The sequence below is a fragment of the Rhizobium altiplani genome (genome assembly GCF_001542405.1).
In the GTDB taxonomy this organism is placed as follows: domain Bacteria; phylum Pseudomonadota; class Alphaproteobacteria; order Rhizobiales; family Rhizobiaceae; genus Rhizobium; species Rhizobium altiplani.
In genome coordinates, this window is sequence record NZ_LNCD01000031.1 from 1 (window position 1) to 114,256 (window position 114,256).

The following is a 114,256-nucleotide window of genomic DNA, read 5'->3' on the forward strand; positions in this document are numbered from 1 at the left end:
CCCTCAAACTGCCTGCATGTAATCCGCCACACTGTAGCAATGGCTCGCCTGATAGGCGTTCCGTCCCCGGTTCATGTGCGTCAGGTTGAAGGTGCGGATTGCGCTCAGTACGCGGCGGCTTGTGAGAAATTTGCGGATCGAGACAGAGCCGCGCACATTGATGCCGAAAATATCAGCACCACGCGGGAAGAAGTAACTGACGTGCTCTGGCATCGCGACACTTTGCTCAAGAAAGTGTTCGTCCACCCGGCTCGGTGTTGCTGAACCATCTGTAGTGAAATCCGAAAGATGCACGATGAATCGGGCGCGGATATCGTCGCCGTGGGCATAGAGCGTGAAGAGCTCCATCCAGCTCGCATTGACGCGTATGAGCGGCTTGTCCGAGGTGGATGGGAGACAGGAAACCGACCAGTAGTAGCGCTCGGTCTTGCGCATGATCGGAATGCAGTTTGGACCGTATAGCCCGAGAATCTCCAGCAGTTGCCTCGCTTGCGGGCGACTGAGGAGTTTTTCAAATCGAGCGACATATTTGAAGCGCTGTTCAAGGGACTCTTGGCGCTCGTCCGCGTCCAACAAGTCGATCTTGCCCGCTATCCAATCGCGCTGCTGCTCAAGATCCAGGAAGTGCCGCACACCAGTTGTTCTCGGGCGTGATGTCGCGCCCATGTCAGACGCTCTGCGAAATTCGTGTGCTCGTCATCGTCCGGCTCCTGTGTTCTCGCTAAGGCGTCAAGAGGCTAGGTATCGCGCCCGATGCGTCTTCGAATGATACCTCGCCGATGGTACATCTGGAAAGTCTGCGCGACTAGGATCAGAAAGTCACATGACCGTTCGTCGTCTTGGCAACGGATCGCGGTCGCGCCAGCCTAATGGCGCGATCGTCGATCATCCCGGTCATCGTTCCGAAACCTATGGCTGCCAGAACGTCTGCATTTCTTCGGGCGTGACCTTGCCGTCCTTGTTGGCGTCCACGCTATCGAAGATCCGCCTGTGGATCGTCATCACCTCCTCGAAGGACAGCGCGCCATCCCCGTTCGTGTCGGCGATCGCAAACATAATCTTCATCATGGGTCCTCGGATACCCATCATAGGCATGCCGCCCACCATGCCGGACTGCATCATGTTCCCGGCCATCATACCACCAGCCATCATGCCTGGTCCGCCTGGCATAGCGCCCTGGCCGTGTCCCATCATGCCACCCCCCATCATGTCCGGCATTCCAGACTGTGGGGCGGCCTGCGCCAAATTCACAGGATGATGGAGATAGGTTCCGCTCGTCTGGCCGAAAACGGCACCGCCTCCGCCTAGAGCAAACAGCGCGGCCAGCAGGACCGCATTTGCAGTTCGTATGGTTCTCATGTCGTTTCTCCTTTTGCTGGTCTGTATCCGCGGCTTCTTACTGAATGAATTCGATTGTCGTTCCCGACGACCGCGACGGCGGACATCTAGACGATCGACGCGCGCCGCAGCCGCAGCCGATCACGCTACCGAGGACAACGCCATTCCGGCCGCCGCAATGATCGGCGAGAGCAGCAGCCCGGAGATTGGATAGAGCACGCCTGCCGCTCCGGGCACACCCGCCGCGTTGTAGTATGCGAGCGAAGAACAGGTTCTGGCTTATGTTGCTCATCATCGCCTGGCTGAGCTTTCGCGCCCTCGCAATGCCCTGCAGTTCGCCCTCCACCGGGCTGCATATGCAGCCACTTTGACATGCGAACAATGAACCTGCCGGCTGCGTGCTTCTTTGATATGAATCAAGAATGTGGAAACATCACCCTTCCGCTTCCGAACCCGGCATCAACCAAGCAAATGCCGTGGTGCATCGTCGAGCGGCCGGGTCACGGCACGAGCACCGCTGCCCCATTGATCTGCCCTGCCCGCAAGTCGGCAAGCGCGTCATTGGCACGCTCCAGTGGATAGGAGGTGGTGACTGTTCGGATGCTCGCCTGTCCCACGAGCCCGAAGAATTCTCGTGCATCGTCGCGTGTGAGATTGGCTACCGATACGATGCGACGCTCTCCCCACAGGAGCCGATAGGGCATGGCCGGAATGTCGCTCATGTGGATGCCCCCGCAAACGACGGTGCCGCCTTTGCGGACCGCCGCCAGAGCTTTGGGAACTAACTCTCCTGCTGGCGCAAATATGATAGCCGCGTCCAGCTGGATAGGTGGCATCTCGTCCGAGAAGCCTGCCCAGGTGGCGCCCAGCTCGAGCGCGAAGCGCCTTCCCGCCTCATCCCCCGGACGAACAAAAGCGTAGACCTCCTGCTTTCGCCACTGGCACACTTGCGCGAGAATGTGCGCCGCTGCACCGAAGCCATAGAGACCGATCGCCTTGCCTTGTCCCGCCATTTTCAATGATCGCCATCCGATCAGACCCGCGCAAAGGAGAGGCGCGGTTGCGACAGGGCCCAAACCCTCTGGTAAAGTGAACGCATAGTTCGCGTCGGCCACGACGTGCGTCGCAAATCCGCCGTCGAGCGTATAGCCGGTAAAGCCGGGTGCGTCGCAAAGGTTTTCGGTTCCAGAGAGACAGAACGAGCAACATCCACACGTGCGTCCGAGCCATGGCACGCCCACCCTCCATCCCTCAAGGTTTTTCGAGACACCGGGGCCAACGGTGACCACGCGACCAACGATCTCGTGTCCGAGCACTAAAGGCAGCTTCGGATTTGGAAGATCGCCATCAAAGACGTGAAGGTCCGTGCGGCAAACCCCGCAGGCTTCCACCGCTATCACAGCCTGACCCGCGGAAGGACACGGATCCGGCGTCTCCATAAGACGCAGCGGAACGCCGACTCTTTCCAGGACCATCGCCCTCATCTCTTTCTCCTTGTCGACACCCGATGTATCATTTCGATCAATCCGAAAGCCAAAGCTTGCCGCCTTGACCTGGATCAACAACCCCGACCCCGTCTCCGGATAAGCTTAAGTCGGTTCCCACGTCGTGGTGGCCGCAGCAAGAGGAGGATAGCAGGATGAACCATATGGTGACCGCCGCCAAGGACAAGGACGCATCGGCGTTCGCCGCGTGCGCATCCGCCCTTCCCGCCAGAAAGAACGAAGGCGACATCCTGCTCGAACGGACGGACGACGACCATTGGGTCGTCACGATGATCTCGCTGCGGGCTCTCGACTGGGCGACACGAGAGCTCTGCTGTCCGCTTCGTCAATGTTTCGCCGGAAGCATGCGGCTAGACATGATGAGCGCCGATCGCCTGTTAAAGCAAGCTCACGCCCAAGGGTTTAGCACGAAGTTCGTCGGGCTTGGCGGAATGGACGTCTTTTAGCGCCGACCGTCGCACGCCCACCATATCGAGAGTTGACTTGGGTTAAGCCACGGCTCGCCGGCTATCCCATGCCCGCTTCGGGGTGGGCATCGAAGAATACGAGAAACCAATACACGTCCTGCTCGAGGTCGGCACATAGTTGACCGTACTCGCCGAGCAGCTTTTTATCTCCCGACGTCCGCAACCATTCGAGATAAAGAACCACCTCGCTGTAGGATTCGCATAGGTCCTTCACGCGATGCTGCTTGCCGCGAAGGGCCCGAAGGGCCGGACACCGCATCTGCAGAAGCAGCCAGCCGTGAGCGAAAGGATCGAATGTTTGTCGCATTGCAGGCTGCCGGTACTGCGTTTCGATTGGACGTTTCAACGCAGAAGCCGTCCAGCGGTTCCCTGAGCTCGGCAATCGATTTGACGAACATCAAAGAAGCCTTCCAGGAAAGCGATATGATCGCAGCTACCAAGAAGGAGGCAGTGCAATGAGTATCAAAACCGTCATGTGCGTCTTCGACGTCGGCCGCTGGGACCAGGACCTCAAGTCGGCAATGGAATTTTGCGAAACACAGGGCGCCCATATGACCGCCCTTGTGATCTGCATGGGGGCCGTTCCGGCGATCGCCACCTACGAAGCAATCTCAACAGCGTGGCTCGAAGGCCAACAGCAGGAAATAGACCGGCTCGCCGCGGAAACGAAAGCGGTACAGGAGATCCTGGAAAGGACGGAGCTGTCCTTCGACGTCCAGGAGGTCTACACAGAGTTTGCATGGGCGGAAGGGGACATCGCCCAGCATGCGCTGTACGCCGATCTCGTTCTCGTGGGAGCGCAAGCTGCCGGCAACGAGGATCTTCAGAGACGTATCGTCGATGGCGCCCTGTTCGAGTCTCCGACGCCGATCCTGATCAACCCACGTACGCAGGCTGTCAGCTCGTTTCCAAAGTCGATCCTGCTCGCTTGGGATTCGAGCGACGAGGCAGCGCGTGCCACCCGCCAGTCGCTGGAATTCCTGAAGGGCTGTGGTGCCGTGCACGTCACGATCGTAGACCCGGTCGCGAGAAGCTGGGAGAATGGCGAAGAGCCCGGATCCGACATTGCCATGTTCCTTACCCGTCACGGCGTGAAGGTCGAGGTCGATCGGGTTGCCAGCGGTGGGCGCCGCGTGGACGAAACCTTGCGCCAACATGCCACGGACGTGGCAGCCGACATGGTGGTCATGGGTGCCTACAATCACCCGCGGATACAGCAACGCCTGTTTGGAGGCGTCACCCGTTCGATGCTGAAGGACAGCCGGATTCCGCTCTTCCTGTCGCGGTAGTGGAAAGGTCTAGCGGCCCCGCCGGCCGGCCGGCCGCTAAAAGCAATGGACCATGTCATGTCTCGGGAGGCCGCCATGAAGCCACAGTTTCATCTGCCATTGACCACGCGTCCGGAAGCGAGTTCGTTTGCGATCATCGAGAACGCTATTCAGTTTTCGTTGCATCAGGGTGCCGATCTTGTCGCCAGCCTTGCTGTCGCGCGGCGCCATGGCCACGAAGCCGCCGAAACATATTCAGACGATGACGAGTTCCAGGCAGACCGCTTTGATCGGGATGCCGCAGCTCAGCTCGTCAGGCATTTGCGAGAGCGGGCCGAACGGGTTGGCCTCGACGTGAGGCTTGTTCCCACTGAGGCCGAGGCGATGTCGGCGACAATCCGGCTGGCCGAACTTGCTCGCGCCTACGACGTTACGATCCTGGAAAACACCGAGCTGGCGAGGCCAATTGTAGAAAGCCTCGTCTTTGACAGCGGTCGCCCGCTGCTTCTCCTGCCGTCGGCCGATTTCTATGGCCGCATCGACAATATTGCGATCGCATGGGATGGCAGTGCAACGGCCGCCCGCTCCGTCGCCAACGCGTTCCCTATGATCCAATCGGCGACGAAAGTGACAGTAATATTTGTGGGCGCCGCGGCTCGGCGGAGGGTTTTCTTGATCGCTATACCGAAGCACTGAAGCATTCAGGGCTCGAAGTCGCGTTAGCTGCCGTGCACAGCGACGGAGAAGACGTCACCACCATCATCCAGGACAACGCCATAGAGGGCCACGCCGACCTTCTTATCGCTGGTGCCTATGGGCACACCAAGCTGCGCGAAGCCCTGGTCGGCGGTGTGACGCGCACCTTGCTCGACAATCTCCGCATTCCGGCCCTGCTATCCCACTAAGCTAGCGCTCGAAGGGCGTTCAAGACGACCGCGAAATCGATCGCCTCCTGGATCAGAGCGCCCTGGACCGGCGGGAGAAGTCCTAGTCCTGCGAATGCCATCGCGATCGCAGACAGGCCAATACCAACTGCCACGCTTTGGAGTGCAATTCGCCACGACCGACGGGCGACCTCCAACGCGGCCACTATGCCGCTCAAACCGCTCTTGAGCAGCACGAGGTCCGCAGCCTCAGCCGCGGCGGCCAGGTTGCCGCGGGCGACCGCTAGTCCGACATCCGCTGCGGCCAGTGCCGGAGCGTCATTGACGCCGTCGCCCACCATCATCACGTTGCCCAGCGTCTTCGTCCTTAAAACGACTTCGACCTTGTCTGCCGCGCTGAGATCGGCCTCGACGGTGTCCATTCCAAGACGGTCAGCGATTGCCTTAGCGACCTCGAGCCGATCGCCGCTTGCGAGCGAAATATGCTTTATGCCGAGCGTGCGGAGATCTTCGATTGCCCGAACGGCATCCCCTCTTAGAGGGTCTTCGAAACGTATTGCCCCAAAAACCCGTTCATCCACGCATACAAGCGCGCTGGCTTCGTTGGCAACCGACACTTGCGGCTCGATGCCCCTCGAGCGGACAAAGGCAGGTCCTCCGACAAGCACACGACGCCCTTCGATCATCGCCTCGACACCCTCTCCCGCCACCTCGGCCGCCCGCACCGGTTTGCTGAGCAAAAGATGCCGACTTTGCGCTTCCTTGATGATGGCCCGGCCCAATGGGTGAGCTGATGCCAGTTCCGCCGACGCGGCCAGACGCAGCAGCGCGTCCGGGTCATCAGTGCCGAGAACGTCAGAGACCGTCGGTTGCCCGATCGTCAGGGTTCCCGTCTTGTCGAAGACAATGATATCGATCTTCGACAGGGCTTCGAGCACCGCTGCGCCCTTGATCAGGATGCCGCTACGGGCCGCCTTCGATATCCCCGCTACCAACGCCACAGGAACGGCCAGGATGAGGGGACAGGGCGTCGCGACGACAAGGACAGCCAGGAGCCTGACGCTGTCTCCCGATGCCCCCACCGCGACGGCCGCAACGAGGAGGGTGAGCGCCAGAAACCAAAGCCCCATCCTGTCGGCAAGCCTGTAAATCGGCGCCTTGGATTGCTTGGCCTGCTCGACCAGCCGCAGCACGTGCGCATAAGTACTGTCTTTGGCCGCCTTCGAGGCGATCAGATCGAAAGCGCCTCCGGCGTTCGACGCGCCGCTTGAGACCACATCGCCCCGCGATAAGTGGACAGGCAGCGGCTCCCCCGTCAGTGCGGACTGGTCGAGGACGGCTGGGCCGCCATCCACGGTTCCGTCGACGGGAACGACATCGCCGCGCCGAATGAGGAGGCGGTCTCCAGGGGCGATCGCATTTATCGCGACCTCTGTGAACTCGCCGTCGTTGATACGCAGCGCGCTGCGAGGCACTCGGGAAAGAAGGTCGGTCATACCGCTTTCGGCACGACGATGCGCATAAAATTCCAGAAAGTGGCCCCCCGCATACATGACCGAAACGATCGCGCCAGCGAGATATTGGCCGAACCACAGCGCCGTGGCCATTGCCAAGGCGGCAATGAGATCGAGTCCGAACTCTTTCCGCCGGAGCTTTGAGACAATTTCGACGAGAAGGCAGGACAGTACCAGGAGGATGCCCGAAACAAGAAGAATACTCGCAGTTGACCAGACGTCCAGCAGTGCAAGGGATAGACCGCTTACCAGAAATGTGAGAGCCAAACAGAAGAGGATAAGCGGCCAGTGCCGCTCGACAAGGAGCTTCGCGCGGTCTCCAAACACAGTCCACTTTGACGTTGATCTTGGTTCCAGCGATCGCACGCCGTTCCTCCTTCCGTGAAAAGTCCGCTGGTAGAGAAGACGCCGCATGAGCCAAGTCGTCGTCATTGATCTATGACAATGACACAGACGGTATCCGCGAGACAAATAGCACTCCAATTGTCCGGCACTTGGGAGGACGCCATGCACTACGACTACGTCGTTGGCGAACTGCGGCGGGACGACGAGCTCGCGGCCTTCGTCCTTGTCTGCAGCGTGGCCCCTACGTTCAATGAAAAGGACTGGGCGGCCGTGTTCGATGACAGTCGGAACTGGCGTTGCATCAGCGCCAGCGATCTTGCCGGGCGCGTGAGAGGTCTGGCCGTCTTCAGGCTTCGAATGCACCCGGAGGCGGGGTTACTCATGGATGTTCCGATCTTCATCGCTCTTAGCGCTGCCGATCACCATCAAATTGCCGAGAGCTTGTTTTCATCGCTCGAAGCTCAGGCGACCGAGTGCCAGTTCATGCGCGTCTGGACCAACCTACCCGGGAGCCTGCAAGAGCTGGAGGATTCCGATCTTTTTCGCCGTTGGGATCATGGGCTCATTTATCGCGTGCATCCAAAGCCGATCGGGCCGGCTTGGCGGTGAAGACGTAACCGACCGACCGAACGGACTTTATGAGCTTCGGTCGTGCCGGATCGATTTCGATTTTTCTTCTCAACCGGGAAATCTGCGTATCTATCGAGCGATCGAAGGGATCTCGCCCCCGATGTCGCGTGAGATCCATCAGTATGTCTCTGCTTAGAACCCGACCTGCGTTGCGGACAAATGCGTCCAGCATCTCGAACTCCCCGGTGGAAAGCTCCACTTCAACATTCTCGGGGTTGAGAAGCTTTCGCTTCTCACTGTCGAGTCGCCAGCCTTCGAAAACAAACAGGCCATCTGAATTCGAGTCCGCTTTGCTGGGTGTCTGATAGCGGCGTAGGATCGACTTGAGCCTCGCGTGAACCTCCCGCAGGTGGAAGGGCTTCACGATATAGTCGTCCGCCCCGACCTCCAGGCCGACCACACGGTCGACGACGTCGTCGCGTCCGGTGAGTATCATGATCGGCACATTCGAACCGCTGCGTAGCTCTCGGGCCAGATCAATCCCATCCTGATCAGGAAGGACGAGGTCAAGAAGGACGATGTCGAATGGTCTCGCGCTCTGCACCAATCGCATTTCCCTGCCTGTCGCCACGCAGGTGACCTTGTAACCTTCGTGTTCGAAATACCGCTGAAGCATCTTCCGGATATGCGGATCGTCGTCGACAACAAGGATTTGCGTTTCTGCTGGAGACCCCATGTTCATCATCGCTTCTGGATCATTGCAGTTGAACGAGCCGGAAAATGCTGGATCGGGCGTAGAATACGCCGGAGATCATACTGGTCAATTGCGTCTTTAGTCGCCTGGTTTGAACGGATCGAAGGCGACACCGCCGCGACTTCCTACAGAATCGACGTTCGTGTGCAATCTCCCGCCAATTTGCGCTTAATCAATGCGCCCGGATTCTTTCCCCTCAATCTGGTCCTCAGACGCTGGTGAGACGGGAGATGAAGCATGGCTGGCGGCCACTTTCTTTACAGCTTGAGGAGCATGGCGTTTGTGATTGGCGCACTAGGGCTCACTCTCGGGTCCCTCGAGACCGCCGACGCAGGGCAATCAGTGACACCATCGCTAGCGCCGATGCTCAGCCGTGTTATTCCAACAGTCGTCAGTATATCCGTGCGCGGAAAATCAAACGACGTGCAGGACGACACTCTCTACCTGATGCCCGGTGCGCAAAATAAGTCGACCCCGAGGCAAACGGCTGTAGCTCAGATCTCCGAGACGGCAGGAACCGGGGTCATAACGGATGCACGCAACGGGTACATCCTCACGAACAATCATGTGATCGAGGGCGCCACGTCCCTCAAGGTGACGATCGCCAATGGTGAAAGTTACGATGCGGTCGCTGTCGGCGCCGACGCCCAGACCGATCTGGCCGTCATAAGGATCAGCGCCGCCGGATTGAGCCAGGCAGTGCTCGGAGATTCCGCTTCGTTGAAAGTCGGCGATTACGTCGTCGCCATCGGCACTCCGTACGGCCTAGGGAAGTCCGTGACGTTTGGCATCGTCAGCGCACTCGATCGATCCGGACTGGGGTTGGATTCCGAAGAGGGCTTTATCCAGACCGACGCATCCTTGAACCCTGGGAATTCCGGCGGCGCCCTCGTTGACCTCGAGGGCAAGGTGGTCGGCATCAACACGGCGATCCTTGGGCCATCGGGAGCCAACATTGGGATTGGATTTGCTGTCCCAATCAATACGGCCAGTGCGATCATGCGGCAACTCGTTTCGCATGGCGAAATCCGTCGAGGCCAGCTTGGCGTGCAGGTTCAGGATAGCAGTGCAGACTTTGCAAAGGTCCTCGGAGTCAACACCTCATCGGGAGCCCTGGTAAATGAGGTGCGGCCCCAATCCCCTGGTGCTAAGGCCGGCATCGTCGTCGGGGACGTCATCGCCGCGGTCGATGGACTTCCGATCTCGGGCTCCACGCAACTGCGAGCGCGCATATCTGCCCTTCCGCCAGAAACGGCCGTCAAGCTAACACTTCTGCGACGTAGCGGCAGTGTCGAGGTTGTCGCGACGCTCGCGGCCGCCGCCGCGACAGAGCCGCCGGCCGAAACTGTCGACTACGTCGATGGTAAGGGGTTGCTCGATCTGGTCACGCTGCAAACCCTCGATACCGCATCCGACGCATTCGGAAAGGTTCAAGGTGCCGTGATATCCTCGATTTCAGACAGTAGCCCCGCCGCGGCTGCTGGCTTGCAGCCCGGAGATGTCATTACCAGCGTCAATCAGACGAACGCAACGACGCCGCAGATGGTGGTTGAGCTGGCAAAGGCTTCGACAGAGCTTCTCCTTGTCGGAATTTTTCGCGACGGCCATGGAAGCTTCCTCATCGTCAAACGATAGTCTGCTGTATCTCATTTCAAATGCCAGCGTACGGGTGTGCCCGCACGTCGTCGAGGCTAAACGTGTTCGGATGAGGCTAATTTGATCCAGTGCAATGTAGCCCATTCGGTCGAACGATAGAGTGGGCACATCAAGTCAGAGGTGGGCCGTGCGATCCGCATTTCGTCGGCCATTGCCAAGGAGGACGATGGAAATGGATAAAATCCGGATTCGCGCGAAGGACTGGATCCTTGTTTGTGATGGATCGAAGGCACTCCTGTTACGCAACGATGGGGACGCGCAAAACTTGAACCTCGTCGAGATCCGCATGACGACCCATGAGGGAGTGCCCACGCACGAACTAGGAGACGACCGCCCAGGTCGTGTCTACGGAGCGGCGGGTGGTGCGCGGAGCGCCGTCGAGGCCCCGGACCTGCACGAGCGCGATGAACAGAACTTCCTCGCCGGTTTAGCAAGCGAGTTGGCGAATGACATCGCCGGGGGCACCCTGCGGCGACTGCTGGTCGTCGCCCCTCCTCGCGCGCTTGGCATTCTACGACCAAATCTAGCGTCTATCGCCAAGGATGTGATCGTTGGAGAGATCGCCAAGGACTTCACGAAGATGCCTATCCAAGAGATCGAAACACGGTTGGAAGCCTACAATCATTGAGGCTACCACCACTCCGGTTGACTCGGATAAAAAAGGTATCGCAATGTTTTCCAAGGACATCATGACCAGTCCGGTGAGACCAGAACGTCCGGCGATCGATCGAAATCATTAACGCAACAAAGATCGGTTCCGTTCCGGACGTCGACGACATGGGCACGGGCGCATCTGCTTGTCGAATGGAACGCGGCCGGTTTCCTCACACCCGAGGCTGGATTGAGGCGCCCGCGAATTACATCAAGGCCCGGAGCTGGAGGATCAGGGACGTCATGACTTCGCCGGTCGTCAGCGCGCTTCCAGCTGCTACGATCGTCCAAGTCGCCGATCTCCTTCTTGCGCGCGCCATCAAACACAACCCGGTCGTCGCCGACGAGCGGCTCGTAGGGATGATAAGCCGCCGCGACCTCATGCGTGCCATGGTCGATGAGCCTTCCGGTTCGGTGGCTTGCGGCGATGATGCCATATGCCAAGCGGTGCGTGCACGGCTGCAGGCGGACCTTGGTGTTTTACCGGAAGCCATCGATACCTCGGTCAGGGCGGACTGGTTACACTTCGCGGAGAAGTTGACAACTCTCTCGAGCGGGAAGCAGCAAGAGGGGCTGACGGTGTTCCCAGTGTACATGGTGTGTCAAACAAGCTCCAGATCGCCTATCACATAATCAGCCGGGTGAAGCCCGCGCCCTGAGGCATTAATCGAGAAGCTGGCGCAGCCGGATCGAAAGTTCATGCGCGGTGTACGGCTTCTTCAGCCAATTCGCCGTCGGTAGCGATTTGTTGGCGATGCCTGGCTCCGCATAGCCGGATGTGAACAACACTTTGAGACCCGGCCTGAGCAGCACAGCCCTGCGTGCCAGCTCGTCGCCAGTCATTCCACCTGGCATGACGATATCGGTGAACAGCAGATCGATCGGCTCGCTCGTCGAGAGTAATTCGAGAGCACTTGCGGCGTCCTCGGACTCCAGAACAGAATAGCCCGCCTTCGTGAGCCTTGCCACGACGACCCGCCTTACGCGCTCATCATCTTCGACGACGAGAATCCGCTCGGTTCCGCGTGGGGCATACTCGGCGTTTGACGTCTTTCGAGAAATTTGAACGCCCGCAGAACCTACTGCAGGTAAGAAAATCCGGATCGTCGTTCCCTTGTCGAGCTCGCTGTAGAGCTGAACGTGCCCCCCCAATTGCTTGACGAAGCCGTAGACCATGCTGAGACCAAGGCCAGTCCCAACACCGACGCGCTTGGTGGTGAAGAACGGTTCAAATGCGCGGGCTTTCACCTCTTCCGGCATCCCCTTTCCCGTGTCCGTCACGGCGATCAGGATATAGTCGCCAGGCGGTAGCTCCGGATACATCTCAGCATATTCTGTGTCGAGCCGCACTCGTGAGATATCGAGCGTCAGGCTTCCGCCCGTCGGCATTGCGTCTCGTGCGTTCAGAGCAAGGTTGAGCAAGGCGCTCTGAAGCTGCGACTTGTCGACCAAGGCGGTGTGGCTGCTTCCTTTGATGCTTGTGCGAAGTTCGATCGTTTCCCCAAGGGTCCGTCGCAGAAGCTCTGAGAAGCCGGATATCAGAGATCCTACATCGACGTTCTCGGGATTGAGAGGCTGGCGTCTCCCAAAGGCGAGAAGTTGCGCCGTCAGCTTTGCACCGTCTTCCGCCGCCTCCTGGGCCTCCCGAAGCAGCGAGCGCTGTTCTTCATCGGCTAGCAGCGGCTCGAGCATTTCGAGATTTCCGCTGACCACTGTCAGCAGATTGTTGAAGTCGTGCGCCAACCCACCTGTCAACTGCCCGACGGCTTCCATCTTCTGGGACTGTCGCAACTCTTCCTCGATGCGCTGCCTGCTGGTCAGGTCACGAATGAAGCCGGTGAATATCCGTCTTTCGTTCGCCACTGCTTCACCCACCGACAACTCCATTGGGAAGATTGATCCGTCCTTTCTGCGTCCTTTCACAACACGCCCAATGCCTATGATCTTCGCCCTGCCGGTGCGAAGGTAGTCTGCGATGTATCTGTCATGTTCGTCGCGATATGGTGACGGCATGAGCATGCGGACATTGCGGCCGATGACCTCGCGGGAGGAGTAGCCGAATAGCTTTTCAGCGGCACTGCTGAAGGATTTGACCGACCCCGCCTCATCGATGACAACCATCGAATCAGGCACGGTGGCGAGTATTGACGTCAGATGCGCTTCGCGTTCGGCGAGGTCGTCCTGGATCTTCCTTGTCTCCGAAACGTCCGTATTCGACTGTATGACTGCCGGTGTCGGAGAAAGGGCGTCGAAGACAACCCAGCGGGTTGCGATCGTCATCGGGTGTCCATCCTTGTGATAGTGGATGATGTCGCTCTCCCAGGTGATCCCAGCATACACCTCCTTGCGGAGATCCTCGATCGGTCTGGCGGATTTCGTCCGGAGTAATGTGTGAACCACCTTCCCCACGGCCTCTATGCGTTTCCATCCATAGAGGCGCTCGCACCCCGACGTCCAGTGGCTGATGATGCCGTCAGCGCCATGAATGATGACATTCGTATCGTCGAAAACGCGCGCGATTACGTCGAGATCCTGCTCCGGAGCTGATGGAACTATGGCATCGCCTGGCATCGCCGCCCTGCCTTTTAATGATGAGAGTACCTTAGCGTATCCTCACGACCATTATCGACGTCAGCTTCGTCTTCGCCAGCCCGCTGCACAAGCGCGGACTTCTTCAGCACGAGAATCTCATGGCGACGGCCCGCCGATAGAATGCCCTGCCCTGCCAGCTTCGTCACCGTGCGCGAGACCGTCTCGATGGTCAAGCCAAGATAGTCCGCGATATCAAGCCGGGTCATGGGCAAATCGACTACGTTTGGCTCACAACCTTGAGCAGTGCTTTTCCGCAGCCGGGCTAATAGGAAGCTGCATAGACGCTCTTCGGCGCTCTTGCACGACAACAGCACCATCTGATCCTGCGCTGCCGCCACCTCGTCGCAAAGCTGGGAGAGAAGCGCCGACCGCAGATCGGGGCGAGCGAGAAGCTGCTTCTCGAATGCAACCTTGGTCTGCCGCTGGAATGCGACATCGTCCAGCGCCTCGGCGCTGTAGAGATATCTGTTCTTGAACGAGACCCCGACAATGTCGCCCTTGGTAAGGAAACCCGCAATTACACGACGTCCGTCGTGAAGCTGCCGGCAGATCCGCAGATTGCCTTCGCGGATCGCGAAGACATGGAGGGCGCGGTCGCCTTCAAAAAAGACGATCTGGCCCGCCGTCACACGCTCGCGTGGACTGCGGTCGAAAAGCGCGCCTAGGCTGCATTGCTCGCGTATTGGGCCGGTTTCTTCAAACAGGGGTCGGACATTGAGACTGCTCGCGAACATGATCTTGCTCCCTCAAATCATGAAGATCGCAGTACACGATCGCAACGTCACATCCCGATACCACTTCCGTGCCAATTGGTCTAAATTTGTGACAGTTTGTGACAACCCGTCCGGCATCGCCGAAATGGGCTGCTAGTCGTGCTTGGCTCCGTTAATGATGGTCGGGACCGGACAACACTCCGGGTGCATTGATCGGCATCAAAGATTCGTACGCCAACTGTCTGTAGCATCTATGGGCTTTCAGGCAGTCTTCGTCGCCCTACGAGGCGCCGATCGGCAGCCGGTTTCATGAAGGATTGCCTCGCTCCATGAGCCTAGCTGAGGATGACACGAGCTATGACCCGAACAGGCATTTTACCAGGCGCCATCGCCGTTGCTCTCGTTTTGGCGTTCTTTGATGAGGGCACCACGGCCGATCTTGCTCGCGGACGCGGCATCGCACTTCGCTGGTGTGGCGAATGCCACGTCGTTGCTCCCGGACAGTTTCATGGCTCGGATTCCGTGCCGACTTTCGCTCAGATCGGTGGAGCCGAGCACTTCAACGAGGCGCGATTGTCGGACTTCTTGACATCTCCCCAGCACTCGCGAATGCCGAACCTTTCACTGACACGCTCGGAAATCGCTGATCTCGTGGCCTACATAAAGGCGCAGCACCACTAGCAAAAGCGCGTCGCGCTCGCCTTGTTTTGGCGGACGCCGGCGTAAGAAGTCCTGCTTCTCGTTTTGTATTGATTAGCCCCGGCTCGAGATCAAGATTGCCGACAACCGCCTTCCGGCGGCCAATGACACTTCTTATCGACGGTTCATGGCCGCAGCGCAGCATCAGAGAGGCTCGCGGGAAGGTTGGCCCCTGACGAACGGAGTCGGACGTCACGCTCAATGATCGCAAAAGAATTCACGTCCGGATGCGTCGTCAACGTGACAAGAAGAGCGGAACGTCGCTATTCTTGAGCATGAAGCGCGTGACACCGCCGAAAAGCCGCTGCTGGAGCCGTGGGTGCCTGTAGGCCCCCATGACTACCATGTCGGCAGCGACGTCCATCGCATGTTGGCGCAACGTTTCGTCCACGCGGCGTCCACCGCTCGCAACCTTGTCGACTTCCACTTTTACGCCATGCCGCGTGAGAAACGTGGCAATATTGGCACCCGGTTCTTTGCCGCTCTCATAGCTCCTGGCGACGGGATCGACGAGCGTCACGTGCACGGCATCGCAGCCTTTGAGAAACTCCAGGGATTGGCGGGTGGCACGCGCCGCCGCGTAGCTCGAATCCCAAGCGAGAAGTATAGACTTCGGAAATGACGAGACCGCTTGCATGCGGGGATTGACAAGGATTGGCGTCGGAGACTGGAAAAGGGCCCCGTCGATGATCCTACGTTGGAGATTCTCATCACCGGCGGCCTGGGCCCCGACCAACACGAGGTCGGCGTAGCAGGCATGCTGCGCGATGTCCTCGTCGGCCCACGCAAATTCCGTATAGATTTCCTGGATGTCGAAGGACAGTTCAGTCCTTTCTAGTATATTCTGAATGGCATCCGCTTCTTCGGCGAGAAGATCGATCTGCTTCTGCTGCTCGTCGAGCCGGGTTACCGTCACGGGGTAGACGGAGACTGGCGGAACGGAACACATGCAGATCACCATCGCGGTCATGTGCGCTCCCTGCGCTTCGCAGAACTCGATGGCACACTTGATGTCCTGGTTCCAGCGGTCGACGCTAAAGACACACATGACGGTCTTGATGCTCATGGCACTAATCTCCCTGTCACATGCGAAGTCTATCGCGCGCTCAAACGGTTTCCTTGATGTGCGTCAAAGTGCTGTTTTTCATTGCTCATCAGCCTGAGAACAACCGCTATAAAATGACGTTTGAGTTCAGTCCGATCGATGCCGGATGAGACATGACCTCCAGAGGCAAGGCCAATTTGTCTAAAGCCTCAGGGCTCGCTGGCCACCTTTCCATTATGGCGATTGGTGCAGCAAAATCGCCTGATTCGAGCCCGTTCGCGTCGAAAGAATATTCACACGAACAGACGCGCCATTTTGACCAAGCGCAATGAACAAAATTCTCCTTGGATGAAAAATCCTCGGCGAAAAGGAAAGGAGCCGGCCATGCTAAAGATCTTTGCGGTATGCCTTGTGATCGCGCCGACGGTTCTTGTTGATCATGCCGTCATGGCAATGACGCGCGAACAAACCCATGCGGTCCGTGCCCAATCACAAAAGAAACCGCCCAAACCCAAACTTGGGTATCTGGATCTGTTCATTCCGCCGACCAAGGGAAACGGGTTCTGATGTCCCATTCGTGCCCAACGTGATACTGAGCACGGAATCTTGGCATATCACCGCTCTGGTGTCCGTCGTCTTTTGTTTTGGGCGCGGGAACCGCCAATTCCAAAGAATGGCTGTTCTAATCCTTGCGGACCCATTCGCACACGCATCAGAGTGCACGACGGCGTAACGATTAATTGCGGCAATCGAAATCCGTTGTCCCTCGCGCACTTGAACACGCTGCATTGACATCAATCAAGGTCTTCTCAGCGGAGAGAGGAAGCATCGATAATACTTCCGGCACCTGGAGAGTGGTAGATGAACCACCTGTTTCTAACCCTATCGGACTTGGACAAACTCTCTGCCTATTGGTATCGACACTACGACATGCCGCTAGATGAGGCGGTTTCCTCCCGCGTCTGCGCGCTGGCGATCCAAATCTACCGACTCGGCATCAGTAGCGTCGATGATATTTCGCGAATACTCATTGCGAGATTTCCGCCAGAACGCGCCTCGAGGAAACTGTTTTCAGACACCGTTCACTAGGTCAGGAGATGCAAGCGTCTCGTAATTCGACGGAAAGCGAGCCTAGAAGGCTGTGTCTGTAGGCGATCAAGGACCATAGTTCCACCACGCTCAGCCAATCTGCATCCGGCTCGGCCGGAGACATCGTTCATATAGACGCCGTAGAAGAGATGGGGAGAGGCATGCGCTGGTGGAACTTCATCAGGCTTCGGCGAGCCGATTTCAAGACGTTCCTCGTGCCAAGCGTTATCAAGAAACTCCTGGAACTCGCCACTGAGCACTACGCTTCTCCAACTGCCCTTCGATGGCCGACCTGAAGACACACCGTCGGATTCTGTCGTATCCACTCGACTTTTCGTCCGGGCATGGAGAAAGCCATAGGCTACTCTTGACTGGAACGCGAAGTAGATGGGACCGACGTACGGTTGCCCTTCGTTAGTGCAAGCCAGATGGCCAAAGTGCCTTCCTCTCAGCATTTCCAGGCATTCCGCATGCGTCATGCTTTTCAATGCCATTGACATTTAAATCACTCCGTTTCTCAACGTCGATCCTCGACCGATCGTTGCAACCGAAAATCTGACCGGGTGACACTGTCTGCATGATAAAAGAGGACGCTAAACACCGTCGCAATCATCACGATGAGTACCAGCAGCAACGCATGGTCAAGAACCAACCAGCGCAGCCATTTGTAACCGTCTTGGACGTGCATGTCGCAATCCTACTTGTTGAGCAAGTCTGGGTTCAGCCTCGCCAATTCTGTTCTACATGCTCCTGATCAGCCGCTGACCGCGAGATCGTTGATGACGCTGACGACTCCAGGAATCGACCAGGCGGCCCGCTCCGCAACGCTGCGTTCCCGCCAACCGGTTACCCCACCCTTCAGCGTGACGTTGCCACCGGAAACGTCGATCTGGATTCGGTCCGCCTCTACCTCGGCATTACGTTTCAGTGCACCCTCGATGCGATTCTTGACATCGGGAATGGATGCCACGGGTTTGATCGACAATACGTTTGTTACTCCGACGACGCCGCCAAGCTTCATGACCGCTTTTTCAGCCGCCACCCGCTGGAAATGCCATGGCACCTCTCCTGACAACGTCACCCAGCCTTTTTGAACTTTGACGCCGATCGCGCCGTCCGGCAGCAGCGCGTCCCACTCAATGATGTCCAAGGCCCGCGCCGCGATCTCGTCGTCCGCATGGTGCTTGCGGCCCGCGTACCGGACCTCGAGCGTCTCGGCGAGAGCACGCACACCTTTCACCCGCTTCACGGCCATTTCAGCAGCGATCTTTTCTGCGTAGCTGCCAACATGGCCTGACAAGGTGACGACGCCGTCCTCGACCGCGACGCCGATATTGGCCGCATCGACGCTCGGTTCGAACCCGAGTTCGTCGATGATGTTTTGGCGTAATGCGAGATCGTTCATGACAATTCCTCCATTGACCAAAATTCATCGAGGGAAGACCTTGTGTTCATGATCGGTCCCTTTTGCCGGGACTGCATTGCGCTCGATCAAATGACGCGAAACCGTGTACCGGCATTAATGGCGCCGCAGGAGCCGACGCGCGCCAATTGAGACAGATCAAAGTTCGGGCTTCTATTTGTCCCTAAGATCCACTCCTCCACATCTCAAACCTGATTGCGGTAGCCCCTCGCCCGACCTCGAGCGACGTCAAACGGCGGATCGAAGTAGCGTTCCGGCGCGACGCAGAACTCGAGGCTCAAGCTATCCAAGTGAACGTGCTTGACGGTCAGGTCACGCTTGATGGAACCGTCAAGCGCTGGACCGAGCGGCAGGCCGCCGAACACGCCGCCTGAGCGGCAGGCGTAAAGTCCGTCGAGGATCATCTGCGTATCGGCTAAATTTGAAGGGATTCGAGGCGGCGCCAAAGGTCTAGAGTTCGCGCCTCGAGTTGCTCCCGCTCAGCTCCGGCGCTGGCGGTTTTCTACAGTCCCCTTTCTCACATATGCAGGCGAAGGACGAGGCGCCCTTCAGCGTCGAAAATGTTGACGCTTTACAGGCCTCCAGAACCGGGCGGCGAAGCTGCAGGTGAATCGCGCACGTCGTAACGTTGAACAGCCATGCAGCAACCTCGGCGTGCCTCTGCGGCGCTTCTACCGTATTCTTAGATCGAAGCGTCGAAGTTTTCTGCTATTGCGTCTTGTGGGCGAAGTAACTCATCAATCAGAACATTGGTGGGCTTTCCTGCGTCAAACCGCTTCCATTCTATAGCGCCTAGCGAGTGATCAAGCTGTTGCTCCAAGACTTCAATACCGGCGTCAGAGACGCCCCTTAAGCGGTCGTTTACACGCCGTCTAAGAAGTGCCGGATCAGCATCAAGCCAGATACCCTGGAAAATGCGTTCACCGCCGTTGCACGACTCCTCAATTAACTTGCGATTCCACGGCTTGTCGAAGACGCCGTCAACGACCACGCAACCGCCGGCCTTCAGGTGGAGCCGCGCGCGCCAGGCCATCTCCCGGTAGACCTTCGCCGAGATATCTGGTCGGTAAGCTGCCGCCGGCAGCCTTGTCTCGGGAGGAACCCCATGCAGCGCCTTTCGCAGCCTGTCGCTTTCGATTATTCGGGCACCTGGTGCGGCGCCGACTAGCGGTGCCAGGGCTTCCGCAAGCGTCGTCTTGCCTGAGCCGCTGAGGCCCCCTATTACTATCAGACGGGGTGGTTTTTCACACAGCATCGAGCCTGCGAGCTGAAAGTATGATCTTGCTTCTTTGATGAGGTTGTCGTGCTGCTGCGACTGCGCATCTGCCGCACTGGTGGCAAGAACGTGGGCACGAACTGCAGCGCGAAGCGCCAGGAAGAACGGGAGCGTCTCGAAGCCTTCCTCGTCGTCCGTCTCATCAAAGTAGCGATTCATCAACCGGTTCGCCAGCGTATACTCTCCGCGATGCCATAGATCCATCAGCAAGAACGCAAGGTCATAGAGCACGTCGCTCGTGGCTATCTGATCATTGAATTCGATGCAGTCGAACAGGCGTGGCTCGCCGTTCAGCAAGAAGATGTTTCTGAGGTGAAGATCGCCGTGGCACCTGCGTACCTTTCCTTCCTGTCCGCGTTGTTCAAGGATATCTGCAAGACTTCCCAGGGATCGATGAAAACTCGATGTGAGCTCTCGCACTTCCTCTCGAGAAAAGACATTGCTTGTCGCAAATCCGGCTTCGTTGATATCGAGAACCGACGAGACGGCTTTTCGCCCTGAAACCGTGTCGACAGGTTTCGCGCCACGGTGATGACGCGCTATTGCATATGCCAGTGAATTGATCATTTGGGGCGTCAAGCCGCCCGACCTGGCGACGTTGTCGAGCAGCGCCGACTGATCAAAACGACGCATTTCGACGAGCGCCTCGCGTGTCGGGCCTTTGCCGTCAAGACTGTAGTGGCCGGCAGCCTCTTCCGTGATCAATCTGACGCGAAGGTAGGTCTCCGGCGCGGTGACGCCGTTGAACTCGATCTCCTTGTGGCATGCAGCCAACCGGGCCTCGATCGAAGAGAAATCGACATAGGGAAGTTTGACCGCGCGTTTCATTTTGTAAGCGCGGTCTCCTGACAGAAAAATGATCGAGATATGCGTGCTTATGACCTCAACCGGAAGCTCATCCCTGCGCAAGGCTTCCTTCAGAAAGGCCACGATCGCGGATTGATCCTGTACGAGCATGGAGATCCTCCTTCTTCAGACCGGAGATCCTGATCGACGTTCGCTGGTCTGACATTGACCCTGGTCAATGCGTACAGCGCTCAGTGCACTTGCAAGCGGGCCAGGGTTCAGGCCACTGCCGTCCCGGAGGGATAAATCGACGAACAGCCGTGGCCCTAATTTGATACTCGTCAAACAATCTCGGCCTGAAATGCGCCATTCTGAACGATGCAGAGGGCTTTGGACAAAGCCCGCGACCCGAAGGGAGGCTGGGATGCCATACAAACAGATCCTTTTCAGCACGGAAGCTCGCGGCAAGGTGTTGCAGGGAGCCACAAAGCTCGCGGACGCCATTCGCCTCACTTTGGGACCTAAATCGAAGTCTGTCCTCATCGAAAAGAAATGGGGTACGCCGATCGTCTGCAACGACGGAGTTACGATCGCGAAAGAATTCAGCCTGAGAGATCCCGAAGAGAATCTCGGCGCCAGAATGTTGCGCACCGCGGCGGAGAAAACAGGCGAGGTCGTGGGGGACGGTACGAGCACATCGACGATTCTTGCCCATGCGATGTTGGCGGACGGTCATCGCAATGTCGTGGCAGGCGCCAATGCGGTTGATCTTAAGCGCGGTCTTGACCGAGGCGCGGCGATAGCTATCAAAACCCTTGCCGAGCTCTCCCGCCCGGTGACGACAGACAGGGAGAAGGAGCAGGTGGCAGCGATCTCCGCCCATAACAATGAGATGATCGGCAAGCTCGTTGCCACCGCGATGGCAAAGGTCGGGAAGGACGGCGTAATCACCGTCGAGGAATCGAAAACGATGGAAACCCAGCTCGACGTCGTCGAAGGTATGCAATTCGACCGGGGCTATATCTCACCTTATTTCGCCACCGAGTCCGAGAAGATGGAAACTGTCCTGGAGGATGTGAGGATCCTGATCTTCGATCGAAAGATCTCTGCCCTCAATGATCTCGTTGGCGTTCTGGAGGCGATCGCGAAATCAGGCAAGGCGCTGCTGGTGATCGCCGAAGACATCGACGGCGAGGCCCTCGCTACTCTCATTGTAAACCAGATTCGTGGCACTTTGCACAACTGCGCCGTCAAGGCGCCCGGCTTCGGTGATCGTCGAAAGGAGATGCTCCGGGACATCGCCATTCTGACAGGCGGGCAGCTCATCTCCCAGGATCTTGGTTTCAAGCTCGAGAATATCACGCTCGATCATCTCGGAGCCGCCTCGCGTGTGATTGTCGACAAAGACACGACAACGATTATTGGCGGCAGCGGCAAGCAGTCAGAGATAAAGGGGCGCGCCGACCAACTCCACAGAGATATTGAAAAGAGCACGAGCGACTACGATCGTGAAAAGATGCAGGAGCGCTTGGCGAAGCTATCCGGTGGTGTTGCTGTTATCCGGGTTGGTGCGCCGGCCGAAGCCGAGATGAGGGCAAAGAAGGAGGCCCTCGACGACGCGATAAACGCGACTAAGGCTGCTGTTCAGGAGGGGGTTGTCCCTGGTGGTGGACTGGCGCTCTTACGGTGCGTCAGTGCCGTTGCCGCTGCCGAAGCACTCTGCGAGGGTGACGAGCGAACTGGCGTTCAGATCCTCCGACGAGCCCTGGAGGCACCAGCGCGTCAAATCGCCGAGAACTCGGCTGTCGACGGCGGAGTTGTCGTTGCCCGGATGCTGGAAAGCCAAGGCATGATTGGTTTCGACGCAGCGCGCAACCGCTACGTTGATATGCTTGAGGAAGGTATCATTGATCCAACGAAGGTCGTGCGTGTGGCCTTAGAAAACGCAGTATCGGTTGCCGGCGTGCTTCTTTTGACGGAGGCAACAATGACGGAGGTCCCCGAACCTCTCCCGTCACAACAGCCCGAAGCAATCGCGTAGACGACGAAGGCAGTTCGAAGCTTTCGTGGTCGCTCGTAATACCTTTGCGAATGAGTGTGACGAGCTAAATCGGCAACTGCGCGCTTTCGCGCGCGATATCTTCGGCCGCCGTAAACACTAGTTCGTGCATCTCGTTCTGGATCGTCGCCTCATCGACGTCCTCGCCAGCATCTTTGAGGTCTTTCAAGACCTTTCTCAGAATGACCTCGTCTCCCGGCGCCGAACTGCCGGCTTCCATGACTTCGGCAACATAAGCATCCCTGTCATTTCGTCCGATCAAAGAACATACCCACTGTGCCAGGAGGCGATTTCGACGCGAACGCACCTCGAGCAGCCGTTCAAAATCAAGAATGTATCGATCCTCGAGCAGTCTCCGTCTATCGTCGCATTTCATGATCTGGTCCTCCAATCGACATAGTCGGTCCGATTGTTAGCTAGGAACTCTTATCGGTCATTGGGGAACAGGTGCGCATTGACATGCGTCAATGTTCAACGGGCTCGAAATCGTCCACGAGGACGCGACCATCAAGAGGTGAAAACAATCGTTGATTTATCGCTTTCGTGTTGTTTGTCGTTGACGGGTATCCGTGTGAAAGAGACTACTCGATGGCGCGCCCCGTGACTTTCTGCCCTTCACCTCGGTAGGTCAACAAAGTGTGGCGGTTCAGCCCGATCTACCGTCGATGCGAGCGTGGGCTAAGCATTGCGGTCCCGCCATTTGGTGGAAGCGACGTCAGCGGCGCAAGCTGACTCGTTCTTTGACCGGAATCAAAGTTTCACGATGCGGAACGTGCTTTGATCATTGGGCTCGTTCTCGAGTGCAAATCAGTGTAGTGGGATCCGGCTTCCGGACCTCCTTGGAAAACAGGAGATGATCATGCCCGACAAATTCCCCGTTAAGACAGAACCCAAGACTTCTGCTCCGGGTCAAGGCGGCTTCTGGTCGCCCTTCGAGTCCCTTCGCACGGAAATTGACCGCCTGTTCGACGACTTTGGTCCCTCGTCATGGCGTCCGCTTGCCCGGCCCCTGCTGGGACGCATATCTGGAGGATCGAACGGCGGATGGGTAGTGTCACCTGCCGTTGATGTCGTAGAAAAGGACGACGCATTTGAAATCACGGCGGAAGTCCCCGGCCTCGACGAGAAAAACATCGAGGTCTCGCTCGCGAACGGCGTACTGACCATCCGCGGCGAGAAGACTGAGGAGAAGGAGGACAAGGATAAATCGTATCACGTTTCTGAGCGTCACTACGGCTCCTTCCAGCGCTCCTTCCAGCTTCCGGAGTACGTCGATACAGACAAGGTGAGCGCCGCCTTCGCGAAGGGCATCCTTAAGGTGACGCTGCCCAAGACCCCCAATGCGAAGAGAAACGATCGGAAGATTGAGATCGCGGCGGGTTGAGAAGCGACGCACGTTCTGGTGTAGAACCAAATTGGCCGACAGCGTTTAAGTGGGTTGCTCCGCTTGCATTCGATGTGACGCCAAGCGGCGCCTTTGCATATGTCCAAACAACTCAGCCCTGCGACCGCGGGGCCTTCTTTTGTGCGTAAGCCACCAGTTTGACAGTCCGCGTCGTTGCCCCAATTGCTCGGATCCGTCTCTAGTTAAAAACGCACGAGTATACGCTGGTCGTGTGGTCCGTCCTGCTATGCAAAGACTATTGCGGCGCAGGCTGCATGTGGTGAATCGGCTTGCCGTCTATCGCGATCGCTTGCATATTTTTGAGGTTCTTGACATCCGCTCTAACCGCGTCGGCCGGTTCACCTTGAGCGTCAGTTTGATGAGCTTAGCGGTCAGCGCGAATGGGGGCTGGTAATCGGCATCGTTGACACCGGTCAGAGTGTCGGAGCCGATATCGAAGTTCTCACCCCACTACAGGATCATCGGCAGGGTGTGCTCCGTCGCCTTAGTGTCCACGGCCCTGCCGTCCGCCTTGAGTGTGCCGCTGCCGGATCGTCCGAGGCCGCTCATATTATTGTATGCGAGCGTTCCTGCGCCGAGGCCGTCATAGCCGAACCGTCGAATTATTCAGAACGCCTTTTCTGATGGGGACGGCACAACGCGCTGCCCGGCCAGTTCGGCCGCGAACCGATGGTCGACACTCGGCATAGTTCTCCTGCTCAAAGAGCGTTCAGGAATTCCAGAAGCCGGTCGTTGGTCGAAATCGCTCGACCTTGGCGCGCTGGTTTTCTCACATTGATCCGTCATTTTGATCGAGCGCAATGTACTCTGAACTAGGAGTTCTATCCTGGCACCCGTCACGAACTCGGCCGTGGGTGAATGCAATGAACGAAGCAGGCTGGCAGGATCCGATAATGGTTACCCTGGGAAGCTTAGTGTTCGCACTCCCGTGGTTGCTCCCGTCGACCTTCGGAGATCCCATGGCGGGCGACACGATGGCTTGGGCCTTTCTCTTGACCGGCCTGGCAACCGGGGTGACCGCAGTCGCAGGCATTGTGCTTCCTGGTAAATGGGAAGCCTTTGTCGAGTGCGCGCTCGGCATCTGGCTGATGGCCTTGCCATGGGTCGTCGAGCCGGTCAAAGACCCGAGTACCGCCGACTGGGCTACCGTTATCATCGGGGGCGTCATGGTCGTTCTCTCAGGCATTTCCGTGTTCTCAGGACGCGGGCGTCGCCCGAGACAGGAGTAAGATGATGACCTTTCACACATCGCGCACGACAGAAGCTCTGCTCTCCGCGGCAGGATCCCTAACAGAAGGAGATGAAAAGATGGGCGTTATGGTGCTCCCAAAATCCGAATGGGCTGCTTATTTCTCGCGCCTTCGCAAGAAAGTGGAGGGGAAGGAAATCAAGATCGAAGTCCTCGGTGCGACAATTGGCGACCAGATTCTGGTGAGATCGGCACCCCTACTTGGTGCCACCTATGAGCCGAAGGAAGACGCTCTTGAAATATCGGTCAAGGGCATGACGCACGTTGTCGATCATCCGCAGAAGATCTCGATACAGGATGACGATGGAAGGGTTTTCGCCATCGAAGTTATCGACGCAGGGGACAGACATCAGCTCATGACGTTTGCCTAGGTGCAGGACTGTCTGAACGGCTTTCCGGCTAGCGTTCTCGCAAAAACTTGGAGGCTCGAACGGCATGATGAACGTGAGCGCTGGAATGCGGATTGTCCACGCCATCTACCCCGCCGCGCCTCCTCTCGAGGGCCTCGGAATGATGAGTGAGTGCTCGCAGGACAAAGCTTGCGAGCTGCTTCGTTCGAGCCATTCTGGCATCTCGTCCGCTGAAGCTCGTCTTCGGCGAGAGCAATACGGCCCGAACTTGGTTAGTCATGAGCAGCGCGCGCCACTGCTCAGCGAGATCTGGTCGCGTGCCAAGAGCCCTCTAAACGCCCTACTGCTGACACTTGGGCTGGTGTCGTACACCCTCGGAGATATCCGGGCGGCGGTCGTCATATCGGCGATCGTTGTGCTCTCCGTGGGTATGGCATTCGCCCAGGAGCATCGTTCCAGCCAGGCCGCCGCGAAGCTCCGCCAGATGGTAAAGACAACAGCAAGCGTTGTCCGTCCTGGCGAGGCGCGCCCGAAGACTGAGGACCTCGAAGAGCTCGTACCTGGAGACGTCGTGGTACTATCGGCGGGTGATCTCATACCTGCCGATCTCCGCCTCCTCGAGGCCACGGGTCTCTACGTGAACCAGTCGGCGCTTTCCGGCGAGGCAATGCCCATCGAAAAGCAGGAGACTCTCCCTCGCATTTTAGTCGAGGGACATTTGGATCGGACCAATCTTTGCTTCATGGGTTCGAACGTCGTGAGCGGGTTCGGTCGAGGCTTGGTGATCCGAACTGGGGCAAACACCTTCTTTGGAGCGCTGGCCGAAAAGGTCGTGGCGCAGCAGGAGGAGACGGCATTCGATCGCGGGATCAGGCGTTTCACCTGGCTGATGGTTGGCGTGACCCTCGTTCTCGGCCCCTCGGTATTCCTCATCAATGGCATCACGAAGGGAGACTGGCTTCAGGCTCTGCTCTTTGCCGTGGCGATCGCTGTCGGGCTAACGCCCGAAATGCTCCCGATGGCGGTGACGGTCAACCTTGCCAAGGGCGCGCTGGCGATGGCCAGATCCAGGGTGATCGTCAAGCGTCTGGACGCGATCCAGAACCTTGGCGCAATGGATGTTCTGTGCACCGACAAGACCGGGACGCTGACGCAGGACAAGATCATCCTCAAACAGCACGTCGATATCCATGGCGCGGATTCGCCGCGCGTGCTGCACTACGCCTACCTCAACAGTTACTTTCAATCAGGGCTGAAGAACCTGCTCGATGTCGCCGTTCTGGAGCACGGCGACGTCCACGAAGCACTTGGAGTCGACGAGCGCTTTCAAAAAATCGGCGAGATCCCTTTCGACTTCTCTCGTCGTCGGCTGTCTGTGATCGTCTCCGACAGACGCGACAAGCATATTCTCATCTGCAAGGGGGCAGTCGAGGAGATATTCGCGGCCTCGACGCGATACGAAGATGCCGGGGCCATCGGAACCCTGGACGCGGGACACCTCGAGACGGCCAAGAAGGAGACCGTACTGCTGAACAAGAGCGGCTTTCGTGTCGTCGCGGTTGCGTACAAGGATATGAGCGAGACGAAGCCGGACTACAGCGTCGAAGACGAAAGCGACCTCATTCTGCTCGGCTACATCTCGTTCCTCGACCCGCCAAAGGAGAGCGCCTCGAAGGCCATCGCCGCGCTGGAAGCCAGCGGTGTCCGGGTGAAAATACTTACGGGAGACAACGAGGTCATCACACGGAAGATTTGCGGCGACGTCGGAATCCAGGCCAAGGACATCCTTCTCGGCCCACAACTCGACGCAATGACGGACGTCGAGCTTACGATGATAGCAGCGTCTGCCACGGTTTTTGCGAAACTCACTCCAAGTCAGAAGGAGCGCATCGTCCGGCTCCTGCGGGCGAGCAGTCACGTGGTCGGGTTCCTCGGTGACGGCATCAACGACGGACCGGCACTCAAGAGCGCGGACGTCGGCGTCTCGGTCGACAGTGCCGTGGACATAGCCAGGGAGTCGGCCGACATCATCCTGTTGGAGAAGAACCTGCTCGTGCTGCGGGAGGGCGTCATCGAGGGGCGCAAGGTGTTCGCAAATATCATTAAGTACATCAGAATGGGCGCGAGCTCGAATTTCGGAAACATGTTCAGCGTCCTCGGTGCGAGCATCTTCCTGCCGTTTATTCCACTGACAGCAATCCAGGTTCTCACCAACAACCTGCTGTACGACGTCTCGCAAACGGCCATTCCGACCGATACGGTCGACGAGGAATACGTGGCATCGCCGCGGCGGTGGGACATAGCTGGTATCTTCAGGTTCATGCTGGTGCTCGGCCCGGTCAGTTCGATCTTCGACTATCTGACGTTCGCCGTGATGCTGGTCGTGTTTAAGGCGTGGACGAATCCCGCCCTGTTCCAAACGGGATGGTTCGTGGAGTCGCTGCTGACGCAGACTCTGGTCATACATATCATACGGACTACCCGCATTCCGTTCGTCGAAAGCTCCGCCAGCCCGGCCCTGGTGACAACGAGCCTCCTCATCGCGGGCATCGGCATTTTCCTGCCTTTTACTGGCGTCGGAAGCGCGCTGGGCTTCGTGTCCCTGCCTCTTGTGTACTGGCCAATGCTGGCGGCAATCCTCTTTCTCTATGCAATCCTCGCACATCTGGCGAAGGTCTGGTTTGTCCGAAGATGGGGCTTGTAGGAATAGGTGCTCGATCTCCGCGTGACCTACCGACCAGCAGCGAAATTGCGGTGAGTCAATGAAGCGAGGGCCCGGATCTGGCTGAATGTCCTCTCAGGAGGACGCGCGATGGGATTTGAGGGGAGACGACACGAGGCGCCCGCACAGGCAGACACGGAGGCGAATATGCTATCTCGCAAGGAAGACGCCATGCCGCGGAGGCTTTCCGGGTTCATCTCGATGATGGGAAGGGGCCATCAGGCAATGTTGGTTTTGCTCTCGGTTTTCTTGTTCGCCGTGGGAATTCTGCCGCTCGAGGTTCAACGACGCATCGTAAACGGCGCGACGCAGGGAGCAGCTCTGAACACGATCCTCGTACTCGTGCTCGCCTACTTGGCGCTCGTCCTGAGCGAAGGTGGGATCAAGCTTGTTTTGAACGTCTACCGCGGCTGGATCGGAGAAGTTTCCATTCGTTGGCTTCGCATGGCGGTCATCGATACGAGAGAACGCCATCCCGATGATCTTACCACCTTGGCCGAAGGCGTCGAAATGTCGATCGTGCTCGCGGAGGCGGAACCTGTGGGCGGGTTTGTCGGCACCAGCATCTCGGAGCCAATCCTACAGGCGGGCATCCTTTTGGCAGTCGGTAGCTACATGATCTACCTTCAGCCGCTCCTTGCTCTAGCCGTCATCGCCGTATTCGTCCCGCAGTCCGTCCTGGTTCCTGTTCTCCAAGGGCTAATCAATCAGCGGGTCAAGACGAAGATCACGGTCATGCGACACCTCAGCGAGGAGATGGTCGACCATACTTCGCCGAACTCGCCGAAGCACCAGGCAGCCCGCGTCCAGCGACTATTTTCGACCAACATGAGCATCTACAAGCTCAAGTACGCGCTCAACTTCTTGATGAACCTGATGTTTCAGCTCGGTTTTGCCGGAATATTCGCGCTTGGCGGCTATTATGTCATAACGGGCAAGATCGAGATTGGGACCGTCGTCGCCTTCATTGCGGGCCTCAACAAAGTGTCGGACCCCTGGGGAGCGCTCGTCGACTGGTATCGCGACTTGAAAGTAACCCAGGTGAAGTACGAGCTTATCCGCGACGCGAGCACGGCAAATGCCAGTCAGGCAAACATCCAGGCGAATTAGGTCTGCGATGTCCTCCTGACATATCGTCAGGAAGAAGGAAAGGAAAGCTAGGCGACAGTTCGAGCAGCCATGTCGTTCAAACCGGAAGCGGCTTCCTCGCGGATCCGGTGTGCCGCCTCGGAGGCCAGCTTCGAACCAATCATGAGCATAGTGCTCACTTCGGCGGCGTAGTCAATTTTAGCAACTCGAACGAAATCACCGATGACGTCGAGAGCGTCGTTGCTTCCGGCGCTTCCGACGAGATCACCAACTAACCTCACCTGCTGCTGGCAACGGCGCATCAGAAAGTCGAAGGACTCGATCTGGAGCCGCGACGCCGCGCTCAAAACTTGAACCTGAAAGCCGACGCCGGCCTCCAGAAGCTTCTCCGCAGCCGCAATAGCCGGAAGATTCGAAGGAATGGGATAGGTATGGTCGGCGTTTTGGATCATTTCGGTTCCCCCATTGGCGCGTAAATTCCCGTTCCCTTTATCGATATACGAGCACAGGGATATGCGAATGACTGAGGACTTTGTTCGTAACGCTGCCGAGGATCAGCGCGGCGACGCCTCCGCGACCATGCGATGCCATTGCGATCAGATCGCATCCATTAAGAACGGCTGTTTCGATGATGGCTTGGTGAACCTCATCGCTTCGGAGCTTGACAGTATAGCAGGTGACTCCCTGATGACGGGCGCGCAACTCGACGTCGTTCAGGAATTGAACGGCTCGCTCATCCGACAGCCGTTCATAGTCTTCCCGACTGGTTGCCAGCTTGTCACTGTCCGTTGTGAAGATGCGAAACGGTTCGATCACGCAGACGAAAACGACCGATGCTTTCGCGTCTCGCGCAAATGCCACCGCGTTCTCCGCGGCCGTAACTGCAAGCCTGGATCCGTCCGTTGGCACGAGAATCTTTGCAAACATGGCACTCTTCCTCATCAGAGAAATATTACGACCGGTCGCTCGCCCGTCTTTGATCCTTGTCAATGTTCGGCGAGGAAACTCCGCTCGTCGCCCTTTTTCCAATTGCTCGCAAGGCAACCCTACCTTGACCAAGATCAAGGAATGCGGGGAGCGGACGTGCAAAGCCACCTTGAGGAAACAGCTTGGCGGAACACCTCGCCGGTTCCAATGGCTGAACGACGGCCATGCCGGCGCGTATGACAGGGATTATTCGGAGGCCACGGCCCGTCAGGTGGATGTCGTTGTTCACGACATGATCGATGCGCGTTCAAAGACGACACGAAGCTCTTGTCAACGAGAATGAAGGACCTGACCGCCGGTGCGAACCTGCTGCTCGAGCACGAAACGATCACGCCCGAGGATTTTCCGCCACTTCAACGGAAAAAGCTGGTGATCCCGAGACCGCGACAACCACGGAGGCGACTGTTGGCTAAAGCGAAGGGACATTTGGCAGGGTCGGACGACCTTCTTCTGAAACCTGAACAATCTTCCGCACGTGTGATCATCGGTTGGTTCGCCGGCGCGCTGATATTTGCCAGCGTGATGGGACTGTTGCTGCATTTCGCCGATATCGCCGAATTATTGGCTGTGTTGAAGGCGGCGAGTCCGCTTTGGATCGCCGCGGCTGTTTCCTGTCAGCTTGGGACCTACGCCTGCGCCGCGGCCGTCTGGCAGATGGTCACGAGGCGCGCAGGTTTTCAGCTTCGACTTGCGGAGCTTCTCAAACTGGCTGTCATGGAACTCTTCGCCAACCAGGCGATCCCGACAGGCGGTCTGAGCGGAAGTCTATTGGTTGCCCGCGGCCTCGTGCGGCGGCGGATCCCCTCGTCCATCGCCATAACCGCCTTGCTGGTCGCCGCCCTTTCCTACTACGCCGCCTACCTTCTGATGGCGGGGCTTGCCTTCGCCCTGTTGTGGTCGACCGGTGATCTCAGCGACACGTGGGAATGGCTCTCGATCATGTTTGCCGCGATCGTTATCTTGATCACCGTTTGCCTGGTCGCCGTCACGGTTACCAAGGGCCGTTGGATCCCAAGGTCTGTGCTGCGCACGCCGCTGATGGCACGCCTTGCAAAAGCGCTTGCACAGGTTCGGACCGACATCGCTAGTGATCCGAAAGTACTAGGCCCGACAATCTTCTTTCAACTGGCGATTTTCGTTCTGGATGCCACCACGCTCTGGTTCTCCGTGCGATCTCTCGGCGCAAGTATCGGCCCCACTCCTGCATTCCTGGCCTTCGTTCTCGCGTCGGTCGTTGCTACCGTCTCACCTATCCCGCTCGGCCTAGGTTCGTTCGAAGGAGGCTGCGTCGCGGTCCTCCACTTGCTTGGAGTCGGCATCGAAGTCGCTCTTGCTGCCACGCTGATTTTCCGAGGAATGTCGTTCTGGATGCCCATGTTTCCGGGAATGTGGCTGACCCACCGGGAGGCACAGGCGGATCCTTGACCTCCGTCAATGTACGTCGGGCAGATGTATGATTGTATCGGCCGTGCCTCTTCAGTCGATGTTGTGGATCGAACGGCTTGAAAAGAGGTTCTGGATCGGAGAACAGACATGATAGTCGAGAGCGCAATGACCCCGTCCCCGATCACCGTCGGCGCTTCCTGCACGGTGTTGCAGGCGGCCGAAATAATGCTCGCCAACCGGATAAGTGGCCTTCCTGTCGTCGATGACGACGGAGTGCTGGTTGGCATGATTACCGAAGGCGACTTCCTGCGGCGATACGAGCTCAACACCGACCGCAGACGGTCCTGGTTGCAAAGCTGGCTTGCAAGCCCTGGAAAGATCGCCGACGAATACGTGCGCTCTCACGGACGGCGTGTTGACGAAATAATGAACTCGCACCTCGTCGTCGTGCCTCCGACTGCGGCACTTTCCGAGGCCGTTCGTCTGATGGAGCGAAACGAGGTGAAGCGGCTCCCCGTGATCTCGGACGGAAGACTAGTCGGCATAATAGCGCGTTCAGACCTCCTTCGCGCCCTGACTGAAGTGGAAAAATCTTCGACTCCATCCACTCAGGACGTCCAAATCCAGGAGGCGGTCGATGCCGAACTGGCGAAGCAAAGCTGGAGCAGGAATGGATTCATACGCTGCCAGGTCAGAAACGGAGTAGCCGAGCTCTCCGGTACCATCTTCGACGAACGGGAGCGTCTCGCCGCGAAGGTTGCCGCTGAGAATGTACAAGGGGTCAGAGCGATCACGGACCATCTCACCTGGATTGATCCGTACTACGGAGTGGCTCTGCCGCCGCCGGCTGGCGAAGAGGATCCCATCTGAGCGTTCCGATTGGATTGGGGCCAGATTGATCTCCGTCAAGGAAGCGGCGCCCCCCTTCTGTATGCTCTCGTCAAAGCTCATAGGTGGAACATGCAGGAACCAAAGTTATCCTTCCACGGCGCGGCCGGCTCTGTCACCGGTTCGTGCTTCCTCCTCGAGGTTGCTGATTCCCGAATTCTGATCGACTGCGGCATGTTCCAGGGTTCGAAAAGCGAGAAGGAGCTGAACTATCGTCCCTTCCCCTTCGATCCAGGAGAAATAGACGCCGTTCTCCTGACGCACGCCCATATCGATCATACCGGCCTTCTGCCCAAGCTCGCAAAGGAAGGGTTCAGTGGACCGATCTACGCGACCCCACCGACGATGGAACTGTGCGGGGTCATGCTGCAGGACTCCGGACATATCCAGGAATCGGAGGTCAAACAGCTCAACCGCCGCAACCGCAGGCGGTCACGGGAACCTGTCGAGCCCATCTATACGGCTGATGACGCCCGCATGTTGATGCCCCAATTCGTATCCGTGCCATACCAGGAGTGGCGAGAAGCAGTAGGCGGGGTCAGGTTCCGCTTCTGGAACGCTGGACACCTGCTCGGATCGGCCACGATCGAGATCGAAGTGGGCGTCGCCGACAGTCTGCGGCGTCTTCTTTTTTCGGGCGATGTCGGCACTCGCTACAAGATGCTGGAAGGGCTGCCGCAGGCTCCTGCGGGCGTCGACTACCTCGTCTGCGAAAGCACCTATGGCGACCGCGAGCGCGATGACTACACGCAAGTCGCACGTCGCAACCGCTTGAGAGAGATCGTAGCCAAGGCCCACAATCCGAACGGCGCGCTTCTGATCCCCTCCTTCGCCGTGGAGCGCACGCAGGAAGTGCTAACGGACCTTGTTGCATTGATGGACGACGGCAGTCTTCCTCGTTCGCCGATCATGATCGACTCGCCGCTGGCCTCCAGAGCGACCGAAGTGTTCAAAGCGCAGGCCGGAGAGCTTGCAAACGCTGCCGCATTCACACGTGCACTCAACGCGCCGAATGTCCGATTCACCGAATCCGCAGAGCAGTCGAAGGCTCTCGATCTCGTCCGTGGCTTCCATATCATCATTGCGGCAAGCGGCATGTGTGAAGCAGGACGCATCCGGCACCGGCTGCGCAACTGGCTCTGGCGACCAGAGTGCACGGTTCTCCTGGTGGGCTTCCAGGCAGCAGGAACCCTCGGTCGAATCCTCCAAGACGGCGCCCGTGTGGTGCGGATCCAGGGCGACGAGATCCTGGTGCACGCGAAAATCATAGCCTTCGATGCCTACAGCGGGCATGCAGACGCCAGCGATCTTGAGGAATGGGTTTCGGCACGAGCGCCGATTGAAAAAGGAGTGTTCCTCGTTCACGGCGAGCCCGCAGCGCGCAGCGCTCTGACGAGACGACTGTCGAAGACCCTGAAGGTTCCCGTGATGGAGCCTCGGCTCGATGATAGTTTCGTCCTGACCGGGGACGGCGCCCGTCTGCTCGAGGATGCGGCACGTGTCCGGCTTGCGCCGGAGCAGCTTGGCCGCCCCGATTGGCACAACGACTTCCAGAGCTTCGTCCTCGATCTGTCCGACCGTCTGAACCAGGCCGCCGACCGGAAGGGTCGGGCCGTCATTCTCCGTAAGGTCAAACGGGCCCTGGAACCGGAGCAAGATACAGTCGCTGCAAAGGAGAACGAAAATGCTGTCCACTGATCGGGATTACAAACCCGGCGGCGAACATTTCGCGGTCCCCACTCAAGGCGAAGTGGAAGGCAAGCTCATGGTCTCGGAGCTGGTCGCCGTCGCCTGTTTGCAGGAGCTCCTGAAGAAGGAGCATGCACCGGTCGTGGAAAGAGTTCGGCGTCGCATTCTGCGGGACATGAAGCATCGATGCCACGCCCTGAATCTCTGCTCGGATGACGAGAAGGCGACTGCAGATTATGCGCTGCAGATGTTGGAATCTGCGGTGAAAGAGGCCGGCTCCCGATAGGCTAAAGGCCGAGCGAGGTCATCATGAGCAAGGAAGTTGGAGTTACCTTCAATGCCGGTTCGTCGAGCTTGAAAATCGGCCTCTTCGACATCGGTTCCGGCGCCGCCAAGCGTCTCGGCCGCGCTATCGTCTCCCTCGGCGAGCAACCTCGCCTCAAGTACGGCAGCGATGACGAAATCCAGGAGATCGATCTGCCCGCCGCCTCCGATGGCCTTGGCATCCGGGTCATCTCAAGCGTTCTTGATCGGCTGTTGCACGGCGATTGCCATATCGACTTTGTCGGACACCGCGTCGTGCATGGTGGGCTGATTTTCAAAGGTCCGACGCTTCTCACCGGCGGCGCCATGTCGCAAATTAGAAGTTTGACGCCAATGGCCCCGCTTCACCAGCCTCAAGCGCTAAACGTGATCGATGCCGTCTTCGCCCTCTATCCGTCCGTTATTCAGACGGCATCGTTCGACACGGCCTTCCATACTTCGCAATGCAGTCTCGCGACTAGGCTGGCAATTCCCCGCGCAATGCACGACGCAGGAATACGTCGATACGGCTTCCACGGCCTCTCCTACAAGTACATAGCCACCTATCTTCAAAGATTTGCACCTTACATCGGCGGCGCCAGGGTGGTCTGCGCTCACCTCGGATACGGCGCAAGTCTCTGTGGCATGGTCGACGGCGTCAGCATCGATACCAGCATGGGATTTTCTGCTCTCGACGGTATCCCGATGGCGACACGACCGGGCACGCTCGATCCAGGGGTGCTGATCCACCTGCTCAGATCCGAGTTTGCGGATGCCGACAAACTGGAGGACTTCCTTTATCACCAATGCGGCCTTCTGGGGGTTTCGGGAATAAGTGGCGACACTCAAGCGCTGCTGGAAGATTTCCGCCCCGCCGCAAGGGAGGCACTTGATCTATTCTGTTTCAGAATTGCCGGCGAGGTTGGCCGTCTGGCCGTTTCAACAGGCGGCGTCGATGCGCTGGTTTTTACAGGGGGCATCGGGGAACATCAGCCGGAGATACGCAAAGGCATCGAGAGGCACTTGTCATGGATGGGACTCTCGCTGAACGAGGCCGCCAACAAGTCGAATGCGACAGTCCTGAGCTCAAAGGACAGCGCCATCGAAGCGTTCGTCATCCCCACTGACGAGGAGCAGGTGATCGCCGACGAGGCACTCGCCGTCATTAGCACACATGGAATTCATCGAGGAGAGCGACAATGGCAGACAATGTGATCCTGCGGGGACAGGAACTAGATCTGACAGACCGCTATTGGCGCGCCGCCAACTATTTGTCTGTCGGCCAGATTTACCTGATGGACAATCCGCTCCTACGGGAGCCGCTCAAACCCGAGCACATCAAGCCGCGGCTGCTCGGCCACTGGGGGACGACACCCGGACTCAACTTCATCTACGCCCACCTGAACCGCATCATCAAGCACCGTCACGTCGACGTTCTCTATGTCTGCGGCCCCGGTCATGGCGGGCCGGGAATGGTGGCCAACACCTATCTCGAAGGCACCTACAGCGAGATCTACCCGGAGGTGTCAGAAGACATCGCCGGTATGCGCAAGCTCTTCAAGCAGTTCTCCTTTCCAGGCGGAATTCCAAGCCATGCAGCACCCGAGACCCCCGGTTCGATCCACGAAGGCGGAGAACTCGGCTACGCGCTCGTCCATGCCTTCGGAGCCGCCTTCGACAATCCCGGTCTGGTGGTCGCCTGCGTCGTTGGCGATGGGGAAGCCGAAACCGGCCCCCTGGCGGCGGCGTGGCATTCGAACAAGTTCCTTAATCCCGAGCGCGACGGCGCGGTTTTGCCGATCCTCCACCTGAATGGTTACAAGATCGCCAATCCGACCATTCTCTCACGAACGCGCGACGGCGATCTCGAAAGTCTGTTTTGGGGGTACGGCTATCAACCGATCTTCGTCGAAGGCCACGAGCCAGCCGAGATGCATCGGAAAATGGCAGAGGCGCTCGATGAGGCATTCGATCTGATCGAGGCATTCCAGACCGATGCTCGCTCCAAGCCCGAGTACCGCGACGTGCCTCGGTGGCCGATGATCATATTGCGCAGTCCGAAAGGCTGGACAGGCCCCAAGGAGGTTGACGGCAAGAAGGTGGAGGGCTTCTGGAGAGCTCATCAGGTTCCCGTTGCAAACTGCCGGCGCGACGATAGCCATCGAAAGATCCTCGAGGACTGGATGCGGAGCTACGAACCAGAGGACCTCTTCGATGGGGACGGCCGTCTGAAAGCGGAACTTCGTGCGCTTGCTCCGCAAGGTGACAAGAGAATGGGCGCAGTTCCTTACGGGAACGGCGGTCGTCTTCGAACCGAACTGATCCTGCCCAAGCTTTCCGAACATGCAGTTGAAGTGGGCGAGCGCGGGTCACTCCAAGTCCAGTCGACCGAGGTTCTCGGAAGATACCTGCGCGACGTCCTCAAGCTCAATGCCGGCGGAAGCAACTTTCGAATCTTCGGACCGGACGAGACCGAATCCAATCGCCTCGGGAGCGTTTTCGAGGAGACCAACCGGGTATGGTTGCAGAAGATCGAGGAATACGACGTCCACCTCGCTCGAGACGGACGGGTCATGGAGGTCCTCAGCGAACATTTGTGCCAGGGATGGCTTGAAGGCTACCTTCTCACAGGTCGGCATGGGTTCTTCTCTTGCTACGAAGCCTTCATCCACATCGTCGATTCGATGTTTAACCAGCATGCAAAATGGCTCAAGGTTTCGCGGGAGCTGGCATGGCGAAAGCCGATCTCCTCGCTCAACTATCTGCTGACGTCGCATGTCTGGCGACAGGATCATAACGGCTTCTCGCACCAGGATCCGGGTTTCGTCGACCTTGTTGCCAACAAGAAGGCTGACATCGTTCGCATCTATCTGCCCCCCGACGCCAACACACTGCTGTGGGTCGGCGACCACTGCCTTCGGACCTTTAACCGCGTCAATGTCATCATTGCGGGAAAACAACCGGAATCGCAGTACTTGTCGATGGAAGAAGCGATCAGACATTGCGAAGCCGGCCTGGGCGTTTGGGAATGGGCGAGCTTCGAGGACGACACGGTCTCGCCCGATGTCGTCATGGCCTGCGCGGGTGACGTGCCGACGATGGAAACGCTCGCGGCGGTAATGCTTCTTCATGAAGCGATCCCAGCGTTGAAGATCAGGACCGTCAATGTCGTCGATCTCTTGGCCCTGCAGGATCCGGATCGACACCCCCATGGCCTGGACAACCAGACGTTCGATGAAATCTTCACCACGGACAGGCCAGTGATCTTCGCCTACCACGGCTACCCCAGCCTCATTCATCGCTTGACGTACCGACGGACGAACCATGAGAACATCCACGTTAGAGGCTTCGTGGAGGAAGGCACAACCACAACTCCGTTCGACATGACGGTAATCAATCAGCTCGACCGGTATCACCTCGCTTTGGAGGCGATCGAACGGGTTCCGGGTTTGGCCGCGAAGGTGCCGGACGTGACCGAGAAGCTGAAAGACAAGCTCGCCGAACACACAGCGTTCATCACGGAAAGCGGAGAGGACATGGCCGAAATCACTGGCTGGCGATGGCGACGGGTGTGAGGAACGATGGTCGGCAGCGATGATGTTTTCAGTGTCGCAGCGTGCCACAGCGCTTTAGAATGACTGGTCAAGGATCGCAGCGCGCGCCAGCAGCGACAAGTTTGCCGACGATTTCATCTGGCAGGAAGCGAGAAGCTTGGGCCGTTGGGCCGTTGCCGCCCGCATCGTCGATGGGCTCCGCGACGACCGTTGCTGCTGGCGGCTCGTTGTGAAGGGTGCGTAGCGTCCCAGGCAGGGCGCCCGGAGCCATAAGCCAACAACAGCGGCCATGAACCGATGGCTTGGGAGCGCGTGATGAGTCCACCTCGTTCTATGCAGGTTTGGCTGCGGACCTTCCTGTCACGTCCGGATTGGCGCTGAAAAAGGCAGCGAAGCCACCTTTCGAAATGTAGTCAAGACGCGTTCGGGAGCTTTCTCCTTATTCGGCCCGCCGCGATGCGTACAGCTGGGTCAATGTCTTCCAAAGATGGTCTGCGCAATCGTGTCGGCGTAAACGCCTTGCTCGTTCCGGAAGGCAGAGATTCCGCTTGCCGGAATCCGTTCTAGATGAGCCTGCGCATTCGATCTTGAGGGTGCCTCGGCAGCTTGATTGAAGTTCGCTTTTGCCATTGCGTTCCCCCTCGTACTCTCGATCCGCCTTTGGTCTGTCTGGTCCGATGCCTGCGGCCGGACCCGCGCGTTAGCGCCGCGTCCGTTCAGCCAGGCGATCAGCTGCCGAGCCTCCTTTCGGGTGAGGAGGACCGTCGTGGCATCAACTTCGGCGGGCGAGCCACTGGCAGTATCAACCACATTGAACAGACCGTGACGTGTGGGCACACAGACGTATTTCGCTTTGTTTGCCATCGCTGCCAACCTCGGCTTCGGTTCCGACCACTTCGGAACTCGTTATCGGCTCGACCGAAATGACTGGGTCACAAAGAATGCTAGCAGCAGATCACCCGCTGACATTGAGCTAGATCAAACTAAAAGCTTCCCCATCTTGATCGGCATCAATGTCCATTCCTGGCGAGGAGGTAATCTCCTGGGCACGTTCGTTTAAGTCTCCAGCAGAGAGATTTGCCGATGGGTTGGAACCAGTGGTACAGCTTTAAAAGCTACATGAGATCCTCTCTGTGGATCGTTCCGTTCATTGCGCTGCTCCTTTATCTCGTCGCGATCCGGCTAGTCTACGCTTTCGGAGATTGGCCCCCGGCGCTCGACATATGGCCCTGGGAAGTAGCGGGGACACAACGAATGCTGGAGACGATCATCACCATGACGTTGACTTTCGTCGTCTTCACATTCGGGTCGCTGCTCGTGGCGATTCAAGTCGCCGGTGGTCAGTTGACGCCCAGGATCATCGCGACGACCCTTCTGCGGGACAACGCCATCCGGTTTACCGTCGGCCTGTTCATCTTTACGCTCCTGTTCGCGACCGGCGCCCTTTCCAGACTGGATACGGCGGTTCCTCACGGTGTTTCTGGGATGGCTGGCCTACTGGGCTTTTTGTCCATCGCAGCCTTTCTCTACCTGATCGACTATGCGGCACGGTTGCTGCGTCCCGTCAGTATCATTTTAAGGGTCGGCGAACGAGGGCATGCAGTCATCGAGGAGGTGTATCCGGATCTTGCAGGTAACGGAGGCTCGCATGACGATAGCATCCCGTTCACAGCCGTGCCTGACAAACTCGTATTCCAACAGGCGACCCCTGCTGTCGTCGTCGCAGTCAATGTGAAAGCCCTCGTAGCCCTGGCCGAGCGGACAGACTCTATCATCGAACTTGTGCCGAGGGTCGGCGACTTCGTTGGAACCGGCGAAGTTCTATTCCGCCTCTACGGCCAAAACTTGCCAGACGAAGGGAGGTTGAGAACCCTGGTCGCTCTCGGGCCGGAGCGGACACTTGAGCAGGATTCGACGTTTGCGTTCAGGATAATCGTCGATATCGGCATCAAGGCTTTGTCAAAGGCCATCAACGATCCCACGACAGCCGTCCTTGCGATCGACCAGCTTCAACGTCTCCTATGCTTCGTCGGTGGAAGGCACCTGCTCGGCGATGAGATGAGGAGCAAGTCCGGCAAGTTGCGGCTGATCTGCAGAACGCCGAACTGGGAGGATTTCGTGCAGTTAACCTTCAGCGAGATCCGCCTCTACGGCGCTGAAAACTTCCAGATCGCCCGTCGACTGCGCGCGGTAATCGAATTTGCATCACAGGTTCTGCCTGACGATCGTCGCCCAGCCCTCCTCAGTGAACTGGATCTGCTCGACCGAATGCTCGAGAGGATCTACGTTTTTCCGGAGGATTTGAACCTGGCTCGGACGCCCGACTCGCAAGGACTGGGCGGCTCGGGGAGACGGTCGAGCCATGCTAGCTCGGATTGAGCTCAAGACGTGGGTTCGGAGTCAGTCGATTCAATAACTTCGCAACGCCAAATCCAACCAGCAAAGTGATACAGGCGGCCGGCATGCACATCGTGCCAGCGCGCGGATCTGTGTCAGGTAGCAAGAGCGGCACCCACGTTTCTGGTTGAAACTCCGAGCGTGACAACGCTTCGCTTGTCGGGAGGAAGCCCGAACGAAAGCACATAGGAATACACCGCCAGTCCGCAGTAATAGATCAACTGTGCGGCGATCGCCCAGGTTCCAACCGCGCTCAGCATATCCTGCCAGTTCTGGAGAAAGGCGGCAGAAAGAAGGACAACGATGTTCAGCGCGACCAGCTTTCTTAGGATCGGATCGCGTCGGTCTGCTCATCTTGCTGGGAGGCTACGCACTCCGATGCCAATATCAAAAGGAGCAAGAACCAGCAGCGGGAGGGGTCGCGCGATCACGATGAATGCGGCCGTATACGCTGGATCGCCTTTTGCGACATCTGAAAGTTGAGGCAGGAATGGTGCGCGTGGCGTCAGGCCAGCACCAGCAGGCCGAGCGCATAAGCGATAAACCGGTCAAGAGCGGCCCGACAGTAAAACCCGACAGCACGCTGGACATTACGAACCGCCTGTCATGCGTGCGGCCCAAGCATCCTTCACATTGAGCTTTAGGCCGACGTCGACCAAGCTGCCGCGCATGAACAAAACAAGCGCGACATGTAGCGTGTACTTCGGCAAATCGGACATCGTCGGCGCCTCCCTGGACATTCTGTCGTGACGATACCGCAGTGTCTGACAACCAGTCCTTGATCTCCTTCAATGTACTCCGCCAAGATCGCTGTTTACGGCGAAAGTGGTGCCTGGACCGATACAGGTTTTGTCCTGATTTGATCCCCGTCAATGCGTCCTCACCGCTTGCTGCTAGTCTCTTTTCGAAGGGGACACGAATTCCTCGAAACAGGAGGGTCAAATGCGTTACAGTCCCGTTCTCACCTTCCCCAACGCCGCACAGGAAGCAGCCGTTTGGATCCGAGAGCTTTCGGAACTGCTTGGCTGCGAGCAGAGTGTCGCATACGAAGTGTTGCGTATAATCCTGCACGCGGTGCGTGACAGGCTTTCGGTGGACGACAATGCCAAGGTTGGCAATGATCTGCCATTGCTACTTCGGGGCCTCTACTTCGAGGCATGGGACCCGATGAAGAGCCACGGGTACGATGACCTTCGCGATCTACCGGCCTCCCTGCTAAGGGTCTTGCCACATACCGTTGCGTCAGACAGAGATGTGTTTACAAAGATCCTGAGATTGATCGAAGACCGACGCCGGCACATGAAATCGACCAAGCTCGACCTTGCGCTGAAGCTTTGCGCTACGTCTGTCGAAAATAGCGACCCCGCCAACCTTGTTCCTGAGAACGAGCTATTATCCGAAACTGCGTTAGGTCCATCGCACAATCACTAAAGAGGATTCTTGAAATTAGATGGATAATAGCCGGGCGCCTTATTCATTTCTCGTCCATTGCATCGGCCGCACAGTTGCCCTCCCCCGCCTCAGATCAAAAGGTCGAGCAGCTATTGCGCTTGCTGGATGATCCCGACGTTCGAGGGTGTCTTGAAAGCCGCAAGCCTGGGCAGCCGGTGTCTGTTTCAAACGTGAACAGGCTCGGCTTCGCGGATGGAAAGCGTCTATCCGCGAGCGCGTCGACAGGTTCCTAAACGCGCTTCCGCGAGTACCCGAGAAAGTGAACATGGCCGCGACAAGAACCCGCGCAGAAGCTGCCGCCAAGGGCTATGCGCCGGTGTTTGCGATCTTTGCAACCGTTCTCGCCGTCGGCCTCGCGACTGAAATGGTCGACCGAGATAAGAGAGGAGCGTGATCGCTACGCCAGCTTTTGCACGGCCCCCCGGACACCGCTGCTTCTTTGGTCAAGGACGAAGATTTCCTGACTCACCAATTCGAAATCTCAGCGAATAAGGACCTTCATCAGGTACATCAAGATTCTAATTTGAGACATCACTAAATATATTATATGCTGCAGATGTCAGGGTTCATGCAAGATAGGCGATGGTCAATCGTGATCACTGCAGCTCAGATGCGGGCCGCAAGAGCCCTCCTCGGCATCGATCAGCGCCAATTGGCCGAGCGGGCGGGAATTTCGGTTCCCACGGTCCAGCGTATGGAAGCAAGCGTCGGCGTCGTTCGCGGCAACGTGGAGTCGCTGATGCGGTTGCTAGCCGCTCTGGAGAGTGCCGGGATCGAACTCATCAACGAGGGGGCTGCCAGTAAGGACGGCGGACGAGGAGTCCGGCTGAAAACAGGAGCCAAACCTCCCGAAGACAGGAAAGGAACGCCATTCGCCCCCGGGAGTAAGGCGAGGTCGCTTCCATGACATCCCTCTCCGTCATCCTGTCATGCATTGCCATGTTTCTGGTGACGGGGGGGCTCGCGGTTTTGATGAGCCGGTCGCACCGGGCGACCCCGGCAATCTACGGTCTGAGCCTCCTGCCCTCGGCCATTGCTTTCGCAACCAGCCTGATACATCTCGCGACATCTTTCGTCGACGCCCCGACCCTGGTCCTTCCCATCGGCCTGCCGTGGCTCGGCGCTCATTTCCGGCTCGACGCGCTCTCGTCCTTCTTTCTCCTCGTGACCAATCTCGGCAGCCTGCTTTCCAGCCTCTACGGTCTCGGTTACGGCAGGCATGAACACGCACCTCACCGAGTACTACCGTTTTTCCCTGCCTTCATCGCCGGCATGAATCTGGTACTGCTGGCCGACGATGCGTTCACTTTCCTGATCTCGTGGGAATTCATGTCGCTCGCCTCCTGGGCACTGGTGATGGCGCACCATCGCAATGCCGACAATCGCAGGGCGGGTTATCTCTATATCGTAATGGCAAGCTTCGGGACGCTGGCTCTGCTGCTTGCCTTCGGCCTGCTTGCCGGACCCGGCGGCGCCTACGGTTTTGCCGCCATGCGCGCGGCTGAACATGCACCGCTCACAGCAGGCCTTGTCCTGATCCTCCTGCTGCTTGGCGCCGGTTCAAAGGCGGGGCTCGTGCCCTTGCATGTCTGGCTGCCTCTGGCCCATCCCGCCGCACCGAGCCACGTCTCGGCGCTGATGAGCGGTGTCATGACGAAAATCGCGATATACGGCTTCATCCGAATAACCTTCGATCTCCTCGGGGCGCCGATGTGGTGGTTGGGGCTCATCGTACTGCTGCTGGGCGCAGTGACGGCGGCGCTCGGCATCCTACATGCCTTGATGGAACGCGAGATCAAACGCCTGCTCGCCTACAGCACGATCGAGAATATCGGCGTCATTTTTGTCAACCTCGGGCTGGCACTGGCGTTCAAGGCAAACGGCATGGGCCTGGCGGCGGCGCTGGCTCTGACTGCGGCCCTGTTCCACGTCTTCAACCATTCGCTCTTCAAGAGCCTCCTGTTCTTCGGCGCGGGTGCCGTGCTGACGGCAACCGGCGAGCGGGACATGGAGAAGCTCGGCGGCCTAATCCATCGCATGCCCGTCACAAGCTTCGCCTTCCTTGTCGGCTGCGTTGCGATTTCCGCCTTGCCGCCGTTCAATGGATTCGCCTCCGAATGGCTGGCCTTCCAGGCGATATTACAAAGCCCCGATCTTCCGCAATGGGCGCTGAAGATCGCCGTTCCAGCGGTGGGCGGCCTGCTGGCCCTGTCGGCTGCGCTAGCGGCTGCCTGCTTCATCAAGGCCTTCGGCATCACGTTTCTCGGCCGTCCTCGGACCTCTACGGCGAGCGAGGTCGCGGAAGTGGATCGTTTCTCGCTTGGCGCAATGTGCGTGCTCGCGAGCCTGTGCCTGCTTGCCGGCATCCTGCCGGGAAGCGTAATCGACGGTGTGTCGCCCGTAGTGTCTTCCTTGGTTGGCGATCGGATGCCGGTGCAGATGGACATCCCGTGGTTGTCGATCGTACCGATCGCTGAAAGCCGCAGTTCCTATAACGGTCTGCTGATCTTCCTCTTCATCACCGTCTCGGCCTCTGCGACGATCTTTGTCGTCCATCGCTACGCCTCGCGGGCGCTTCGTCGTTCTGCAGCCTGGGACTGCGGTTTTCCCGAAAGCAGCCCCTCGACACAATATACGGCGGGCAGTTTTGCCCAGCCCGTCAGGCGCGTCTTCGGCACACTTGCCATGCGTGCCCGCGAACTGGTCGACATGCCGGCCCCTGGCGATCTCAGGCCGGCCGCCTTCTCCGTCGAGCAACACGACCTGGTCTGGGAAGGGCTCTATTTGCCGATCGTGGGCGCCGTCGGGTTCGCCGCCGAGAAGCTCAACCGCCTGCAATTCCTCTCGATCCGGCGCTATCTGAGCTTGGTCTTCCTTGCGCTTGTTCTCCTGCTTCTGGTGCTGGCGCTATGGTCATGATCTCCGCTCTTCTCGTTCAGGTTTGCCAAATGGCGCTTGTCGTGCTGCTCGCGCCGCTGCTGACGGGTCTCATCCGCAAGGTCAAGGCGCGGCTGTTGCGCCGGCAGGGCCCTTCGCTGATCCAGCCTTATCGCGATCTCCTGCGGCTATTTCGCAAGGAGGCCGTAGTTGCGGAGAACGCCTCCTGGCTGTTCAGGGTGGCACCTTACCTTATCTTCGCCTCGACCTGGGTGGCAGCCGCGGTTATCCCGACATTCGCGACCGGCCTGATCTTCAGTTGGACGGCCGACCTGATCGCGATCATCGCCCTTCTCGGCAGCGCGCGGTTCTTCCTGGCGCTCGCCGGCATGGATGTCGGCACCAGCTTCGGGGGCATCGGTTCAAGCCGCGAGGCGATGATCGCGACGCTTGCCGAACCTTCGATGCTGCTCATCATCTTCGCACTGGCCCTGGTTGCCGGCTCGACGCAGCTCTCGACCATCGCTGCATTCATGAGCTCACCCGCCGTGGGTTTGCGGGTTTCCCTTGCGATCGCACTTGTCGCCCTTGTCATGGTGGCGATTGCAGAGAATGCCCGGATTCCGGTCGACAATCCGGCGACCCATCTGGAACTTACCATGGTGCATGAGGCCATGGTGCTCGAGTACTCCGGGCGGCATCTCGCGATGATCGAATTGGCAGCATCGCTCAAGCTGCTCCTCTACATTTCAATGATCGCATGCATATTCGTGCCGTGGAAACTTTCGGCCGCCGAAGCGGGACCGGCCGCCTTTCTGACGGGGTTCATCGCCTATCTCGCCAAGCTAGCGATCGCAGGCGCGCTTCTTGCCCTGTTCGAAACCTCGGTTGCCAAGATGCGGGTTTTCCGCGTGCCGGAATTCCTGGGCGCTGCGCTCATGCTTGCCCTGCTTGCCACCCTCCTGCGGTTCGTTTCGAGGAGCCTGTAATGAATGGTCCGGTCTTCGACATTGCTCACATGCTCGCCGGCGGATTGGTGCTCGTGAGCATGATGATGCTCTACCAGGATCGTCTCTACGCCCTGCTCAACATGTTCGCGCTGCACTCGCTGGTGCTGACTCTGTCGGTCGCCTGGCAGGCTTTCGTGCAAGATGCGCCGCACCTCTACGTGACCGCGGCCATCGCCCTCATCTTCAAGGCCATCGTCATTCCGGTGGTGCTCCACCGCATGATCCGCCAACTCGGCATCCATCGCGAGATCGAGACGGTGGTCGGGATCGGACCCACCATGCTGGCCGGGATCGGGCTCGTCGCGCTTTCGATCGTGGTCATGCTGCGCGTCACGCCGCAGGCCGATCCGCTTGCCCGCGAAGATCTCGCCTTCGCTCTTTCTGTTCTGTTGCTCGGGTTGCTGATCATGGTCACGCGCCGCAATGCGGTCAGCCAGGTCGTCGGCTTCATGTCGCTCGAGAATGGGCTGGTGCTTGCCGCGACCGGCGCCAAGGGCATGCCGCTCGTTGTCGAGATCAGCGTGGCCTTCTCGATCCTGATCGCCTTCATCGTCATCGGTGTCTTTCTATTCCGCATCCGGGAACGGTTCGACACGGTCGACGTCAGGGCACTCGACGATTTCAGGGGGAGGAGGCGGAAGTGAGCGCGTCATCCCCTTTGCTCGCCTTCGATGCAGTGGCGGCAGTCCTGCTGATCCCGGTCGTGGCGGCGGCACTTCTGGCTCTTTTGCCCGGCTACAGGATCACGGCGCGGTTCAATGTGCTTGCAACCCTGCTGACACTGCTCGCCGCCCTTTCCCTGTTCGTCACCGAACGGCCCGAGCCGGGACAATATCTACTCGTCGACGATCTCAACATCGTCTTCATCGTCCTCAATGCCTTCGTCGGGTTCACCACCAGCATATTCAGCGCGAGCTATATCGCGCACGAACTCGATACGGGGCGGCTGACGCCAGCGAACCTGCGTTTCTATCATGCGATGTATCAGATCATGATGTTCGGCATGAACCTCGCCTTCGTCTCGAACAATATCGGGCTGATGTGGGTGGCGGTCGAGCTCGCAACGCTGACGACGGTGCTGATGGTAGGCATCTATCGCACGCACGAGGCACTTGAAGCTGCCTGGAAGTATTTCATCCTCGGAAGTGTCGGTATCGCCTTCGCGCTCTTCGGCACCATTCTCGTCTATCTCGCCGCACAACCCGTCGTCGGCGAAGGCTATGACGCCATGGTCTGGACCATCTTGGTCGAGCATGCCGCCGTCTTTGATCCGGCGCTTCTCAACGTTGCCTTCGTTTTTCTGTTGCTCGGCTATGGCACCAAGGTCGGCCTTGCACCGCTGCATGCCTGGCTGCCGGATGCGCATGCCGAGGGGCCGACGCCGATCTCGGCGGTGCTTTCCGGCCTCCTGCTGAACGTCGCGCTCTATGCCGTCCTCCGCTTCAAGATTCTGCTTTCCGTCAGTCCCGAAGCGATCGCCGCCGGGCCGCTGATGATGACGATGGGGCTCACATCGCTGATCTTTGCGGCCTTCATGCTCTACCGCCGCCGCGACATCAAACGCCTGTTCGCCTATTCCTCGATCGAGCACATGGGTATTATCGTCTTCGCCTTCGGACTTGGTGGGCCGCTCGCCAATTTTGCCGGGCTGTTGCACATGGTCATGCACTCGCTCACCAAATCTGCGATCTTCTTCGCCGTCGGCCATGTTGCTCAGATCAAGGGAACCCAAAGACTTTCCGCCATCCGAGGCCTGACGGAGACGCATCCGAGTTTGGGCTGGGGATTGCTCGCCGGCGTCGTCGCCATTACCGGGCTGCCGCCAATGGGGATCTTCATGAGCGAGTTCCTGATCGTCAGCTCCACCTTTGCCACGCATCCGTTGCTCGCAATCCCGCTCGTGTTCGGGCTCCTGGTGGCATTCGGGGCCCTGCTTCTGCGGCTGAGCGGCGTGGCCTTCGGCCAGCCGCGGGGCAGTTTCGCTCCGGGCGAAACATCCTACGTTCCGATGTATGCGCATCTAGCGCTGGTGCTCGGCGCCGGCATCTACCTGCCGCCACCGCTGGTCGCCTGGTTCCAGCATATAGCCAACCTTCTGCGATGATTGAGGAGATTGGGTATGCCGATGCTGAGCAATGTCATGAAGGCAAGCCATTCCGCCCTGGCACACCAACCCTGGCCGCATGTGATGGTTGATGTGCCTGCCTGGATTTCCGTGGCCGAGGCGCTTCGGGACGGGCATCTGATCCTGCTTGGCCTCTGGGGCGAGCGGGACGCCGTCCATATGGCGTTGCTCGATGCGTCCGATGCCTCGGTCGGCGTCGTGAGCCTCAATGAGCTGGTGGGTACTTATCCCTCCATTGCAGGATATCATCCCCCGGCGCTGCGATTGGAGCGGACGATCCGCGATCTCACCGGCCTCGAACCGCAGGACCTGCCGGATACCCGGCCCTGGCTCGACCACGGGCGCTGGGATATTCGCTTCCCGCTTGGGCAGGCGGTGTCTCGAAGTTCCGAGGCCGTGCCCTACGCGTTTCTGCAGGCGAAGGGAGAAAGCCTGCATCAGATTCCGGTTGGCCCCGTTCACGCCGGCATCATCGAACCGGGACATTTCCGGTTCACGGCCAATGGGGAGACTGTCGTGCGCCTCGAAGAGCGACTGGGCTATGTGCACAAGGGAATCGAGACGCTGATCGCGGGTGTTGAACTCGACAAGGCGGCTCAGCTTGCCGGCCGGACATCCGGAGACAGCACGGTCGCCTATGCCTACGCGTTCTCACGAGCCGTAGAAGCGGCGCTTGGGATGGAAATCCCCTCACGTGCGGTCTGGCTGCGGGCGCTCATGGCCGAACTCGAACGGCTCGCCAACCATCTCGGCGATATCGGCGCCATCTGCAACGACGCGGCCTTCTCGCTGATGTTGGCCCATTGCGGTGTGTTGCGTGAACGGGTGCTGCGAGCCGCGAACCTTACCTTTGGACACCGATTGATGCGTGATCGCATCATCCCCGGCGGCGTTGCCGTCGATCTCGAAGACAACGGCATTTCCGCCCTTCGCGGCCTGGTGGCGGAAATCCGCCGCAGGTTTCCGACTTTGGTGGAGCTCTACGACAATACCGCGTCGCTGCAGGACCGGACGGTCGGAACTGGGCACGTCGTTGCGGAGCTTGCCCGTCAATACGGCGCAGGCGGTTATGTCGGGCGCGCGTCCGGCCGCGATTTCGACGCGCGGCGCATCTTGCCCTATCCGCCCTATGACGAGCTTGCTTTCGACGTGCCAGTGTTAAGCGAGGGAGACGTGAATGCGCGCATCTGGATCCGCATCCGGGAGGTGGAGAACAGTCTGTCCCTGGTCGAGCAGATGTTGGACCGGATCCCGGCAGGGCCAGTGCGGATAGAGGTCCCGGAAAATGCAGAGGCGCGGGAAGGCATGGCGGTCGTTGAAGGTTTTCGGGGCGACGTGCTGGTCTGGCTTCGGCTTTCCGGAAACAGGATAGAACGCTGCCATCTGCGCGATCCCTCGTGGTTCCTGTGGCCGCTCCTGGAGGCTGCGATCGAGGGGAATATCGTCGCCGATTTCCCCCTCTGCAACAAGTCGTTCAACTGCTCCTATTCCGGGCATGATCTTTGAAGGCGGGCCACCATGCGCAAGCTCCTTTTTGGAAGTCTCATCCGACCGCCGCTAACCGAACCGCCTCCAGGCGTCTCCGACGCCGCGATGGAGGAGCTCGCGACCTCGATCGACAAGGTTGCCCGCAGGCGGCTCGGTCACAGCCTGTCGATCCGGGCCGTCGATGCCGGATCCTGCAACGGCTGCGAACTCGAAATGCACGCGCTCAGCAATGCCTTCTATGATGTCGAGCGTTTCGGTATCCGTTTCGTTGCCTCCCCCCGGCATGCCGACGTCCTGATGGTGACGGGACCGGTGACCAGGAACATGGGCGAGGCACTGCTCCGGACCTATACTGCCACGCCCGATCCCAAATGGGTGGTCGCGCTCGGCGGCTGCGCCCGCGACGGCGGCTGCTTTGCCGGCAGCTATGCGGTCCTCGGCGGAGCTTCGACAGTTGTGCCGGTGGACCTCCATATTCCGGGCTGCCCGCCCTCTCCGACGGACATCCTCAAAGGTTTGCTCGCGCTGCTTGAACAGGTGAACAAGGGAGGCAGCGTTTCGTAACGGCAATCTTGCAATGCTTCGACTTCTCGGCGCAGGGCTGATCGCGATTGAAACCTGGCTCCAAGCAGCCTTGAGGTTCTTTTCGGCCGTTCGACATTGGATCCTGCCACCAATACCACCACGGCGGCTGCGCCATGGGAAAAGAGCGCACGACCAGACGGATTTGGTAACGCGCGCCGCAATCGAGGCGATCGAGAAAGTATTCGCCCGGGACTTCAAATGGTCCTTCCGCCGTTTGCGGGATACGAGCATCGGCATCGATGCACGAGCCGAAATCCTCGATGGCGGTTGGCCCACGGGAAGATTTCTGCCGCTGCAGATCAGGTTGATGCCGTCCCGAACGGACAACGGCGGCTACCGCCATCACGGAGAGAAGGGCCACTTGGACTACTGGAGGAGGCACGCATTGACGGTCTGCGTGATCCTAGCCGACCCTGAATCCGGGCTGCTGCTGTGGCAACTTATGGAGACGGAGCGATGCGCGCAAGCCGACGGCAAATGGCCGATCACCGTTCCGGCAGATAACACGCTGAATGCATCTGCCAGGCTTTGTTTCGAGGAAGCCGTGCCTTCCGATCCAGAGTCCTTGATGCGCTTAGCCTTTGCGCTTGATCGGCAATTGATGGAAGAAGTTCGGGACGAGATAACTTTTTTCGTATGGGACGAGTGGAGCGATGCAACTGCGATCTTCAGCAATCTGCGCATCTTTTTCGGCGAAGGCCCGGAGGAAGAACCGGATGAGCAGATCGACTATCATCTGCGCGCCCGCAGTCTCCATGAGGTTATGATCAAGCTCTTCCCCTGGGCAAGCTATTCATATGCCGAACCGATAAGGGAAGCTTCCGGGGGGTGTGCAGTGCACATCCTGGAGGTCGATCTCAGGCTCGAAGCCTACGCCTATCTCGATGCCGAAGAGTTTCTTGAGGCAGGTTATCCCGATGAGGAGGAGCCAAATGCACCGGAGCCCGAAGATTAGTCAACGGGAGTTCAGCCCTAGGATTCCCCGGCCTATGGTCGGCAGCGTCGTCGGCGAGCGGACCCCGCTGCGAGTATCATAGTCCTCCAGAATTGCGCTTATTTGCCGTACATGCGGCAAGCCACGAACCGCCCTCGCAGCAAAGAGATAGCGCTCACCCGTTAGTGTCACGCTCGACGGCTCAGACCACGCCAGGTCTGTATTATGAAGAATGGCAGCAAGCTGCAGGTGATGGCAAGGACCCAGCCGGCCGCACCGACAGAGACAATTCCGAGTGGCAGCCTTCCAAGACGTAGGCGTCGGTCGAGCATGCGCAACAAAATGTTCACCCGATTCAGTGTGCCCTTCCTTCCAGCCAGCCTGGGCTGTCAACGGCCTTGGTCCGCCGGTTAGCGCCATTCAGCGAGGCGCGATGACCCGATGATGCTCGGATTGTTCCCCAGGCTTAGAATATAGGCCGACAGGTTCGCATCCGTTTGCGAAGGTACTGTTCCGCGTCGTCCTTACCGTCGAGATCAACTGGCGCGAGGTTGCCCTACAGACGGTCACGCCGCAACTCGACCTGACAGGAGAAACAGTGACCATGGTTGTGGCGGTCTTCGGCACCACTATCAGCCCCTATCTCCTCTTCTGGCAGGCGTCAGAGGAGGTGGAGGACGACGAGGCCGACCCGACAACCGATCCGCTCATCGACCATCCTGAGCAAGCGCTCGTCCAGCTCAGTCGCATCCGCCGGGACACATATATCGGCATGGCTTTCGCCAACCTTGTCGCCTTCTTCATCATCTTGACGACCGCCGTCACCTTGCATGGCCAGATCGAGATTGAGACCTCTGCCGACGCCGCCGAGGCGCTACGGCCGAGATTGCCGGCGATCTGGCGTTCGCTCTGTTCAGCCTTGGCATTATCGGTACCGGTCTGCTGGCTGTGCCAGTCCTGGCGGGCTCAGCGGCCTATGCCGTATGCGAGTCCCGCGGCTGGGCAATCGGGCTTGAGCACAAGCCGCGGGAAGCAGTTGGTTTCTATACTGTGATCGGCCTCGCCACCCTCATAGGCCTCGCGGTGGACTACTCGAACCTCGACCCCATACGGGCGCTGTTCTGGAGCGCTGTCCTTAACGGCGTGATCTCCGTGCCGCTGATGGCCGCAATGATGATCGTGGTTTCCCGATAGGACGAAATGGGGCGGTTCGTCGCCTCAATTGGACTGCGCGTAAGGGATGGTTCGCCACCACCTGCATGGCGGCCGTGGGCATCACGATGTTCAGCCTGAGCTAGAATGCGATCATGGAAACGTGTTAACGGACATCATACTCGGGAAAAATCGTCCACGTCGCAGATGCCGTCGCACGTCTGCAGTCGTAAGGAGAAATAATCTTCGGCGATCTCTTGGCCACACCTCGACAGAGCGCTTAGCGCCGTTAGTTCAGGCGCTCAATCCCGGAGGTCAAAACTCGATCAGGGATCGGCAGCTCCTTTGTTCGTCTCTTTTTGTCGGTTCCCGCAAAAGTCAGGCGAGAGGCAGCGTTACCTCAATCTGTACGCCTTCATGCTTGAGCGGCCTCGGGGAAACGACTTTCAAACTCATGCCTGTGCGGTCGGCAATTGCCTTTACGATGGAAAATCCCAAGCCGCTACCGCCGACCTTTCCCCTACCGCGCGCGAACCGCTTCCCCAGCCTCTCCGTGGCATCGGCGGACAGGACCGCGCCGTCATTGGCGACGCAAAGTAAGCCGTCTGTCTGCAACGCGACCTCGACTAAACCATTCTGAGCCCCGTGTTTCAGCGCATTTTCAATCAGGTTTCGAAACAGAATGCCAACGGCGTCGGGGTCTAACCTGGAAAGAACCGGTTCTTCCGGAAGGGTCAGGAGGATCCGTCCCTCTCCAGTCCGCGTGAAACCCTCGACGATCATCTCCAGGACGGGTCTCAGATCGGAGGGCTCGTCTGTTTGCAGCCGTCCTCCTTCGGCGCGGGCGAGTTGCATCAACTTTTCCGACGTGCGCATCAGTCGCTTCAGCGTGGTCTCTATCTCCGTTGCCCGCTGGCCCGTTAATTCCTCGCCGGTTTCAGTCCGAATGCGCTGAGCCTGCGCGATCGCGCCTGCAACCGGCGTGCGCAGCTCGTGCGCCGCGTTCGCTGCAAAGGCGCGCTCGGCATTGAACGCCGCCGTCAGACGGTCCAGCAATTGATTGACGCCTGCCGAGATCGGGCGAAGCTCGCTTGGCAGACCGCCATCTGGTAGGGGCGACAGGTCCTGCGCACCGCGCCGGGCAAGCTCTTGTCGAAGCAAGCGTACAGGGCGCAAGGAACGGCGCACCGCCAGAACGATTGCGAGAAGACTGAATGGGATCATCACGATCAACGGCAGGAGAAGCCCCAGCAGCATCTTGCGGGAAAGCTCCGTGCGACGATCGAGCGGTTCGGCAACGGCAATCGTCAGGCCGCCATCGACGCTAGCATCGTAATAGAGTTGGTGCGTTTCGGTGCGCAGAAAACCCGGCTTGACAAACGGCGGAAAGATGGAGGCATCCGCACCTGCGGAGGCGAGAAGAACCTTCCCGTTGCGGTCGCGCACGACAAAAGTTACGTCCTCGCCATATCGCGCCTCGCGGCCGATGCGCCTCTCGCCATCGTCGCCTTCCTCGTTACCATCATGTTCGACAGGATCGCCACGTCCGTCGCCTTCATGCAGGTCGTGCCGAGCAATTGGCAAAACGCGCAGCGCCGTGGCCTTTAGCCCGTCGTCGAACACCTCTTGCATTTCCCCGCCAAGGCGGTGCGCCGTGACCGCCGCCGCCGCCAACCACAGAAGCGTTACCGAAAGCCCGATGGCAAGTGCCAGGCGCGTCTGAAGCGAAGCGCCGGCCTTCACGGTTGCCCCAGCCGATAACCGAGGCCGCGCTCGGTCTCGATCACATGAGCGCCGAGTTTCTTGCGCAACCGGCTGACATGGACCTCGATCGCGTTGCTGTCGATTTCCGTATCGAACGAATAGAGCCGCTCCTCGAGCTGTGCCTTCGAGAGGAGCTGGGCGGGACGTTGCAGAAAGGCCTCAAACAAGACCCATTCTCGCGCCGTAAGAGCAACGGGCTTGCCATTCAACGCGACGCTTCTGGCAGCGAGATCAACGGCGAGCGGACCGAGCGTGATGTTCGGATTTGGGTTGCCGGCATAACGGCGCGCCACCGATCCGATGCGGGCCGATAGTTCTGCAAGGTCGAAGGGCTTCACCATGTAATCATCAGCGCCGGCGTTCAGTCCGGCAATACGGTCAGAGACCTGATCGAGCGCTGTCAGGATCATAACCGGCGTCACGTCGCCCCGCCCGCGCAATCCCTTCAGGAAGGGAACGCCGAGCCCATCGGGCAGCATCAGATCGAGCAGCACCAGATCATAGGCAGCCGCAACGATTGCATCGCCTGCCTGGTCGAGCCGGTTGACCCAATCGACGGAATGCCCATCGGCGGCGATCTGGTCGCGAATGGCCGCACCAAGCGCCGTATCGTCCTCGATCAGCAGAACCCGCATCGCAACCTTTCCTCTCTGCCTCTCTTTGGCCCCTTAGTCCACCCGCCAGCTTACGGGAACCTGAAGCGCTGTCGCGCCAATTGTCAGGTGGCGGTCAGCTTAGGACGCAATTGATCAGCCCGAAATCCCCGTCAGATGCCCAACTGGAGATCACTTATGACATACCGCAAACTTCTTCTGGCCGCGTGCGCCGGCATAGGCTTTCTCGCCCCCCTCGGCAGTCTCGCGATGCCGTTCCCGGCAGCGAAGACCGCTGGGGCCATACTAGCCGGGTATCAAGAGAACGAGGACGATGATCACCAGGCGCATCGCCTCCGTCACGACGACAATGGCCGCTACGCCGCCGACGACTGCGAAGACGAGGATGAAAATTCTTGCGGTCGAGGCGGCGTCTTGCAGCAGCAGAACGCCACCCCGCCTAGCAACGGCCTGTTCACGCCTGGCTCCAAGCCGCGCGCCCAGACGAACTGAACCGCCAAGTCCGACCAAGGAGACGATCGATGAGAATGAAGTCCTTCATTGCCCTGCTTGCTGTCACTACGGCCCTTACCGTTCCCGGCCTCGCCATGGCCCGCGAGGTGACCTTCACCACCAACATGCGCAGCTACGGCGGCGATGGCGCCTACGTTGCCTATTATGTCACCGATGCGCAAGGCAAGTATGTCGGCAGTCTCTGGATGGCGGGCGGCAAGACTAGATACTACGAGCATCTCAGCGGCTGGTACCGTGCCACCGGCGGTGACATCGGCGAGATCAACGGCATTACGGGCGCCAGCGTTGGGGCGGGTCGTTCGCTTAAGGTCACGGTCGACCTTGCCGATACGCTGTTCGATGCCGGCTATCAGCTTCACATCGATTCCGCCGTGGAGGACATGCGCGACAGTCCGAATGAGATCGTGGTGCCGCTGACGTCAGGCGGCTCGGGCCAGAACGTGAAAGGTACGCGCTACATCGCCGCCTTCACCTACGTGCGTTGAGGAGAAGGGACGCCTGTTATGAGTCGCTCGCTCCACCGCTGCTTCGGACTGATCGCTACCGTCCTTCTCACCGTCGTCGCGCTGAGCGGCGCCGCACTCTCGATCTTCCCAGCCGCAGAGGCGCTCACCACACCTGCGGCGCAGCGCATCAGCGTCGCGGAACTCGCCACGCGAGTCCAGGCGTCAGAACCTACGGTCGAACAGATCAGGCGCGCGCCGTCTGGGCGGATCACCGCCTATTACTACGAAGGCGACCAACCCGCCTCCGCTGTCATCGACCCTGCCACTGGAAAGCCGGTCGGCAGCGCCGGCACCTCGGAGCTGGAGCGTTGGTTGGTCAATCTTCATCGTTCGCTTTTCTTGGACGATCCCGGACGCTTCATAACTGCTGGCAGTGCAGCGGTTGTGCTTGCCCTTGCAATCTCCGGGCTGTTCCTGATGGCGCGGCGCGCCGGCGGCTGGCGGTCCGTCCTGACATCCGTTCGCGGCTACGGCGATGGACGCTTACACGCCGTCGTCTCACGCCTTGCCCTGCCCGGCCTCTTCCTCTCCGCGCTCACCGCGTTCTGGATGACGGCTGCTGTTTTCGGGCTATTGCCGGAAGGCGCGAATGCGCCGGCCTTCCCGGCCAACGTCAGCGGCAAGACCGGCGTGGCCCTTACCTCTGTCGCCCTGCTTCAAGAGACTATGGTCGATGACCTGCTCTCGCTTAGCTTCCCTGCCACGGGCGACTCAACGGACGTTTTCACACTCAAGATAACAGGAGGAGAAGCTTATATCGACCAGGGCAACGGTGCGCTGCTGGCTTGGTCTGACGCCGGCTGGGTCGACAAGGTCACGCGCCTCATCACCATGCTGCACACAGGGCGCGGCGTGGCGTGGCTTGGGCTCGTCCTCGGGTTCTCTGCGCTTGCGGTACCCGTCCTGGGCTGGACTGGCATGATCGTTTGGCTGAGGGGGCGCCGCAACCCCAAGGCAGCCTCGGTTGCCGCCGACGAGGCCGATACGATCCTGCTAGTCGGCAGTGAGAACGGAACGACCTGGGGCTTCGCCAATACGCTGCAGACTGCTCTTTCCGCACAGGGTCTTCGCGTTCATGTCGGCCCGATGTCCAATTTCGAGCCGGCCCACTGGCCGAAGGCGCGGCGTGTCATTCTGTTCGCCGCCACCTATGGCGATGGCACGGCGCCTGCAGCCTCCAAGGAATTCGTCGAACGCTTCGAGCGTGTGCCGGCAATGCCCGGCCTGCCGCTCGCCGTGCTCGGTTTCGGCGATCGCAGCTTCCCGGCCTTCTGCGGTTTCGCCACCGAGATCGCGAGGATCGCTGAGGACAAGGGCTGGGCCGTCCTTAGCCCCTTCGACACGGTAGATCGACAATCGCCACAGGATTTCGCCCGCTGGGGGCGGCGCCTGGCCGAAACGCTTGGCCTCGTTTTCGAGCTGAACCACCAACCGACCGCACCGAAGACCTGGAGATTGCCGGTCATATCTCGCCGCGATTATGGAGCAAGCGTACAGGCGACAACCGCCATCCTGCGCTTTGCCCTTCCGAAGATATCGCTTTGGCAGCGTCTGACGGGCAAGGGCTTCTCGCGGTTTGAGGCCGGAGATCTGATCGGCATCGTGCCGCAAGGCTCGGATCTGCCGCGATTCTACTCGCTTGCTTCCGGTATGAAAGATGGCTTTCTCGAAATCTGTGTCCGCAAGCAAGTGGGAGGGCTTTGCTCCAACCAACTCACCGCGCTGGAACCGGGCGAGACTATTGCGGCCTTCGTGCGTCCAAACCCGGCGTTCCGTCCGGCGCGCGGACGCAAGCCCGTCATCCTCATCGGCGCCGGCGCGGGGATCGGTCCGCTGGCCGGCTTTGCCCGCGGAAACCGGGGATGCCGTCCCATGCATCTCTATTTCGGAATCCGCCATCCCGCCAGCGATGCGCTCTACGCAGAGGAACTTTCCAACTGGAACAAGGACGGCCGGCTGACCTCGGTCTCGACCGCCTTCTCGCGAACCGCGAACCCGGCCTATGTGCAGGATATCCTTTGCAAGGATGCCGAGCGAATCGGCAAGCTTATCGCTGCGGGCGGTCAGGTTCTCATCTGCGGGAGTCGGGATATGGCGGCGGCTGTTGCGACCGTGCTCGCCGACATTCTCGCGCCACAGGGTTTCAGCCTCGCGCTCCTGAAAGCCAATGGTCGCTATACCGAGGACGTGTACTGACATGACGCGCTACACGATGAACGGTCCGACTATGGGCACGCGCTGGTCAGCACTCTTTCACATGCCATTGGATTTCGATGTCCACCGCGCCCGCAAGGCGATGGCCGACGCCGTGACGGAAGTCGACGAACAAATGTCCACCTGGCGGCCTGAAAGCGACCTCAACCGCTTGAACGCCGCAAAGCCCGGTGAATGGGTGTTTGTGCCTGAAAGCCTGCTTACTGTGCTGGGAACGGGTCTTAAAATCGGTCAAGCTTCGGGCGGCGCCTTCGATATCGGCCTGGGTGACGCCGTCTCCGCCTGGGGTTTCGGCGCGGCGGACGCAAGCGAGGACCGGATCAAGACTGCCCGTCTCGCCAGACGCAGCCCGGCCCATGATGTTCTGGAGCTAGACAAGGCCGCCGGACGCGCCCGCAAGCACTCAGAGATGTGCTTCGATCTCAATGGCATCGCCAAGGGTTTTGGTGTCGATCAACTGACCGGGGCTGCGCGCCAGCTCGGTATCGAAGCCGGCCTCTTCGCCATCGACGGCGAACTGCGAGCGCTCGGCACTCAGCCCGACGGCCGCGGCTGGACCGTCGCCGTCGAAATGCCAAACCTGGAAACGCGTGCCCCGCATTCCGTGCTCGTGCTAGAAGATGTCGCTGTTGCGACGTCAGGCGACTACCGACACTGGATCGATGTCGGCGGCCGCCGTCTGTCGCACACCATGGACCCGCACCTCGGCATGCCGCTCAGACATCCTCCCGCGTCCGCTACCGTGATCGCCTGCGATTGTATGAGCGCCGACGCCTGGGCGACGGCGATGATGGTTCTCGGCGAAGCACGTGGTCTTGCGCTCGCCGAAACGCTTGGTCTGCCTGTTCTCTTCCTCGAGCACGGCCAGTCGAAAGGAATCGGATGCGGCCTGTTTTCACGCTGATCAGCGCTAAACATCCATCTCAGAAGATCAACATATGAGCCGTGAAATGAGCCAATAGCACTGAAGGAATCCTTGCCCTCGGGTCTGGCGGCTCAATCCTCAGCATCGCTTCGGCATTGCGGCCGGCAGCATTCATCGTGTCCTAAAAGACAATTCCAAGCTGAGGAGAATAACAACTCAAAGAGGAGATGCGGAAAGTCTATGTTGAGACTTCCCACTGCCAAATGAGATACCTTATCACCTACACGCCGAGTGGATGATGCCGCCCTCAGGCCGAAATCCGCTCTTTCCAACGACGGTTTTCGGTGTTCTGACGGAGATCGATGTGAGGCAACCATGAAGAAGATCGATGTCGACATCGACGACTATCTCATCCTCGGTGCCTTCCGTCCGCACATGGCGTTTGAGGCGATGAAACTGAAACCGAGGGTCGGAGCCATGCTGCCGGGCAATGTCATCGTGCGTAACGTCAGTGGCGGCGGTCGTAGTGAGCGCCATCCGGTCGCGTCGATGCGGCCGAGCGACAATGAAATGCTGAGCCTTCTGGCGGGCAAGGCCCGCTCGATGCTCGCCGACGCGGCGGTGGAGGTTTGGCATCGGATATATTGCGAGGGCCGGCTTCCCAAGCCGTTCTGATTGTGGATCCAAACAGCCCGCGCCGAGAAGAGAACTTGGATCGGCCTCTCGTTCATTGCGCGACGAGAACCGCAGTATCCTAAAAAACTCACCCGGTCCGACAAGCTAGGCGTGCAATAGGTACAGTGTGTTGAGGCCACCTCTCAGATCGCGGTGCCAACAAGCGCACCGATTCCAGCCGTCAACGCCATGGCGAAAGCGCCCCAGAACATGACGCGGGTCGTGGCCCTCCAGATGTTCGCGCCGCCCGCTTTCGCGCCGATTGCGCCCAACAGCGCGAGGAAAGCCAAAGACGCGGTTGCAACGGTGTAGATCAGTATCGAGGCGGGAGAAAGGACGACCGTGAGCAAGGGCAATGCGGCCCCCACCGCGAACGTGGCGGCCGACGTAAGAGCTGCCTCAACGGGGCGGGCCGCCATGTGATCAACGATACCGAGTTCGTCGCGCGAATGCGCGTGGAGAGCATCACCAGCGGTCAGTTGGTTCGCGACTTGCCTGGCCAGATCTTTGGTAAGACCGCGTCTGACATAGATTTGCATCAGTTCCTCGAGTTCCGCTTCGGGGTGCATTTCCAACTCCATCCGCTCCCGCGCAAGATCGGCTATCTCGGTGTCCGCCTGCGAACTTACCGACACATATTCGCCGGCCGCCATGGACATCGCGCCCGCGACCAGACCGGCGACGCCCGCCACCAAGATCTGTGACGGTGCCGCGGACGCGGTGGCGACGCCCATGATCAAGCTCGCCGTCGAGACGATTCCGTCGTTTGCGCCGAGGACGGCTGCCCGGAGCCAGCCGATGCGGGAGATCAGGTGATGCTCGGAATGCAGTCTGCTCATGGAGTGTCTCCAGGACAAAGCCGATTTGACGTAATGGTGTGAGATTAACCCAAGCACGGTATTCGCGATCACAGCTGCGACGGGTGCCCAGAGCGGGCATATAGGGCACCGCACTCACTGGAATCTTGCAAAGTCAGCCGGAGACTTCGTGTATCGAACTCACTTCTGCGTATTCTCTCGAAGTGATGTCCCCGCCCGCTTTAAGAGAACGGGTTCGAAATAGTCCACCAACTTCTTGGGGCTTGCAGGATCCTTCAGAGCGGGCTGTTTGCGACCCGTCAACGGAGGTTCGACGCCACCGGCCCCGCAAAGAACGCTCGCTCGCCTTTTTTTTGAACTTCTATCCCAACCGGCAAGGATCTTACTTTCCAAAATAAGCATCCCCATGAATACGATTACCGCCAGAAGCCACCCGAGGAGCGCGTCGGAAGCGTAATGAGATCCAACCGCGACACGCAAGGCCGCCATGGTTGTGGAAGCAATAATTAACGGCGGTGCAATCCACACGCGAGCATTAGCCGGAACCAAGAAAAGAAGGCATAACAGCCACCCCGCTCCCGACGCTTCTCCGGACACGAATGAGCAGTTTCGGGTGCACTCGCCGACGAACGTTCCGGCGGCAGTAAAATCCAGATTTCCGCCAAAGAGATTCGTTTGGAAGGGCCTCGGTCTACCGGAAAAAGTCTTCAGGAACGAATTCACCAATAGGCCAGGTCCGACACCAAGACTGATCAACGCCACCAAAAGGCGCGTCATCGGTAGATGTTCTCGCAGCTGTCTCGAAAAGACGCCGATCAATGCCATCACAACGATGAGCACTGCGGCGACGTATGGAAGGACGTAGAGCATCCAACGAATACCCTTGAACACTTCCATTCGACGAAGCGGGAAATATCCGCATCCGACCCCAGAAAGAGCCCCAGCGCAAAGTGGCCCTCTGAAGAACGCCGAGGACACGCTGATATCGATAGTAGGATGAGTGTAGAATGTCGCAAGCAAGGTAAACCAAGCCACGATCAAGGCGAAGAACATCGTTACCGATGGTGTTGCGCAGTACGACTGGTGGCGTGCCTGGGATATCATTGTCTTAGCGCTCGAAGCCGATGGTTGCCCCTTTATCCAACGCCACCATAGCCTGACAGCTACCTGAAACCGGTTAAGAACGGCAATTTTGTTCTCGGAAACCAGCCTGTTGCTCTCTTTCTTCGCAGGAACGTCTTCGCGATCAAATCAACAGTGGATCGTGGTGACTGCAATTGGTTTTGCATATCCTCCTTGAAACCACCGCCTAGAGCGGCACCCAAGCGGACACGGGAGACGCTTGGGGCGCTGCCGCCCAAGTATGAGCTGGATTTTCGCCTCTGTTTGATTTGCATTTCGGCCGGATACCCCATGCCCATCATCGCTTTTGGATCACCGCAGAAGAACGAGTCCCTTGGATCAGGCGCAGAATGCCTTGGCGGTCCTGTTGGTCAACTGCGCGCCTCTGGTTGCTCGCGCCGGACCGAGCATGGTCGAGCGACGCTTCGAAACCGAGCATCTCCATCGGGCATCCTCCAAAGTCAGTCCATCTTTTCCAGTCGCGCCCAGTGCGCCATTTCTCCCGGAATAGCAGCCCCGGCCCCCGCACGGGATTGTCGTTTGGCGGGACTAACCGGCGCGATCTGCTCGTCACTTGTCGGTTCAACCTCACAGAACATCTGCGTGAGCATACTCATGACGGCCGCGACGCGCCCATCGGAGATCGAGTAGTAGACTTGGCGCGAGTGGCGACGGGTCTCGACCAGGCCCGCCTGGCGAAGTTCCGCGAGTTGCTGCGAAAGCGCCGGCTGCTTAAAACCGAGTTCTTCCTGGATTTCGCCGACAGAACGCTCTCTTTGCGCAATGCAGCAAAGAAGCATCAGCCGGCTTGGTGTGCTGAACAGTCGCATGAACTCAGCAGCCTCAACGGCCTTCTCCTGCATTTCTTCCAGAACGGCGCCGCTCATCCGCGTCGCTCCCGGTAGTACCAGGACTCGCCTTTGCGAAGGTCGTTGCCTTCCTCCATTGAAGCCGCAGCAGGCTCAAGCAGTGCTTCCCCATGCTTCCAGCCCTCGGGCGTCAGAGCCCCTTCCCTTTCCGAGGTCTGCAATGCCTCGACAAGACGGAGGAGCTCGCCTACCGATCTCCCGACATTCATCGGATACCAGACGATGGCCCGGATGATCCCCTTCGGATCGACCACGTAGGTGGCACGCACGGCCCCGCTATTTTCGGAAGAACTATCCAACATGCCATAGGCTCTGGCGATCACCATCGCCGAATCTTCGATCAACGGAAATTTAACCTTCACTCCAAAGCTATGTTCTATGTCGCGCAGCCAAGCGACGTGAGAATAGAGGCTGTCGATGGACAGGCCGAGAAGGTCGCAGTTTAGTTTGGAAAAGCTCTCATGGGCACGAGCGAATGCGATTAGCTCGCTGGTGCACACTGAGGTGAAGTCGGCCGGGTGAGAGAAAAGCAAGAGCCATCGCCCCCGATAGCTCGAGAGCGACACTTCGCCGCCTGTGGAGCGCGCAACAAAGCCCGGCGCCCTGTCATTGATCCGCAAAGCCCCTGGCGCGGCCTCCATATTTTCAGTCGTCGTGTCCATTCCTACCCCTGTCTATCGGACAGTACCGCAAAGCCGTTGGACATCAAAGTACATGCTTGCATGTTTAATGTAAATATGTATTTTAGCTTTACCAAATGGAGAAGGCAATGCCCAGCTCGGCTATAGACACCCCTCTTTCACATGCGTCCGGGATCGTCCGGGAAGCTCTTCAAAATCATTCGAAGCGGCCTGACGTGCGATCATTCTTCGATCCTTCGACCTTCACCGTCAGCCATGTCCTCCGCGATCCGAACTCAAACGCCTGCGCTATCATCGACAGTGTGCTTGACTACGACCCAGCATCCGGGCGAACGACAAACGTGTCCGCTCGTGCTCTTATCGATTACGTGAAATCCGAAAGTCTCGAAGTTCAATGGCTTCTCGAGACGCATGCGCATGCCGACCACCTGTCGGCGGCGCCGCTCCTGCAAGCTGAACTCGGCGGCCAGCTCGCCATCGGCCGCGAGATCGTTCGCGTCCAGGAAGTCTTCGGCAAGATCTTCAACGCCGGCACCGAGTTTCAAAGAGACGGCAGCCAGTTCGACCAGCTCTTCCACGACGGCGACCGCTTTAAGATCGGCGATCTGAATGCGACTGTTCTTCACGTTCCCGGTCACACGCCCGCCTGCCTGGCTTACGTCATCGGCGATGCCGTTTTTCCCGGTGACACCCTGTTCATGCCCGATTACGGCACGGCACGCTGTGACTTTCCGGGTGGTGACGCCCGCACGCTTTACCGGTCCATCAGGCGTCTCACCCAACTTCCCGACGAGGCCCGCATGTTCATGTGCCATGATTACAAGGCATCGAATCGCGACGACTACGCCTGGGAGACGACCATCGGCGCCGAACGTACAGGCAACATCCACGTGCATGAGGGAGTGACCGAAGACGACTTCGTCAAGATGCGCAACGATCGCGATGCCACTCTGGCGATGCCGAAACTGATCCTCCCCTCGGTGCAGGTGAACATGCGTGGGGGCAAACTGCCCCCGGCCGAGGACAACGGCATTCACTATCTGAAGATTCCAGTCAACGCACTGTAGGCACACATGTCTCACTTGAACTACATCTGGCCGCTTTCCGGCGGCCTTCTGATCGGCCTGTCAGCAGCATTATACCTGCTACTCGACGGCCGCATCGCAGGCATATCCGGCTTGACTGCCTCTGCCTTCGGCTGGACGGGTGAGGGCGTCAGTCCGCTGGGCATCGGGTTCGTTGGCGGGATCGTCGGCGGCGCCGGAATTGCGTTCACCTATATTCGGCATGCCGAGTTGACGATCGTATCGTCGCCAATCCTTCTTATTATCGGGGGCCTGCTCGTAGGATTCGGCACACGACTGGGATCGGGCTGTACCAGCGGTCACGGCGTGTGCGGTCTTGCGAGATTGTCGCCGCGTTCGCTCGTTGCCACGGCGACTTTCATGGCCGTTGCGGCAGCGACTGTCTACATGATGCGCCATCTGATTGGAGGGCTGTGATGACCAGCCGTATCCTTGCTGCGATCCTCTGCGGCATTCTCTTCGGCATTGGCCTTGTCGTATCGGACATGGTCAACCCGGCTCGCGTGCTTGGCTTCCTCGACGTCGCCGGAGACTGGGACCCGTCTCTCGCCTTTGTCATGGGCGGCGCGTTGATCCCCTCGTCCGTAGCCTATGCGATCAAGCAATATCGATCACGCCCGGCCTTCGATACAAAATTTCACGTTCCGACCAGCCGCTCTATAGACGCCAGGCTCGTCTTCGGCGCGGTTCTCTTCGGTCTAGGATGGGGCCTGGTCGGTTTCTGCCCCGGCCCAGCGATCGCATCACTCGCCACCGGGCGCTGGGAGACCGTTCTGTTCGCTATGGCCATGATTGCGGGCATGTTCGCCTACCGCATCGCCCAATCAGGGCGAAGCGCGCCGCTGCGCTTTAATTGAGTATGAGGAGGCCGCGCGGCGGCCCAAAACCATCGCCATGTACCTCGATGCAATGCAATATATTCTTGGGACTGTTTCCGGCGGACTTGTAGGCTTCACCCTTGGGATGTTCGGCGGTGGCGGCTCGATCCTTGCTGTTCCCCTCATGGTCTACTTCGTCGGCGTTCCAAGCGCTCACCTCGCAATCGGGACGAGCGCCTTTGCAGTTGCCGCCAATGCATTCGCCAATCTCCTCGGGCATGCGAGGCTCGGCAATGTCAAATGGCGATGCGCTGGCGTCTACAGTGTCGCGGGCATTATCGGAGCCTTCATCGGGTCGACCGTCGGCAAGATGATCGACGGACAGAGGCTGCTTGTCTTTTTCGCACTTCTCATGCTTGTGGTCGGTTTCCTGATGCTCCGCAAGCGCGGAGCAGAAGGCGATCCAGCAGCGCAATGCTCACGAGGAAACGCGCACAAGGTGGTCGGTTTTGGCGGACTGACAGGTGTGTTCTCCGGCTTCTTCGGTATTGGTGGCGGCTTTCTCATCGTTCCAGGTCTGATCGCCTCGACCGGAATGCCGATCCTCTTCGCAATCGGATCGTCACTCGTCGCCGTCACTGCATTCGGATTGACGACGGCGCTCAACTACGCCCTGTCCGGATATGTCGACTGGTTGCTCGCGGGGGTCTTCATCGCCGGCGGCGTGGTGGGAGGATTGGTTGGTGCCAGTCTCGCCCGACATCTTTCGGCGCGTAAGGGGCTTTTGAACAGCCTGTTCGCGACCCTAATCTTCGTCGTTGCTGGCTACATGCTATATCGAAGCGCCGGGCAGACATTGGGTGCGTAGTATCGGATACGAAAATCGAACCTGGCCGGTCGGTCAGATTTTCCACTCGCTGCAATGGCCCATTGTCAGGAAGGGTCTTGCCGCCGGAGGAATAGCTCGACGGCACGAGCCCGGTATAGGCGGCAAGCTTCTTCGGGTTGCGAAAGCGCGATATGTCGTCGACTTCTGCATCGATCAGCCTTGCAAAGAACTCGCCGATGCCAGGGATCGTCTTCAACAGGTTGACGTTGGCATTGGCCTTGATCATCGTTCGGATCGTCGCCTCCGACTGATTGATGCGCCCATCGATGTCGCCGATGAAGGCGAGGCCACAGTTTATCTGGACGCGGTCGATCTCAGAGACGTTGACCTCAGCCAATTGGACGCGGCCGGCCTCGCTTTCTCAAGGCACACTTAGCTGAAAGTGGCGGCGCTTCCGCTGATACGACGAAGACAGCTGCCTAATAGGAAGCGCCCCGAAGCAATCGCTGTTTCGGGGCGTCGTTCTGTTGTCCGCACAGGTCCGGGAGTAGACCGAGATCAGTTGCGGGTACCCGGTTGTTTCCGCAGGTCTTGAGCGGATACGAACCGACGACCCCGTTATTTACTTCGTCGACGCGATCGACTTGCAATCGCTCCACAGCCGGCGGTGGCGACCAAACCGCTCACTTGCCCAGCTTCGCAGCCGCAACAGCGTGCGGTATCGGGAACGTGGCAATCTCGGTGAGGACGTCCGTCAGATCGCCAGGATCGTGTGCAACGCCCTCGACGAAAGCGTGCCATTGCCGCTGCTTTTGCTCGTCCTTGGCAAAGGCGTTCGTCAGGGCGTCCGGTAGCTCGGTGGGGATTGGAGTTTCGCGCTGCTCGAACGTCGCTGCGATTGCACGCGCCAATCTGTCATCGGTGAAATCGAATGACCTGCTGAGAACCCAGATATCGTAGAAGTCCTTCATCCGGCTGTTTGCACGCCCCCAGCATGACCATCGCCTGGAACTTCTCGGCTATAACGGTCTCCCGAGCATAGGCTCGGAGCCTGGGCGTCGGAAAACCGAGCATGGAAGGATAATCTAACATCTCCGCCCCAGGCTCAAGCGCATCGCCAAACCCGATGTCGATCGTCAGGGTGATTCGGGCTCCGCTGATCGAAGCGACCACCCGCACCCTGAGCCCACCATACTCCAGTCCCTCGCGAATGCGATCCACACGTAAAGTTTTGGCGTCGAACGTGACGCCATCATCAGCCGGGTGCTCCAGAATCTCCCGAAAAGTCGCCAGCATCGGGTCTGGTTCGGGATTGCCAAAGCCCAAAAGGTCCAGATCGCGCGTACCGCGGTGGGGATCGTCAAACCAACTCATCATCAGCATCGCACCCTTCAGCACAAACCGACCGGCGTGGGGCGACTGGCTGATCCGAAACAATAATCGTTCAAGGGCGAAACGCGTCAGAACCAGATCAAAGCTCTGCCCGCTTGCCTTGCCGAGTTGCAGCAGGCGGGCGCGGACCGAGGCGCCGACGTTTCTGATTCCTTAGCCATTTGCGGTCAGTGCCTCGATATACGGACGGATTACAGTCCCACGCCACCACGCTCGGCTTGGTCAGCGATTTCGCCCGCAGTAGCCCTTCGTTGCCGCAGCGCCTCCTGCAGCCCCTCTATCGCTACGGATAGGCCAATCTTGTTGCGGTAGCGAAAGCAATCGGCAATCGTTTTGGCGATTCCATAAATTAACCGGAACGCCTTCAACGACATGGGTCTCGACGCTTTCATTGAGAAGGCTGTCTGTGAAACGCACGATACTCACAGCAGGGCCGTCCGGTTGCGGAGCCCAATCTTTGCGGCCTATGGCAAGCCAGATTTGTCTCGGAAGTTGATCCGTCAAGCCGTGGAAAGCGAGGGCCGAAACAAGGCAGATAACGGCTTTCGGGGCGCGTTTGGCAATCTCCGCCAGACTGTGGTTGGCATCGAGTTCCGCATCGGGAAGTTGATAAAGACCACGGGCAAGCCGCACGACTTCACCATCCCGTTCCATTCGGCTCATGGCAGCCGCCGTCACGCCTGCATTCCGCAGTTCCGCGAGACGTGCTATCCCCGCATTCAGCGAGCACGGTTCGGGCGATTTGGCGTTGTTTGATGGAAGCCAGCATTGATACAAAAACTCGGAGCCTAGACTCTATTATCCAAGGATTTGTATCACAGTCCCTAGACTTGGGAGAGCCGTCGACTGGCGAACTAGTTCGTTCGCGATCATCGATAACACCATCCCGTATCCTCGCACCCGCGGCAGTCCGCGCGCCGGCGGATTGCAGAAATTTCTGCTCCAACGGGATCAAGCTTGCAGTGTCGTACCTGAAACGCGGTTGCGTTCTGCCAGTTCCATTGCATGAGCTATAGACCACCTTTCTATAACTCATGGCTATCCATATTGATGAGCTATGGCAAGCTTGCCTATCGCTCATCCTGCCGATCGTCGCGGTTTGGGTAGGGCACGTGAGGTTTTGCGGCTACTAGAGAAAAGCGGCTTCGGGCCGCCACCGAGACGGCGGGCGCAGCAATGTACCTAGGCAAATGACGCTTAGTCCTCAATGCGATCTGCAATGAATTCCGGATCGAACAGGGCGCAGAGAGGCGAACGGCATCGCCGCAATAACCGCTCGAATCCGTCAGAAGGGCGTTCGAAACGTAGACTAGGGGCACCTGGCGGTAGGAGATAGGCGATTAGCGCCATCGATATGGTCCGACACATTCGCGACGGGGGCCGTAGTAAGGCTGGAACGTATTGTCGAATGCCCTGTACGTACGATAGCGCGCATAGCACCAACTCACATGGCCGCCGCCCTCATAGGCGACTGACGGTTCATACCCGCGGTACGGCCAATAAGAGCTATCTGGCCGGCGCTGATACCCGTAGAACGAGCCGTAATATGTAGCCCCGTAGGGACCGTAGTGAGGCCGTGTTAATGCGCCGCCGACGATTACACCGTAATCGCCGTATGGGCCCCCGCCTCCGTGACGCCATTGCACGGTTTCTGTTTGCTGCGGCAATTGGATCCCGGGTGGACTAATTGCCGGAAACGCTTGAGCTGGTGTGATGCCGAGAACGCTTATGATCAGTCCAAACGCTACCGGGCCGAACTTGTCCATGGTCTGCCCTGCTCCTCAACCGACGTTGAGCGTAGTATGACGACAATCGTTCCGTGTAGCTACAAGCAAATAGGTGCTCCCGAAGCGATCCTTGGCCACCTTGCACGCGACCAGCCGATGATGAAATGCCCCTTGGCAGACTTCTCTACAACTGTTGCGCCTTCGATGGTCGCTTTCGTGCCAAGGCAAAGACCTGTATCGGCTTCCCCCCACCAAAATGCGAAAACGCCGAGAACGGGAAAGGGCTATAGTTCTGCGGTAGCACCCTCTCTCCAGCTTTCAACCACCATACTTCGCCAAGCTGCGCAGAACCAAAGAGCGTTTTCGCATTTATCTATTTTGCGATACGACGCCAACTTTCGCCCGGCGAAGATAGGCACCCTGACCCGCAGCGCCGGTGAACGCCTCTCCATCAACGATGGTCGCGCCACGCAGGATGACGCGCACGGGCCAGCCCTGGACCTCAAGACCTTCATAGGGTGTGTAATCGGCGCCGTGATGCAGGATGTCGTTGGTGATGGTCACCTTCTTCGACGGATCCCAGAGGGCAATATCGGCATCCGAGCCGATCGCGATCGTGCCCTTCTGCGGATAGAGGCCATATTGCTTGGCATGATTGGTGGATGACAACGCCACAAAGCGGTTGATATCGATCCGGCCTTTGCTCACCCCTTCCGAAAACAGAATGGGCAACCGCGTCTCGACGCCGGGAATGCCGTTTGGAATCCAACGGAAATTCCGCTTGCCCTTCTCGTTGAGCTTGCCTCCCTCATCTTCGTAACGGAAGGGGCAATGATCGGACGAGAAAAGTTCGAACGTGCCATTCTGCAGGCCTTCCCAGCAGGCAATCTGGCTTTCCTTGTCCCGCGGCGGCGGCGAGCAAACGAATTTCGCGCCCTCAAGCTCGGCAGCATCGAGATCGTCTGCCGTCAACAGCAGATATTGCGGGCAGGTTTCGCCCGCGACCTTGCCGCCGCGCTTGCGGGCCCGCTCGATTTCTTCCATCGCCTGGCGGTTCGAGACATGGACGATGACAATCGACGTATCGACGATTTCGGCAAGCGAAAGCGCCCGATGCGTCGCCTCGCGCTCGGCCGCGGCAGGCCCGCTCAGCGCGTGGAATTTCGGCGCCAGATCGCCATTCCGCTCATGTTTGCCGATCAGATAGCGGATTGCGTCTTCATTCTCGCAATGGACCATGACGAGCGCGCCGGAACGGCGGGCGCTGTCCAATGTATCGAGGATCTGGTCGTCGCGCAGGCGAAGGTTCTCATAGGTCATGAAGACCTTGAGCGAGGTATAACCATCCTCGACAAGCGCCGGAAGCTCCTGCCCGAGCACATAGGCCGTGGGATCGCTGAGGATCAGATGAAACGATACGTCGATATGGCACTGGCCATCGGCCTTGGCATGGTAATCCTTCAGCGATTCACGCAGCGTCGTGCCCTTTTCCTGCAGGCAGAAAGGCAGGATCGTCGTGTTCCCGCCAAAGGCGGCCGAAAGGGTACCGCTCGCGAAATCGTCGGCCATGACGATCCCATCGCCCGAGGGTTGGGCGATATGGACATGGCTGTCGATGCCGCCGGGCATGACATAGAGGCCGGTGGCATCGATGATCTCATCGGCATCATCAAGACCAGCGGCCAGCGCAGCGATCTTTCCATCGCGAATCCCGACATCGCTACGAAACGTATCGCTCGCGGTGAAGACTGTGCCGTTCTTGATGATGGTATCGAAATGCATCAGGCAGCCCCCTTGTTCAGGCCGGCATTGTCGCGCCCCAAGATTTCATCAAGCGCCGCAATCAGTCCATCGACCTCGGCAACCGTGTTGTAATGCACCATGGAAACGCGCACGGCGCCATTGTACTGCGGCAGGCCAACATGGTCGCCAAGCCGCCGCGCGTGGAAATCGCCAAAACGGATTGCGATCTTATAGGCGTCCATGGCCTTGCAGATATCTTCCGAATTGCGCCCCTCGAAGACGAAGCTGATCGTCGGGATACGCCGGCCATTGCGGTTTGCCGTCTCGCCGATGATGCGGCAATCGTTGCGGCTGCGCAGATAGGTTAGCAGCCGATCCGTCAGCGCGTTTTCCTGAATGGTGATCGCCTCGAAGGCCGCAAGGATCAGTTGACGCGGCGAGCCCGAGGCGCCGGATTTTGCGCCGAGTTCGCAGAGATAATCGACGATCCCCGTGACCGAATAGGCGAGCTCGTAGTTCGGATTGCCCGGCTCCAGCTTTCCCGGAACCTTGTCGCGCCCATAGAAGAAGTGATAAAGCGGATCGAGCTCCAGAAGATAATCATATTTGCCGTACATCATCGCGTAGTGCGGGCCGTAAGTCTTGTAGAAGCTGAAGACGTAATAATCGACATCCATCGCTCGGACATCGACGGCGCGATGCGGCGCATAGGCGACGGCATCGACACAGATACGCGCGCCGCGCGCATGCACCATGGCCGCGATATCGGCGATCGGATTGATGGCGCCGAGAATATTGGAGACATGGGTGACGCAGACGAGCCTTGTCTTCTCGCTCATCAGTGGTTCGAGATCGGCAAGGTCGAGCTCATAGGTCTTGGTGTCGAGCGGCCAGAACTTGACGACGACGCCCATGTCGCGCAGCCCGTCCCAAGGCCCGATATTGGACTCGTGGTCCGAAATGGTAACTATGATCTCGTCGCCGGCCGAAAGCTGGCTGCGCATGGCGCGCGCCAGATTCTGCAGCAGCACCGTGGTCGAGCTCCCGAAGATGATTTCTTCCGGTCGCGCCGCGTTCACCAGATGTGTGGCGGCGACGCGGCTTTCAATCAACGCCTTCGCCGCCTGCTGCGACACGTCGTAGCTGCCGCCGATCTGGACGTTCTTGTCATAGAGGAACGTATTGATGCGCTCGACCGCGCGCTTCAGGATCTGCGAGCCTCCGGCATTGTCGAAAAACGTCCATCCATGCTGAAGCCCCGGGAACTGGCTCCTGACAAAGTCGATGTCGAGTGGGCGTTGCGTCTCCATGTGGTCCTCCGGAACCTTGTCTTTATTGTCAGTGATTGAGAACGGCGCGCAGGAAGCTCTTCGTGCGCTCCTCCCGCGGATTGTCGAATATCTCGGCGGGTGTGCCGGCTTCCACTATCCGGCCGCCATCCATGAAAATGACACGGTCGGCGACCTGACGGGCAAAGCCCATCTCATGTGTAACCACGATCATGGTGACGCCGGTGCCGGCGAGCGTGCGCATGACGTCGAGCACTTCGCCCACCATCTCCGGGTCGAGCGCCGAGGTGGGCTCGTCGAAGAGCAGTACGCGCGGCTCCATCGCCAGCGCGCGGGCGATCGCCACTCGCTGCTGCTGGCCGCCGGACAGCTGTTCCGGATACTTCTCCGCCTGCTCGGTGATACCGACGCGGGCAAGTAGTTCGCGCGCCTTGCGGGCGGCCTCATCAGGCGGTGTGCCGCGTACCCGCATCGGCGCGATCATGATGTTCTTCATGACCGTCAGATGCGGGAAGAGGTTGAAGGACTGGAACACCATTCCGACTTCTGCGCGCACTTGCGCCAGATTGCGCCCGCGCTCCACCTTGATGCCATCGACCTCGACGTGGCTGTCGTTTGCGAAGCTCTCCAGGTGGTTGATGCAGCGGATCAGCGTCGATTTACCGGAGCCCGAGGGGCCGATGACGCACACGACCTCGCCTTCGCCGATTGCCAGATCGATGCCGTGAAGGACCTGGAAATTGCCATAAGACTTGTTGAGGTTGTGGATATTGACAATGGTTTTCATCGACGCCTCCCGGCGCTGAAGCGTTTTTCGAGACGGGCAACGATGCTGACCAGCGGCCACAGGAACGCGACGTAGATGATGGCTGCGCCAATGAGCGGCGAGGGATTTGCCATCAATGCCTGCGCCTGCGTTGCCTGCTTCAGCAAATCGGGCATGGCGACAACGGACGCCAGCGCCGTATCCTTCATCACGTTGATGCAGTTGTTCGTCAGCGGCGGAATGACGATCTTGATCGCCTGCGGCAGAATGATTTCCACCATCATGTGACGATAGGAAAGTCCGAGCGCTTCCGAGGCCTCGAACTGGCCGCGCGGAATGGCTTCGATGCCGGCGCGAAAGATCTCCGCCGTGTAAGCCGTCGAAACGATCGTCAAGGCAGCGGCGGCCGAAAGGAACGGCGAGAGCCGGATGCCGACGAAAGGCAAGGCATAGTAGATCACGATGAGCAGCACTAGCAGCGGAATTGAGCGGAAGATGTCGATATAGATCTTGGCAAGCGCTTGGAGATACGTCGCGCCATAGAGGCGTAGGAGCGCGAGGATCAACCCACCCGCCAGGCCGCCAACGATGCTGACGACGCCAAGTTCGAGGGTGATCCAGAGGCCGGAGAGGAGCAGCGGAAAAGAGCGCTCCAGCACCGCCAGATTAAAAAAGGTCGTAAAGATATCCATTTAGGCACCGGTCGGTCGTTGTGGGGCGGATGGCGGACAAGCCGCCATCCGTGGCCTGAACCATCCGGCCTTACTTAGCAGCAGGCATGTCGGCGACCTTGATTGTAGAGGTCGTATCCTCGGCCTTCGCGCCGAACCAGGTTTCGTGCAGCTTGGCGATGAAGCCCTCGCCCTTCAGTGTCGTAATCACGTCGTTGACCTGCTTGGCCAACGGGTCGCCCTTGTTGAACATGATCGAGTATTTTTCGCCGGTCGGGATACGCTCGACGACCTTGATTGTCGGCTTGTCCTTTACGTAATACTGAAGCGCCGGAATATCGCTGATATAGCCATCGATGCGGCCGGCAGCGAGATCGAGCATGGCCGGTTGCAGGCCTTCGAAGCGGCGGATTTCGCCGAGGCTGTATTTGGCGGTGTTGGTGGTTGCCCACACGTCGCCAGTCGAACCCGTGTCGACGCCAACCACCTTGCCGCTCATGCCCGAGAGATCCTTGATGCCGGCGGTAGCCATGACAGTAAGCGACTGGTCGCTGTCATAGTAGGGCTGGGCAAAGCTAACCGATTCCAGGCGCTTCTCGGTGATGGTGATCGACGAGACGGCCATGTTGATTCGGCCCGACTGGACGGCAGAAAAGAGGCCGTTGAACGGGATGTTGACGAATTCGACGGACTTGTTGAGGCGCTTGGCAATTTCGGTGATGAGATCGACTTCAAAGCCGACGGTCTTGCCGGTTTCGTCCTGGAATTCCCATGGCACATTGCCGATATTGGCGCCGACGGAAAGATCGGCGGCAAGGGATGCATGGCTGGCGAAGGCGAGAACGCCCGAAATCACCGCAGTCTTCAGAAAGGAAAAATGACGCATCTAGGTTCCCCTTGTTTTATGGCGCGTATTTTTGCTAATGGTCTAACCGGTCTGACCAGTCAGGCCAAATCAATCATGGTATCTTGTCATTTGCAAGCGCGTGATGGATTTAAATGTACGGGGCGAACCAGACGCGCCGATCAGACGTCGGAGAAGCGCAAGAATGCTGAACAGGACTTTGGTGCCGCAATCGGCGGCCCGACTGATACAGGACATGATCCAGAGCGGCGAACTCGCCGCCGGTCAGAAGATTCCGTCGCAGCGTGATTTTTCCCTGAAGCTCGGCATCAGCCGGGCCTCGCTACGCGAAGCGCTGCTGACTCTCGAAACTCTGGGCTTGATCAAAACCGAAGCCGGCCGAGGCACCTTTGTTGCCGACCCTGGCGCCCCGGGAAGCAATATGGCACCCTGGCGCTACTCCGACACCTATTCGGTCTTCGACGTCTTCCAGACGCGCATCATGCTTGAGGGCAATATCGCCGCACTCGCCGCCGGACGCCTCACCGGCAATCAGCTGCAGGCGATGGAAGCGGCAACGAAGCAGATGGAGGATTGCTGGGCCAAACAGGATCTGCTGGCCAATGTCGAAGCCGATCTCGAATTCCACGGCATCATTGCGTCTGCCTGCAGCAATGCCATGCTGCGGGCGCTTTACCAAGTCGTGCGCGAGCAGCTGACGGAAACGCAGCGCCAACCGATTCCGATCACAGAGCCCGCGCGCATGCAGGCCTCGATCGCCGAGCATCGCCGCATCATTGCGGCTTTAAGCGACAATGATGCGGCACGCGCCCGCCTTGAAATGGAAACGCATGTACTCAACACGGCGCGCTGCGCGGGGCTGAACCCGTGAACTTCAGTGGCGCGGCCATCATGACGGTTTCGATCGAGCAGAGGTGCCCCCACAAGCAACGCGAGCCGCGTCAACAACGCCGGCCATATATCGCGGGCACGACTCGCCTAACCACTGTTGTTTCGCGTCGATCTCATCCGAACTCTTAGAGACCTCAGAGGCTTAGAAATCCCAGTCCTCGTCCTCGGCCGCCAGTGCCTTGCCAATGACATAGGAGAACTGTCTCGAATTTCTGATAGCTGTCGCCCTCTCGCTGCAAAAATCTGAATCCGCTCGAGTGAAGTCTGGGCAGTCATCTAGCTCGCGATCAACTGACAGACCTGACAAACTATCTCGTGGAAATTGGATGGAAACGGATGGATAAATAGTGCATGACAGTGTCCCAACAATTGGATGGGAATATGGAATTTCTAAACACGGCGACCGTGCGGATCACGCCCGAAATCCTGTCGCTGATAAATCGACGAATTCAAAGGTGCTTGGCGTTCTATCGGCCGGATCGCGCCTGAGGGGCTATCCAGCCTCTGGCGATCACAAAAAACTCTGGGGTGATCTAAGGAATTAAAAGGACATCCCTAGCGGGTGCTCGCGCCGAGTTCAGTCTTGCCACGGGTCAACGACGATCACGCCCGCATCATCGAAATCCTGAACATTACGCGTGACTACAGTTAAACCGTGAACGAGCGCGGATCGTCAGAGTAAGGCCGGACGCTGTCGGTCGAAATGACGTACGGTAGCAAGATGGGGAGACTAACGGCAGCAATCTCCGCATAAATGCGGAGATTATGCGTGCCATTCTCCGCATTTGTACCCTATCTTGAGACATGACCCATGTATGGCAGTCTGCCTACTGCCGCGATTCGAATGGAAACTCGATAACCTTGCATCAAGTCTTGCAACCGTACGCCTCGATTAGGGGCGCCTCATCGGCCGTGTGGAGAGCCTCGGCTTTCGTACGCGCGAGGCGACCTTTCTGCGAGCACTAGTCGACGACGTCGTCAGGTCGTCGGCGATCCAGGGAGAGCGTCTGGATGAACAACAGGTGCGGTCGTCGCTGGCACGGCGACTCCGTATTTATATCGACGGATTCGTGACGCCCGACCGCTCGGTTGAGGACATCGTCCATATCACGCTAGATACCACAATCGATTGCTCGGAACCACTGACGACGGAGCGGCTGTTTCAATGGCATGCGGCCCTTTTTCCGACCGGCCCCGGACCAGTTTCTCACTTTGCAGACGTCAGTATCCGGTGGATTCGGTGATCCGGAAGCGGGCGACGATATCGCCCTCGCACCACATCGGGAAATTGGTTCCCCACTTATTGTTGTGCAGATTGAAGCGGATGCCTTCGGCAAAGCTCGGGCGCGTCTTGCAGAAGGTCATGAAGTCCCAGCTCTGCGGCGCCACCAGCGGCGTATCCAGCGGCTCGATCGTCAAAGTGGAGGCCTCGCGCGCGGCAGCGACCGCCTGAAGCTGTGCCCCGCCACTTTCGGCAATGCGCTCCGATGAGTGCCAGAGGCCCATCTTGTTGAAACTCCAGTCTGATGCGCCGGCCGGCGTGAAAGACAGGAAACTTGCCTCCGGCATTCGGTTCGCGGGTTTGCCGCGCAACACGAACGCCAGAATCAACCCCTCCCCCTCCTCCATATGCAGCGACAAGATCGGCGGCGCGCCATACTGCCCGTTTGCCTGTTTGGGCATGGAGAGGACGGCGGAGGATCCCTCTGCAGCCGTCAGCACCGGCACGAAGACCTTGGAGAGACCGGCTCCAGAAGCGGCAAGACCCGGCTTGTCGTGGTCGAGGATCGCCCATTCCTGCCGATGCGTCAGATAGGTGTCCATATGCCGCGCCATGTCGGCGGCGTCGTAGCTCTCGTAGCGGTATGCGATCAGAGAACGTCGTCCCTCCGCGCCAGTTTGGCCTTCAATGGCACGTCCGGCGGGCGTGACAAGGGCCGTGAGATCTCCGGTTACCGGGTCGACATGAGCTTCCCATCGACCGGCACGGATCGTTCCGGCCCGAGCCGAAATCGCTGGCAGGGCGGGTGCGGCGAGCCTGGAAATGGCCGCTTCGGCCATCTTCCGGTCATCGCACCCAAGCATCGAGACAGCCTTGTCGATATAGGCCCGTTGCTCGGCCCAGGAAGCTTCCGAATAGGCAAACCGGTAGTCGGATGCCCGCGCAACTTCGAAGTCCTTCCGCGACCAGGCCTTGTCGTCCCTGAGATAGGTCTTGATGTCAACGCCGCACGTGTGTTCGGCGACCATTGCCAGGCCGCGCCCGAATGCGAGCCGGCTCGGTGTCAGCCCGTCGTCAGCGAAACGGTCATACTGGCGTTGCAATGCGAGGAACCGGGCGGTCTTTTGGGGATCCGTGGCGCTTCCGTGGATCCAGCTGTCGCCGAGTTCGATATCGAGCACCGGGAATTGTTCGCGGGCATCCCAGAGGATTGCGCCGTAATCTTCGAGTGTTGCGGCGCGTATGACAGCAGTTGGCGCCTTGTGGCGCATCTCGCGATAGACGTCCACAGTCTGAGCCACGCTCTGCGGGCCGATGTTGTCGCTGGTATGGGCAAAACTCAGTGCGTCGCTCATGCCTTCCGGAAAATAGGTCTCGCCATAGGAACGCTGGTACATGACGACGATCTCCTCGCCTCCAGGGGCTCGCCAGCGGAAGACATCCGGCACGTTCGGTGGTGGAGAGGCTGTGTTGACGCCCAGATGCAAGAAACGAATGCCGGCCTCGGCGAGCATCGGCACCATCCCGAGCGTATGACCCGGCACATCGGTCATCTTGGCGGCGATCGTCCTCTTGCCGAAACGGCGGTCGAGTTCCTGCGAATAGGAGAGGCCGGCACGGAAAAGCGCCGGGGACATCAGTTCCGTGTGCGTCGTGTAGGGCAGGCCGTGCCAGCGGATGAGACCGTGCTCTATCGCCTGTTCCAGACGCTTGACCTCTGCCGGCGAGCGGGAATTCAAATGATCCCAGATCAGCCATGCGCCAGTCGTCCAGATGAAGCGCGGCTCATCCGGGTTCTCGGCGAAGAAGTGCGCGCCCGTCTCGATTGCCTGTGGAATGAACCGGTCGTGATACTGTTTGCGGACCTTTTCCGCGTGATCGGTGAAGCCGATGTCGAGATGCGTCTTGAAGACCAGATGCACGCGCTTTTCTGTCATTTCCATTTCAATCAGCCGATCAATTTATATCAACCCACTGTGCCACGCACGACAAGCCGGGTGCCGAGCGTTTCAGTCAATGGACCGTCGTCGGGATTCCTGAGACGCCGGAGAATGAGGCGAACGAGGGCGCGGACGCGGTCCTCGAGATCGATCCGGACGGTGGTGAGATTGTAAGCTTTCCAGTGCGACTGCGGAATGTCGTCGAATCCGATGACGCTGACGTCGCCCGGCACCGAAAGGCCAAGATCGTGGCGCAGGGCATCAATCGCCCCGAATGCACCGACGTCGTTGGCGGCAAAGATCGCGTCCGCACCGTCCTCGACCCGGAAAAGGTCGAGCGTGGCGCGATAGGCCGTATCGTAGGTATAATCGCCATCAATGACTGTCGGCGGCTGCATACCGCGCTCGACGAGGATTTTGGTGATCATCAGCTCGCGCTCGCGGTTGGCGAGCGACTGGCGCTTGCCGCCGAGATAGGCAACGCGACGCACACCGTACCCCTGCAGCAGCGCAACGGCCTGCTCGATACCGTCCCGCTGGCGCACCAGCAGCCGGTCGTAAAGGCTGGAGGACGTGCCGGCAAATTGCGCACCGTCGTCGTAGCTCACGTAGATCGGCACGGCGCGGTCGAGAAAGCCGCTCAATACGTCGGCATCAACATTCTCCGTGAAGGCGATCACAGAATCGGGGTTGAAGCCGCGCATGTAGGTAAGCAGTGTCTGGTCCATGCTGAAATCGGCCTTGGCCTTGAACAGCAAGGTCGCGAAGCCTTCTGCCTGCAGCGCCGTCGTCAGCGCGTCGATCTCCTGGCTTTCCCAGGGTGAACAGACATCAGGTACGATCATGCCAACCAGATGCGAGCGGCGGGTAACAAGCGATCGGGCCGCCATGTCCGGCGTGTAATTCAGTTCGCGGGCAATCTGCAGGATTCGGTCGCGCTTTTCCGGCTTCAACGATGCATTCGGATTGAAAGCGCGGGACACGGCGACGCGCGAGACATTCGCTTCTCGGGCAACGAGATCCGCCGTGGCACGGGCGCTCTTTCTGTCATTTCGTGCGGTCATCAATGCATCAACAAAATGAAAACGTGTTCACTACTTTGGAACCTAAACAATAGTCGCGTCAAGGGCCAGCGATGTAATTCCTGCTGACAGCCGCGCAACTTGCGAACTTGTGGAGTCAAAATTGATTTCTCGTTCTCGAAGGCACTGTTGACAAAAGTGAAAACGTGTTCACTCTAAGGGCCGGGTGAGGCGAGGCACGCCGGGAGGAGGGTTCCGGCGGTCCGAATGCACCGAACCAACTTGTCCGGTAACGGACCAATTCGGGAGGAATTCACATGCGCAAGAGCATTCGTCTTCTGTTGCTGGGCGCTTCGGCGGTGATTGCGCTGTCGAGCCAGGCCATGGCGGCGACGGAACTCAACATCACCTGCCGCTGCGTCATCGGCGGCGTCAACAGCGGCATGGCGGAATGGATCGAGAAGAAGGTCATTCCCGCCTTTACCGCCAAGATGAAGGCAGACGGCAAGGATGTCACCGTCAAGCTCACTCAATTCGGCGGAGCTGACGAGCAGCTGACGCAGCAGCTCGCGCTGGACTTTTCCAGCGGCGCTGGCGCTGATGTTTCCGGCTTCGACGGCTTCCTCATTCCGAGCTTCGTTCAGGGCGGCCTCCTGAAGCCGCTCGATGAGATCGGCGGCGCCGATGTCGAAAAATGGGATGGCTGGGGCCATATTTCCGACGGCACCAAGGCGCTGATGAGCTATCAGGGCAAGCCCTATGGCATCGCGCTCGGCACCGATGCCCGTATGATCTTCGTCCGCAAGGACCTGTTCAAGAAGGCAGGTATTGACGCCGACGGCTGGCAGCCGAAGTCCTGGGCCGAACTGCTCGACGCCGCCCGTAAGCTGAAGGCGGCCGATCCAGCGAGTTTCCCGCTACAGATCAATGCCGGCGTCTCTATGGGCGAAGCCACCACGATGCAGGGCTACTGGATGGCTTTGCTCGGCACTGGCGAACAGGTGACTGACGAGAGCGGCAAATATATCGTGTCGAGCCAGGGCATTCTGGACACGCTCAATCTCTACAAGACCGTCTATGTCGACGACAAGCTTGGCGATCAACGCGCCCAGATGCTTGGCGATGGCCGCAACCGCACCTTCGCGAACTTCCGCGATGGCAAGACGGCGATGTTGATCGAAAGCGACTGGTTCTACCGTTCCGTTACCAAGCCGGGCGCGGAATTTGCGGTCGCGGACCGCGACAATGTGATGACTTGGAAGAAGATGCCGTCCGAACAGCCGGGCCGTGGCCTGCGCGGCCAGGATTTCGTCACCATTTCCGGCGGTACGGGGTTCGTCATCAATCCGCATACGGACGCGCCGAAAGAGTCCTGGGCGCTGCTCTCCTTCATGAACAGCCAGGAACAGCTCACCGCCTTTCAGGATATCCAGCCGGCCATCCGCATTCGCGACGATGTCGCGATCCCGAATTCGCCGTTCCTGACGGAAACCGCCAAGACGCTGCTGCCGTTCACGACAGCCCGACCGAACGACGCCAACTACAACAAGGTCTCCGCCGAAATCCAGCGCATGACCGAGGCCGTCGTTTCAGGCGAACTGACACCGGAAGCCGCGATGAAGCAGTACAAGGAAGCAGTCACCGCCATCGTTGGCGAAGAGAACACGATCAGCCGTCTCTGATCACCAAAATCAAACGGAGGCCGGTCGGCAAGGTCCGGCCTCCGCGTCGCGGCACGCGCTGCCACGGGGTAATCGCGCATGAAAAAATTCTCCCTGCTTTCCACGCGCGCGGGCGCTGTGTTTCTCGCCCCCGCCGCCGCGCTGGTCGGCGTTTTCGTCATCATCCCGTTCTTCTGGGTGATCGTCGTTTCCTTCACAAACAAAACGCTACTCGGCCGCACGGCCCTCGATCCCGATTTTGTCGGGCTGCAGAACTATTTTACGCTGTTCAACCCCGCGACGTTCTTTACGCGCGGCCAGTTCGGCTTTTCGCTGATCCTGACGGTCCAGTTCGTGTTATTTTCGGCACTGATCGGCCAGGCCTTGCTCGGGCTCATCCTTGCCTGGCTCAGCCAGTCCGTCTCGCCGACGCTCAAGAATTTCCTGCAGACGGCTGTCATCGCTGCCTGGATCCTGCCGGAAGTGGTGATCGGCTTCGCCTGGTTCGCCTTCCTCGATTACGACAATGGTACACTGAACATGATCATGCGCGGCCTCGGTCTGCCGCCGGGCGACTTGCTGCTGCAACAGCCTTTCTGGGTCATCGTGGTCTTCAACACCTGGCGGGGCGCGGCCTTCTCCATGATGCTGTTCAACTCCGCCTTCCAGTCGATACCGCCAAGCTATTTTCAGGCGGCCGATGTTGCCGGTGCGAGTTCGTGGCAGAAGCTGCGCGATATCGCCCTGCCGCTGATACGCGGCCATGTGGTGACGGATCTCATCCTGATCACCATGTGGACATTCAACGTCTTCACGCCGTTCCTGCTGACCAGCGGCGGCCCCTCCTACCGGACCGAGCTGCTGTCGATCTACACCTACCGGGTTGCCTTCAAGGACTTCGAATTCGGTCGCGGCGCGGCAGTCGGTGTCATCATCATGCTGATCAACCTCGCCTTCGCGCTTGTCTACCTGCAAATCGCCAAGAAGAAGAAGGCGGAGGCCGAGTGATGCAGATTTCTCGCAGCATCTATATGCGCCGCGCGGTCTTTTCGGTCGTCGCCTCGCTGATCGGGGTGGTCTTCGCCCTGCCGCTTGTGTGGTTCATCTTCGCGCCGTTCAATGCGCGTGCAGAACTCGGCCTTGCCATTCCGTCGCCGTTCACGCTGTCCAATTTCGTGACCGTGTTCCAGAACAGCTTCGCGATGCACGCGCTCTTGAACAGCCTGATCCAGGCCTTTGGGGGTGTCATTCTGGTCGGCGGCGCGGCTACACTTGCCGCCTATGCGCTGTCGCGATCGTCCATTCCCGGCAAGGGCGCGGTCACCTATATCCTCCTGCTTTTCTCCTCGGTCGTGTCCGGCTCGGCAGCCATGGTGCCGATCTTCCTGATCATCTCGGCAATCGGACTGATCGACACGCATCTCGCCGTCATCCTGGTGTTCGCTGGCGGGCTGTTGCCGACCGCCATGTTCATCCTGCGTGACTTCATCGACGCCATTCCGCGATCCTATGAGGAAAGCGCCATGGTGGCCGGCGCCTCACCGATCCAGGCTTTTTTCGATGTGGCGCTACCGGTCATCCGGCCCGGGATCGTCGTGGTCGTCGTCTGGGCCTTTGTGAACATCTGGGGAAGTTTCCTCATCCCGTTCATCCTGCTGCGCAAGGACACGCTGATGCCGGCTTCGGTCGCCATCTATTCCTTCTATTCGGAGGCCGGTACGCCGATCGTCACGTTGCTCGCCGCCTATTCGCTCATCTACTCGCTGCCCGTCATTGTGCTTTACCTATTCGTCAACTGGAAGTTTGGCTTCCGGTTCTTCGGCGGCATCAAGTCGTAATTGGACCTTTCTCATGGCTTCAGTCGAATTCCAGAACGTCTCCAAAACATTCGGTTCGTTTACCGCGGTGCCGGACATCAGCTTCTCGATCGCCGATGGCGAATTCGTCTGCCTGCTCGGCCCTTCCGGCTGCGGCAAGACGACGAGCCTGCGAATGATTGCCGGCCTTGAAACTCCTTCCGCCGGCAAGGTCCTGATCGGCGGCAAGGACGTCACTTATCTGCATCCCAAGGATCGGCAGATCTCAATGGTCTTTCAGGACTATGCGCTCTATCCGCATATGAATCTCGCCGACAATATCGCCTATCCGCTGAAGGTGCGCGGCGAGACCGAGAACAAGCGACATGCACGCGCCAGAGAAGTGGCCGACGTCCTGAAGATCGGCGACCTGATGAGGCGACTGCCGAGTCAGATTTCAGGCGGTCAACAGCAGCGCACCTCGCTTGCTCGTGCGCTCGTCTATCCGAGCCAGGTCTATCTCTTCGACGAGCCGCTTTCAAACCTCGATGCCAAGCTCCGCCTCGAGGCCCGCGGTTTCCTCAACCACCTGCAGCGCGACATGGGCATGACCGCCGTCTACGTGACCCACGATCAGGCCGAGGCCATGGCGCTTGCGACCCGCATCGCCGTCATGGACAAGGGCCGGATCGTGCAGTTCGCGCCGCCAATCGAGATTTATCGCCGGCCGGCTACGACATTCGTGGCAAATTTTGTCGGCAATCCACCGATGAACCTCGTGCCGGTGGCGGCACTGGTCGATGGCGGGCAACTGCGATTGCGCGCGGACGGCCTGACCCTGCCGAGCCTGCCTGTGTCCGATGCCATCGCCAAGGCTGCGGCGAAAGGCAAGATGACGCTCGGAATTCGCCCGGAACACCTGCGAATGGCTGAAGCGGGCGACGCCAATACGATTGCCGGAAAGCTGTTTGCCAACGAGAACATGGGGCCGGAAAGTCTGGTTACGATGGAACGCGCAGATTCCGGGCGGGTGACCGCGCGCATCTTCACCGACGACGAAATACGCACCGGCGATCAGGTCACACTCTCCTTCGATACCCGCCACGTGACGCTGTTCGACGAGACCGGCGCCCGTATTCCGGCAATAGGCGAGTAAGCCATCATGGTCGAAATCACCGTTCACGTGACCCCGGCTGATCAGGCCGCCGATCCATATTTCTACGTGCCCGTCGATATTCCCGCCGACACGACACGCATCGACGTGACGATGACCTACCCGAAGGCTGACAATTGCATCATCGATCTCGGAATGCTCGATCCGCATGCCGGCGATTATCCGACCACGGCCGGTTTTCGCGGCTGGAGCGGCGGGGCGCGGGATCGTTTCTTCGTTGCGACCGATGATGCGACACCGGGCTACATTCATGGTGAAATTCCGGCCGGCGTATGGAAGGTGATGCTCGGCCTCTACAAGGTACCGCCCGACGGTGCCGATGTGCGGCTGACAGTCGTCTTCGACAGCGCATCGCGCGAACTCTTGCCACCGCCGGCGCGAACTTTCCCGGTACGTCAGGGCGCGGGCTGGTATCGCGGCGACCTGCATTGCCACACCTTTCATTCAGATGCGGCCGGCTCGCCCGAACTCCTGCACGCTGCGGCCAAGCAGGCAGGCCTCGATTTCCTTGCGATCGCCGACCACAACACGATCACCCAGCGACGCTATTTCCATCCGCATTCCTCGGCGGAACTGATTTTTGTGCGTGCGATGGAAATCACCACCGCCGTCGGACATGCCAATGTCTATGGCGTCGATGAATGGATAGATTTCCGCATGACGAAGCCTGAGCATGCCCATACGCTCTCGCGTCTTGTTCATGACCATGGTGGCCTTCTTTCGATCAACCACGACAAACCGACGATCCAGTGGGACTATGACCTGCCCAGGATCGACTGTATGGAAGTCTGGCAATCTCACTGGATGGCCTGGAACTGGGTATCGCTCGCCCGTTATCAGGACCGACTAGCCTCTGGCCTCAAGATTTCCGCGATTGGCGGCAGCGACTTTCATCAGCCTGCACGGCTGATGCCGGAAGGACCGCTGGCTCTGGCCCGCCCGACCACGGTGCTATGGCTCGATGAACTTTCAGAAGACGCGATCCTTGCCGCCATGAAGGCCGGGCGCGGTTACGTAACAGAAAGCCCAACCGGTCCGCACCTTGCTCTGACCGTCAATGGCCAGCCGATGGGGTCGACGACGCAGGCCGAAGTTACCGCAACGGCGGAAACGAAACGCGCAAAAGGCGATACGCTCGTATGGATCGACGCGACCGGCATACTTTCGACCGAGACGATAGGTTCCGATGATTGGACCGGTGGCTTCACCGGCAGGCCGAAGGCTTTTCTGCGCACTGAAATCATCGCTGCTGCAAGCCGCGAAGGCTTGATTTCCGAATTCTCCGCCGCGCTCGAAGGACGTTCGCTCCCTTGGCAACTGCGGAGCGTCGAGATGGCAAGCCAGCCGATCCGCCGGGCGATCAGCAACCCGGTCTATGTGAAAGCCCTCTTATGTTGAACCGGATTCTGTGAACTGGAAAAAGAAGGGGTTTCGAAAGTCCATTTAGGCGCTATCGTGTCAAGGAGGCGTCAGCACGAGACTTTCATGACAGTACAACATCACGGACACCTGCACGAACGAATGACGATCCTTGGCGACCTCCAAGCCGCCTCGTTCGTCCCGTGGATCCGTCGTCACGCAGCAAAGCTCGGCCTGTCCCAGGCCATATCTCATCAAAGTGTCGACAAGATCGAACTCGAAGTCGCCGGACCGGTAGAATTGATCGACATGATGGAGGTGGGATGCTCGCTCGGGCCGATTGATGTATGGGTGGAAACCATCCTCCGCACGCCGATCGAGAGCGACGCAGAGTAGGCCTTGCAACGCCTTTCAATTTTCCACTGCACGTTATTTGATCAGCGTTGCCAATGCGAAAAAATTATGCAAACGTGCTCACCGTCCGCTACGAGCCGCCCTATCTAAACGGTCGACTTGAAGCAGGCAAAACATTGATAATGCTGAGAAAGTTCCCCCATGTCAGCCGATACGACGGGCTTTTGGTCGCCAGTCGCGCTAACTTCGGATTTGCCGTCAGGGACGGTAATCCCCGCACGCACAAGAGCCGGCTCGATTGCCCTGTGGAGAAGTGATTCAGGACGGGTCGCGGCATCGGCAGACCGCTGTCCCCATCGTGGCATGCGCCTGTCTTATGGCTTTGTACGCGGTGAGGCGCTGTCCTGCATCTATCACGGCTGGAGTTACACGCAGGCGGGAAACTGCCTGCGTATCCCGGCCCACCCTGGCCTTACGCCGCCCGACACGATCCGCGTTGCGACCCATCAGGTAGAGGAAGCCGATGGCGTGATTTGGGTAGCCGTCGGAGAACCCGTGCATCTGCCCCCGAAATTGGAGGGCCTCGTTCCATTGCGCTCGTTGACGATGAATGCCGACATTGCCACCATTGAAGCAGCATCGGGCGCAAAATCAGAGGCGAGCGGCCTTTTAAAGGCAACGCAGCAATCCGAAACGATGTGGCTGCTGCTTTCCGAACAGGAAAAGGGCCATACCCTCGTCCATGTCCTTCTTGAGGGTGAGAACACGGTCCGTGATCGCATCTCAGCATCGCGCGCCGCCGAAAGCCTGCGCAGAAGCGCAGAAGACCTTCAGGCACGGGAGTCTCATGATGCGTAAGGACGCGATGCTCGACGAGTGGTATCCAGTCGGCCTCTTCAGCCAGGTCAAGAAGACTGCCTACAAGACAGCTCTGATGGGCGAACCGATCGAGGTCGCGGTCGGGACTGACGGCAATGCGATCGTGACGACGCCGGCCGGGCGTGTTTTATCGTCACGCGTTCGCTATGGCCACGTCTGGTCATCCATCGGGAATCCTCAAAAGGAGATCTTTTCCATTCCCGAAGCTGACCAACCTGGTCGCCGGTTTGTCGATGTCGGTGTGGTTCGCGTTCGCTGCTCGCCACTTCGCGCAGTCGAGAACTTTCTCGACATCGCTCATTTTCCTTTCGTCCATACTGACATCCTCGGCGCCGAGCCGCACACGGAAGTACAGAACTACAAGGTCGAAATTCGCGACGTCGAGGATGAAGTCTGGGCAACGCAGGTCAAATTCTACCAGCCGCAGGCAGCAAAGTCGGCAAGCGGCGGGATTACGACAGAGTACATGTACCGTGTGCCGGCCCCGACCTGTTCAGTGCTTTATAAAACCTGCCCACCGCGCCCCAGTGAATGGGACGTCATTACTCTTTTCGTCCAGCCGCTGGCCGAGGATCTTTGCGATGTCTGGCCGTGGATGGCGCTGTTTGACGATGAAACATCGATGACCGACCTCATCCATTTCCAGCAGACGATCTTTCTGCAGGACCGCTCGATCCTTGAAAATCAGATCCCGCGTCTTTTGCCACTCGACCCTGGCATGGAAATACCGACGCGCGCCGATCTGACATCGGTAGCCTACCGACGTTGGCTAAAGCGCCACAATTACACCTATGGCGCACAGCTGGTGGCACAATGAGGCTTTACGATTACATCCTCTCGCCCAGTTGCTACAAAGTGCGCCTGATGGCGGCTCTGACCGGGCTGTCACTGGATATCCGGCCGGTCGACTTTCATCCGGGCGGCGAGCATCGCAAAGCCGAACTTCTGGCACTCAACCCGGCTGGCTCCATCCCTATCCTGGAGGACGGGGATCTGCTCCTGACGGAATCGTCAGCAATGCTTGTGTACCTCGCAAGAAAGGCGGCTCCGGAGTGGCTTGGGGACGGAACGGCCGAACAGGCGGCCAGGCTGCAACAGTGGCTTTCCTTTTCTCACCGGCTGACCGCAAATCTTGGCGGCGCGCGCCTCCACGAGATGTTGCTTCGCCCGGGCGATATCGCCCTGTTGCAAGCGCAGGGCGTTGCTGCGCTGCGCGAACTTGAAGCCGGGCTGGTCGAGCAAAATCTTCGGGGCATGCCGTTCCTTGCTTCCGATCGCCCTACGGTCGCAGACATCGCGTGCTTTCCCTACGTGGCGCTCGCGCCTGATGGCGGTGTCTCGCTTGACCCCTACCCTGCGATCCGGCGCTGGTCGCGCGCCATTCGCGCGCTCGATGCCTTCATAGAGATGCCAGGCATACACCGACTCCATGAGTTGAAGCCCGAGCCCCAGATTGGAACGGGCGAGGAGTAATATGACCGGCTATCTTCTGAAGAATTGCGCAGCGGTTATCGTCGATGAGGGCAAGGGCCAGACGACCCGTCGCAACGTTGACGTCCTGACAAACGGTTCCGCCATTCAGGCAATTGGCGACAATCTTGGACAGGACGAACTGCCGACCGGTACCATTGTTCAAGATGCTAGCGGCTGGTTCGTGTATCCCGGGCTCGTCAATACACACCACCACTTCTTTCAATGCTTTGTGCGCAACCGTGCGGATCTCGATTGGACGAAGCTGTCGGTCATCGAGTGGCTTGATCGCATTTATCCGATCTTTTCGCGATTGAACGAGGATTGCTTTTATCACTCTTCAGTCACCGCCATGGCCGAGATGATCAAGCACGGATGCACGACTGCTTTCGATCACCAGTACTGCTTCCCGAGGCATGCCGGCAAAAGATTGATCGACCGCCAGTTCGAGGCGGCCGATCTCCTGGGCATGCGCTTTCATGCCGGCCGCGGTGGCAACACACTTCCGAAATCCGAAGGCTCGACCATTCCCGACGCGATGCTCGAAACGACGGACGAGTTCATTGGCGATTGCGAGCGGCTGATCGACACCTATCACGATGCCCGACCTTTCAGCATGCGCCAGGTGGTGGTCGCCCCATGCCAGCCGGTAAACTGCTACCGTGAAACCTTCGTGGAATCGGTGGCCCTGGCACGTGATCGTGGTGTTCAGATGCACACCCATGTTGGCGAGGGTGAAAGCCCCGTGATCGAGGCCCGACATGGTATGCGCACCGTCGATTACTGTGCAGAGCTGGGTTTTGCGGGGCCTGATGCCTTTTACGCCCATTGCTGGGAACTGACCCACGACGAACTGCGCAAGATGGCTGCGGACGGGACCGGCGTTTCCCATTGCCCGGAGCCCGTCTATCTGGTTGGCGCCGAAGTAACCGATATTCCCGCCATGGCAGCCTTTGGCCTTCGCGTCGGACTGGGCTGCGACGGCGCTGCCTCGAATGACAACTCAAACCTGATGCATTGCATCCACTCCGCCTACATGCTGCAGTGCCTGACCGCATCGACGCGCAACCACCCTGTCCCGCCTCCGGTTGATTTCCTGGGCTATGCGACGGCGGGCGGTGCGGCTCTGCTTGGTCGAAAGGACATAGGCAGGCTGGCGCCCGGCATGGCCGCCGACCTGTTTGCGATCGACACGCGGCGGATGGACTATGTCGGCACACGCCATGATCCGCTGAGCCTGATGGCCAAGGTCGGTGTCGGCATGCCGACGGACCTGACAATGATCAATGGCCGCATTGTATGGCAGAAGGGCGAGTTCATCGGTCTCGATGAAAGCCGGATGTTTGCTGAGGCTGAAGCTGCACTTGCGACTGTCGAACTGTAAAAATCACAAAGAAGGGGAACCAGCATGACAAACATTTCTCGAAGAACCCTGATGCAGGGCGTTGCAGCTGCCGGCCTGGCCGGCGCATTTGGTGGCCGCGCCGCATTTGCGGCCGACGGCCCGCTCGGGATCACGCTCGTCGTACCCTCGCCCATCGGTGACGTTGGCTGGGGTCACGCTCTGGCTGCGGGCCTGGAACCGATAAAGGCAGCATATGGCGACAAGGTGAAAGTGACGGTCGTCGAAAACATTCCCGAAGGTCCGGATGCTGACCGCATCATGAACAAGACGGTCGCCGACGGAAACAAGTTCCTGATCGCAGGCTCCTTTGGCTATCAAAACGGTGCCCTGCAGATTGCTCGCCGCAACCCTGATGTCACCGTGCTGCATGCATCGGGTTTCCAGGTGGCCCCGAACTTCTCGCCGTTTGCGGCCAAGTATTTCCAGGGGACGTATCTGCTTGGCATGGCGGCGGCCGCGCTGTCAAAGACCGGAAAGCTCGGTTCCGTGTCCGCTTTCGCCATCCCGGAACTGATTACCTCGATCAACGCGTTCACGCTCGGTGCTCAGGCTGTGAACCCCAACATCGAAGTTTCGGTCGTCTGGGTAAACTCATGGTTTGATCCGGCTAAGGAACAGGAAGCGGCCAAGGCGCTGATTGCGCAAAAATGCGACGTGATCTTCTCCAATGCGCAGGATACGCCCTCCGTCATCTCCGCATGCGAGGAGGCTGGCGTCTACGCATTCAACCTCAATTCGTCGATGAAGAAATACGCGCCGAAGACATACCTTGGCTGCGTATCCACCGATTGGTCCCCGTTCTTCAAGGCCTCCGTCGACGCTCATCTCGCCGGCACGTTCAAGGGTGCAAACACCTTCTTGGGTGTTGCAGACAAGGTCGTCGAGGTTGTTGACTGGCACCCTTCGATCCCCGCAGACACGATGACCAAGATCAAGGCCGCGGAGGCAAAGATTGCCGACGGAAGTCTCTCACCGTTTACCGGCCCGATCAGCAAGGCCGACGGCAGCGAGGGCGCGGCCGCTGGCAAGACCCTGACCGATGGAGAAATCGTGGCCATGGACTGGCACGTCAAGGGCGTGACCACGCCGCTGCCAAAGTAAGCCATGACCGCCCCGCTCCTGTCGCTTCGCGGCATCTCGAAGAGCTACGGCCAGGTCCATGCCAACCAGGCCGTTGATCTGGACGTGGCCCCGCAGTCGATCCATGCAATTCTCGGCGAAAACGGGGCGGGCAAATCGACGCTGATGAAAATGATCTACGGCGTCGAGCAACCAGACAGCGGGTCGGTCGCCTGGGAAGGCGAACCCTTGGCCCTTGCCTCCCCGGCGGAGGCACGGGCCAAGGGTATCGGCATGGTATTCCAGCATTTTTCGTTGTTTGAGACCCTGACTGTCGTTGAGAATATTCAACTCGTTGTCCCAGGCAAAAAAGCCGATCTCGTCAAACGCGTCCGCGCTCTCGGGCAGGAATTCGGCCTTGAAGTCGATCCGCTCGCCCACGTGCATGCGCTTTCGGTCGGTGAACGGCAGCGAGTGGAGATCATCCGCTGCCTGATGACAAGTCCGAGGTTGCTGATCCTCGACGAACCGACATCTGTTTTGCCGCCACAGCTGGTTGAAAAGCTGTTCGAGACGTTGCGCCGGCTAAGGGACGGCGGTGTATCGATCCTCTTTATCTCGCATAAGCTCGAGGAAATCCGGGCTATCTGTGACAGGGCAACCATTTTGCGTGGCGGCCGCGTCACGGGACATATCGACCCGCGAGAACACGATGCCCATGACCTCGCCCGCATGATGATTGGCCGCGACATGCCTGAGCCCATGGCTGCCGTGCCGCTCTCAGGCGGCGAGAAACGCCTTGAGATCATCGGCCTTCATCATCGGCCGGAAGATCCGTTTGCGGTGCCGCTTTCTGATATTGCGCTGACGGTGCGTTCTGGCGAGATCCTCGGGATCGCGGGCATTTCCGGCAACGGGCAGAGCGAGCTTGCCTCGCTGATCTCAGGCGAGATCGTCCTCCCGAGAGACCAGCGCGACCGGATCTACATGATGGGACGTGATGTGGGAAGGCTCGACGCAGCTCACCGACGCCAGCTTGGATTTGCATTCGTTCCGGAGGACCGGCTGGGACGGGGAGCAATTCCTGAAATGTCACTCGTACTCAACGGGCTATTGACCGCCCACCCTTTGAACCTTCTTCGTCACGGCCTGATAGACAGGACAAGGGCGTCTGCGTTTACCGAGGATTGCATCCGTCAGTATGATGTGCGCACGCCTGGCCCCGACGCCGAAGCCGGCGCACTTTCGGGCGGCAATCTTCAGAAGTTCATCGTTGGCCGTGAGATCATGTTGGCGCCGAAGCTGCTCTTTGTCGCGCAGCCCACATGGGGTGTGGATGTTGGCGCGGCGTCCGCTATTCGCGCCCGTCTTGTCGCGTTGCGCAACGAAGGCATGGCCATTCTCGTCATTTCAGAAGAACTTGAGGAACTTTTCGAGCTCTGCGATTTCATCCAGGTATTGCACCACGGCGCATTGAGCCCGCCGCTTGTCACGAAGGAAACGCGACCCGAGGAAATCGGCCGCTACATGATTGGCGCGCAAGACGCTTCAAAGAAAGTCATTGCATGAATGCCTTGTCTGCCGCCTTTCTGCCTACGCTTGTCCGCCGAGAACGCGCTTCGTTTTCTGCGACGTTGGCAGCGCCATTCCTGGCGCTGGCGGTAGCGACCATTTTGAATGTCGCACTCTACATGGCGATGGGCCGCAACCCGGTCGATGTCGTCTATGCAATGCTGCTTGAGCCGTTTCTGTCGTGGGCATCGTTTTCGGAAGTTCTTTTGAAAGCAGGGCCGCTATTGCTCATAGCCCAGGGTCTCGCGATCGGCTTCCGAGCCAAGGTGTTCAACATCGGTGCTGAAGGCCAGTTCATTCTCGGCGCCATTTTTGCCTCTGCAATTCCCGTGTGGTTTCCTCAGGCAACTGGCCAGTGGATTTGGCCCCTGATGCTTGTCCTTGGGACAGTCGGTGGCGCCCTCTGGGCGTCACTCACGGCGTTCTGGCGCGTCAGGCTGAATGCAAACGAAATCCTTGTTTCACTAATGCTGAGCCTGGTTGCGTCACAGCTTTTGAATTACCTGCTGCTCGGCCCCTGGAAGGATCCGAACGGTTTCAACTTCCCGCAATCGGTCATGTTCCAGTACGATGCGATGGTGCCGCTCTTGATTTCGGGTACGCGGGTCAACGTCTCCTTGATCATTACAATCGTGCTGTCCTTGGCTGCCTGGATATTCATGCAGCGGAGCTTTGCCGGCTACAAACTACAGGTTGGAGGCCTGGCGCCACGGGCTGCAGCCTATGCCGGCTTCAAGGAAGGCTGGGCAATCTGGCTCTCGCTCCTGATCGGTGGATGTGCCGCAGGTCTTGCCGGAGCCGCTGAGGTCGCCGGGCCTCTTGGACAGTTGCAGCGGTCAATCTCCACCGGCTACGGCTACGCGGCCATCATCGTCGCCTATCTGGGTGGTCTGCACCCAATCGGCATCATCGCCTCATCATTGTTCATGGCGGCTCTCTACATTGGCGGCGACAATGCCATGGTATCAGCAAACCTGCCCATCGCGGCGGTCCGGGTTTTCCAGGGAAGTCTCCTTCTCGCTTACCTGGTTGCAATCGCCTTCGTCCGGTACCGTCTTGAGTGGCGTCGGATCGCCCACCGGAGCCAATCATGAATGCCATCGAGTTCATTCTTGCGGGCATGCTCGCAGCCGCAACCCCTTTTCTTCTTGCGGCACTTGGCGAGCTGGTCGTTGAGCGCGCAGGGGTCTTGAACCTTGGCGTGGAGGGTCTGATGGCCTTTGGCGCAGCCTTGGCCTTCATCATCGTCTATCACGGCGGCGGGCACTTTGCGGGGTTTGTCATCGCGGGGCTTGGCAGCGCCGCCCTTTCCCTGGTCTTTGCGCTGATTGCCCTTGGCTTCAGGGCCAACCAGGTGGCAACGGGCCTTGCGATCGGCATCCTTGGCCAGGGTCTGTCTGCTCTGTTTGGCAAGTCCTACGAGAGCCTCACGGTCAAGGGCCTGCCCAAACTTTCCCTTCCGTTTCTGTCCGACATCCCGATCGTCGGTGGGATCTTTGTTCAAGACGTTGTCGTCTGGCTGTCGCTCGCCGCAACGATCGGCATCTGGGCCTTTTTTGCCTTTTCGAAGGTTGGGCTCGTCGTGCGGGCAGTGGGTGAAAACCCCAAGGCTGCTCACGCCATAGGCTATCACGTGATTGCTGTTCGCGTGATTGCTGTAGCCTTCGGCGGCGCGATGGCAGGCTTTGCGGGCGCCTATGCTTCGGTGGTCTACACGCCGCTTTGGGCAGACGGGATGATCGCTGGTCGAGGTTGGATTGCCATTGCGCTCGTTGTCTTCGGCACGTGGCTGACTGGCCGCATCTTTCTCGGAGCGTGCCTGTTTGGCGCCGTTTCCCTGATGGGCCTGGCCGCACAGGCGACAGGGTTGAACGTGCCCTCGCAACTTCTTGCAAGCCTGCCCTACCTCGTTACCATCATCGTGCTCGGCATCATTTCGGCAGATCGTCGCCTGTTGAAGCTGAATGGGGTCGCCTCGCTCGGCGAGCCCTTCGAACGCTGAGCGTTGCAAATAGCTGCATCGAGCACGATCGAAGCTGGTGGGGGACGCGAGATTATGAGGCCTTCGCCGCCGTCTAACCCGATCGCACCTGCCAAGAGTGTCGATGTTCTCAGGGCCATAAGCATCAAAGCGAGATCCCCTATGCGTAGTCTCGATCTGGCCAGCGGTCATGCCAGGAGAGGCTGACTAAACGCCTCGCAGCAACATCTCCATCCCGAGAAGCGCAAGGGCGATCAAAAAGCAGCGCTTGAACGTCGCCGGACTAACCGCCTTCCTCATGTACTGGCCGGCCCACATACCGATCAGAGCTGGAAGAACAGCCAGACTCGACAGCGCTACTCCATCGAGCTGAAATGCATCTTGCAGAGCAAGCCCAACGGCGAGCGCGATGGTCGAAATCGTGAAGGATAGTCCGAGCGCCTGAACGAGAGCATCCCGTTCAAAGCCAAGTGCCTGCACATACGGTACGGCCGGAATGACGAACACGCCGGTTGCGCCTGCGATGAGGCCTGTCGCCAACCCAATCATGGGCGAGAGCCAACACTCGTGTGTTTGGTCAATATGGTAGGGTTTGGCTGACAGCGTGTAGATCGCATATGCCGTAAGCGCGAGGCCGAGGAAGACGGTGCTCAGGCGGGTTTCGCCACCTGTCAGCACAGACGTACTGGCGAGTGTGCCGACAAAAACTCCGGCCAGCATCGGCCAAAGCCGACGCACGACTGCGACAAGGTTCGGGCCTGCGATGAGTTGCCAGACATTCGTTGTGAACGAGGGGATGATGAGCAGCGATGCCGCTGTAACGGGCGACAACAATCCGCCCAGAATACCCATGGCGACCGTCGGAAGGCCCATCCCTGTGATACCCTTTACGATACCGGCGACAAAAAATGTAGCTGCGACAGCGAGCAGCAATGAGATCGAGACATCATTCATGTCTTCTCATTACGACTTCTGACATCCTCCACAATGCGGCAGTTCCGTTTCCAGCCTTCGCCTGGACCGAAGGCAACGAGGAGTGTAACCTTCGAGGATGCGCTTCGACTTTACCGATCTTCGCCTCTTTCTTGCTGTTGCTGACGCTGGCAGCATCACCCACGGATCGGCGGAGGTGAACCTTTCGCTTGCTGCGGCGAGTGAGCGCCTGCGGGAAATGGAGGCAACCGGAGGCGTACGCCTGCTCGAACGAGGTCGTCGGGGCGTGACATTGACAGAAGCGGGTGAGGCGCTTTCGCACCACGCTCGTGAGATTCTAAATCAAGTGACGCTCATGCGTGGGGAAATGGGACGCTTCGCACAAGGCATACGCGCGCGTATTCGTGTCATCGCAAATACTGCGGCCATCATTGAGGTTCTTCCAATCCGTCTATCGTCGTGGCTTGCTTCGCATCCGCAAGTCGATATTGATCTGCGGGAGCGCCAAAGCCATGAAATCGCCCGAAGCGTCTCTGCAGGTTTCGCCGATATCGGCGTATTGTCGGATGCGGCTGCCCACCAAGGTTTAGTCCTTAAACCTTTCGCAGTGAGCAAACTCGTCGTGGTCTCAGCAAAGACACATTGGCTCGCGTCTGAAAAGGAAATCCCGTTCGCCCGGCTCGCCGAGCAATACTTTATAGGCCTGGAGGGCGGCGCATTGCAGGACCATCTCGACGCTCAAGCCGAGAGGCTGGGCATAGTGCTCCGATATCGGATCCGCCTGCGCAGGTTTGAATCCATATGTGCAGCAGCAAGCAACGGCGTCGGGGTCGCTATCGTGCCGGACACGGTGGCGCGGCAGTGCAAGCGGGCTTATAACTTCGGGATAACGCCTTTAACCGACGCATGGGCGCGGCGAAATCTTTCCGTTTGCGTGGCCTCTGGATTCGATCCCACTCCAGTTGCACGAGAGCTGTTCGACCACTTGGCAAATGCGTGACCTGATGCCAGCATTTGCCGACGCACGACAGGCGAAACTCCAGCAGTAGGGCAAAGAGCTTTTTCGCGGGGAACGCCTTTGAAGCGGGGCTTATTGTTGACCTATACGACTTCTGCGCTAGTTTAACTCGTGCACCTGTTTTGGTGCGTCCTCTTAATTCCACCTAAACGACCCCGCCAATTCGCGGGGTTTCTTTTTCGCCTTCGACGCAGGGACCCGTACATTTGCAGGGTAAGGAATCCACGGTTCGCTCTGCTATCCCGGAAAAGAAGTAAGGAACACACCCATCCCTGTCACCACTCAGCGAGCGGACGGCATGTAATATTCTTCACCAGGCTCGGTTTTGCCGGGACGAGCCGCACCGACCCTGGTCCGTTATTCAATAATCGCCGAAGCGCCGAAGCATCGTCTGAAGCTGCAGATTTTCCTGGCGAAGACGTTTTGCCAAAAGTTGTTTCAGCCGCCTGTTCTCCTCCTCCAGGTCAGCGAGATCGTCGAATTGCGTTTCGCTCTTCGCAAGGCGCGTGGCGAGATTGCTAGCCTGCGAAACGCGATTTTTCTGGCGGGCGGCGCGTTGTTTGGGAGGAGGCGCACTTTGTTTTGGCGAAGTGACCTCAGGTTCCATTACCTCCGCCTTGAAATCCGAGCTGACTGTTACGCTGTCCTTTTGCTCAACCGTTGGAGTCTCGAAAGCGGCGACCGGAACCTGGATCGTTTGGTCGGTGCGACTTTCGCTCGGCACATGAATTGATCGCACTGGAACCGGGGTCGACTCGATTTGGCTTTCTTGGACGGCAGGTATCGAAACAGTGCTCGGCTCGAAAAGATTCGGTGTCTGCGAGGCCGTTTCACGGACGGCAGCCTCGAGATCCGTGCCGGCCCAAATGGAAGCCGCTTGTGTTTTCGATCGACGCCGCGCTGACTTGAACTCGACGACAAATTTCCGTTGCTGTGTTTTCATGGTTTCCCAAACTGTGCGAGCGACGCAATTCAGCTTGCGTCGAATCTCTTGAGCATCTCTCTAAGCTGAGCATTCTGCTGGCGCAACTTTTCAGCCAGTCGCGTCCTCAACTGCCCTATTTCGTCATCGAGTTCCCTCAACGGGTCAATGGGCGTTTCCTGGGGCGGCGAAATTGATCTCGCTCTTTGACCCTCCCCTGATACCACGGTCTTTCCGACAACTCCATCCGGGCGGTTTTCTTTGACATGGCGCATGCGTCGCGCGTTGCTTTTGCGTGCGTGTTGCCCACCGGAGCCGGCTTCCCCAAACGATTCCTGAGCCCTCGCGCCCGGCGGAGGGACCTGAGCATTGCTCCGTTCTTCATCCCCGACAAACTCGACTGGCAGCCCCGATGATGGAGGATCAATGTCGCTTCTGGCCGCGTCCGGGCCCACGAGCGTGTCGTCGTTTCCTGGTGCCAGATCCTGCGCATCCGGTACCTTTGGCGATGCGGGAAAATGCTCTTCCTCGACTTCAACCGCCTTTGCGTTGGCCTCGTCACCGGGTGAAGATACGCCTTCCGTTAGCGATTGGCGCGACGTGAGTTTTGACAGGAATTTCCAAGGAGATTTCATCGTGCTTCAATCTGGAACAAGCTGCACCGCGGGGTTGCAGCAGCTTATTATTGGTCGGGCCCGGAGCCGGGCCCGACCAAATCAGTCTTGACAACGTTCGTCGCCACATCATGTCACGCTGGGTTAGCGCAACTGATCGAGTTTTTTTGAACTCTCAGTTAAGACCAAGCCGTTTGCGAAGGTCAGCATTTTCCGCGCGTAGCTTTTCAGCAAGTGTCTTGCGCAACCGGCTGTTCTCTTCTTCGAGTTGGATCAGATCTGCCATATCGTCCAGTGCCGAGACAGAAGCTTGGGCTGTCTTGGTCACTTGCTTTTGCGCTCCAGGTCTCCGGCCTTGCTTGACCGCGCCCTTCGCTTTCGCCGTGGCGGTCGTCGCTGAAGCAGCTGGCTTTGGCTCGCTCGCTGGCTCTTCCACCTTCTTGCGGCGACCTCGCGGCGATTTTACGACCGGCGCTGGCGCTACGTCGGCAGCGGCCTTCTGACGTCGTGGTCCCCGTGTTTTCTTCGGCGCCGGCGCTTCCGCCGAAGCAGTCGCTTCTGCGCCCTCAGTTATCGACGCGGTATTATTTTCGTCAGCCATGGTTTTCTCCCTCACTAGCTGGGGATTCTTTTCAACTGCGCTGGGGACAGAGTCAACATAAGGCCAATCCGCGGGATTGTGATTTTTACGCGCTTCATTCAATTCAGTTCCTTGCACGACACCCCCTATTCTGGTGGCTTGCTCAAGCCATGAGCGGTAAGCCAAGGCAGACGCAAGGGATATGGGAGCAAACCTGTGGGCCATCGGCCGCGATGCACGAGAAACTAAATGTTGGCTGCGTTGATGGCTACTGAAAGGGCAACGGGCGGCTTCTCTCCTGCCGATGCCCGGTCAACCGCGACGCACATCACTGACCGGGCCGCCGTCGTGAGGGCTGAATAAAGCTGGTGGGATCCTGCAACGTCCCACCAGCGCTACGAGCAAAAAACTCTCTTCGAATCAAGCCTAGTTTCTTGCGAGAAGAACAACGTTCTCGTTCGACAAGGTTACAGTCACAGGAGCGCCATTGATCCGAATGGTAACCTCTCCCTTTTCGTCGTCCACGGCAGTAATCTCACCAAACAGACTGACACGGTCTTTTATGGTGAAACTCCTGCTAGATGTGTCGGAACGCCACATCGAGTCGTCCCAATATAAGTCGAGTTCCGATATGCCAACGCTCGTGAGAAAGCTGGTCTTCAGGTTTTGCTCCAGCCACTCTGCCGAACAGCCAAGCGCGGTCGCGGCCGCGTTGACGTCAGAATAGTCGTTCTCCCCGCCCTCGCCCCAAGTGACCTTGACGGACTCACCGCGCTCTGGATTTCGATAGATCCGAACGTTCTTCTGTCTCATGGTTCGACCTCCTGTTGGCTGTGACTTAGCGTTGATGTGCGAGTTTTCTTCCGCGCTGATTGCGTTTTTGATTATCCTGGCTCAAAGATTGCGGATTGGCGATATATTGTAAAGGCACTCTCGCGAGCTAGCCGCTACTCGCCTCACTTGCAGGGGGCGCGCAGAACAATCGTGGGACCGGCGGGTCGAACGCAGCGCTATTAGGCAGCTGTGAAAAGCAGCCCCCCAGGGAAGGCACTTTACGCTGGCGCAAATGAAAAACGCGACCATCTGAAAGATGCAAATCGAAGTCCGCTGGACGATAGCGCCGTCCATAACCAGACGCGCGCCCACGGGTCCTTGACGATACAATCCAGCACTCTCTTCCGATCGACGTGCGTCTCGCCGGCCAACAGGATCGCGACGCCAGCTGCGTGTTCATGCAGTTCCGCTGATGGCATCGTATGGCGTCTCCATAGGTGAGGCACGGATTCTTACAGGCTCTATAGCCCTATTAAAGTCAGCTTGAGCGCCCTCGCCCGACCGCATGCAAGTGGGGTCATGTTACAGCTGTCTCATCCCTTTACAGGATAGTATTGGTCGATAACGCAGTCAGCAACGATGTCGCCGACGCGTGGCCGCCTAGCGGCGGACTCGCCGCGCGAGAGCCTTCACTCGATCGGAAAGAGCGTGGGTTACAGCAACGACCGTGCGGGCTGTTTGACCAGTACCGTTTTAAGTAGGTCTGGGGGCCCAACGATATTGCCGATCCAGAAGCGAGCGAAGGGAAGCCGTTTGGGGCGGGGGCTTCCCTTCTTGTGCTTCCCAGCCGCTCAGCGATCAGGACAAACTAGAGATAGTCGCCATGGGAGATGCACGCTAGTTGGACCAAAGTCCGAGCACGTCGGTCCAAAGTCCAAAGTACTGGCGTCACGTTTGCCCATTGCCGATTTGGCGAGCGTGAGGGAGGAAATGAAAACCGCTGCGCGCGACGACATGGTCAAAATCGCTCGATCGTTGGCAAGGACACGCAACCAGGCAATGGCGATTGCGGCCCGCCTGTTTAAGGCTGCAGGCAAGGCTTGCCGCGCGGCATTGACCTTTGTCAAAAACCCATGGCTCTAGCCACAATCCAGGTGGGAACCCCGGCCGTTACGGCTGATGCCAGCAATATTGAGACTATCTTGATCGCATAAGCCCGAGCATCATGCCGTTCGTATCTCATTGACCTGCCCTCCAATCCCCGCTTGCGCATTGAACTATGGGCGTGAAGGATCAGTCGAGTCACGATTCTTCAACGTCGTTAATAGTAGGCGTCGCGCGGCCCCGGTCACGGCAGATTGTCACCTCGGCGCGGCGGTTCCGAGTAGGCGTTGGTGTCGACCTTAACGGCGCGGTCAGCGAGACCTGCCAAGCAGCTCTCGGATCTGAGGAAATGGAGGCTTGGCATTCTAGAACGTCGCGCGATAGCGGATCGCTGAGAGAAAGTCGGCGCCCAAGGGGTCTTCTGAGCTGTCACCGTATCGAGTGAGGCCGCTTGTGACGAAGCGGTGCAAATCAGCCAACGGCAGTCATCATGCTCTTCAAAGCGCAAGAGCTCTGCCGAAAAGTGCGATGCTCAAAGGGCTATTCCGCCCATTCCGCATCGGCCGTGAACGCAATGGTGAGCCAGCGGTTGGTGCTTTCATCGCCGATCGCATTCCCTATTTCGTCGCGCAGCGCATCCCAATCCTCCACCGTTTTCGGCGGAAGGCCCTTGGGAACGATGAAGTAGAGTTCGATCTGTGTCGCCCGACCGACACGAGCAACGTAGGCGCGATATGAAAGGAAGTGGAGGCGACGCACGGTCTCGGAAGCGACGTTGTCCACATGGTTCTTAAGGTCGACCGGCGCGATGAGAAGGATCTCGGTCAGTGCCTTCCAGATTGTACCGATTGGAAGCGGAATCATCACCAGGCAAACCAATGCGAGGACGACCGGGTCAACGTAGCTGGCGATCCACGCGACAGGGGTCGGCTGAACAGCGAGACCGATGACAAACGCGATCAGCAGGGCAAGGGCAATACCTCCCGACATGATCCAAGCCTTGACGTCGAGGGAAATGAAGTCCGACTTCAGGCGGCGGTTCAACCTGGCACCAATAACGGCCATGACAGCACAGACGAGTACGGTCGCCGCCGTGTAGATGATCGCCACGCCGTAATGCAGTTCGTGCCCGCCATTGAGGATGCTGATGATCGCGTTAATCAGCGCGTAAACCGCAACGGTCATCAGCAGGCTGCCGTTAAGCATCAAGACGATTGGCTCCAGATGCCAGAAGCCCATTGTAAAGCGGTTACGAACTCTTCCAGACAACGCGTCGGTTTGCGCTGACTTCACGATCAGGCTCGACACCCAAAGCGCAAGGCCGGTCATCGCCGCGTCGCCCAGCGAATAGACGCCGTCAAAGGCGATGGAGAACGAGCCCGACAAAATGCCAAAGGCCACTCCAAGAGCGGCGACAATCACCGTTGCCGCGATAGAGATGCGTAGAAACTGCTGCTCGTTCAACATTCACGTATCTCCACAAAACCAATCCAACTAGCGTTATGGCATCGCTGAGACGACAATCTCACAAATGACGTTGGAAAGCTTCAATTGGCGGTCTTGAATGGATACGAACCACCGGCACGATCATTCACTAGCTAAGCCCCTGATCCATTGACTATTATGTGGGATAACGCACTAACAAGATCACCGCGAAATGCAGCGATTTCACTGAAATGCCCACTTTCACTAATCAGTGAAATGGCGGCGTCCGCTGAAATTGATTGCTATTTTCACTAAGATGGTATATTTCACTGTATAATGAAACAGTACGAACAAGTGAAAGAGACCAAAAATGAGATTGCCGACGTTTTGCGTCAGCAACTGGAGCGAATTCCGTCGCTCGCAATCGAGGCCATCGATAAGGAACGGGATCTACGGACCAGCCCCAATACGCCGATGCAGCGCCCCGATATCATCGCCCATGTAAAAATGGCGGACCGTTCCATCACGGTCATCTGCGAGGTGAAAGAGCCGGCATACCCGCGACAGGTCCGAGGCGCGATTGATCAACTCTATGCCTATTTGGCACGATATCGACTGCACGAGAATGCCGATGTTGTTGTCCCCATCGTCGCAGCCTCGTGGCTATCTCCGGAGTCTCGCGCGATCTGCGCGGAAGCCGGAACGGGCTGGCTCGACCTTGCGGGCAACTGCCGGATAGCCTTCGACGGCGTCTATATCGAGCGGGAAACAGCAGATAAACCGAAGCCGGCAGCGCGCAACTATCGCGCTGTGTTCTCGCCGAAGGCGGGACACGTCCTGCGCGCCCTTTTGCGCGATCCTAGTCGGGCCTGGAAAGTCAGTGATCTAGCCGAGGCCTCGGCGGTAAGCATCGGCCATGTGAGCAATATGCGATCGGCACTTCGTGACAGGGAGTGGGCAAAGGTCGATGAAGACGGCCTTCGGCTCATCGATCCTGACGCGTTGCTGGATGCGTGGCGCGACTCCTACGAGCCGGTCCGCGGCAAGCGATCATCTTGGTACAGCATTCTCCACGGGCGCCAGTGGGAGGAAAGGCTTCGCGAAGTGTTGAATCGGCCCGATATGACAGGACATGCCATGCTTGGCGGTCTTTCCGCCGCGCAGTGGCTCGCTCCTTATCTGCGTGGCAACATGACGACGCTTTATGCGGACCCGGCGGTTATGCCGGAACTGATCGACGCGCTCAAGCTGAAGCCATCGAACAGCGGCGCCAATGTCGAAGTCATCGAACCGGACGATCCGACCATTTTGAAGGAGCGGGTCGAGGTTTCCGGGGCGCCACCAGTCTCTTCACCGATCCTTACTTATCTTGACATTTCACGTCTCGATGACCGTGGGCGCGAGGCCGCTGAACATCTGCGAGAAAAGTTGCTCAAATGGCATTAGCACCTGATCCACAATCCGCTGCCGACTACACTGACCGCGTCAGCAACGCGGTCAAATCCGCGCTCATGGAGATTGGACAGATCTTGGGAAGCTTCGAGGGCAAATTCGCCGTTGTCGGCGGAGCGGTGCCGTGGCTGCTTCTGGAAGCCGACGACATGGAACATGTCGGCACGATCGACATTGATTTAACGCTGGACGCCGAGGCGCTTGGCGACGGCGAGTATGTCCGGCTGGTCGAAGCCCTCATGGGACATGGTTATGCGCAGAGCGCGGAGCACCGGCGGTTCCAGCTGGTCCGTACGATTGACGTGGCCGACGGAGGACCTCCCGTCGACGTCATCGTCGACTTTCTGATGCCGCGCGACGCTGAGATCGAGAAGAACATCCCCCCTCTCCTATCGGAATTTGCGGTACAGCGTGCATCCGGTGCGGAGCTCGCCGTGCGCTTTCATCAACTCACGGCGATAGAAGGCGAGATGCCGGGCGGTGGGCATAACCGGGTGCAGATCGCCGTTGCATCAATCCCAGCGCTGCTCGCCATGAAAGGTCATGCACTGATGCGCCGCCATAAGCGCAAGGACGCCTATGACGTCTATTATTGCATCCGCAATTACGACGGCGGTCCCGAGGCGCTTGCAGAGGCATGTCGTCCACTACTCGAAATAGACGACGCACATCAGGGCTATCTGGGGATCGCAGAAAAATTCGCAAAAGAGGATATGATCGGACCAGTATGGGTGCGGCAATTCATCGAGGGAACGACCCATATTAGCGAGCGCACGCCGGAGCAGTGGCAAACTGATGCCTTTGGTCAGGTGCATGCTTGGATGACGGCTCTCGGGATGGTTAAATGATGGTTGTCCAGTTGTAGCGGGATTGACCAGTTAGCGAAATCTTGCTTCTTCCCTTGAGTTTGGCGACGGGCAACCTCGCGCCGCATTGGATATGTTGAAGGCAATGGAACCGGCGCCTCCGAGGGCTACGGCATCTCGGAGATCGCCTTCGGTATGTCTTTCGCCACCTCCCCATAGCAGGCAGCGAAATTGCGTTCAGAGCGGCAGAGTTGGCAGAGAGCACACACAGCAATGAGGCCTTCTGGACGCGACACAACTTTGGCTACCATGATGCAACCACAACCTATCCATTTATGACAGGTCATGGAGCGCGGCAGCCGAGCGCTGCGTCCATGCGAACGATGCCGTGTTAGCCGCGATTCTTTGATCCCACGGCTAGACAACCCTAGATATAGAATCTAGTATTATGGCGGGAGGTCAAACGCTTTCGAGGTCCGTTATGGATACTACAAGTGCGCTTGATGAAACCACTCCCGAAATCTCCGATGCCTACCTGCAATCACTTTTCTCCGCTATGGAGCGCGACGGGTATTGCTGCATACCGGATTTCCTGGCGCCCTCCAGTTTGATGACGATGCAGGAGTTCGTTGCATCATCCGTGCGCGACTCCCGGAACGAATATGTGGCTTTCAAAGGCAGCGAAGCCGTCAAGGGTTCCGGACTTGATCAACTGGCCAAATCCACGCGCTTTCAGTCTATCTTTTCGAGGCTTTATGTGGCGAGCCGCAACAAGCCGGCTCCTGCTGTCGAATTCTATCAATTGCTTAGATGCCTGACCGGCAAGGGAATGATGCAACATTCTCTCAACTTCCACTACGACTCCTACCTCGTCACAGCGTTGCTTCCCATTGTCATACCCACCGTCGGCCTTGCCGGCGATCTCCTCCTCCTCCCGAATACCAGACCCGTCCGGGAAACCTATGCAGGAAATCTCGTCGATAAGATAATGGTCGACAAGATTCGGCAACGGTCACTGAGAACCCGAGCTGCGAAGGATCCATCGTCATTCACGAGGATCAAAATGGTTCCCGGAAATCTCTACCTGTTTTGGGGCTACCGAAGTATCCACGCAAACGAACCATGCGATCCCGGCACCGTGCGCGCGACGGCTCTTTACCATTATTTCGATCCCCACGCCCATAGCAGGTTGAAGGCGCAGCTCAGGCATTGACGCAATATGGCAACGAGGTTGTGGCTTGCCATCATGCGTTAAGGCCGGCGTTTCCTCCGCCTCGTGACCGGATTTCAAGAAGACGAACGATTTGGTTTTTTCCGGCCGCAAATCAACCGCGGCCGAGGAGGCCAAGGACCTCACCACGATTGAAACGCCAGCTCGAAAGGGAAGAGCTTGCTGACGCAGGGCTGCTCCTGCACAAAGCTTCGTTCGAAAACCCCGAACAGACCATTCCAGGGCTCAGCTGGCGATCGTTCGTATCGCTCGTTTGCAGACAGGGCTCCGATCAAAACCCGATCGAGATTTCCAGTGCCGATACGATCGGTATCGAATTATGCTCAGGCGTAACCTCGTACCATCCCGCGAATGGTTGCGGATATCGCTCAACACAGCCTCGATGGAGTTCCAACAACACCTATGAGGCGTTTCGCGCTTCGATTACAGTCATCGCCGCATCCTCAGGCTCGGCACGCAGCGCCAATCGCATCGATAGTTCGTCTCCACGATGAGGATCGTAATCGCGTCCAACTTTCCCATTTGATACCTTAAAGCAGCATTAGGGTTTTAGGGGCTTGATTTGTTTAACCGACGATCAGCCCTCACCTCCTTCAGCCGACGGGCATCTTGCGGGAGGCACATGCCTGCGCGAGTCGCTGGTACTGGGCTTTGACATCCTCATCGGTGGCAAGACGATATGAGACGCGCTTGACTTCGACCAGAACACTTCTCGCACTTGAGATTTCAACGGAGGAGGACGTGGCCGAGCTCAATACTGAGGCAGCAAAGAGCGCCATTTCATCAACGCTTTTGTTGGTTTCCGGGTCACTGCTATCCATAATGTTCTCCTTCATGACCGTAGGGATTGAATTTGGAGGTCTTCGGTCTCCCCATGTGACGGCTCTCTGGTCCACCAGCCTGCAAATGACAATGACCGGTCCTGCGCCTTCAGGCGAACGTTCAAGGCCGCCTTACGCGTAGACCCTGAAATAATCGACGCGCATGTAGGTGAATTTGTCGGCGTCCTGCAAAGGCTGCGGAAACCGGACGTCGGTCCTCAATGCAAGCGTCAAGAGTGGCCAGAACACATCGAGTTCCTCGTCCAGTCGTGCGGAACGCGTGATTGGCCAATCAGCTGGCTTTCCCGTCTTCGTGTCGGTGACGGGCTTTCGATTGAAGTACGGGACGCATCGCGTGTCATCGACGAGCATGCCGTAACGACAATAACTTGCCGTCATATCGACGGGCGTCTCAACGCCGGTGCTTTGCCCGCCCTCATCCGGCCCGCCCCATTCATGAAGGTAGGTCCCGTACACGGTGGGCTCCCAACCCTTATGCTCCACTATATCAAGCTCGATGCTTGTCTTTGGTTCCAGGATGCTGCGGCCGTTCAACATCCAGAATGCCGGCCAGCTCAATGGATGGCGCGGAAAGAGCATGCGCGTCTCGAAATATCCCTTGCGCCATCCCTTGAGGACGACCCCGTCCTTTCTCGCTGTTTGTAGGTTCCCGGAAATCCACTGGAATTCGGGCAAGCTGTTGCCGTAGTAGTTTGGCACGTTCATTGGCCGTCCGATATATCGTGCGGATATCTGCAGCGCCCTGCCGTCTTCTGCCGCCGCGTCGTCGACGATGGCATAAGGATTGAAGCCCTCCGCGCCATCTTTGGTGGCAAATGCCGATCGACCATAGAAGCCGTTTGCAGCTGTCGTCGCCTTCGGACCGGCGTCCCAGACAGACCAGTCGATTGAATTGAACCTATCCTCGAAGACGATCTCCCTGCCCATTGTCGGATCATCACCAGAAGCGGTTGCGGCAGTGCCATCATCGCAGTGGAAGGCAAGCCATGCACAAGAGGCCTGTAGAAATCCGCGTCGCGAGAGGAAAGACTCCATTCAAATTCTCCGTATCGACGTTTGACGTTAAGCAAACGCCCTGGCGGCGGACCGAAGAGCCTGCGCGTGAATTTCCACGACGCGCTCGGGGCTGTACCTGTCGATAAAAGTTTTTCGAAATTCGGAGTGCGATTTTTCGGTTGAAAGGTTGTCGCAGAAGTATGCCATCGCCTCGACGAGGGCCGGGCCGCCGCTTGCAGGTACGAGGCGACCGAGGCGGGGGTCTACCAGGATATCACTTGGTCCGAATTCGCAGTCCGTCGAGACAACCGGCAAACCGAACCTCAACGCTTCACAGATCGCAAGCGACCACCCTTCCCATCGGGAAGTCGAGACATAAACATCGCTCGTGGCAAGCGCCGGCTGGGGGCTGGTGGGATGGTGCTCGATACTGACGGATCCGTCTAGCGCGAGCCTTGAGATCTCGGAACGCAGGTTCGACTCGCCAGCACCGTATCCGACGATCCTCAGTCTAACGTTCGGTCGGATCTTGACGAGTTGGGAGAATGCCTGAAGCAGAATGTCCTGACCTTTTTGGAAGGCAAACCGGCCGACATTGACGAATGTGACGACACCTGTGGCTTCCGCGGAAGACGTCGTTTCAGAAAGATCAAAGGCGCGCACAGGGTTGGGCACCCACACCTGCGGGATTTTGCTGTTGAACATCTCCTTGAAGGATTCCAGCTGCCTGGGCGAGGTGCCGAAAACGTGAGACACTCTCGACAGGAAATAGAACCGCATCAGGAGGAAGAGAATCTTCGCTTTGAGATGGTCGGCCTCGCGCTTCGGATTTCCATGCAAATGGACGGCAAATCGACGGTTCAAGCCAATACAAGCCGCCATGCAGATGACTGTCGGCTCGATCTGAGGGACGACGACCAGATTGTAGTCCTTCGACTTGATGACGTTTCGGAAAATACGCATCAAGTCCAGGCGCCCATGCGCGACGCGGTCGATGACGTTGTAACCACGAGTCTCCGTCGGCCGGTTCCTGTGAACCGAGGTGTAAAGCACGTCAACCTCGAAATCTTCCGAAAAACGGTCAGCGAGCATCGTGCAGACCGCATCGACGACCCGCTCTATTCCGGCAAAAGAACTTGTTCCCGGCTGAATGTAGAGGACCTTCAGGCGACGCCGGAACTGATCGCGAACTGGCAGGCCGACTTGCATTTCCATTCGTCCTCCGGACCAAAAGGCAAGAGAGCTCAATGTGCCGGCACACGCGCACCGGACACCTAATAGACAAGCATTTCATCAACTGCAGATCGCATCGACTGCGATCATGCTACGTCGAGCGAAGCCCTGGTAGCGCCTACAACATCACCATAGACAACGTCTACGACGCCACGGTAAATGCCGATGGCAATAATACTTACTTCGCTCCGACATACTTCGGGACGCCTGAAGACACAGCCGTTTTGGCCACCTATATTGCATCGCCCAAGGTTATTTCTATGGACGTCTTGCACTGCACTTGGTATGCTGCTTTGCAACATAAGCTGAGTAGAGAAGGTTTGCAAGATGATAAAAGTCCGTCCGCTTCTCAGCATCATAATCACTTGTTACAACTACGAAATGTACATTTCTGAATGTATCCGGAGTGTTCTTTCGCAAGACTATGACAATCTCGAAATTATAGTGATCGACGATGGATCGACCGACCAATCCTGGGAAAAAATCCAGGAATTCGGGGAGAAGATTATTGCGGTGCGCACAGCCAATCGCGGATCCCTGAAAACATGCCTAAAGGGCCTGTCGCTGTCGCGAGGCGATTTCATCTACTTCCTTGATGCTGACGATGTACTTGCTGAAGGCGCGCTCGCCGAGATAACTTCCTATCTGCGGCCAGACGTTTCCAAGATCCAGTTCATGCTCTTGCCAATCGACAAGGAGGGCAGGCCAATCGGCAATGCATTTCCCTCGCTTCAGCCTACCGCCGATTCTGAACCCCTTATCCAATCCATTCGAAAAAAAGGCTACTACGACACACCGCCGACGTCCGGAAACATTTATCGGAGGGATGTCTATGACGGTCTGGGGGACATGACCTATGAGCGTGCTATCGACGGGGTCTCTTACCTGCTTGCCCCCTTCGTCGGAAGGGTCGTTTCGATCGACAAGGCACTCGGCAAATATAGGATTCACAACGCCAACCTGTCAGCTTTCTCTGACATTAGTTCAACACGAATGAAGACCTATGTGGACCGGTTCATGGGTCGCCTCCATCATCTTGCCGAACTTGTACAGTCTCGATGTGCCGGGACCGACAGGGTCGAGGTTCGCACTGACTACGCATATGTGATGGAGCTCAATACTATGAGCACCGTCGTTGACGGCAAGAGGCCGAGCATCGGCCAGATTTCAGCTTACATCGGCGCGGTGATGCGCGAGAACATGGGCACGAAGCGAGTTGCTCTTTGTCTGTTTGGCCTTGCGCTTTTCCTACTTCCGAATGCCACGGCACGGCAATTGGCCGCCATCCGGATTGATCCGTCGCGGTCCCGCCAGATGCGGTCCCGATTGAAACGAGCCTTTTCAAGCTAACGGTGCAAACCGGGCATCATGTGGCCAAGGCAGTTACCTTGTCGCGTGGCATCGCCGATGAATAGACCTCCAGGGTTTCCCTGGCGACGCGCTCTATCGTCAGGTGTTCAATCCGAAGCTGGCTTTTTCGTTGCCAGTCGGCAATCCGCTCCGGCGCTTCCAATAGGTGGCCAAGCATCTTGGCGAGGGCGGCTGGGTCGCGGGGTGGGACTAAAAGCCCGGCCTCACCGTTCTCAAGAAGTTGGGGTATTCCATCGACAGAAGAACCAATGACTGCACAGCCCGCCTCGCGCGCCTCCGACAGCACGAGCGGCGCTGGGTCGGCATGGGACGGTAGGACGAAAATGTCTGCACCCAACATATATGGATACGGGTCGGTGGTTGGGCCGACAAAGGTGATTGCCGATGCACTCCGGAGCGCGGCTACCCTCGCCTTGTATTCCTCGCGATGCGGGCCGTCCCCAACAATATAGAGGTGCGCGCTCGGAAAGGACGTATGGACAATATCGAAGGCATCAAAAAGATCGGTGAGGCCCTTGCGTGGATGAAGCCCACCAACAAACAGGATACTTGGGGAGCAAAGCGTCTTTGGCTGTTCACTGCGTCCTTCGGATCGACTTGATCCGATCGTGCCATTCAGCACCACTTTCAGTTTGGACTCCGGGACACCGCGTCGTCGCATGGATGCGCCAACGACATCGCTAACGGCGATCACGCGTGTTCCCAAGCCCATCAGCGTTGCGCTCTTTTCGAATTCGTTATGAACTGTCGTAATAAGCGGAATACGTCGTAATCTGCAGATTGCGAAGGCGATCACCGCGCTGGTCATCATATGCGCGTGAACGACGTCGATGTCGTATTGTCTGATGTAGCCATTCAGGCGAGAAAGCGCCCTCAGCAAGCTTGGTATTTTTCTTTGGTGACCGACAGCAAGGGTTTGTATGCCGTTTGCCCTCAGTAGCGCGTCGAAGTCTCCTCCTTCGCTTGCCACATAGACCTGATGGCCGAGATGAACTTGTGCGCAGGCAAGATCAACCGCCGCATGGACGTGCCCGTTTAAGCGTCGAGTGTGATTGAGGATATGTAGAATGCGCATCGAGGACCTCTCGTCATCTGATGTTTCACCGTCCATTCGGTATGCGACTAAGCATCTCACGGTCTCAAGGATTGGTGATCGCAGCCTCGACATCTATGGCGGAGACCCGGGCGGTCGGTTGGTAGTTGAATCCGCCCTGGCGCCCGATTGATTCGATGCCGAAGCCTTTCAATCGCTTGATCGCCTGGGCCGCGGTCTGGGCAGCACCTTTGCTGTAGATCGGATAAGCGTTCGTCAGGACGTGGCTCCCCTCGAGTTTCAGGTCACCTCGAAACAACCCATTTGCGCAGGCATGATGGCGAAAGTCAGCTTCTGCCTGTTCGGCCGACGTGACGGTGCCGGCAATGACCTCCACTGCAAAATACTCACGTTCGCCAACGCGCCCGTAGAAGTCCGAATATACGGTCAAACGCTTCCACGACCCTTCGTGCGAGAAGTTATAGATGATCGCTTGGGGAAAGCCTCGCTCACCGGCAAAGCTGAAGTACAGCGTTATGAGGGTAATGGTTTTCAGTGCGGACGTTTGTCCGTTGCCGCATATCCGTTCGGCAACATTGATCGGCACCGTGGAAACAACCCTGGTCCCGCCCAAGCTGCTGTCGTCAAGCAACAGCTCATAACCGCAATCGCTCTTGTGGAGCTGCCGCATTTCGGCCGACAGCTTGAAGACAACGCCACAGTCTTCTAGCCTGGACACAGCTGCACCATAGAGCGCAGCAAAACCTTCCCTGGGACGTGCCATCTGGCGATTCGTCGGTCCGCTCGCTCGCTTGCGCTTCAGTAAACGGCGCGAAAGATTGACGAGCGAGGCATATTCGGCGATCCAAAGCATGCGCTTGCGGGCCAGATCGAGATCGATCTCCTCTGGTTTGATGCCGTAGAAGCGCCGCATGTAGGTTTCAAGCCCCGACCGGTGCAGGAGATAGCCGCCGATCCAATAACGCGCAAAGTCTCTCGCATTCACCATCCGGCGATAGAATATGCGCGCATAGAGGACCGAGGCGAATATCCGGATTAGGCCGATTGGACCCGCGCCAAAAATGTCGTCGCGTATGGAAATCGGGTAGACGGTGATCTTTCCCTGCGGGTTTAGCCTCCCCCAGGTCGGCCTGATCGGGACATAATGCTCAAGAAGCTCTGGGAAGTGTCGCAGCAGAGGGGAATCGTCCTGGAAAATCAGGCTTCCGACGTCGAACGTGTAGCCTTCGTTCGAAGACCAGTCCATGTGGTTTCCGCCGACGTGGTCATACTCGTCGACGACGACGACACGATTCCCTTGAGCCGACAAAATCGATGCTGCAACGAGGCCGGAAATGCCGGCGCCGAGCACGATGACATCAAATTGCTGCACTGCGGGCATGAGTGAGGAATGATGGCTTACGTCATCCATTAAGCGCCCCCGAACTGTCTTGCCAGTAGAACGATACAGTATAGTGCAATTGAAAAAGAGTCGATATCTCAAGCACAACGTCTCAAAAACAATAAGCACCTGAGTAGTTTTGGCAACGCTTTTGCACTGCAAAATAAAATATAACTTTTCACTTGATGTACATCAAATAATGCGGCAGACTTTTTGCGGTTGCGAATTCAAAGAAACAGCCTTGCTGCAGTGCATCCACTGCAACAAAACTGTCTAAGGCAGGCAGGGCTGATCGACGGCAAAGGGTTATCCAGTGCTGCGGCAAAGCCTCGCCCATCTCCTTCATGGTCCATTGGACGGCATAGATCTCATCTCGACAGACGTGTTCGACACTTTGCTGCTGCGCCGGCCGCGATCGCAAAGATCGCGCGTGATGCAGGCCGAGCAGCGCTTTGCGCGTTTGTTGCGGGATGAGGGAATTCTGATCAGTTCGGAACATCTGTTTCGAACCCGGCAATTGGCTGAGCGGTTCGCCTATCGCGCGCTCAACGTTGGCGGTGGTGCTGGCGAAGTCCGGCTTGTTGACATCATCCAGCGCCAACTTGGCATGCTTGGCCTGCCCGAACGACTGCTCGAGCAGCGCATCGCGCTGGAGATGGCAATTGAAAAGGTTTCGCTGTCGGCAAACGAAAAGCTCGCCAGGGTCTTGCGCTTGCACCGCCAGTCCGGCATTCGCGTCGTCGCCGTTTCCGATACGGCACTGCCGACACCTCAACTGACGGACTTGATCAACTACTTTCACGGTCCAGGTTTGATCGACAACGTCTATTCCAGCGCCGATGTTGGAGAAAGCAAGCGATTTGGCGGACTGTTTTCACGGGTTCTCGACCAGGAAGGCGTTACACCGTCACGCTTGCTGCATCTCGGTGATGATTATCTTGCTGACTGCGCTGTGCCGAGAACCATGGGCATCAATGCGCTGCACCTTCCCAAGGGACGCCTGAAACGGCTTGCCGCACGGGTCGATGGCGCCCGTGCAGAGGCCATGCGCGGCGTTCGCAAAGGGATCATGCGCACATCAGGGCGGATGCCTGACCTGGACGATCGTGCAGCCTTCGGGCGAGAAGTGTTCGGGCCGATTGTTGCGCAATTTTGCCTTTACATATGGCTCTATGCCAGGGAAGCAGAAACGCGGGGCAATGCCGCGTTGCTGTTTTGCGCACGCGGCGGCATCGGCATCAGGGAAGCGTTCGAAAAGCTGATTGTCAAGCTTGACTTGCCGCTTGAAATCCGCCGCGAAAACATCCTTATTTCGCGCCTGGTGGCGGCACGTGCAGCATTCATGAAGCAAAGCCCCGCTGTCCTGGACGAACTCGGTCGGGAGTTTGAGAAAAACACCTTTGCCGATGTTGCCAATGCACTCGGCGGGCGCACGTATGACCTCGCCGGACCTTGGCAACTTCCCTTCGACCCAGGCCACTTTTTTGCGATGATCGACACCCCTGAAGGCTATGGGGTACTTGACGACATCGCGAGACAGAACGAGCTGTTTGAGCGCCACCTGGACCAGATTGCCGGTGATGCGTCGCGTATCATTCTCTGTGACACTGGCCTTTACGGGAGCACGCAGCGTCTTGTCGCTGCCGGGATGCCCGAGCGGACATTCGAAACGATCCAGTTTGCAAGGTGCAATTACAAGGGCCTTAGCGAGGATCACTTCCCACAGGTCACGGGATTGGTTGTCGAGGAGAATCTTTATAACCCGCTGAGGGTCGAGACGGTAATCCTGCGCTACTGGCAGATTATCGAGAGCCTGTTTGAACCTGCAATTCCCTCCGTTCGACATTTGAGTGAATCGGACGATGGGACAGTTTACAGCAATGCCGGCAAGTTCGCCTACGGCGAGCTTGATCCGGCTGACGGAAATCTGCTGCTTGCGGGCGTCCTCAAATACATTGATCGGATCGGAAGTGGCGCCGAGATCATGTCAGATGCAGACCTCGCTTGGCTGCGCCTCAAACGGGCCATTACCAATCCCCGAGCATTCGATATGATGGCATTGGGAGTCGGGGCCCGTTCGGTCGATTTTGGCCGCCCCGAGAGCGTCTATGTCCTGAAACAATCGACGGCTCCTGATCTTGCGAAACGGTTGACTGCGGTCAAATCGCAGCTTTGGCGCGAAGGTGCCATCGCCCGCGACTTTCCGCTCCTGAAGGGCGCACTCTTAACCGCCCTGGAGATGGTGCACATTGTCAGGGGAGTGTCGGCACGCCTCAAATAGCGGAACTACGACGCGGAGGAGCGTTGTGGGATCAGCTGCCGGATCGATCCGGCTCCAAGCAGACATCACGCGGGAGGATGACCCCAGTGCAAGGCGCGAAAACCTTCAGCGGCCTTTCACAAGAATATGTTGTGGCACAAGGTCGCGATCCGGCTGGAGCTTAAGGATTTCGGAGTAAGACATGCTTGCGGTAAAGACAATCAAGGGAGCGGGTTGGCTCGTCTTCTCGCGCTTTGTGGGGCGAATAATCGACTTCTTTACCCTGCTTGTTCTCGCTCGCATTCTGACGCCTGCCGATTTCGGGCTTGCCGCGCTCGCTACATCGCTGGTGGTGGTTGTCGACACCATGCTCGAGGTTCCCGTGACACAGGCCCTTGTGCGGCTTCCGACGA

Annotated in this window: 108 protein-coding genes and 7 pseudogenes (1 of these 115 cut by a window edge); 69 read left to right on the plus strand and 46 right to left on the minus strand. The window is 58.5% G+C overall.

Going from position 1 to position 114,256, the window contains the following annotated elements; genetic code table 11:
- Positions 1–3 precede the first annotated feature (3 nt).
- From AS026_RS05060 to AS026_RS05070, 4 genes and pseudogenes are all read right to left on the minus strand, one after another.
- Complete coding sequence (locus AS026_RS05060; protein ID WP_062368805.1) at positions 4–666, minus strand: hypothetical protein; 663 nt, start codon at positions 664–666, stop codon at positions 4–6.
- Between the two features lie 243 nt (positions 667–909).
- Positions 910–1,359, minus strand: a complete 450-nt coding sequence (locus AS026_RS05065; protein WP_062368806.1) for an EF-hand domain-containing protein — start codon at positions 1,357–1,359, stop codon at positions 910–912.
- 120 nt (positions 1,360–1,479) lie between these two features.
- Positions 1,480–1,684, minus strand: a pseudogene (locus AS026_RS43055) (hypothetical protein); the annotation flags it as partial.
- A 154-nt stretch (positions 1,685–1,838) separates the two neighbouring features.
- Entirely contained in the window at positions 1,839–2,822 is a 984-nt protein-coding gene (locus AS026_RS05070; RefSeq protein WP_062368903.1) for a zinc-dependent alcohol dehydrogenase family protein, read from the minus strand.
- Between the two features lie 155 nt (positions 2,823–2,977).
- On the opposite strand from AS026_RS05070, the gene AS026_RS05075 reads away from it, so the two are divergent.
- The gene (locus tag AS026_RS05075) at positions 2,978–3,289 is read left to right on the plus strand and encodes a hypothetical protein (protein ID WP_062368807.1); all 312 of its coding nucleotides are present in this window, start codon (positions 2,978–2,980) and stop codon (positions 3,287–3,289) included.
- Between the two features lie 61 nt (positions 3,290–3,350).
- Here the strand turns inward: AS026_RS05075 and AS026_RS05080 are convergent, their stop codons facing one another.
- A complete protein-coding gene (locus tag AS026_RS05080; RefSeq protein WP_062368808.1) occupies positions 3,351–3,617 on the minus strand; it encodes a hypothetical protein in 267 nt (88 codons plus the stop codon).
- A gap of 148 nt (positions 3,618–3,765) precedes the next feature.
- On the opposite strand from AS026_RS05080, the gene AS026_RS05085 reads away from it, so the two are divergent.
- From AS026_RS05085 to AS026_RS43060, 3 genes are all read left to right on the plus strand, one after another.
- On the plus strand, positions 3,766–4,599 hold the full coding sequence (locus AS026_RS05085) for a universal stress protein (protein WP_062368809.1): 834 nt from the start codon (positions 3,766–3,768) through the stop codon (positions 4,597–4,599).
- 75 nt (positions 4,600–4,674) lie between these two features.
- Positions 4,675–5,274 (plus strand): hypothetical protein, encoded by a 600-nt coding sequence (locus tag AS026_RS05090; protein WP_062368810.1) that lies wholly within the window; start codon positions 4,675–4,677, stop codon positions 5,272–5,274.
- Between the two features lie 32 nt (positions 5,275–5,306).
- Positions 5,307–5,483 carry a universal stress protein gene (locus AS026_RS43060; protein ID WP_245307326.1) on the plus strand — a complete coding sequence of 59 codons (177 nt, stop codon included), beginning with the start codon at positions 5,307–5,309 and terminating at the stop codon, positions 5,481–5,483.
- Here the strand turns inward: AS026_RS43060 and AS026_RS05095 are convergent.
- Complete coding sequence (locus AS026_RS05095; RefSeq protein WP_245307327.1) at positions 5,480–7,342, minus strand: heavy metal translocating P-type ATPase; 1,863 nt, start codon at positions 7,340–7,342, stop codon at positions 5,480–5,482. The two genes, AS026_RS43060 and AS026_RS05095, sit on opposite strands and share 4 nt — an antisense overlap.
- A gap of 141 nt (positions 7,343–7,483) precedes the next feature.
- Between AS026_RS05095 and AS026_RS05100 the strand changes: the two genes are divergently transcribed.
- A complete protein-coding gene (locus AS026_RS05100) occupies positions 7,484–7,930 on the plus strand; it encodes a hypothetical protein (protein WP_062368811.1) in 447 nt (148 codons plus the stop codon).
- On the opposite strand, the gene AS026_RS05105 is transcribed toward AS026_RS05100, so the two are convergent.
- A complete protein-coding gene (locus AS026_RS05105; RefSeq protein WP_062368905.1) occupies positions 7,884–8,633 on the minus strand; it encodes a response regulator in 750 nt (249 codons plus the stop codon). The two genes, AS026_RS05100 and AS026_RS05105, sit on opposite strands and share 47 nt — an antisense overlap.
- 249 nt (positions 8,634–8,882) lie before the next feature.
- On the opposite strand from AS026_RS05105, the gene AS026_RS05110 reads away from it, so the two are divergent.
- From AS026_RS05110 to AS026_RS43065, 3 genes are all read left to right on the plus strand, one after another.
- Positions 8,883–10,280 carry a trypsin-like peptidase domain-containing protein gene (locus AS026_RS05110; protein ID WP_062368812.1) on the plus strand — a complete coding sequence of 466 codons (1,398 nt, stop codon included), beginning with the start codon at positions 8,883–8,885 and terminating at the stop codon, positions 10,278–10,280.
- Between the two features lie 193 nt (positions 10,281–10,473).
- Positions 10,474–10,929, plus strand: a complete 456-nt coding sequence (locus tag AS026_RS05115) for a baeRF12 domain-containing protein (protein ID WP_063805905.1) — start codon at positions 10,474–10,476, stop codon at positions 10,927–10,929.
- Positions 10,930–11,195: 266 nt separating this feature from the next.
- Complete coding sequence (locus tag AS026_RS43065) at positions 11,196–11,585, plus strand: CBS domain-containing protein (RefSeq protein ID WP_245307334.1); 390 nt, start codon at positions 11,196–11,198, stop codon at positions 11,583–11,585.
- A 30-nt stretch (positions 11,586–11,615) separates the two neighbouring features.
- Here AS026_RS43065 and AS026_RS05125 read toward each other — a convergent pair whose 3' ends face one another.
- Positions 11,616–13,523 (minus strand): hybrid sensor histidine kinase/response regulator, encoded by a 1,908-nt coding sequence (locus AS026_RS05125; protein WP_062368814.1) that lies wholly within the window; start codon positions 13,521–13,523, stop codon positions 11,616–11,618.
- Positions 13,524–13,537: 14 nt separating this feature from the next.
- Entirely contained in the window at positions 13,538–14,278 is a 741-nt protein-coding gene (locus AS026_RS05130; RefSeq protein WP_062368815.1) for a Crp/Fnr family transcriptional regulator, read from the minus strand.
- Between the two features lie 336 nt (positions 14,279–14,614).
- Between AS026_RS05130 and AS026_RS05135 the strand changes: the two genes are divergently transcribed.
- Entirely contained in the window at positions 14,615–14,938 is a 324-nt protein-coding gene (locus tag AS026_RS05135) for a c-type cytochrome (RefSeq protein WP_062368816.1), read from the plus strand.
- A 253-nt stretch (positions 14,939–15,191) separates the two neighbouring features.
- On the opposite strand, the gene AS026_RS05140 is transcribed toward AS026_RS05135, so the two are convergent.
- Positions 15,192–16,022, minus strand: coding sequence for a universal stress protein (locus tag AS026_RS05140; protein ID WP_062368817.1), 831 nt, complete (start codon positions 16,020–16,022; stop codon positions 15,192–15,194).
- Positions 16,023–16,385: 363 nt separating this feature from the next.
- Between AS026_RS05140 and AS026_RS05145 the strand changes: the two genes are divergently transcribed.
- Positions 16,386–16,568: a hypothetical protein gene (locus tag AS026_RS05145; protein WP_062368818.1), complete on the plus strand. Its 183-nt coding sequence runs from the start codon at positions 16,386–16,388 to the stop codon at positions 16,566–16,568.
- A 518-nt stretch (positions 16,569–17,086) separates the two neighbouring features.
- Here the strand turns inward: AS026_RS05145 and AS026_RS44415 are convergent.
- Together AS026_RS44415 and AS026_RS05155 are read right to left on the minus strand one after the other, a co-directional pair.
- A complete protein-coding gene (locus AS026_RS44415; protein ID WP_082728441.1) occupies positions 17,087–17,590 on the minus strand; it encodes a pyridoxamine 5'-phosphate oxidase family protein in 504 nt (167 codons plus the stop codon).
- A gap of 254 nt (positions 17,591–17,844) precedes the next feature.
- Positions 17,845–18,495 (minus strand): BON domain-containing protein, encoded by a 651-nt coding sequence (locus AS026_RS05155; RefSeq protein ID WP_062368820.1) that lies wholly within the window; start codon positions 18,493–18,495, stop codon positions 17,845–17,847.
- Positions 18,496–18,752: 257 nt separating this feature from the next.
- Between AS026_RS05155 and AS026_RS43070 the strand changes: the two genes are divergently transcribed.
- Positions 18,753–18,887: a BON domain-containing protein gene (locus AS026_RS43070; protein ID WP_342587550.1), complete on the plus strand. Its 135-nt coding sequence runs from the start codon at positions 18,753–18,755 to the stop codon at positions 18,885–18,887.
- A 308-nt stretch (positions 18,888–19,195) separates the two neighbouring features.
- Here the strand turns inward: AS026_RS43070 and AS026_RS05165 are convergent, their stop codons facing one another.
- Complete coding sequence (locus AS026_RS05165; protein WP_062368822.1) at positions 19,196–20,746, minus strand: bifunctional aminoglycoside phosphotransferase/ATP-binding protein; 1,551 nt, start codon at positions 20,744–20,746, stop codon at positions 19,196–19,198.
- Positions 20,747–20,999: 253 nt separating this feature from the next.
- Between AS026_RS05165 and groL the strand changes: the two genes are divergently transcribed.
- A complete protein-coding gene (gene groL / locus AS026_RS05170; protein WP_062368823.1) occupies positions 21,000–22,616 on the plus strand; it encodes a chaperonin GroEL in 1,617 nt (538 codons plus the stop codon).
- Positions 22,617–22,680: 64 nt separating this feature from the next.
- Here the strand turns inward: groL and AS026_RS05175 are convergent, their stop codons facing one another.
- Positions 22,681–23,010, minus strand: a complete 330-nt coding sequence (locus AS026_RS05175) for an ATPase inhibitor subunit zeta (protein ID WP_062368824.1) — start codon at positions 23,008–23,010, stop codon at positions 22,681–22,683.
- 483 nt (positions 23,011–23,493) lie between these two features.
- On the opposite strand from AS026_RS05175, the gene AS026_RS05180 reads away from it, so the two are divergent.
- Positions 23,494–24,018 (plus strand): Hsp20/alpha crystallin family protein, encoded by a 525-nt coding sequence (locus AS026_RS05180; protein ID WP_062368906.1) that lies wholly within the window; start codon positions 23,494–23,496, stop codon positions 24,016–24,018.
- Between the two features lie 256 nt (positions 24,019–24,274).
- On the opposite strand, the pseudogene AS026_RS43075 reads toward AS026_RS05180, so the two are convergent.
- Positions 24,275–24,633 (minus strand): annotated as a pseudogene (locus AS026_RS43075) (arylsulfatase); the annotation flags it as partial.
- Positions 24,634–24,902: 269 nt separating this feature from the next.
- Between AS026_RS43075 and AS026_RS41955 the strand changes: the two are divergent.
- The 4 genes from AS026_RS41955 (at position 24,903) to AS026_RS05200 (ending at position 29,470) form a co-directional block, all read left to right on the plus strand.
- A complete protein-coding gene (locus tag AS026_RS41955; RefSeq protein WP_425349762.1) occupies positions 24,903–25,268 on the plus strand; it encodes an SPW repeat domain-containing protein in 366 nt (121 codons plus the stop codon).
- 4 nt (positions 25,269–25,272) lie between these two features.
- Complete coding sequence (locus AS026_RS05190; protein ID WP_245307336.1) at positions 25,273–25,659, plus strand: DUF5335 family protein; 387 nt, start codon at positions 25,273–25,275, stop codon at positions 25,657–25,659.
- 64 nt (positions 25,660–25,723) lie between these two features.
- Positions 25,724–28,342 (plus strand): magnesium-translocating P-type ATPase, encoded by a 2,619-nt coding sequence (gene mgtA / locus AS026_RS05195; RefSeq protein ID WP_062368826.1) that lies wholly within the window; start codon positions 25,724–25,726, stop codon positions 28,340–28,342.
- Positions 28,343–28,531: 189 nt separating this feature from the next.
- Positions 28,532–29,470 (plus strand): ABC transporter ATP-binding protein, encoded by a 939-nt coding sequence (locus tag AS026_RS05200; RefSeq protein WP_062368908.1) that lies wholly within the window; start codon positions 28,532–28,534, stop codon positions 29,468–29,470.
- A gap of 47 nt (positions 29,471–29,517) precedes the next feature.
- Here the strand turns inward: AS026_RS05200 and AS026_RS05205 are convergent, their stop codons facing one another.
- Both AS026_RS05205 and AS026_RS05210 read right to left on the minus strand, forming a co-directional pair.
- On the minus strand, positions 29,518–29,901 hold the full coding sequence (locus tag AS026_RS05205; protein WP_062368827.1) for a hypothetical protein: 384 nt from the start codon (positions 29,899–29,901) through the stop codon (positions 29,518–29,520).
- Between the two features lie 37 nt (positions 29,902–29,938).
- On the minus strand, positions 29,939–30,376 hold the full coding sequence (locus AS026_RS05210; protein WP_062368828.1) for a universal stress protein: 438 nt from the start codon (positions 30,374–30,376) through the stop codon (positions 29,939–29,941).
- 124 nt (positions 30,377–30,500) lie between these two features.
- On the opposite strand from AS026_RS05210, the gene AS026_RS41630 reads away from it, so the two are divergent.
- From AS026_RS41630 to AS026_RS05250, 8 genes are all read left to right on the plus strand, one after another.
- Entirely contained in the window at positions 30,501–30,719 is a 219-nt protein-coding gene (locus tag AS026_RS41630; RefSeq protein WP_131815284.1) for a hypothetical protein, read from the plus strand.
- 122 nt (positions 30,720–30,841) lie between these two features.
- Positions 30,842–31,861: a lysylphosphatidylglycerol synthase transmembrane domain-containing protein gene (locus AS026_RS05215; RefSeq protein WP_245307337.1), complete on the plus strand. Its 1,020-nt coding sequence runs from the start codon at positions 30,842–30,844 to the stop codon at positions 31,859–31,861.
- A gap of 108 nt (positions 31,862–31,969) precedes the next feature.
- On the plus strand, positions 31,970–32,692 hold the full coding sequence (locus tag AS026_RS05220; RefSeq protein WP_062368829.1) for a CBS domain-containing protein: 723 nt from the start codon (positions 31,970–31,972) through the stop codon (positions 32,690–32,692).
- Positions 32,693–32,782: 90 nt separating this feature from the next.
- Positions 32,783–34,408, plus strand: coding sequence for an MBL fold metallo-hydrolase (locus tag AS026_RS05225; RefSeq protein ID WP_062368910.1), 1,626 nt, complete (start codon positions 32,783–32,785; stop codon positions 34,406–34,408).
- Complete coding sequence (locus tag AS026_RS05230; protein WP_062368830.1) at positions 34,395–34,685, plus strand: hypothetical protein; 291 nt, start codon at positions 34,395–34,397, stop codon at positions 34,683–34,685. The genes AS026_RS05225 and AS026_RS05230 overlap by 14 nt, the downstream gene beginning before the upstream one ends.
- 23 nt (positions 34,686–34,708) lie before the next feature.
- Positions 34,709–35,917, plus strand: a complete 1,209-nt coding sequence (locus tag AS026_RS05235; RefSeq protein WP_062368831.1) for an acetate/propionate family kinase — start codon at positions 34,709–34,711, stop codon at positions 35,915–35,917.
- Positions 35,902–38,277, plus strand: a complete 2,376-nt coding sequence (locus AS026_RS05240; RefSeq protein ID WP_062368832.1) for a phosphoketolase family protein — start codon at positions 35,902–35,904, stop codon at positions 38,275–38,277. Before AS026_RS05235 ends, AS026_RS05240 begins: the two co-directional genes overlap by 16 nt.
- Positions 38,278–39,339: 1,062 nt before the next feature.
- A complete protein-coding gene (locus AS026_RS05250) occupies positions 39,340–40,635 on the plus strand; it encodes a DUF2254 domain-containing protein (protein ID WP_062368834.1) in 1,296 nt (431 codons plus the stop codon).
- Between the two features lie 608 nt (positions 40,636–41,243).
- Here the strand turns inward: AS026_RS05250 and AS026_RS43940 are convergent.
- Positions 41,244–41,372 carry a hypothetical protein gene (locus AS026_RS43940; protein WP_280950849.1) on the minus strand — a complete coding sequence of 43 codons (129 nt, stop codon included), beginning with the start codon at positions 41,370–41,372 and terminating at the stop codon, positions 41,244–41,246.
- A gap of 223 nt (positions 41,373–41,595) precedes the next feature.
- Here AS026_RS43940 and AS026_RS05255 point away from each other — a divergent pair, with 223 nt between their 5' ends.
- From AS026_RS05255 to AS026_RS43950, 12 genes are all read left to right on the plus strand, one after another.
- On the plus strand, positions 41,596–42,084 hold the full coding sequence (locus tag AS026_RS05255) for a DUF2267 domain-containing protein (protein ID WP_062368835.1): 489 nt from the start codon (positions 41,596–41,598) through the stop codon (positions 42,082–42,084).
- Positions 42,085–42,370: 286 nt separating this feature from the next.
- Positions 42,371–42,499, plus strand: coding sequence for a hypothetical protein (locus AS026_RS43945; RefSeq protein WP_280950850.1), 129 nt, complete (start codon positions 42,371–42,373; stop codon positions 42,497–42,499).
- Positions 42,500–42,697: 198 nt separating this feature from the next.
- Positions 42,698–43,012, plus strand: a complete 315-nt coding sequence (locus AS026_RS05260) for a helix-turn-helix domain-containing protein (RefSeq protein ID WP_062368911.1) — start codon at positions 42,698–42,700, stop codon at positions 43,010–43,012.
- On the plus strand, positions 43,009–45,024 hold the full coding sequence (gene hyfB, locus AS026_RS05265; RefSeq protein ID WP_062368836.1) for a hydrogenase 4 subunit B: 2,016 nt from the start codon (positions 43,009–43,011) through the stop codon (positions 45,022–45,024). Before AS026_RS05260 ends, hyfB begins: the two co-directional genes overlap by 4 nt.
- Positions 45,015–45,971 carry a respiratory chain complex I subunit 1 family protein gene (locus AS026_RS05270; protein ID WP_062368837.1) on the plus strand — a complete coding sequence of 319 codons (957 nt, stop codon included), beginning with the start codon at positions 45,015–45,017 and terminating at the stop codon, positions 45,969–45,971. Before hyfB ends, AS026_RS05270 begins: the two co-directional genes overlap by 10 nt.
- Positions 45,971–46,636: a hydrogenase-4 component E gene (locus AS026_RS05275; RefSeq protein ID WP_028747029.1), complete on the plus strand. Its 666-nt coding sequence runs from the start codon at positions 45,971–45,973 to the stop codon at positions 46,634–46,636. Before AS026_RS05270 ends, AS026_RS05275 begins: the two co-directional genes overlap by 1 nt.
- The gene (locus AS026_RS05280) at positions 46,633–48,096 is read left to right on the plus strand and encodes a hydrogenase 4 subunit F (RefSeq protein ID WP_062368838.1); all 1,464 of its coding nucleotides are present in this window, start codon (positions 46,633–46,635) and stop codon (positions 48,094–48,096) included. Before AS026_RS05275 ends, AS026_RS05280 begins: the two co-directional genes overlap by 4 nt.
- A 15-nt stretch (positions 48,097–48,111) precedes the next feature.
- Positions 48,112–49,623 (plus strand): hydrogenase large subunit, encoded by a 1,512-nt coding sequence (locus AS026_RS05285; RefSeq protein WP_062368839.1) that lies wholly within the window; start codon positions 48,112–48,114, stop codon positions 49,621–49,623.
- A 12-nt stretch (positions 49,624–49,635) separates the two neighbouring features.
- The gene (locus AS026_RS05290) at positions 49,636–50,169 is read left to right on the plus strand and encodes an NADH-quinone oxidoreductase subunit B family protein (RefSeq protein ID WP_062368840.1); all 534 of its coding nucleotides are present in this window, start codon (positions 49,636–49,638) and stop codon (positions 50,167–50,169) included.
- Positions 50,170–50,182: 13 nt separating this feature from the next.
- Entirely contained in the window at positions 50,183–51,145 is a 963-nt protein-coding gene (locus tag AS026_RS05295; protein ID WP_062368841.1) for a DUF4365 domain-containing protein, read from the plus strand.
- Between the two features lie 514 nt (positions 51,146–51,659).
- On the plus strand, positions 51,660–52,178 hold the full coding sequence (locus AS026_RS42630; RefSeq protein WP_280950851.1) for a divalent metal cation transporter: 519 nt from the start codon (positions 51,660–51,662) through the stop codon (positions 52,176–52,178).
- On the plus strand, positions 52,067–52,318 hold the full coding sequence (locus AS026_RS43950) for a divalent metal cation transporter (RefSeq protein ID WP_280950852.1): 252 nt from the start codon (positions 52,067–52,069) through the stop codon (positions 52,316–52,318). Before AS026_RS42630 ends, AS026_RS43950 begins: the two co-directional genes overlap by 112 nt.
- A 336-nt stretch (positions 52,319–52,654) precedes the next feature.
- On the opposite strand, the gene AS026_RS05305 is transcribed toward AS026_RS43950, so the two are convergent.
- Both AS026_RS05305 and AS026_RS05310 read right to left on the minus strand, forming a co-directional pair.
- Positions 52,655–54,019, minus strand: coding sequence for an ATP-binding protein (locus AS026_RS05305; RefSeq protein WP_062368842.1), 1,365 nt, complete (start codon positions 54,017–54,019; stop codon positions 52,655–52,657).
- Positions 54,016–54,675 carry a response regulator transcription factor gene (locus AS026_RS05310; RefSeq protein WP_025662078.1) on the minus strand — a complete coding sequence of 220 codons (660 nt, stop codon included), beginning with the start codon at positions 54,673–54,675 and terminating at the stop codon, positions 54,016–54,018. Before AS026_RS05310 ends, AS026_RS05305 begins: the two co-directional genes overlap by 4 nt.
- Positions 54,676–54,831: 156 nt before the next feature.
- Between AS026_RS05310 and AS026_RS05315 the strand changes: the two genes are divergently transcribed.
- The 5 genes and pseudogenes from AS026_RS05315 to AS026_RS05335 all read left to right on the plus strand — a co-directional run bounded on the left by AS026_RS05315 (position 54,832) and on the right by AS026_RS05335 (position 59,427).
- Positions 54,832–55,146 carry a hypothetical protein gene (locus AS026_RS05315; RefSeq protein ID WP_062368843.1) on the plus strand — a complete coding sequence of 105 codons (315 nt, stop codon included), beginning with the start codon at positions 54,832–54,834 and terminating at the stop codon, positions 55,144–55,146.
- Positions 55,147–55,181: 35 nt separating this feature from the next.
- The gene (locus AS026_RS05320; protein ID WP_062368912.1) at positions 55,182–55,652 is read left to right on the plus strand and encodes a DUF2271 domain-containing protein; all 471 of its coding nucleotides are present in this window, start codon (positions 55,182–55,184) and stop codon (positions 55,650–55,652) included.
- Positions 55,653–55,670: 18 nt separating this feature from the next.
- A complete protein-coding gene (locus AS026_RS05325) occupies positions 55,671–57,869 on the plus strand; it encodes a PepSY domain-containing protein (RefSeq protein ID WP_062368844.1) in 2,199 nt (732 codons plus the stop codon).
- Between the two features lies 1 nt (position 57,870).
- On the plus strand, positions 57,871–58,791 hold the full coding sequence (locus AS026_RS05330; protein WP_062368845.1) for an FAD:protein FMN transferase: 921 nt from the start codon (positions 57,871–57,873) through the stop codon (positions 58,789–58,791).
- A 252-nt stretch (positions 58,792–59,043) separates the two neighbouring features.
- A pseudogene (locus AS026_RS05335) lies at positions 59,044–59,427 on the plus strand (DUF302 domain-containing protein).
- A 143-nt stretch (positions 59,428–59,570) separates the two neighbouring features.
- Here AS026_RS05335 and AS026_RS05340 read toward each other — a convergent pair.
- The 4 genes from AS026_RS05340 to AS026_RS05355 all read right to left on the minus strand — a co-directional run bounded on the left by AS026_RS05340 (position 59,571) and on the right by AS026_RS05355 (position 62,898).
- Positions 59,571–60,266, minus strand: coding sequence for a VIT1/CCC1 transporter family protein (locus AS026_RS05340; protein WP_062368847.1), 696 nt, complete (start codon positions 60,264–60,266; stop codon positions 59,571–59,573).
- 159 nt (positions 60,267–60,425) lie between these two features.
- A complete protein-coding gene (locus AS026_RS05345) occupies positions 60,426–61,349 on the minus strand; it encodes a phosphatase PAP2 family protein (RefSeq protein WP_082728444.1) in 924 nt (307 codons plus the stop codon).
- Positions 61,350–61,828: 479 nt separating this feature from the next.
- Entirely contained in the window at positions 61,829–62,254 is a 426-nt protein-coding gene (locus AS026_RS05350; protein ID WP_062368848.1) for an ArsR/SmtB family transcription factor, read from the minus strand.
- Entirely contained in the window at positions 62,251–62,898 is a 648-nt protein-coding gene (locus AS026_RS05355) for a peroxiredoxin (protein WP_062368849.1), read from the minus strand. The genes AS026_RS05350 and AS026_RS05355 overlap by 4 nt, the downstream gene beginning before the upstream one ends.
- 107 nt (positions 62,899–63,005) lie before the next feature.
- Here AS026_RS05355 and AS026_RS05360 point away from each other — a divergent pair, with 107 nt between their 5' ends.
- The 4 genes from AS026_RS05360 to AS026_RS05375 are packed head-to-tail and all read left to right on the plus strand — an operon-like array spanning position 63,006 to position 65,648.
- Positions 63,006–63,944, plus strand: coding sequence for an MBL fold metallo-hydrolase (locus tag AS026_RS05360; protein WP_062368850.1), 939 nt, complete (start codon positions 63,006–63,008; stop codon positions 63,942–63,944).
- A 6-nt stretch (positions 63,945–63,950) separates the two neighbouring features.
- A complete protein-coding gene (locus AS026_RS05365; protein ID WP_062368851.1) occupies positions 63,951–64,379 on the plus strand; it encodes a YeeE/YedE family protein in 429 nt (142 codons plus the stop codon).
- On the plus strand, positions 64,379–64,819 hold the full coding sequence (locus AS026_RS05370; RefSeq protein WP_062368852.1) for a YeeE/YedE family protein: 441 nt from the start codon (positions 64,379–64,381) through the stop codon (positions 64,817–64,819). The genes AS026_RS05365 and AS026_RS05370 overlap by 1 nt, the downstream gene beginning before the upstream one ends.
- A 37-nt stretch (positions 64,820–64,856) precedes the next feature.
- Positions 64,857–65,648, plus strand: coding sequence for a sulfite exporter TauE/SafE family protein (locus AS026_RS05375; protein WP_062368853.1), 792 nt, complete (start codon positions 64,857–64,859; stop codon positions 65,646–65,648).
- A 73-nt stretch (positions 65,649–65,721) separates the two neighbouring features.
- Here the strand turns inward: AS026_RS05375 and AS026_RS39395 are convergent.
- The 9 genes and pseudogenes from AS026_RS39395 to AS026_RS05415 all read right to left on the minus strand — a co-directional run.
- Positions 65,722–66,024, minus strand: a pseudogene (locus AS026_RS39395) (transposase); the annotation flags it as partial.
- A gap of 268 nt (positions 66,025–66,292) precedes the next feature.
- A pseudogene (locus tag AS026_RS05385) lies at positions 66,293–67,151 on the minus strand (nucleotidyl transferase AbiEii/AbiGii toxin family protein).
- Between the two features lie 3 nt (positions 67,152–67,154).
- A pseudogene (locus tag AS026_RS05390) lies at positions 67,155–67,770 on the minus strand (type IV toxin-antitoxin system AbiEi family antitoxin domain-containing protein).
- A gap of 571 nt (positions 67,771–68,341) precedes the next feature.
- A complete protein-coding gene (locus tag AS026_RS39400; protein ID WP_082728445.1) occupies positions 68,342–68,767 on the minus strand; it encodes a BA14K family protein in 426 nt (141 codons plus the stop codon).
- A 330-nt stretch (positions 68,768–69,097) separates the two neighbouring features.
- Positions 69,098–70,510 carry a dihydropyrimidinase gene (gene hydA / locus AS026_RS05395; protein ID WP_062368855.1) on the minus strand — a complete coding sequence of 471 codons (1,413 nt, stop codon included), beginning with the start codon at positions 70,508–70,510 and terminating at the stop codon, positions 69,098–69,100.
- Positions 70,510–71,781, minus strand: coding sequence for a cysteine desulfurase-like protein (locus AS026_RS05400; RefSeq protein WP_062368856.1), 1,272 nt, complete (start codon positions 71,779–71,781; stop codon positions 70,510–70,512). Before AS026_RS05400 ends, hydA begins: the two co-directional genes overlap by 1 nt.
- 28 nt (positions 71,782–71,809) lie before the next feature.
- Positions 71,810–72,547: an amino acid ABC transporter ATP-binding protein gene (locus AS026_RS05405; RefSeq protein WP_025662401.1), complete on the minus strand. Its 738-nt coding sequence runs from the start codon at positions 72,545–72,547 to the stop codon at positions 71,810–71,812.
- Positions 72,544–73,218 (minus strand): amino acid ABC transporter permease, encoded by a 675-nt coding sequence (locus AS026_RS05410; protein ID WP_062368857.1) that lies wholly within the window; start codon positions 73,216–73,218, stop codon positions 72,544–72,546. The genes AS026_RS05405 and AS026_RS05410 overlap by 4 nt, the downstream gene beginning before the upstream one ends.
- A gap of 70 nt (positions 73,219–73,288) precedes the next feature.
- A complete protein-coding gene (locus AS026_RS05415; RefSeq protein WP_018116614.1) occupies positions 73,289–74,083 on the minus strand; it encodes a transporter substrate-binding domain-containing protein in 795 nt (264 codons plus the stop codon).
- Positions 74,084–74,246: 163 nt separating this feature from the next.
- Between AS026_RS05415 and AS026_RS05420 the strand changes: the two genes are divergently transcribed.
- Positions 74,247–74,933 (plus strand): FadR/GntR family transcriptional regulator, encoded by a 687-nt coding sequence (locus AS026_RS05420; protein ID WP_018857933.1) that lies wholly within the window; start codon positions 74,247–74,249, stop codon positions 74,931–74,933.
- 597 nt (positions 74,934–75,530) lie between these two features.
- On the opposite strand, the pseudogene AS026_RS43080 reads toward AS026_RS05420, so the two are convergent.
- A pseudogene (locus AS026_RS43080) lies at positions 75,531–75,623 on the minus strand (VapC toxin family PIN domain ribonuclease); the annotation flags it as partial.
- Between the two features lie 235 nt (positions 75,624–75,858).
- Between AS026_RS43080 and AS026_RS44420 the strand changes: the two are divergent.
- Entirely contained in the window at positions 75,859–76,197 is a 339-nt protein-coding gene (locus AS026_RS44420; RefSeq protein WP_082728446.1) for a DUF4172 domain-containing protein, read from the plus strand.
- Here AS026_RS44420 and AS026_RS05430 read toward each other — a convergent pair.
- Positions 76,175–78,112 carry a DUF5054 domain-containing protein gene (locus AS026_RS05430; RefSeq protein ID WP_062368859.1) on the minus strand — a complete coding sequence of 646 codons (1,938 nt, stop codon included), beginning with the start codon at positions 78,110–78,112 and terminating at the stop codon, positions 76,175–76,177. The two genes, AS026_RS44420 and AS026_RS05430, sit on opposite strands and share 23 nt — an antisense overlap.
- Positions 78,113–78,141: 29 nt before the next feature.
- Entirely contained in the window at positions 78,142–79,179 is a 1,038-nt protein-coding gene (locus tag AS026_RS05435) for a LacI family DNA-binding transcriptional regulator (RefSeq protein ID WP_062368860.1), read from the minus strand.
- Between the two features lie 275 nt (positions 79,180–79,454).
- On the opposite strand from AS026_RS05435, the gene AS026_RS05440 reads away from it, so the two are divergent.
- The 14 genes from AS026_RS05440 to AS026_RS05505 all read left to right on the plus strand — a co-directional run bounded on the left by AS026_RS05440 (position 79,455) and on the right by AS026_RS05505 (position 93,868).
- The gene (locus tag AS026_RS05440) at positions 79,455–80,819 is read left to right on the plus strand and encodes an extracellular solute-binding protein (RefSeq protein ID WP_062368861.1); all 1,365 of its coding nucleotides are present in this window, start codon (positions 79,455–79,457) and stop codon (positions 80,817–80,819) included.
- Positions 80,820–80,897: 78 nt separating this feature from the next.
- The gene (locus tag AS026_RS05445) at positions 80,898–81,806 is read left to right on the plus strand and encodes a carbohydrate ABC transporter permease (protein ID WP_062368862.1); all 909 of its coding nucleotides are present in this window, start codon (positions 80,898–80,900) and stop codon (positions 81,804–81,806) included.
- Positions 81,806–82,636, plus strand: coding sequence for a carbohydrate ABC transporter permease (locus tag AS026_RS05450; protein WP_018857924.1), 831 nt, complete (start codon positions 81,806–81,808; stop codon positions 82,634–82,636). The genes AS026_RS05445 and AS026_RS05450 overlap by 1 nt, the downstream gene beginning before the upstream one ends.
- Positions 82,637–82,649: 13 nt before the next feature.
- Positions 82,650–83,750, plus strand: coding sequence for an ABC transporter ATP-binding protein (locus tag AS026_RS05455; protein WP_062368863.1), 1,101 nt, complete (start codon positions 82,650–82,652; stop codon positions 83,748–83,750).
- A gap of 6 nt (positions 83,751–83,756) precedes the next feature.
- Positions 83,757–85,166 carry a CehA/McbA family metallohydrolase gene (locus AS026_RS05460; protein WP_062368864.1) on the plus strand — a complete coding sequence of 470 codons (1,410 nt, stop codon included), beginning with the start codon at positions 83,757–83,759 and terminating at the stop codon, positions 85,164–85,166.
- Positions 85,167–85,253: 87 nt separating this feature from the next.
- A complete protein-coding gene (locus AS026_RS05465) occupies positions 85,254–85,523 on the plus strand; it encodes an acylphosphatase (protein ID WP_062368865.1) in 270 nt (89 codons plus the stop codon).
- A 159-nt stretch (positions 85,524–85,682) separates the two neighbouring features.
- Positions 85,683–86,339, plus strand: coding sequence for a Rieske (2Fe-2S) protein (locus AS026_RS05470; protein ID WP_082728447.1), 657 nt, complete (start codon positions 85,683–85,685; stop codon positions 86,337–86,339).
- Entirely contained in the window at positions 86,332–87,177 is an 846-nt protein-coding gene (locus AS026_RS05475) for an aromatic ring-hydroxylating oxygenase subunit alpha (RefSeq protein WP_062368867.1), read from the plus strand. Before AS026_RS05470 ends, AS026_RS05475 begins: the two co-directional genes overlap by 8 nt.
- Positions 87,174–87,833, plus strand: a complete 660-nt coding sequence (locus AS026_RS05480; RefSeq protein ID WP_062368868.1) for a glutathione S-transferase family protein — start codon at positions 87,174–87,176, stop codon at positions 87,831–87,833. Before AS026_RS05475 ends, AS026_RS05480 begins: the two co-directional genes overlap by 4 nt.
- Before the next feature lies 1 nt (position 87,834).
- Positions 87,835–89,214: an amidohydrolase gene (locus AS026_RS05485; protein WP_062368869.1), complete on the plus strand. Its 1,380-nt coding sequence runs from the start codon at positions 87,835–87,837 to the stop codon at positions 89,212–89,214.
- A 24-nt stretch (positions 89,215–89,238) separates the two neighbouring features.
- Entirely contained in the window at positions 89,239–90,336 is a 1,098-nt protein-coding gene (locus tag AS026_RS05490) for a BMP family ABC transporter substrate-binding protein (RefSeq protein WP_029867520.1), read from the plus strand.
- A gap of 3 nt (positions 90,337–90,339) precedes the next feature.
- Positions 90,340–91,863 (plus strand): ABC transporter ATP-binding protein, encoded by a 1,524-nt coding sequence (locus AS026_RS05495; protein ID WP_062368870.1) that lies wholly within the window; start codon positions 90,340–90,342, stop codon positions 91,861–91,863.
- A complete protein-coding gene (locus AS026_RS05500) occupies positions 91,860–92,960 on the plus strand; it encodes an ABC transporter permease (protein ID WP_062368871.1) in 1,101 nt (366 codons plus the stop codon). The genes AS026_RS05495 and AS026_RS05500 overlap by 4 nt, the downstream gene beginning before the upstream one ends.
- Positions 92,957–93,868, plus strand: a complete 912-nt coding sequence (locus tag AS026_RS05505; RefSeq protein ID WP_062368872.1) for an ABC transporter permease — start codon at positions 92,957–92,959, stop codon at positions 93,866–93,868. The genes AS026_RS05500 and AS026_RS05505 overlap by 4 nt, the downstream gene beginning before the upstream one ends.
- Before the next feature lie 186 nt (positions 93,869–94,054).
- Here the strand turns inward: AS026_RS05505 and AS026_RS05510 are convergent, their stop codons facing one another.
- On the minus strand, positions 94,055–94,801 hold the full coding sequence (locus AS026_RS05510; protein ID WP_062368873.1) for a sulfite exporter TauE/SafE family protein: 747 nt from the start codon (positions 94,799–94,801) through the stop codon (positions 94,055–94,057).
- A gap of 97 nt (positions 94,802–94,898) precedes the next feature.
- On the opposite strand from AS026_RS05510, the gene AS026_RS05515 reads away from it, so the two are divergent.
- Positions 94,899–95,780, plus strand: a complete 882-nt coding sequence (locus AS026_RS05515) for a LysR family transcriptional regulator (RefSeq protein WP_062368874.1) — start codon at positions 94,899–94,901, stop codon at positions 95,778–95,780.
- A 1,729-nt stretch (positions 95,781–97,509) separates the two neighbouring features.
- Here AS026_RS05515 and AS026_RS05530 read toward each other — a convergent pair.
- The 3 genes from AS026_RS05530 to AS026_RS05545 form a co-directional block, all read right to left on the minus strand.
- Entirely contained in the window at positions 97,510–98,052 is a 543-nt protein-coding gene (locus AS026_RS05530; RefSeq protein WP_342587549.1) for a SyrB-like regulator, read from the minus strand.
- 288 nt (positions 98,053–98,340) lie between these two features.
- Positions 98,341–98,727, minus strand: coding sequence for a hypothetical protein (locus AS026_RS05535; RefSeq protein ID WP_062368878.1), 387 nt, complete (start codon positions 98,725–98,727; stop codon positions 98,341–98,343).
- A gap of 1,605 nt (positions 98,728–100,332) precedes the next feature.
- Entirely contained in the window at positions 100,333–101,259 is a 927-nt protein-coding gene (locus AS026_RS05545) for a cation diffusion facilitator family transporter (protein WP_062368880.1), read from the minus strand.
- Positions 101,260–101,571: 312 nt separating this feature from the next.
- Here AS026_RS05545 and AS026_RS05550 point away from each other — a divergent pair, with 312 nt between their 5' ends.
- From AS026_RS05550 to AS026_RS05560, 3 genes are all read left to right on the plus strand, one after another.
- Positions 101,572–102,663 (plus strand): type IV toxin-antitoxin system AbiEi family antitoxin, encoded by a 1,092-nt coding sequence (locus tag AS026_RS05550; protein WP_062368881.1) that lies wholly within the window; start codon positions 101,572–101,574, stop codon positions 102,661–102,663.
- Positions 102,664–102,746: 83 nt separating this feature from the next.
- On the plus strand, positions 102,747–103,517 hold the full coding sequence (locus AS026_RS05555) for a nucleotidyl transferase AbiEii/AbiGii toxin family protein (RefSeq protein WP_245307340.1): 771 nt from the start codon (positions 102,747–102,749) through the stop codon (positions 103,515–103,517).
- Between the two features lie 406 nt (positions 103,518–103,923).
- Positions 103,924–104,688: a hypothetical protein gene (locus tag AS026_RS05560; protein ID WP_245307342.1), complete on the plus strand. Its 765-nt coding sequence runs from the start codon at positions 103,924–103,926 to the stop codon at positions 104,686–104,688.
- 611 nt (positions 104,689–105,299) lie between these two features.
- Here the strand turns inward: AS026_RS05560 and AS026_RS05565 are convergent.
- The 3 genes from AS026_RS05565 to AS026_RS05575 form a co-directional block, all read right to left on the minus strand.
- Positions 105,300–105,527, minus strand: coding sequence for a hypothetical protein (locus AS026_RS05565; RefSeq protein ID WP_062368884.1), 228 nt, complete (start codon positions 105,525–105,527; stop codon positions 105,300–105,302).
- A gap of 132 nt (positions 105,528–105,659) precedes the next feature.
- Positions 105,660–106,583: a glycoside hydrolase family 16 protein gene (locus tag AS026_RS05570; protein ID WP_062368885.1), complete on the minus strand. Its 924-nt coding sequence runs from the start codon at positions 106,581–106,583 to the stop codon at positions 105,660–105,662.
- 27 nt (positions 106,584–106,610) lie between these two features.
- Positions 106,611–107,759, minus strand: a complete 1,149-nt coding sequence (locus AS026_RS05575) for a glycosyltransferase (RefSeq protein WP_062368886.1) — start codon at positions 107,757–107,759, stop codon at positions 106,611–106,613.
- A 345-nt stretch (positions 107,760–108,104) separates the two neighbouring features.
- On the opposite strand from AS026_RS05575, the gene AS026_RS05580 reads away from it, so the two are divergent.
- Positions 108,105–109,127, plus strand: coding sequence for a glycosyltransferase family 2 protein (locus tag AS026_RS05580; RefSeq protein WP_062368887.1), 1,023 nt, complete (start codon positions 108,105–108,107; stop codon positions 109,125–109,127).
- 16 nt (positions 109,128–109,143) lie between these two features.
- Here AS026_RS05580 and AS026_RS05585 read toward each other — a convergent pair whose 3' ends face one another.
- The 3 genes from AS026_RS05585 to AS026_RS43085 form a co-directional block, all read right to left on the minus strand.
- Positions 109,144–110,223 carry a glycosyltransferase family 4 protein gene (locus tag AS026_RS05585; protein ID WP_062368913.1) on the minus strand — a complete coding sequence of 360 codons (1,080 nt, stop codon included), beginning with the start codon at positions 110,221–110,223 and terminating at the stop codon, positions 109,144–109,146.
- 64 nt (positions 110,224–110,287) lie between these two features.
- The gene (locus tag AS026_RS05590; protein WP_062368888.1) at positions 110,288–111,613 is read right to left on the minus strand and encodes an NAD(P)-binding protein; all 1,326 of its coding nucleotides are present in this window, start codon (positions 111,611–111,613) and stop codon (positions 110,288–110,290) included.
- A gap of 148 nt (positions 111,614–111,761) precedes the next feature.
- Positions 111,762–112,184, minus strand: coding sequence for a hypothetical protein (locus tag AS026_RS43085; protein WP_245307344.1), 423 nt, complete (start codon positions 112,182–112,184; stop codon positions 111,762–111,764).
- Between the two features lie 6 nt (positions 112,185–112,190).
- Between AS026_RS43085 and AS026_RS05595 the strand changes: the two genes are divergently transcribed.
- Complete coding sequence (locus tag AS026_RS05595; protein WP_245307346.1) at positions 112,191–113,864, plus strand: hydrolase; 1,674 nt, start codon at positions 112,191–112,193, stop codon at positions 113,862–113,864.
- A gap of 181 nt (positions 113,865–114,045) precedes the next feature.
- A protein-coding gene (locus tag AS026_RS05600; RefSeq protein ID WP_062368890.1) for an oligosaccharide flippase family protein crosses the window boundary here: on the plus strand, positions 114,046–114,256 show its start. 1,226 nt of this gene lie beyond the right edge of the window; the window shows 211 of its 1,437 coding nt (coding positions 1–211); the start codon lies at positions 114,046–114,048; the stop codon falls past the right edge of the window.

Bases quoted from the DNA above. Each gene is read 5' to 3' on its own strand.
- AS026_RS05060 (WP_062368805.1), bottom strand. From the start codon at position 666: ATGGGCGCGACATCACGCCCGAGAACAACTGGTGTGCGGCACTTCCTG.
- AS026_RS05065 (WP_062368806.1), bottom strand. From the start codon at position 1,359: ATGAGAACCATACGAACTGCAAATGCGGTCCTGCTGGCCGCGCTGTTT.
- AS026_RS05070 (WP_062368903.1), bottom strand. From the start codon at position 2,822: ATGAGGGCGATGGTCCTGGAAAGAGTCGGCGTTCCGCTGCGTCTTATG.
- AS026_RS05075 (WP_062368807.1), top strand. From the start codon at position 2,978: ATGAACCATATGGTGACCGCCGCCAAGGACAAGGACGCATCGGCGTTC.
- AS026_RS05080 (WP_062368808.1), bottom strand. From the start codon at position 3,617: ATGCGACAAACATTCGATCCTTTCGCTCACGGCTGGCTGCTTCTGCAG.
- AS026_RS05085 (WP_062368809.1), top strand. From the start codon at position 3,766: ATGAGTATCAAAACCGTCATGTGCGTCTTCGACGTCGGCCGCTGGGAC.
- AS026_RS05090 (WP_062368810.1), top strand. From the start codon at position 4,675: ATGAAGCCACAGTTTCATCTGCCATTGACCACGCGTCCGGAAGCGAGT.
- AS026_RS05100 (WP_062368811.1), top strand. From the start codon at position 7,484: ATGCACTACGACTACGTCGTTGGCGAACTGCGGCGGGACGACGAGCTC.
- AS026_RS05105 (WP_062368905.1), bottom strand. From the start codon at position 8,633: ATGAACATGGGGTCTCCAGCAGAAACGCAAATCCTTGTTGTCGACGAC.
- AS026_RS05110 (WP_062368812.1), top strand. From the start codon at position 8,883: ATGGCTGGCGGCCACTTTCTTTACAGCTTGAGGAGCATGGCGTTTGTG.
- AS026_RS05115 (WP_063805905.1), top strand. From the start codon at position 10,474: ATGGATAAAATCCGGATTCGCGCGAAGGACTGGATCCTTGTTTGTGAT.
- AS026_RS43065 (WP_245307334.1), top strand. From the start codon at position 11,196: ATGACTTCGCCGGTCGTCAGCGCGCTTCCAGCTGCTACGATCGTCCAA.
- AS026_RS05125 (WP_062368814.1), bottom strand. From the start codon at position 13,523: ATGCCAGGCGATGCCATAGTTCCATCAGCTCCGGAGCAGGATCTCGAC.
- AS026_RS05130 (WP_062368815.1), bottom strand. From the start codon at position 14,278: ATGTTCGCGAGCAGTCTCAATGTCCGACCCCTGTTTGAAGAAACCGGC.
- AS026_RS05135 (WP_062368816.1), top strand. From the start codon at position 14,615: ATGACCCGAACAGGCATTTTACCAGGCGCCATCGCCGTTGCTCTCGTT.
- AS026_RS05140 (WP_062368817.1), bottom strand. From the start codon at position 16,022: ATGAGCATCAAGACCGTCATGTGTGTCTTTAGCGTCGACCGCTGGAAC.
- AS026_RS05145 (WP_062368818.1), top strand. From the start codon at position 16,386: ATGCTAAAGATCTTTGCGGTATGCCTTGTGATCGCGCCGACGGTTCTT.
- AS026_RS44415 (WP_082728441.1), bottom strand. From the start codon at position 17,590: ATGTCAATGGCATTGAAAAGCATGACGCATGCGGAATGCCTGGAAATG.
- AS026_RS05155 (WP_062368820.1), bottom strand. From the start codon at position 18,495: ATGAACGATCTCGCATTACGCCAAAACATCATCGACGAACTCGGGTTC.
- AS026_RS05165 (WP_062368822.1), bottom strand. From the start codon at position 20,746: ATGCTCGTACAGGATCAATCCGCGATCGTGGCCTTTCTGAAGGAAGCC.
- groL (WP_062368823.1), top strand. From the start codon at position 21,000: ATGCCATACAAACAGATCCTTTTCAGCACGGAAGCTCGCGGCAAGGTG.
- AS026_RS05175 (WP_062368824.1), bottom strand. From the start codon at position 23,010: ATGAAATGCGACGATAGACGGAGACTGCTCGAGGATCGATACATTCTT.
- AS026_RS05180 (WP_062368906.1), top strand. From the start codon at position 23,494: ATGCCCGACAAATTCCCCGTTAAGACAGAACCCAAGACTTCTGCTCCG.
- AS026_RS41955 (WP_425349762.1), top strand. From the start codon at position 24,903: ATGAACGAAGCAGGCTGGCAGGATCCGATAATGGTTACCCTGGGAAGC.
- AS026_RS05190 (WP_245307336.1), top strand. From the start codon at position 25,273: ATGACCTTTCACACATCGCGCACGACAGAAGCTCTGCTCTCCGCGGCA.
- mgtA (WP_062368826.1), top strand. From the start codon at position 25,724: ATGATGAACGTGAGCGCTGGAATGCGGATTGTCCACGCCATCTACCCC.
- AS026_RS05200 (WP_062368908.1), top strand. From the start codon at position 28,532: ATGCCGCGGAGGCTTTCCGGGTTCATCTCGATGATGGGAAGGGGCCAT.
- AS026_RS05205 (WP_062368827.1), bottom strand. From the start codon at position 29,901: ATGATCCAAAACGCCGACCATACCTATCCCATTCCTTCGAATCTTCCG.
- AS026_RS05210 (WP_062368828.1), bottom strand. From the start codon at position 30,376: ATGTTTGCAAAGATTCTCGTGCCAACGGACGGATCCAGGCTTGCAGTT.
- AS026_RS05220 (WP_062368829.1), top strand. From the start codon at position 31,970: ATGATAGTCGAGAGCGCAATGACCCCGTCCCCGATCACCGTCGGCGCT.
- AS026_RS05225 (WP_062368910.1), top strand. From the start codon at position 32,783: ATGCAGGAACCAAAGTTATCCTTCCACGGCGCGGCCGGCTCTGTCACC.
- AS026_RS05230 (WP_062368830.1), top strand. From the start codon at position 34,395: ATGCTGTCCACTGATCGGGATTACAAACCCGGCGGCGAACATTTCGCG.
- AS026_RS05235 (WP_062368831.1), top strand. From the start codon at position 34,709: ATGAGCAAGGAAGTTGGAGTTACCTTCAATGCCGGTTCGTCGAGCTTG.
- AS026_RS05240 (WP_062368832.1), top strand. From the start codon at position 35,902: ATGGCAGACAATGTGATCCTGCGGGGACAGGAACTAGATCTGACAGAC.
- AS026_RS05250 (WP_062368834.1), top strand. From the start codon at position 39,340: ATGGGTTGGAACCAGTGGTACAGCTTTAAAAGCTACATGAGATCCTCT.
- AS026_RS43940 (WP_280950849.1), bottom strand. From the start codon at position 41,372: ATGTCCGATTTGCCGAAGTACACGCTACATGTCGCGCTTGTTTTGTTC.
- AS026_RS05255 (WP_062368835.1), top strand. From the start codon at position 41,596: ATGCGTTACAGTCCCGTTCTCACCTTCCCCAACGCCGCACAGGAAGCA.
- AS026_RS43945 (WP_280950850.1), top strand. From the start codon at position 42,371: ATGGCCGCGACAAGAACCCGCGCAGAAGCTGCCGCCAAGGGCTATGCG.
- hyfB (WP_062368836.1), top strand. From the start codon at position 43,009: ATGACATCCCTCTCCGTCATCCTGTCATGCATTGCCATGTTTCTGGTG.
- AS026_RS05270 (WP_062368837.1), top strand. From the start codon at position 45,015: ATGGTCATGATCTCCGCTCTTCTCGTTCAGGTTTGCCAAATGGCGCTT.
- AS026_RS05275 (WP_028747029.1), top strand. From the start codon at position 45,971: ATGAATGGTCCGGTCTTCGACATTGCTCACATGCTCGCCGGCGGATTG.
- AS026_RS05285 (WP_062368839.1), top strand. From the start codon at position 48,112: ATGCCGATGCTGAGCAATGTCATGAAGGCAAGCCATTCCGCCCTGGCA.
- AS026_RS05290 (WP_062368840.1), top strand. From the start codon at position 49,636: ATGCGCAAGCTCCTTTTTGGAAGTCTCATCCGACCGCCGCTAACCGAA.
- AS026_RS05295 (WP_062368841.1), top strand. From the start codon at position 50,183: ATGCTTCGACTTCTCGGCGCAGGGCTGATCGCGATTGAAACCTGGCTC.
- AS026_RS05310 (WP_025662078.1), bottom strand. From the start codon at position 54,675: ATGCGGGTTCTGCTGATCGAGGACGATACGGCGCTTGGTGCGGCCATT.
- AS026_RS05315 (WP_062368843.1), top strand. From the start codon at position 54,832: ATGACATACCGCAAACTTCTTCTGGCCGCGTGCGCCGGCATAGGCTTT.
- AS026_RS05320 (WP_062368912.1), top strand. From the start codon at position 55,182: ATGAAGTCCTTCATTGCCCTGCTTGCTGTCACTACGGCCCTTACCGTT.
- AS026_RS05325 (WP_062368844.1), top strand. From the start codon at position 55,671: ATGAGTCGCTCGCTCCACCGCTGCTTCGGACTGATCGCTACCGTCCTT.
- AS026_RS05330 (WP_062368845.1), top strand. From the start codon at position 57,871: ATGACGCGCTACACGATGAACGGTCCGACTATGGGCACGCGCTGGTCA.
- AS026_RS05340 (WP_062368847.1), bottom strand. From the start codon at position 60,266: ATGAGCAGACTGCATTCCGAGCATCACCTGATCTCCCGCATCGGCTGG.
- AS026_RS05345 (WP_082728444.1), bottom strand. From the start codon at position 61,349: ATGATATCCCAGGCACGCCACCAGTCGTACTGCGCAACACCATCGGTA.
- AS026_RS05350 (WP_062368848.1), bottom strand. From the start codon at position 62,254: ATGAGCGGCGCCGTTCTGGAAGAAATGCAGGAGAAGGCCGTTGAGGCT.
- AS026_RS05355 (WP_062368849.1), bottom strand. From the start codon at position 62,898: ATGGACACGACGACTGAAAATATGGAGGCCGCGCCAGGGGCTTTGCGG.
- AS026_RS05360 (WP_062368850.1), top strand. From the start codon at position 63,006: ATGCCCAGCTCGGCTATAGACACCCCTCTTTCACATGCGTCCGGGATC.
- AS026_RS05365 (WP_062368851.1), top strand. From the start codon at position 63,951: ATGTCTCACTTGAACTACATCTGGCCGCTTTCCGGCGGCCTTCTGATC.
- AS026_RS05370 (WP_062368852.1), top strand. From the start codon at position 64,379: ATGACCAGCCGTATCCTTGCTGCGATCCTCTGCGGCATTCTCTTCGGC.
- AS026_RS05375 (WP_062368853.1), top strand. From the start codon at position 64,857: ATGTACCTCGATGCAATGCAATATATTCTTGGGACTGTTTCCGGCGGA.
- AS026_RS39400 (WP_082728445.1), bottom strand. From the start codon at position 68,767: ATGGACAAGTTCGGCCCGGTAGCGTTTGGACTGATCATAAGCGTTCTC.
- hydA (WP_062368855.1), bottom strand. From the start codon at position 70,510: ATGCATTTCGATACCATCATCAAGAACGGCACAGTCTTCACCGCGAGC.
- AS026_RS05400 (WP_062368856.1), bottom strand. From the start codon at position 71,781: ATGGAGACGCAACGCCCACTCGACATCGACTTTGTCAGGAGCCAGTTC.
- AS026_RS05405 (WP_025662401.1), bottom strand. From the start codon at position 72,547: ATGAAAACCATTGTCAATATCCACAACCTCAACAAGTCTTATGGCAAT.
- AS026_RS05410 (WP_062368857.1), bottom strand. From the start codon at position 73,218: ATGGATATCTTTACGACCTTTTTTAATCTGGCGGTGCTGGAGCGCTCT.
- AS026_RS05415 (WP_018116614.1), bottom strand. From the start codon at position 74,083: ATGCGTCATTTTTCCTTTCTGAAGACTGCGGTGATTTCGGGCGTTCTC.
- AS026_RS05420 (WP_018857933.1), top strand. From the start codon at position 74,247: ATGCTGAACAGGACTTTGGTGCCGCAATCGGCGGCCCGACTGATACAG.
- AS026_RS05430 (WP_062368859.1), bottom strand. From the start codon at position 78,112: ATGACAGAAAAGCGCGTGCATCTGGTCTTCAAGACGCATCTCGACATC.
- AS026_RS05435 (WP_062368860.1), bottom strand. From the start codon at position 79,179: ATGACCGCACGAAATGACAGAAAGAGCGCCCGTGCCACGGCGGATCTC.
- AS026_RS05440 (WP_062368861.1), top strand. From the start codon at position 79,455: ATGCGCAAGAGCATTCGTCTTCTGTTGCTGGGCGCTTCGGCGGTGATT.
- AS026_RS05445 (WP_062368862.1), top strand. From the start codon at position 80,898: ATGAAAAAATTCTCCCTGCTTTCCACGCGCGCGGGCGCTGTGTTTCTC.
- AS026_RS05450 (WP_018857924.1), top strand. From the start codon at position 81,806: ATGCAGATTTCTCGCAGCATCTATATGCGCCGCGCGGTCTTTTCGGTC.
- AS026_RS05455 (WP_062368863.1), top strand. From the start codon at position 82,650: ATGGCTTCAGTCGAATTCCAGAACGTCTCCAAAACATTCGGTTCGTTT.
- AS026_RS05460 (WP_062368864.1), top strand. From the start codon at position 83,757: ATGGTCGAAATCACCGTTCACGTGACCCCGGCTGATCAGGCCGCCGAT.
- AS026_RS05465 (WP_062368865.1), top strand. From the start codon at position 85,254: ATGACAGTACAACATCACGGACACCTGCACGAACGAATGACGATCCTT.
- AS026_RS05470 (WP_082728447.1), top strand. From the start codon at position 85,683: ATGTCAGCCGATACGACGGGCTTTTGGTCGCCAGTCGCGCTAACTTCG.
- AS026_RS05475 (WP_062368867.1), top strand. From the start codon at position 86,332: ATGCGTAAGGACGCGATGCTCGACGAGTGGTATCCAGTCGGCCTCTTC.
- AS026_RS05480 (WP_062368868.1), top strand. From the start codon at position 87,174: ATGAGGCTTTACGATTACATCCTCTCGCCCAGTTGCTACAAAGTGCGC.
- AS026_RS05485 (WP_062368869.1), top strand. From the start codon at position 87,835: ATGACCGGCTATCTTCTGAAGAATTGCGCAGCGGTTATCGTCGATGAG.
- AS026_RS05490 (WP_029867520.1), top strand. From the start codon at position 89,239: ATGACAAACATTTCTCGAAGAACCCTGATGCAGGGCGTTGCAGCTGCC.
- AS026_RS05495 (WP_062368870.1), top strand. From the start codon at position 90,340: ATGACCGCCCCGCTCCTGTCGCTTCGCGGCATCTCGAAGAGCTACGGC.
- AS026_RS05500 (WP_062368871.1), top strand. From the start codon at position 91,860: ATGAATGCCTTGTCTGCCGCCTTTCTGCCTACGCTTGTCCGCCGAGAA.
- AS026_RS05505 (WP_062368872.1), top strand. From the start codon at position 92,957: ATGAATGCCATCGAGTTCATTCTTGCGGGCATGCTCGCAGCCGCAACC.
- AS026_RS05510 (WP_062368873.1), bottom strand. From the start codon at position 94,801: ATGAATGATGTCTCGATCTCATTGCTGCTCGCTGTCGCAGCTACATTT.
- AS026_RS05515 (WP_062368874.1), top strand. From the start codon at position 94,899: ATGCGCTTCGACTTTACCGATCTTCGCCTCTTTCTTGCTGTTGCTGAC.
- AS026_RS05535 (WP_062368878.1), bottom strand. From the start codon at position 98,727: ATGAGACAGAAGAACGTTCGGATCTATCGAAATCCAGAGCGCGGTGAG.
- AS026_RS05545 (WP_062368880.1), bottom strand. From the start codon at position 101,259: ATGTTGAACGAGCAGCAGTTTCTACGCATCTCTATCGCGGCAACGGTG.
- AS026_RS05560 (WP_245307342.1), top strand. From the start codon at position 103,924: ATGGCGGGAGGTCAAACGCTTTCGAGGTCCGTTATGGATACTACAAGT.
- AS026_RS05565 (WP_062368884.1), bottom strand. From the start codon at position 105,527: ATGGATAGCAGTGACCCGGAAACCAACAAAAGCGTTGATGAAATGGCG.
- AS026_RS05570 (WP_062368885.1), bottom strand. From the start codon at position 106,583: ATGGAGTCTTTCCTCTCGCGACGCGGATTTCTACAGGCCTCTTGTGCA.
- AS026_RS05575 (WP_062368886.1), bottom strand. From the start codon at position 107,759: ATGGAAATGCAAGTCGGCCTGCCAGTTCGCGATCAGTTCCGGCGTCGC.
- AS026_RS05580 (WP_062368887.1), top strand. From the start codon at position 108,105: ATGATAAAAGTCCGTCCGCTTCTCAGCATCATAATCACTTGTTACAAC.
- AS026_RS05585 (WP_062368913.1), bottom strand. From the start codon at position 110,223: ATGCGCATTCTACATATCCTCAATCACACTCGACGCTTAAACGGGCAC.
- AS026_RS05590 (WP_062368888.1), bottom strand. From the start codon at position 111,613: ATGGATGACGTAAGCCATCATTCCTCACTCATGCCCGCAGTGCAGCAA.
- AS026_RS05595 (WP_245307346.1), top strand. From the start codon at position 112,191: ATGCTTGGCCTGCCCGAACGACTGCTCGAGCAGCGCATCGCGCTGGAG.